113 protein-coding genes and 2 tRNA genes (2 of these 115 only partly in view) are annotated in these 114,121 nt (G+C 65.8%); 36 read left to right on the top strand and 79 right to left on the bottom strand.

Going from position 1 to position 114,121, the window contains the following annotated elements:
- On the bottom strand, positions 1-889 hold the 5' portion of the coding sequence (locus tag AVT10_RS01730) for a tryptophan halogenase family protein (protein WP_066688084.1). 632 nt of this gene lie to the left of the window's left edge; only the first 889 of its 1,521 coding nucleotides appear in the window; its start codon is at positions 887-889; its stop codon lies off the left edge, out of view.
- Between the two features lie 57 nt (positions 890-946).
- A complete protein-coding gene (locus tag AVT10_RS01725) occupies positions 947-3,700 on the bottom strand; it encodes a TonB-dependent receptor (protein ID WP_232307827.1) in 2,754 nt (917 codons plus the stop codon).
- A gap of 188 nt (positions 3,701-3,888) precedes the next feature.
- Between AVT10_RS01725 and AVT10_RS01720 the strand changes: the two genes are divergently transcribed.
- Positions 3,889-4,911 (top strand): LacI family DNA-binding transcriptional regulator, encoded by a 1,023-nt coding sequence (locus tag AVT10_RS01720; protein ID WP_066687496.1) that lies wholly within the window; start codon positions 3,889-3,891, stop codon positions 4,909-4,911.
- Between the two features lie 264 nt (positions 4,912-5,175).
- On the opposite strand, the gene AVT10_RS01715 is transcribed toward AVT10_RS01720, so the two are convergent.
- The 6 genes from AVT10_RS01715 to AVT10_RS01690 all read right to left on the bottom strand — a co-directional run bounded on the left by AVT10_RS01715 (position 5,176) and on the right by AVT10_RS01690 (position 12,763).
- Positions 5,176-6,066, bottom strand: a complete 891-nt coding sequence (locus tag AVT10_RS01715) for an SMP-30/gluconolactonase/LRE family protein (RefSeq protein ID WP_066687492.1) — start codon at positions 6,064-6,066, stop codon at positions 5,176-5,178.
- Between the two features lies 1 nt (position 6,067).
- Positions 6,068-6,862 carry an SDR family NAD(P)-dependent oxidoreductase gene (locus AVT10_RS01710; protein ID WP_066687491.1) on the bottom strand — a complete coding sequence of 265 codons (795 nt, stop codon included), beginning with the start codon at positions 6,860-6,862 and terminating at the stop codon, positions 6,068-6,070.
- A 23-nt stretch (positions 6,863-6,885) separates the two neighbouring features.
- A complete protein-coding gene (locus AVT10_RS01705; RefSeq protein WP_066687485.1) occupies positions 6,886-8,025 on the bottom strand; it encodes a fumarylacetoacetate hydrolase family protein in 1,140 nt (379 codons plus the stop codon).
- Positions 8,026-8,035: 10 nt separating this feature from the next.
- Positions 8,036-9,817, bottom strand: coding sequence for an IlvD/Edd family dehydratase (locus AVT10_RS01700; RefSeq protein WP_269746886.1), 1,782 nt, complete (start codon positions 9,815-9,817; stop codon positions 8,036-8,038).
- Between the two features lie 70 nt (positions 9,818-9,887).
- Complete coding sequence (locus AVT10_RS01695) at positions 9,888-11,297, bottom strand: sugar porter family MFS transporter (RefSeq protein ID WP_066687484.1); 1,410 nt, start codon at positions 11,295-11,297, stop codon at positions 9,888-9,890.
- A gap of 410 nt (positions 11,298-11,707) precedes the next feature.
- A complete protein-coding gene (locus AVT10_RS01690; RefSeq protein WP_066687480.1) occupies positions 11,708-12,763 on the bottom strand; it encodes a LacI family DNA-binding transcriptional regulator in 1,056 nt (351 codons plus the stop codon).
- A 272-nt stretch (positions 12,764-13,035) separates the two neighbouring features.
- On the opposite strand from AVT10_RS01690, the gene AVT10_RS01685 reads away from it, so the two are divergent.
- The gene (locus AVT10_RS01685; RefSeq protein WP_084401252.1) at positions 13,036-15,330 is read left to right on the top strand and encodes a glycoside hydrolase family 3 N-terminal domain-containing protein; all 2,295 of its coding nucleotides are present in this window, start codon (positions 13,036-13,038) and stop codon (positions 15,328-15,330) included.
- Between the two features lie 586 nt (positions 15,331-15,916).
- On the opposite strand, the gene AVT10_RS01680 is transcribed toward AVT10_RS01685, so the two are convergent.
- From AVT10_RS01680 to AVT10_RS01660, 5 genes are all read right to left on the bottom strand, one after another.
- A complete protein-coding gene (locus tag AVT10_RS01680) occupies positions 15,917-16,288 on the bottom strand; it encodes a tetratricopeptide repeat protein (RefSeq protein ID WP_232307826.1) in 372 nt (123 codons plus the stop codon).
- A gap of 150 nt (positions 16,289-16,438) precedes the next feature.
- Positions 16,439-16,867: an ExbD/TolR family protein gene (locus AVT10_RS01675; protein ID WP_066687471.1), complete on the bottom strand. Its 429-nt coding sequence runs from the start codon at positions 16,865-16,867 to the stop codon at positions 16,439-16,441.
- A 12-nt stretch (positions 16,868-16,879) separates the two neighbouring features.
- Positions 16,880-17,365, bottom strand: a complete 486-nt coding sequence (locus tag AVT10_RS01670; protein WP_066687470.1) for an ExbD/TolR family protein — start codon at positions 17,363-17,365, stop codon at positions 16,880-16,882.
- A 76-nt stretch (positions 17,366-17,441) separates the two neighbouring features.
- On the bottom strand, positions 17,442-18,236 hold the full coding sequence (locus AVT10_RS01665) for a MotA/TolQ/ExbB proton channel family protein (protein WP_066687469.1): 795 nt from the start codon (positions 18,234-18,236) through the stop codon (positions 17,442-17,444).
- Between the two features lie 85 nt (positions 18,237-18,321).
- Positions 18,322-19,014: an energy transducer TonB gene (locus AVT10_RS01660; protein ID WP_066687468.1), complete on the bottom strand. Its 693-nt coding sequence runs from the start codon at positions 19,012-19,014 to the stop codon at positions 18,322-18,324.
- A 224-nt stretch (positions 19,015-19,238) separates the two neighbouring features.
- On the opposite strand from AVT10_RS01660, the gene AVT10_RS01655 reads away from it, so the two are divergent.
- Complete coding sequence (locus tag AVT10_RS01655; RefSeq protein ID WP_066687467.1) at positions 19,239-20,099, top strand: hypothetical protein; 861 nt, start codon at positions 19,239-19,241, stop codon at positions 20,097-20,099.
- Between the two features lie 7 nt (positions 20,100-20,106).
- On the opposite strand, the gene AVT10_RS01650 is transcribed toward AVT10_RS01655, so the two are convergent.
- Positions 20,107-20,856 (bottom strand): SDR family oxidoreductase, encoded by a 750-nt coding sequence (locus tag AVT10_RS01650; protein ID WP_066687462.1) that lies wholly within the window; start codon positions 20,854-20,856, stop codon positions 20,107-20,109.
- Positions 20,853-21,224 (bottom strand): dihydroneopterin aldolase, encoded by a 372-nt coding sequence (locus tag AVT10_RS01645; RefSeq protein WP_066687460.1) that lies wholly within the window; start codon positions 21,222-21,224, stop codon positions 20,853-20,855. Before AVT10_RS01645 ends, AVT10_RS01650 begins: the two co-directional genes overlap by 4 nt.
- Positions 21,225-21,362: 138 nt before the next feature.
- Between AVT10_RS01645 and AVT10_RS01640 the strand changes: the two genes are divergently transcribed.
- The 4 genes from AVT10_RS01640 (at position 21,363) to AVT10_RS01625 (ending at position 24,251) form a co-directional block, all read left to right on the top strand.
- Positions 21,363-21,860, top strand: a complete 498-nt coding sequence (locus AVT10_RS01640) for a GNAT family N-acetyltransferase (RefSeq protein ID WP_066687458.1) — start codon at positions 21,363-21,365, stop codon at positions 21,858-21,860.
- A 41-nt stretch (positions 21,861-21,901) separates the two neighbouring features.
- Positions 21,902-22,465: a DUF1285 domain-containing protein gene (locus AVT10_RS01635; RefSeq protein WP_066687456.1), complete on the top strand. Its 564-nt coding sequence runs from the start codon at positions 21,902-21,904 to the stop codon at positions 22,463-22,465.
- On the top strand, positions 22,462-23,052 hold the full coding sequence (locus AVT10_RS01630; RefSeq protein WP_066687449.1) for a CoA pyrophosphatase: 591 nt from the start codon (positions 22,462-22,464) through the stop codon (positions 23,050-23,052). The genes AVT10_RS01635 and AVT10_RS01630 overlap by 4 nt, the downstream gene beginning before the upstream one ends.
- A 62-nt stretch (positions 23,053-23,114) precedes the next feature.
- Positions 23,115-24,251, top strand: coding sequence for a CCA tRNA nucleotidyltransferase (locus AVT10_RS01625; RefSeq protein ID WP_232307846.1), 1,137 nt, complete (start codon positions 23,115-23,117; stop codon positions 24,249-24,251).
- Here the strand turns inward: AVT10_RS01625 and AVT10_RS01620 are convergent.
- From AVT10_RS01620 to AVT10_RS01610, 3 genes are read right to left on the bottom strand one after another with little or no spacing between them, the layout of a single operon-like run.
- The gene (locus AVT10_RS01620; RefSeq protein ID WP_084401210.1) at positions 24,221-25,975 is read right to left on the bottom strand and encodes a putative bifunctional diguanylate cyclase/phosphodiesterase; all 1,755 of its coding nucleotides are present in this window, start codon (positions 25,973-25,975) and stop codon (positions 24,221-24,223) included. The genes AVT10_RS01625 and AVT10_RS01620 overlap by 31 nt on opposite strands.
- A gap of 55 nt (positions 25,976-26,030) precedes the next feature.
- Positions 26,031-28,283, bottom strand: coding sequence for a DNA topoisomerase IV subunit A (gene parC / locus AVT10_RS01615; RefSeq protein WP_066687438.1), 2,253 nt, complete (start codon positions 28,281-28,283; stop codon positions 26,031-26,033).
- A gap of 60 nt (positions 28,284-28,343) precedes the next feature.
- Entirely contained in the window at positions 28,344-28,925 is a 582-nt protein-coding gene (locus AVT10_RS01610) for a TetR/AcrR family transcriptional regulator (protein WP_126014137.1), read from the bottom strand.
- 182 nt (positions 28,926-29,107) lie between these two features.
- Here AVT10_RS01610 and AVT10_RS01605 point away from each other — a divergent pair, with 182 nt between their 5' ends.
- From AVT10_RS01605 to purC, 3 genes are all read left to right on the top strand, one after another.
- Positions 29,108-29,944, top strand: coding sequence for an alpha/beta hydrolase family protein (locus AVT10_RS01605; RefSeq protein ID WP_066687432.1), 837 nt, complete (start codon positions 29,108-29,110; stop codon positions 29,942-29,944).
- Between the two features lie 53 nt (positions 29,945-29,997).
- Positions 29,998-30,804, top strand: a complete 807-nt coding sequence (locus AVT10_RS01600) for a hypothetical protein (RefSeq protein ID WP_066687429.1) — start codon at positions 29,998-30,000, stop codon at positions 30,802-30,804.
- A 94-nt stretch (positions 30,805-30,898) separates the two neighbouring features.
- Complete coding sequence (purC, locus tag AVT10_RS01595; RefSeq protein ID WP_066687427.1) at positions 30,899-31,678, top strand: phosphoribosylaminoimidazolesuccinocarboxamide synthase; 780 nt, start codon at positions 30,899-30,901, stop codon at positions 31,676-31,678.
- A 122-nt stretch (positions 31,679-31,800) separates the two neighbouring features.
- Here the strand turns inward: purC and AVT10_RS01590 are convergent, their stop codons facing one another.
- From AVT10_RS01590 to AVT10_RS01575, 4 genes are read right to left on the bottom strand one after another with little or no spacing between them, the layout of a single operon-like run.
- Entirely contained in the window at positions 31,801-33,603 is a 1,803-nt protein-coding gene (locus AVT10_RS01590) for an acyl-CoA dehydrogenase C-terminal domain-containing protein (RefSeq protein ID WP_066687425.1), read from the bottom strand.
- Between the two features lie 4 nt (positions 33,604-33,607).
- Positions 33,608-34,051 carry a MerR family transcriptional regulator gene (locus tag AVT10_RS01585; protein ID WP_084401208.1) on the bottom strand — a complete coding sequence of 148 codons (444 nt, stop codon included), beginning with the start codon at positions 34,049-34,051 and terminating at the stop codon, positions 33,608-33,610.
- A 32-nt stretch (positions 34,052-34,083) separates the two neighbouring features.
- Positions 34,084-34,548 (bottom strand): EF-hand domain-containing protein, encoded by a 465-nt coding sequence (locus AVT10_RS01580; protein ID WP_066687420.1) that lies wholly within the window; start codon positions 34,546-34,548, stop codon positions 34,084-34,086.
- Between the two features lie 40 nt (positions 34,549-34,588).
- Positions 34,589-35,227: a squalene/phytoene synthase family protein gene (locus AVT10_RS01575; protein ID WP_066687418.1), complete on the bottom strand. Its 639-nt coding sequence runs from the start codon at positions 35,225-35,227 to the stop codon at positions 34,589-34,591.
- Positions 35,228-35,336: 109 nt separating this feature from the next.
- On the opposite strand from AVT10_RS01575, the gene AVT10_RS01570 reads away from it, so the two are divergent.
- The 3 genes from AVT10_RS01570 to AVT10_RS01560 are packed head-to-tail and all read left to right on the top strand — an operon-like array spanning position 35,337 to position 38,562.
- Positions 35,337-37,313, top strand: a complete 1,977-nt coding sequence (locus tag AVT10_RS01570; RefSeq protein WP_066687416.1) for a TadE/TadG family type IV pilus assembly protein — start codon at positions 35,337-35,339, stop codon at positions 37,311-37,313.
- A 26-nt stretch (positions 37,314-37,339) separates the two neighbouring features.
- The gene (locus AVT10_RS01565; protein ID WP_066687410.1) at positions 37,340-37,891 is read left to right on the top strand and encodes a TadE/TadG family type IV pilus assembly protein; all 552 of its coding nucleotides are present in this window, start codon (positions 37,340-37,342) and stop codon (positions 37,889-37,891) included.
- Positions 37,888-38,562 (top strand): TadE/TadG family type IV pilus assembly protein, encoded by a 675-nt coding sequence (locus AVT10_RS01560; protein WP_066687407.1) that lies wholly within the window; start codon positions 37,888-37,890, stop codon positions 38,560-38,562. The genes AVT10_RS01565 and AVT10_RS01560 overlap by 4 nt, the downstream gene beginning before the upstream one ends.
- A 110-nt stretch (positions 38,563-38,672) precedes the next feature.
- Here the strand turns inward: AVT10_RS01560 and AVT10_RS01555 are convergent, their stop codons facing one another.
- The 3 genes from AVT10_RS01555 to AVT10_RS01545 form a co-directional block, all read right to left on the bottom strand.
- Entirely contained in the window at positions 38,673-40,112 is a 1,440-nt protein-coding gene (locus tag AVT10_RS01555; protein ID WP_066687404.1) for a pyruvate dehydrogenase complex E1 component subunit beta, read from the bottom strand.
- A 1-nt stretch (position 40,113) separates the two neighbouring features.
- Positions 40,114-41,163: a pyruvate dehydrogenase (acetyl-transferring) E1 component subunit alpha gene (gene pdhA, locus AVT10_RS01550; RefSeq protein ID WP_066687398.1), complete on the bottom strand. Its 1,050-nt coding sequence runs from the start codon at positions 41,161-41,163 to the stop codon at positions 40,114-40,116.
- Between the two features lie 102 nt (positions 41,164-41,265).
- Positions 41,266-41,622 (bottom strand): FtsB family cell division protein, encoded by a 357-nt coding sequence (locus AVT10_RS01545; RefSeq protein ID WP_066687393.1) that lies wholly within the window; start codon positions 41,620-41,622, stop codon positions 41,266-41,268.
- Positions 41,623-41,684: 62 nt separating this feature from the next.
- On the opposite strand from AVT10_RS01545, the gene AVT10_RS01540 reads away from it, so the two are divergent.
- On the top strand, positions 41,685-42,053 hold the full coding sequence (locus tag AVT10_RS01540) for a tRNA-binding protein (RefSeq protein WP_066687391.1): 369 nt from the start codon (positions 41,685-41,687) through the stop codon (positions 42,051-42,053).
- Here AVT10_RS01540 and AVT10_RS01535 read toward each other — a convergent pair.
- On the bottom strand, positions 42,050-43,402 hold the full coding sequence (locus tag AVT10_RS01535) for a hypothetical protein (RefSeq protein WP_066687389.1): 1,353 nt from the start codon (positions 43,400-43,402) through the stop codon (positions 42,050-42,052). The two genes, AVT10_RS01540 and AVT10_RS01535, sit on opposite strands and share 4 nt — an antisense overlap.
- A 113-nt stretch (positions 43,403-43,515) precedes the next feature.
- Between AVT10_RS01535 and AVT10_RS01530 the strand changes: the two genes are divergently transcribed.
- Entirely contained in the window at positions 43,516-44,241 is a 726-nt protein-coding gene (locus AVT10_RS01530; protein ID WP_066687386.1) for a hypothetical protein, read from the top strand.
- 8 nt (positions 44,242-44,249) lie between these two features.
- Here the strand turns inward: AVT10_RS01530 and AVT10_RS01525 are convergent, their stop codons facing one another.
- Positions 44,250-45,161: a hypothetical protein gene (locus AVT10_RS01525; RefSeq protein WP_066687384.1), complete on the bottom strand. Its 912-nt coding sequence runs from the start codon at positions 45,159-45,161 to the stop codon at positions 44,250-44,252.
- Positions 45,162-45,274: 113 nt separating this feature from the next.
- Positions 45,275-46,549 (bottom strand): phosphopyruvate hydratase, encoded by a 1,275-nt coding sequence (gene eno, locus AVT10_RS01520; RefSeq protein WP_066687378.1) that lies wholly within the window; start codon positions 46,547-46,549, stop codon positions 45,275-45,277.
- Between the two features lie 144 nt (positions 46,550-46,693).
- Here eno and AVT10_RS01515 point away from each other — a divergent pair, with 144 nt between their 5' ends.
- The 5 genes from AVT10_RS01515 to AVT10_RS01495 all read left to right on the top strand — a co-directional run bounded on the left by AVT10_RS01515 (position 46,694) and on the right by AVT10_RS01495 (position 48,610).
- The gene (locus AVT10_RS01515; RefSeq protein ID WP_126015163.1) at positions 46,694-47,197 is read left to right on the top strand and encodes a hypothetical protein; all 504 of its coding nucleotides are present in this window, start codon (positions 46,694-46,696) and stop codon (positions 47,195-47,197) included.
- 8 nt (positions 47,198-47,205) lie between these two features.
- Positions 47,206-47,541, top strand: a complete 336-nt coding sequence (locus AVT10_RS01510; RefSeq protein WP_066687376.1) for a phage holin family protein — start codon at positions 47,206-47,208, stop codon at positions 47,539-47,541.
- Entirely contained in the window at positions 47,538-47,843 is a 306-nt protein-coding gene (locus AVT10_RS01505) for a hypothetical protein (RefSeq protein ID WP_066687375.1), read from the top strand. Before AVT10_RS01510 ends, AVT10_RS01505 begins: the two co-directional genes overlap by 4 nt.
- 4 nt (positions 47,844-47,847) lie before the next feature.
- Positions 47,848-48,297 carry a hypothetical protein gene (locus AVT10_RS01500; RefSeq protein WP_066687373.1) on the top strand — a complete coding sequence of 150 codons (450 nt, stop codon included), beginning with the start codon at positions 47,848-47,850 and terminating at the stop codon, positions 48,295-48,297.
- Positions 48,298-48,388: 91 nt separating this feature from the next.
- The gene (locus AVT10_RS01495; protein ID WP_066687371.1) at positions 48,389-48,610 is read left to right on the top strand and encodes a DUF4170 domain-containing protein; all 222 of its coding nucleotides are present in this window, start codon (positions 48,389-48,391) and stop codon (positions 48,608-48,610) included.
- Between the two features lie 167 nt (positions 48,611-48,777).
- On the opposite strand, the gene AVT10_RS01490 is transcribed toward AVT10_RS01495, so the two are convergent.
- The 5 genes from AVT10_RS01490 to carA form a co-directional block, all read right to left on the bottom strand.
- Entirely contained in the window at positions 48,778-49,434 is a 657-nt protein-coding gene (locus tag AVT10_RS01490; protein ID WP_066687370.1) for a rhomboid family intramembrane serine protease, read from the bottom strand.
- A gap of 6 nt (positions 49,435-49,440) precedes the next feature.
- Positions 49,441-49,917 (bottom strand): transcription elongation factor GreA, encoded by a 477-nt coding sequence (gene greA / locus AVT10_RS01485; RefSeq protein ID WP_066687369.1) that lies wholly within the window; start codon positions 49,915-49,917, stop codon positions 49,441-49,443.
- Positions 49,918-50,001: 84 nt separating this feature from the next.
- Entirely contained in the window at positions 50,002-53,334 is a 3,333-nt protein-coding gene (gene carB / locus AVT10_RS01480) for a carbamoyl-phosphate synthase large subunit (protein WP_066687368.1), read from the bottom strand.
- Positions 53,335-53,336: 2 nt separating this feature from the next.
- Positions 53,337-53,558 carry a hypothetical protein gene (locus tag AVT10_RS01475; protein WP_066687367.1) on the bottom strand — a complete coding sequence of 74 codons (222 nt, stop codon included), beginning with the start codon at positions 53,556-53,558 and terminating at the stop codon, positions 53,337-53,339.
- 15 nt (positions 53,559-53,573) lie between these two features.
- Complete coding sequence (carA, locus tag AVT10_RS01470) at positions 53,574-54,767, bottom strand: glutamine-hydrolyzing carbamoyl-phosphate synthase small subunit (RefSeq protein WP_066687365.1); 1,194 nt, start codon at positions 54,765-54,767, stop codon at positions 53,574-53,576.
- 146 nt (positions 54,768-54,913) lie between these two features.
- Between carA and AVT10_RS01465 the strand changes: the two genes are divergently transcribed.
- The 8 genes from AVT10_RS01465 (at position 54,914) to AVT10_RS01430 (ending at position 64,371) form a co-directional block, all read left to right on the top strand.
- Positions 54,914-55,366 carry a GatB/YqeY domain-containing protein gene (locus tag AVT10_RS01465; RefSeq protein WP_066687363.1) on the top strand — a complete coding sequence of 151 codons (453 nt, stop codon included), beginning with the start codon at positions 54,914-54,916 and terminating at the stop codon, positions 55,364-55,366.
- Between the two features lie 35 nt (positions 55,367-55,401).
- Positions 55,402-57,207, top strand: coding sequence for a DNA primase (gene dnaG, locus AVT10_RS01460; RefSeq protein ID WP_066687361.1), 1,806 nt, complete (start codon positions 55,402-55,404; stop codon positions 57,205-57,207).
- Between the two features lie 165 nt (positions 57,208-57,372).
- On the top strand, positions 57,373-59,412 hold the full coding sequence (gene rpoD / locus AVT10_RS01455; RefSeq protein ID WP_066687359.1) for an RNA polymerase sigma factor RpoD: 2,040 nt from the start codon (positions 57,373-57,375) through the stop codon (positions 59,410-59,412).
- A gap of 174 nt (positions 59,413-59,586) precedes the next feature.
- Entirely contained in the window at positions 59,587-60,237 is a 651-nt protein-coding gene (locus tag AVT10_RS01450) for a DUF6975 family protein (RefSeq protein ID WP_232307825.1), read from the top strand.
- 48 nt (positions 60,238-60,285) lie between these two features.
- Complete coding sequence (locus tag AVT10_RS01445; protein ID WP_066687355.1) at positions 60,286-61,131, top strand: AAA family ATPase; 846 nt, start codon at positions 60,286-60,288, stop codon at positions 61,129-61,131.
- Between the two features lie 103 nt (positions 61,132-61,234).
- Complete coding sequence (locus AVT10_RS01440; protein ID WP_066687352.1) at positions 61,235-61,777, top strand: CHAP domain-containing protein; 543 nt, start codon at positions 61,235-61,237, stop codon at positions 61,775-61,777.
- A gap of 53 nt (positions 61,778-61,830) precedes the next feature.
- Entirely contained in the window at positions 61,831-63,183 is a 1,353-nt protein-coding gene (locus AVT10_RS01435) for a hypothetical protein (protein ID WP_157092658.1), read from the top strand.
- A gap of 9 nt (positions 63,184-63,192) precedes the next feature.
- On the top strand, positions 63,193-64,371 hold the full coding sequence (locus AVT10_RS01430) for a vWA domain-containing protein (protein ID WP_066687346.1): 1,179 nt from the start codon (positions 63,193-63,195) through the stop codon (positions 64,369-64,371).
- Here the strand turns inward: AVT10_RS01430 and AVT10_RS01425 are convergent, their stop codons facing one another.
- The gene (locus tag AVT10_RS01425) at positions 64,372-64,662 is read right to left on the bottom strand and encodes an Hpt domain-containing protein (protein WP_066687343.1); all 291 of its coding nucleotides are present in this window, start codon (positions 64,660-64,662) and stop codon (positions 64,372-64,374) included.
- Positions 64,663-64,741: 79 nt separating this feature from the next.
- Here AVT10_RS01425 and AVT10_RS01420 point away from each other — a divergent pair, with 79 nt between their 5' ends.
- Positions 64,742-67,027 (top strand): hypothetical protein, encoded by a 2,286-nt coding sequence (locus AVT10_RS01420; protein WP_066687340.1) that lies wholly within the window; start codon positions 64,742-64,744, stop codon positions 67,025-67,027.
- Between the two features lie 200 nt (positions 67,028-67,227).
- On the opposite strand, the gene AVT10_RS01415 is transcribed toward AVT10_RS01420, so the two are convergent.
- The 21 genes from AVT10_RS01415 to ndhC form a co-directional block, all read right to left on the bottom strand.
- A complete protein-coding gene (locus AVT10_RS01415; RefSeq protein ID WP_066687336.1) occupies positions 67,228-67,488 on the bottom strand; it encodes a DUF1467 family protein in 261 nt (86 codons plus the stop codon).
- 5 nt (positions 67,489-67,493) lie between these two features.
- Positions 67,494-69,134, bottom strand: a complete 1,641-nt coding sequence (locus AVT10_RS01410; protein ID WP_066687327.1) for a ribonuclease J — start codon at positions 69,132-69,134, stop codon at positions 67,494-67,496.
- Between the two features lie 48 nt (positions 69,135-69,182).
- Positions 69,183-69,971 carry a type III pantothenate kinase gene (locus tag AVT10_RS01405; RefSeq protein WP_066687324.1) on the bottom strand — a complete coding sequence of 263 codons (789 nt, stop codon included), beginning with the start codon at positions 69,969-69,971 and terminating at the stop codon, positions 69,183-69,185.
- 111 nt (positions 69,972-70,082) lie between these two features.
- Entirely contained in the window at positions 70,083-70,814 is a 732-nt protein-coding gene (locus AVT10_RS01400) for a biotin--[acetyl-CoA-carboxylase] ligase (protein ID WP_066687321.1), read from the bottom strand.
- The gene (nuoN, locus tag AVT10_RS01395) at positions 70,781-72,226 is read right to left on the bottom strand and encodes an NADH-quinone oxidoreductase subunit NuoN (RefSeq protein WP_066687318.1); all 1,446 of its coding nucleotides are present in this window, start codon (positions 72,224-72,226) and stop codon (positions 70,781-70,783) included. The genes AVT10_RS01400 and nuoN overlap by 34 nt, the downstream gene beginning before the upstream one ends.
- On the bottom strand, positions 72,226-73,791 hold the full coding sequence (locus AVT10_RS01390; RefSeq protein ID WP_066687316.1) for an NADH-quinone oxidoreductase subunit M: 1,566 nt from the start codon (positions 73,789-73,791) through the stop codon (positions 72,226-72,228). Before AVT10_RS01390 ends, nuoN begins: the two co-directional genes overlap by 1 nt.
- 37 nt (positions 73,792-73,828) lie before the next feature.
- A complete protein-coding gene (gene nuoL, locus AVT10_RS01385; protein WP_066687314.1) occupies positions 73,829-75,937 on the bottom strand; it encodes an NADH-quinone oxidoreductase subunit L in 2,109 nt (702 codons plus the stop codon).
- Between the two features lie 34 nt (positions 75,938-75,971).
- On the bottom strand, positions 75,972-76,277 hold the full coding sequence (gene nuoK / locus AVT10_RS01380; RefSeq protein WP_055755914.1) for an NADH-quinone oxidoreductase subunit NuoK: 306 nt from the start codon (positions 76,275-76,277) through the stop codon (positions 75,972-75,974).
- On the bottom strand, positions 76,274-76,885 hold the full coding sequence (locus tag AVT10_RS01375; protein WP_066687312.1) for an NADH-quinone oxidoreductase subunit J: 612 nt from the start codon (positions 76,883-76,885) through the stop codon (positions 76,274-76,276). Before AVT10_RS01375 ends, nuoK begins: the two co-directional genes overlap by 4 nt.
- A 112-nt stretch (positions 76,886-76,997) precedes the next feature.
- Positions 76,998-77,483 carry an NADH-quinone oxidoreductase subunit NuoI gene (gene nuoI / locus AVT10_RS01370; protein ID WP_055755909.1) on the bottom strand — a complete coding sequence of 162 codons (486 nt, stop codon included), beginning with the start codon at positions 77,481-77,483 and terminating at the stop codon, positions 76,998-77,000.
- Positions 77,480-78,535 carry an NADH-quinone oxidoreductase subunit NuoH gene (nuoH, locus tag AVT10_RS01365; RefSeq protein WP_066687310.1) on the bottom strand — a complete coding sequence of 352 codons (1,056 nt, stop codon included), beginning with the start codon at positions 78,533-78,535 and terminating at the stop codon, positions 77,480-77,482. The genes nuoI and nuoH overlap by 4 nt, the downstream gene beginning before the upstream one ends.
- On the bottom strand, positions 78,532-80,547 hold the full coding sequence (gene nuoG / locus AVT10_RS01360) for an NADH-quinone oxidoreductase subunit NuoG (RefSeq protein WP_066687307.1): 2,016 nt from the start codon (positions 80,545-80,547) through the stop codon (positions 78,532-78,534). The genes nuoH and nuoG overlap by 4 nt, the downstream gene beginning before the upstream one ends.
- Positions 80,547-81,173, bottom strand: coding sequence for a hypothetical protein (locus AVT10_RS01355; protein ID WP_066687304.1), 627 nt, complete (start codon positions 81,171-81,173; stop codon positions 80,547-80,549). Before AVT10_RS01355 ends, nuoG begins: the two co-directional genes overlap by 1 nt.
- Entirely contained in the window at positions 81,170-82,474 is a 1,305-nt protein-coding gene (nuoF, locus tag AVT10_RS01350) for an NADH-quinone oxidoreductase subunit NuoF (protein ID WP_066687302.1), read from the bottom strand. Before nuoF ends, AVT10_RS01355 begins: the two co-directional genes overlap by 4 nt.
- Before the next feature lie 2 nt (positions 82,475-82,476).
- The gene (locus tag AVT10_RS18015; protein WP_126012225.1) at positions 82,477-82,662 is read right to left on the bottom strand and encodes a hypothetical protein; all 186 of its coding nucleotides are present in this window, start codon (positions 82,660-82,662) and stop codon (positions 82,477-82,479) included.
- Positions 82,644-83,324 carry a complex I 24 kDa subunit family protein gene (locus AVT10_RS01345; RefSeq protein WP_066687300.1) on the bottom strand — a complete coding sequence of 227 codons (681 nt, stop codon included), beginning with the start codon at positions 83,322-83,324 and terminating at the stop codon, positions 82,644-82,646. The genes AVT10_RS18015 and AVT10_RS01345 overlap by 19 nt, the downstream gene beginning before the upstream one ends.
- The gene (locus tag AVT10_RS01340; protein ID WP_066688071.1) at positions 83,324-83,629 is read right to left on the bottom strand and encodes a nuclear transport factor 2 family protein; all 306 of its coding nucleotides are present in this window, start codon (positions 83,627-83,629) and stop codon (positions 83,324-83,326) included. Before AVT10_RS01340 ends, AVT10_RS01345 begins: the two co-directional genes overlap by 1 nt.
- Positions 83,630-83,652: 23 nt before the next feature.
- A complete protein-coding gene (locus AVT10_RS01335; RefSeq protein WP_066687298.1) occupies positions 83,653-84,876 on the bottom strand; it encodes an NADH-quinone oxidoreductase subunit D in 1,224 nt (407 codons plus the stop codon).
- Complete coding sequence (locus AVT10_RS01330) at positions 84,876-85,733, bottom strand: NADH-quinone oxidoreductase subunit C (RefSeq protein ID WP_066687295.1); 858 nt, start codon at positions 85,731-85,733, stop codon at positions 84,876-84,878. The genes AVT10_RS01335 and AVT10_RS01330 overlap by 1 nt, the downstream gene beginning before the upstream one ends.
- Positions 85,730-86,299, bottom strand: coding sequence for a NuoB/complex I 20 kDa subunit family protein (locus tag AVT10_RS01325; RefSeq protein ID WP_066687293.1), 570 nt, complete (start codon positions 86,297-86,299; stop codon positions 85,730-85,732). The genes AVT10_RS01330 and AVT10_RS01325 overlap by 4 nt, the downstream gene beginning before the upstream one ends.
- Positions 86,290-86,664 (bottom strand): NADH-quinone oxidoreductase subunit A, encoded by a 375-nt coding sequence (gene ndhC / locus AVT10_RS01320; protein ID WP_055755895.1) that lies wholly within the window; start codon positions 86,662-86,664, stop codon positions 86,290-86,292. Before ndhC ends, AVT10_RS01325 begins: the two co-directional genes overlap by 10 nt.
- A 173-nt stretch (positions 86,665-86,837) precedes the next feature.
- On the opposite strand from ndhC, the gene AVT10_RS01315 reads away from it, so the two are divergent.
- Positions 86,838-87,302 carry a YbjN domain-containing protein gene (locus tag AVT10_RS01315; RefSeq protein WP_066687291.1) on the top strand — a complete coding sequence of 155 codons (465 nt, stop codon included), beginning with the start codon at positions 86,838-86,840 and terminating at the stop codon, positions 87,300-87,302.
- A gap of 39 nt (positions 87,303-87,341) precedes the next feature.
- Here the strand turns inward: AVT10_RS01315 and AVT10_RS01310 are convergent, their stop codons facing one another.
- The 12 genes from AVT10_RS01310 to tkt all read right to left on the bottom strand — a co-directional run bounded on the left by AVT10_RS01310 (position 87,342) and on the right by tkt (position 97,978).
- Positions 87,342-88,157 (bottom strand): inositol monophosphatase family protein, encoded by an 816-nt coding sequence (locus AVT10_RS01310; protein WP_066687289.1) that lies wholly within the window; start codon positions 88,155-88,157, stop codon positions 87,342-87,344.
- A 132-nt stretch (positions 88,158-88,289) separates the two neighbouring features.
- On the bottom strand, positions 88,290-88,853 hold the full coding sequence (gene efp, locus AVT10_RS01305; RefSeq protein ID WP_066687286.1) for an elongation factor P: 564 nt from the start codon (positions 88,851-88,853) through the stop codon (positions 88,290-88,292).
- A 38-nt stretch (positions 88,854-88,891) separates the two neighbouring features.
- Entirely contained in the window at positions 88,892-89,485 is a 594-nt protein-coding gene (locus tag AVT10_RS01300; protein ID WP_066687282.1) for a murein hydrolase activator EnvC family protein, read from the bottom strand.
- Positions 89,486-89,498: 13 nt separating this feature from the next.
- Positions 89,499-90,491: a L,D-transpeptidase family protein gene (locus AVT10_RS01295; RefSeq protein ID WP_066687280.1), complete on the bottom strand. Its 993-nt coding sequence runs from the start codon at positions 90,489-90,491 to the stop codon at positions 89,499-89,501.
- 56 nt (positions 90,492-90,547) lie between these two features.
- On the bottom strand, positions 90,548-91,234 hold the full coding sequence (gene thiE / locus AVT10_RS01290; RefSeq protein WP_066687278.1) for a thiamine phosphate synthase: 687 nt from the start codon (positions 91,232-91,234) through the stop codon (positions 90,548-90,550).
- 279 nt (positions 91,235-91,513) lie between these two features.
- Positions 91,514-92,419 carry a fructose bisphosphate aldolase gene (locus AVT10_RS01285; protein WP_066687275.1) on the bottom strand — a complete coding sequence of 302 codons (906 nt, stop codon included), beginning with the start codon at positions 92,417-92,419 and terminating at the stop codon, positions 91,514-91,516.
- Positions 92,420-92,447: 28 nt separating this feature from the next.
- A complete protein-coding gene (locus AVT10_RS01280; RefSeq protein ID WP_066687273.1) occupies positions 92,448-92,762 on the bottom strand; it encodes a type II toxin-antitoxin system PemK/MazF family toxin in 315 nt (104 codons plus the stop codon).
- 8 nt (positions 92,763-92,770) lie between these two features.
- Positions 92,771-93,007 carry a ribbon-helix-helix protein, CopG family gene (locus AVT10_RS01275; protein WP_055755878.1) on the bottom strand — a complete coding sequence of 79 codons (237 nt, stop codon included), beginning with the start codon at positions 93,005-93,007 and terminating at the stop codon, positions 92,771-92,773.
- Positions 93,008-93,200: 193 nt separating this feature from the next.
- A complete protein-coding gene (locus AVT10_RS01270) occupies positions 93,201-94,391 on the bottom strand; it encodes a phosphoglycerate kinase (protein ID WP_066687256.1) in 1,191 nt (396 codons plus the stop codon).
- A 105-nt stretch (positions 94,392-94,496) separates the two neighbouring features.
- Complete coding sequence (locus AVT10_RS01265) at positions 94,497-94,973, bottom strand: MOSC domain-containing protein (protein WP_066687254.1); 477 nt, start codon at positions 94,971-94,973, stop codon at positions 94,497-94,499.
- 5 nt (positions 94,974-94,978) lie between these two features.
- Positions 94,979-95,986: a type I glyceraldehyde-3-phosphate dehydrogenase gene (gap, locus tag AVT10_RS01260; protein WP_066687252.1), complete on the bottom strand. Its 1,008-nt coding sequence runs from the start codon at positions 95,984-95,986 to the stop codon at positions 94,979-94,981.
- 12 nt (positions 95,987-95,998) lie between these two features.
- Positions 95,999-97,978 carry a transketolase gene (tkt, locus tag AVT10_RS01255; protein WP_066688069.1) on the bottom strand — a complete coding sequence of 660 codons (1,980 nt, stop codon included), beginning with the start codon at positions 97,976-97,978 and terminating at the stop codon, positions 95,999-96,001.
- A 116-nt stretch (positions 97,979-98,094) separates the two neighbouring features.
- Between tkt and AVT10_RS01250 the strand changes: the two genes are divergently transcribed.
- From AVT10_RS01250 to AVT10_RS18655, 4 genes are all read left to right on the top strand, one after another.
- A complete protein-coding gene (locus AVT10_RS01250; protein ID WP_066687250.1) occupies positions 98,095-98,286 on the top strand; it encodes a hypothetical protein in 192 nt (63 codons plus the stop codon).
- Entirely contained in the window at positions 98,286-98,585 is a 300-nt protein-coding gene (locus AVT10_RS01245; protein WP_066687248.1) for a cell division protein ZapA, read from the top strand. Before AVT10_RS01250 ends, AVT10_RS01245 begins: the two co-directional genes overlap by 1 nt.
- 180 nt (positions 98,586-98,765) lie before the next feature.
- Positions 98,766-99,317, top strand: coding sequence for a 5-formyltetrahydrofolate cyclo-ligase (locus tag AVT10_RS01240; protein ID WP_066687240.1), 552 nt, complete (start codon positions 98,766-98,768; stop codon positions 99,315-99,317).
- Positions 99,314-99,529 carry a DUF2842 domain-containing protein gene (locus AVT10_RS18655; protein WP_066687238.1) on the top strand — a complete coding sequence of 72 codons (216 nt, stop codon included), beginning with the start codon at positions 99,314-99,316 and terminating at the stop codon, positions 99,527-99,529. The genes AVT10_RS01240 and AVT10_RS18655 overlap by 4 nt, the downstream gene beginning before the upstream one ends.
- A 16-nt stretch (positions 99,530-99,545) precedes the next feature.
- Here the strand turns inward: AVT10_RS18655 and AVT10_RS01230 are convergent.
- Together AVT10_RS01230 and AVT10_RS01225 are read right to left on the bottom strand one after the other, a co-directional pair.
- A tRNA-Asp gene (locus AVT10_RS01230) sits at positions 99,546-99,622 on the bottom strand.
- A gap of 77 nt (positions 99,623-99,699) precedes the next feature.
- The gene (locus AVT10_RS01225) at positions 99,700-100,962 is read right to left on the bottom strand and encodes a carbohydrate porin (protein WP_066687236.1); all 1,263 of its coding nucleotides are present in this window, start codon (positions 100,960-100,962) and stop codon (positions 99,700-99,702) included.
- Between the two features lie 118 nt (positions 100,963-101,080).
- Between AVT10_RS01225 and AVT10_RS01220 the strand changes: the two genes are divergently transcribed.
- Positions 101,081-102,247 (top strand): amidohydrolase, encoded by a 1,167-nt coding sequence (locus AVT10_RS01220; RefSeq protein ID WP_066687234.1) that lies wholly within the window; start codon positions 101,081-101,083, stop codon positions 102,245-102,247.
- Here AVT10_RS01220 and AVT10_RS01215 read toward each other — a convergent pair whose 3' ends face one another.
- Positions 102,248-103,441, bottom strand: coding sequence for a DUF1624 domain-containing protein (locus tag AVT10_RS01215; RefSeq protein WP_332307253.1), 1,194 nt, complete (start codon positions 103,439-103,441; stop codon positions 102,248-102,250).
- 198 nt (positions 103,442-103,639) lie between these two features.
- Here AVT10_RS01215 and AVT10_RS01210 point away from each other — a divergent pair, with 198 nt between their 5' ends.
- Complete coding sequence (locus AVT10_RS01210; RefSeq protein WP_232307824.1) at positions 103,640-104,569, top strand: 2-hydroxyacid dehydrogenase; 930 nt, start codon at positions 103,640-103,642, stop codon at positions 104,567-104,569.
- 32 nt (positions 104,570-104,601) lie between these two features.
- On the opposite strand, the gene AVT10_RS01205 is transcribed toward AVT10_RS01210, so the two are convergent.
- From AVT10_RS01205 to scpA, 9 genes are all read right to left on the bottom strand, one after another.
- A tRNA-Asp gene (locus tag AVT10_RS01205) sits at positions 104,602-104,678 on the bottom strand.
- 21 nt (positions 104,679-104,699) lie between these two features.
- A complete protein-coding gene (locus AVT10_RS01200; RefSeq protein ID WP_084401201.1) occupies positions 104,700-105,965 on the bottom strand; it encodes an AI-2E family transporter in 1,266 nt (421 codons plus the stop codon).
- A gap of 205 nt (positions 105,966-106,170) precedes the next feature.
- A complete protein-coding gene (locus AVT10_RS01195; RefSeq protein WP_066687232.1) occupies positions 106,171-106,701 on the bottom strand; it encodes a CinA family protein in 531 nt (176 codons plus the stop codon).
- Positions 106,698-106,991: a plasmid stabilization protein gene (locus tag AVT10_RS01190; RefSeq protein WP_066687225.1), complete on the bottom strand. Its 294-nt coding sequence runs from the start codon at positions 106,989-106,991 to the stop codon at positions 106,698-106,700. Before AVT10_RS01190 ends, AVT10_RS01195 begins: the two co-directional genes overlap by 4 nt.
- Positions 106,992-107,047: 56 nt before the next feature.
- Entirely contained in the window at positions 107,048-108,058 is a 1,011-nt protein-coding gene (locus AVT10_RS01185; RefSeq protein ID WP_066687214.1) for a glycosyltransferase family 4 protein, read from the bottom strand.
- Complete coding sequence (locus tag AVT10_RS01180) at positions 108,058-109,611, bottom strand: alpha-amylase family glycosyl hydrolase (protein WP_232307823.1); 1,554 nt, start codon at positions 109,609-109,611, stop codon at positions 108,058-108,060. Before AVT10_RS01180 ends, AVT10_RS01185 begins: the two co-directional genes overlap by 1 nt.
- Positions 109,612-109,647: 36 nt before the next feature.
- Complete coding sequence (locus AVT10_RS01175) at positions 109,648-111,708, bottom strand: acetyl-CoA carboxylase biotin carboxylase subunit (protein WP_066688059.1); 2,061 nt, start codon at positions 111,706-111,708, stop codon at positions 109,648-109,650.
- A 58-nt stretch (positions 111,709-111,766) separates the two neighbouring features.
- Positions 111,767-112,867, bottom strand: coding sequence for a biotin synthase BioB (bioB, locus tag AVT10_RS01170; RefSeq protein WP_420038483.1), 1,101 nt, complete (start codon positions 112,865-112,867; stop codon positions 111,767-111,769).
- Positions 112,868-112,875: 8 nt separating this feature from the next.
- A protein-coding gene (gene scpA / locus AVT10_RS01165; protein WP_066687212.1) for a methylmalonyl-CoA mutase crosses the window boundary here: on the bottom strand, positions 112,876-114,121 show its 3' portion. 884 nt of this gene lie beyond the right edge of the window; the window shows 1,246 of its 2,130 coding nt (coding positions 885-2,130); its start codon lies off the right edge, out of view — the gene reads right to left on this strand; it ends in the stop codon at positions 112,876-112,878.

The raw sequence follows: 114,121 nt of genomic DNA, 5'->3' as shown, positions 1-114,121 counted from the left end.
CGGCCTCGTCGTCGGACAGATGCGCGCTCGAATAGACGAGGCCGTTGCCCGTCCGCTCCTGCAACGGGATACGCCATTGCCAACCCACCGTGCGCGCCGTCGCCCGGGTATAGGGCGTGATCGGCTCGACCGATGCGCACGGCACCGCCAGCGCCCGGTCGCACGGCAACAGCGCCGACCAGTCGTCCCAGCGATCGCCCGCCATCCGCCCGATCAGCAGCGCGGCGAACCCCGAACAGTCGATAAAGAAATCCGCCTCGACCCGCCGCCCATCGTACAGCGTAACGCCGGCGATCAGGCCGGTTTCACCGTCCTGCGAAACATCGACTACGCGCCCTTCGACCCGGACGACGCCCGCGCGCTCGGCCCGCTCACGCAGATAGGCGGCATAGCGCGCCGCATCGAAATGATAGGCCCAGGCGATGCCGGACGGCGCCTGCGGATTGCCGGGATCGCGGTCGAACCGGTTCGCTGCCGCCGCGACCGCGCAGGCGCTGTGCGACCACAGCGACTGCGGCCGGTCGCCCCCGCCCGCCGCCAGCCAGTAATGGTGGAACGGCACCAACCCGACCGCGCGGCCGATCGTGCCGAAGGCGTGGAGGTAGCGGCTGTCCGCGCCGTTCCAGCCGGCAAATTCGATGCCCAGCTTGAAGCTGCCGCCGGTCCGCGCGACGAAATCATCCTCGTCGATGCCGAGATGCTGGTTGAACAGCCGCAGCTGCGGAATGGTCGCCTCGCCCACCCCGACCGTGCCGATGGCATCGGATTCGACCAGCGTGATGACGGTGCCGGCGGGCAGAAAGCGGGCCAGCGCCGCCGCCGCCATCCATCCGGCCGAACCGCCGCCGATGATCGCGACAGTCCGGACGGGTTCCTGATCGATCGCCATCATCGCCTCCGTCACGTCGGTCCCGCCTGCCCGATCATGGGCAGGCGGGGTAGAGCATCAGAACCGGAACGATGCCCCGGCCAGGAAGCGCCGGCCATAGCTCTGATAGTCGATCACGGCGAGGTCGTACGCTGGATCGACGGTCGCGAAGCGTTCGTCGGTCAGGTTCTGCCCCTGCACGAACAGCGACAGCCCTTCGAGCGCGGTGCCCTTCTGGAACTCGTAACCAATCTGCGCATCGATGATCGTCTCGTCCAGTGCACGGCGGCGCTGGCGATTACCGCCAAAGCCCGACAGTTCACCCACGAAGGTCGAGCGATAGCGCGCCGATCCGCGGGCGCTGAAGCCCCACTTCTCGAAATACGCCGTGCCGTTGATGACCCACTTCGAATAGCCGGGAATATCCTCGGCCGGGGCGGTCGGGGTGGGCTTGATCTGCGTCTTGGTCCACGATCCGCCACCGGTCACGCCGAACCCGTCGAGGAACGACACGAAGGTGTTGAGCGGCAGCGTAGCGGCCAGTTCGACGCCGTAGATGCTGCCACCCTCGCCGTTGATCGGCACGTCGGCCCGGCCCAGCGTCGGGGTGCCCGGCGGCGTACCGGTGGGCGTCGGGAAGCCCGCATAGTCGAACGGGATGGTCTGGTTGTACACGAACGACTTCAGGTCCTTGTAGAACCCCTGCGCCGCGATGTAGCCCGCCCGGCCGAAATACTTCTCCAGCGTAAGATCGAACGAATTCGACCGGATCGGGCGAAGGAACGGATTGCCGCCGCCGCCGGTGATGATGCGTTCCTGCGGGTTATACCCATAGCCCTGCGACACGCGCATGTCGTCGAGTCGCGGCCGCTGCACCTGCCGCGCGGCACCCGCACGGATCACCCAGTCGCCGGGCATGCGCAGCGACAGGTTGATGCTGGGCAGCAGGTCCCAATAATCCGCACCGCGAATGGTCGGGACCAGCGTCCCGGCGGCGGCAACCAGACCCGACGACTTCTGTTCGGTATTGACCGCCTGAACGCCGATATTGCCGGTCAGGATCGATGCGCCGATGTCCTGGTTGATGTCCGCCTGGACATACATCGTCATCAGGTCTTCTTCGATCCGGAACGCCTTCGCCGGGACGTCGAGGCTGGTGTTCGCGATCAGCGAATAGACACCGCCTGCCAGCAGGTCGCGCGGGTCGTAGCTCAGCATCGGCCCCAGCCCGAGATAGCTGAGACTGGTCGGCTCCTTCACATACTGGTCGGGAATGCGCAGCTGGCGCAGGCCACCGCTCAGCGCGAGCAGCGCTTCGTCCGGGGTCAGCGACTTGTCACGATCGGTGTAGTTCAGCCCGACCTTCACCGCGCCGAAGAAATTGTCCAGTTCCTTCTCGACTTCGAAGCGATACTGCGCGATCCGGTCCTTGACGATGCGATCGTTGAAATAGCCCGCCTGCAGATTGGCGCCACCCCAGCCGAGCGGATCGGTCAGCAGGATCAGGTTCGGGTCCGAATAGTTCAGCGTCGGCGAGAAGCGCGTGCCGGTCTTGCCGCTGGTGAAGGAAATCGTGTCCTTCGCCCCGACATTCTGGCCGTAGCCGGTGCCGGCATAGCTTTCGAGGATGATCTCCTGCCGATCGGTCTTCGAATAGCTGGCGTCGAGCGTCGCGTTCCAGCCGTCATCGCCGCGCCACGCCATGTTGTAGCCGAACGAATAGAGCTTCGCCTTGCGCTCGAACGCGTCGTTGCGGACCACGCCCTCGACATTGCCGAACGTGCCAGAGGTGATGAAGCCGTCGCTGTTCGCTGTCGTGTTGGTCAGCTTCACGCCATTGGGATTGGCGGCGTTGTTGAAATCCTGACCATAGCCCAGCGGCAGTTCGATGCCGCGCTTGATCTGGTCGTCGTTGAAGTCCGAATAGAAGCCGTCGACCGTCACGGTCAGGTTCGGCACCGGCCGGTACTGCAACGTCCCCGACAGACCCAGGCGCTTGAGCCGCGTCGAGGTGACGTACGACTTCGACCCGCCGATCACGCCCTGCCCGTTGAAACCGGCATAGCCCCAGGCGTTGAACTCCTGGATCTGGTACGGTTCGTCCAGATAATTGGCCGACAGCGCGACGCCGATCGTCTCGTCGGCGAACTGGTCGATATAGGTGCCGTTGACGCGATAGCCCTTGTCGCGCGATCCGGCGTTCAGCTTGCCCAGATCGGCATAGGTGCCGCGCGCGCCGATCGAGATCGCCTGACGCCCATATTCCAGCGGCCGGACGGTGCGCAGGTCGACTGTACCGGACAGGCCCTGCCCGACCAGGTTCGCCTGGCCGGTCTTGTACACCAGCACCTGGCTCATGATTTCGGCCGGATACTGGTCATATTCGACGGCGCGGTTGTCGCCGGTCGACGTCTGTTCGCGGCCGTTCAGCAGCGTGGTCGAGAAATCGGGCGCGAAACCACGGATCGAGATCGAGTTCGACCGGCCCGAGACACGCTGCGAGGTAAGGCCCGGCAGGCGGGCGATCGATTCCGCGATCGACGCATCGGGCAGCTTGCCGATATCTTCCGCGCTGATCGATTCGACGACCTGATCGCGGTTCTTCTTTTCGGCGACGGCGTTTTCCAGGCTGGCGCGGAAGCCGGTGACGACGATGTCGGTATCTTCTTCCGACGCCGGAGTCGCGGTCGGATCGGTCGCGTCGGCCTGCGCCGGCGCGGTCTGCGCAACAGCGGTGCCTGCCCCGGCCAGCAGCCCTGCGACCATCAATGCCGTGATGCTCGACCCCCGCGCCAATTTGGCGCACGTCGACGCTTGAGATGAATACCGCATGATCCAATCCTCCCCAACGATGGTTGATTCCCCGGCTCTTTCGCCCGGTTCGTCCGTACCGCCCTATTGAAACCATTGGGGCATGTTGAGAAGCGGACAGCATACGTATTCAGTCGCCCCTTGCCCCACGTTATGCGTCGCCGCTACACCGGCGGCAACGCCCATGGGGGGCCGGGAGAGGACATCGCATGGCGGCGGGCGACAAGCCGACCTCGTTCGACATCGCGGCACTGGCCGGCGTGTCGCAACCGACGGTCAGCCGTGCCCTGCGCGGCGACCGGACGGTGAGCGCCGCCACCCGCCTCCGGATCGAGGCGATCGCCGCCCAGCTGAACTACAAGGTCGACAAGAACGCCTCCGCGCTCCGCCGAGGCAGCACCTCGACCCTGGCGCTGCTGTTCTTCGAAGACCCCGCACCCGACGGATCGCGGATCAACCCGTTCTTCCTGTCGATGCTGGGGTCGATCCTCCACACCTGCGGCGCGCGCGGCTACGACCTGCTGACCTCGTTCCAGCAGCTCTCCGCCGACTGGCATGTCGATTATGAGGACAGCCGCAAGGCCGACGGGCTCATCCTGCTCGGCTATGGCGATTTCGACGATTATTCGCGCCGCCTTGATCAGCTGGTCGCGCAGGGGACGCATTTCGTGCGCTGGGGATCGGCCGATCCGGCGCATCCCGGCACCGTCATCGGCTGTGACAATCTCGGCGGCGGGCGCGATGCCGGCCAGCATCTGATCGACCGGGGTCGGCGCAGCATCGCCTTTCTCGGCGATGCATCGAGCCACTATCCGGAGTCCCGCGACCGCTATCGGGGGCTCACCGCCGCGTTGCAGGCGTCGGGCCTGCCGGTCGATCCGGGATTGCAGGTCGATGCGCTGTCGAGCGAGGCATCGGGCTATGACGCCGCCAGCCGCTTGCTCGCCCGCGGGATCGCGTTCGACGGCATCTTTGCCGCATCGGACATGATTGCGCTGGGCGCGATGCGGGCGCTGGCCGAAGCGGGGCTCAGCGTGCCGGGCGATGTCGCCATCATCGGCTTCGACGACATCCCCGCCGCCTCGCTCGCCCAACCGCCGCTGACGACGATCCGACAGGATTATGCGCGCGCCGGCGAATTGCTGGTCGACATGCTGATCCGCCGCATCAACCGCCGCGAAACCGCGCCGGCGCTACTCCCGCCCGAACTGGTAGTGCGCAAGTCGAGCTGAGGGCAGTAGCGCCAGCAACAACGTCATACCGGACTTGATCCGGGGCCCTCCTTCTCCCGAAGCCTGAACCCTCCTCATCGCGACAAACGTCATCCCAGCGCAGGCTGGGATCTCTCGGTGATCGCACACGGCAGGAGCCGCTTGAGGCCCCAGCCTGCGCTGGGGCGACGTATCGCGCCGGGTAGATCACGTGCCAGCTTCTTCAAAAATGCTGGACCGGATCACATCCGGGATGACGATCGAGTACCCCTGAGAGCCGCCCCTTCAAACCCCGACCGAAATCTCCGTCCCCGCCACGCCCGGCACATCGACTTCGAACTGGAACAAATTCCCCGCCAGCGGCTGCGCCGCCGCCTGTTCGGCGTCGTGATGCTTGTTCGCGGTGGTTGCGAACACCGTCCGCCGGTCCGGCCCGCCGAACGCAACCTTCGTGATTGCATCGACCGGCATCCGCAACGTCTCCAGCAACTCGCCCTTCGGTGAATAGCGGCGGATGCCCCAGCCGGTGTACAGGCCGATCCAGACGCAACCTTCGGCGTCTACCGCCGGGCCATCGGGATAACCTTCGTCGTTCGGGATCGACACGAACAGCCGCCGATCGGTCAGCGACCCGTCGTCGGCAATGGTGCAGGCATAGACATGCCCGCCCAGCGTATCGACATGATACAGCGTCCGCCCGTCCGGGCTGACCGCCGGGCCGTTGGTGATCGCGACCGGCGGCGCCGACGCGACCGCCCGCCCGTCTGCGCCTAGGCGATAGATGGTCCCGGTCGCGGCACTTTCGCCATCATCCATCGTCCCGAACCACAGCCGCCCCGACGAATCCACCGTCGCATCGTTCAGCCGGTTGCCCGGCAGATTGGGTTCGGGATCGACCAGCAGTTCGAACCCGCCCGTGACCGGATCGAAGCGATGCAGCCCGGTCTGGAGGCCCGCGATGAACTTGCCGTCCGCCGATGGAAGCACGAAACCGCACTGGCCGGGTGCTGCCCAGCTGCGCCGCTCACCGCTCGCCGGATCGTAGCGATGGACGCGCGGCGTCTTGATACAGCCGAACCAAAGTGCCTGGTCCCGATCGACCCAGATCGGTCCCTCCAGCAACGGTGCCGCCAGGTCCCAGACGCTGACCGGTTCGGATTTCTGTACCTTGGTCATCCTAGCGCCACCCTGCATCCACGAAAAAGCTGTGCCCGGTTACCAGCCGCGCATCGTCGGAGGCAAGGAACAGGATCATCGCCGCGATGTCGCCGGCGACCAGCCGACCGTTCAGGCACTGCGCCTTCACGATCTCCGCCTCGCCCTCCGGCGTGTACCATTTCAACTGCCGCGGGGTGCGAACATTGCCCGGGATGACACAGACCGAACGGATGCCGTCGCCGCCCAGTTCGCGTGCGAAGCTGCGGGTAAGCCCTTCGATCGCCGCCTTGGCGGTCTGGTACAGGGTCAGCTCCTCGAGCGCCAAATGCCAGCTGATCGACCCCATGTTGACGATCACGCCTTTGCCCCTGGCCTTCATGCCCGGGATCACCGCCTGCGCGGCGAAGAACAGGTGGCGCAAATTCACGCCCATCCGGTTGTCCCAATAGGCTTCGTCGACCTGCTCGATCGAATGGCGGTCGTCGCTGGCGGCGTTGTTGACGAGCACGTCGAACTCACCGCCCTGCGCGATCGCATCGGCTATCGCGGCCTTGAGCGAAGCGATATCGGTCAGGTCGACCCGCTGGAACATGGGGGTCGGACCGACGTCTGCCAGTTCCTCGATCAGCTTGCGCGAATCCTCTTCGGCAATGTCGAAGAAGGTGACGTGCGCGCCCTGTCGCACGAACCCTTCGACCACGCCCGCACCGATCCCCGACCCGCCGCCGGTGATGAGCACGCGCTTGCCGGCGAGTGACGGATAGGAAGCACGGGCTTCGGGCGCGATCGGGTAGGCGAAATCGTCAGGCGACATGGAGGTTTTCCAGCAAAGAGGTGTCAGGCGGCGATCAGGCCGCGGCGCGCAAGGTTGCGCATCAGGTCGCGGATGCCGAACCGCCACGGCTCGGCCACCTTCGACGTGGTGACGGTGTTGACCAGCTCGCCCAGCGACGTGGTGCTGATCCGCACCACGTCGCCCGGCTTATGGGTGAAGCCCCGGCCCGGTTCGTCACGATCCTGTACCGGCGCGAACAGCGTGCCGAGGAACAGGACGAAGCCGTCGGGATACTGGTGCTCCGACAGCGCCTGCCGCACCAGATCCTCCGGATCGCGGCTGATCTCGCGCATCGTGCTGGTGCCGGTCAGGACATAACCCTCCGGTCCATCGATGCGCAGGTCGACCACCGCGTCGCGGACGGTGTCCATGGTGAAGGTGCCGTCGAACAGGCGGATGAACGGTCCGATGCCGGTCGAGGCGTTGTTATCCTTCGCCTTGCCGAGCAGCAGCGCCGAGCGTCCTTCGAAGTCGCGCAGGTTGACGTCGTTACCGAGTGTCGCGCCGACGATCTTGCCGTCGCTGGTGGCGACGACGACGATTTCCGGTTCGGGGTTGTTCCACGACGAGTCCGACCGGATGCCGACTTCACCACCCCAGCCGATGGTCGAAAGCACCGGTGCCTTGGTGAACACCTCCGCATCGGGGCCGATCGCGACCTCCAGATATTGCGACCACATGCCCGCGTCGATCAGCGCGGCCTTCAGCTCGGCGGCCTCGCTCGACCCCGGCTTCACCGAGCGAATGCCCCCGCCGATGCGCGCTTCCAGATCGCCGCGAATACCCTGCGCCGCATCGGCATCGCCACGCGCGCGCTCCTCGATCACCCGCTCCAGCGCCGAAACCGCGAACGTGACGCCCGCCGCCTTCACGCATTGCAGGTCGATCGGCGACAGGATCGGCGGATGCTCGCCCGCCGGATCCGCCAGCGCGGCGGTGTCACACACCACCGGACCGTCAAGCGACGCGATATCGCTGCACTCCAACAGGTCGGCGACGGTCGCGGCATGCGCCGATACGTCGATAACCTTGCCGCCCTTCACCACCACCGGCGTCGGGCCGTCGGCCAGCTGCATCCGCCCGACCAGCAGCGCCTGGTCATGATCGGCCGGCAGCATCCGCGCGGCATGTTCGCTTTTCATGTCCGTTTCCTCAGTGATTGTGGCGCGGCGTCGTTTCCGACGTCCGACGATATTTCAGCGCAAGGTCGAGCACACCACCTTCGCCCAGTTGCCCGACCTTCTCGCGGTAGATTTCTTCCCAAGGCGTCTGACTGGCCGGCACCGGCGGGATGCCCTCGCCCTTGCGCCGTGCGATCTCGGCATCGTCGACCAACATGTCGCAGCGGCCATGGTTCAGGTCGATGCGGATCGTGTCGCCGGTACACAGCCAAGCGAGGCCACCGCCGACCGCACTTTCGGGCGAGGCGTTCAGGATCGACGGGCTGTCCGACGTCCCCGACTGCCGCCCGTCGCCGATCGTCGGCAGGCTCTGGATACCCCGTTGCAGCAAGGCGGCGGGCGGCTGCATGTTGGTGACCTCGGCCGATCCCGGCCAGCCGATCACCCCCGCGCCGCGAATGACGAGAATGCAGTTCTCGTCGATATCGAGCGCCGGATCGTCGATCCGGTGGTGATAATCGTCCGACCCGTCGAACACGATCGCCCGCCCTTCGAAACAGCCCTCATGGCCCGGCCGCGACAGGTAGCGCGCCCGGAAATCGGGACCGATCACGCTGGTCTTCATGATCGCCACGTCGAACAGATTGCCCGACAGCACCAGGAAGCCCGCCTGTTCTTTGAGCGGCTGGTCGTACGCCCGGATGACCTCGCGATCGGTAGCAAAGCGGTTGGCGACATTCTCACCCAGCGTCCTGCCGGTAACCGTCGCGACATTGCCGTCGACCTTCCCCGCCGCGATCAGTTCGGACAGTACCGCCGGCACGCCACCGGCGCGGTGGAAGCGCTCACCCAGGAACCGCCCCGCCGGCTGCACATCGACCAGCAGCGGCAGGTCATAGCCAAACTCCATCCAGTCGGACGGCTTGAGCTCGATATCGGCATGGCGCGCCATCGCGTGCAGATGCGGATGCGCGTTCGACGATCCGCCGATCGCGGTGATGAGCGCGATCGCGTTCAGGAACGACTGCCGCGTCAAAATCTTCGACGGACGCAAATCGTCATAGGCCATCTCGACGATACGCTTGCCCGTCTCGTACGCGATCTGCCCCCGCTCGCGATAGGGCGCCGGGATCGCCGCGCAGCCGGGCAGCGACATGCCCAGCCCTTCGGCGATGGCGTTCATCGTCGATGCCGTACCCATGGTGTTGCAATGGCCGGCCGACGGCGCCGACGCGGTCGCCGCCTCCAGAAACTCTTCCTCAGTGATCTCGCCCGCCGCGAGCTTGCGCCGTGAGCGCCAGATCACCGTGCCCGACCCGACCAGATCGCCGTCATGCCACCCGTCGAGCATCGGCCCGCCCGACAGCACGATCGCCGGAATGTCGACCGTCGACGCCGCCATGATCGCCGACGGCGTGGTCTTGTCGCACCCGGTGGTCAGCACGACCGCATCGATCGGATAGCCGTTCAAAATCTCGACGAGCCCGAGATAGGCGAGATTGCGGTCGATCGCCGCGGTCGGCCGGCGGCAATTCTCGAAGATCGGATGGGTCGGAAATTCCATCGGAATCCCCCCCGCCGCCTCGATCCCCGCCTTCACCCGCTTGACCGTTTCCAGGTGGATGCGGTTGCACGGCGTCAGGTCCGATCCCGACTGGGCGATGCCGATGATCGGCCGCCCGCTGGTCAGTTCCCTGGGCGTGATACCGTAGTTCATGAACCGTTCAAGATACAGCGCGGCCATGTCGAGACGGCCGGGCGCGGCGAACCATTCGCGCGATCGGAACGGACGGGCGGGGGTACGGGTCATCATGTCCACTCGGTCGAGAGGCCCCGCAACGCGCGGGGCCGAAGGTAGCGAAGGTTACGCGTAACGCAGATTCTCAGCCCTGCATGTCCTCCAGCTCCTTGCCCTTCGTCTCATGAATGAACTTCTGGACGAGGAAGAAGCTGATGACGGCGCAGATGCCGTAGAAGCTGTAGGTGATCGTCAGACCCAGGCCGGCGGCCATCACCGGAAAACTCTGCGCGATCAGATAGTTGGCGAACCACTGGGCAAAGCCGCAGATCGCCAGCGCCGATCCGCGCATCTGGTTCGGGAACATCTCGCCCAGCATGACCCACATGATCGGGCCCCAGCTGACGTTGAAGAACACGACGTAGAGGTTCGCCGCCCATAGCGCGAGCGTGCCGAGTTCCGCCGACAGCTGAAGTTTACCCGCCGCGTCGAGCGTGCCGTTGTGGAAGCAATAGACCAGCGCCCACAGCGTCACCGCCATGCCCGCCGAACCGATCAGCAGCAACGGCTTGCGCCCGATCCGGTCGACCAGCGCGATCGTCACGAAACAGGCCGCGATCGACACGACACCCGACAGGATGTTGATCTGCAACGACTGGTCTTCGGTAAAGCCGGCCAGCTGCCACAGGGTCGCGCCATAATAGAAGATGACGTTGATGCCGACGAGCTGCTGGAACACCGCCAGCACGAAGCCGGCCCAGACGATCGGGCGGATGCCGCCCTTCACCGGGTCCATGATGTCGCGAAGCTGCGGACGGTGATCCTTGCTGAACGACGCCTCGATATCGCGGATCTTCACCGCCGCGGCTGCCGGCCCGAACAGCCGGGTCAGCACGATGCGCGCTTCGTCGAGACGCCCCTTCTGCACCAGATAGCGCGGGCTTTCCGGGATGAAGAGCAACGCGACCAGGAACACTGCCGCCGGGATCGCCTGCATCCAGTACATCCAGCGCCACGCCTCATAGCCGCCCCACCAGATTTCGGTCGAGGCGCCCGCGGCGGCGGCCAGATAATAGTTCACGACGAACGCGGCGGTCAGGCCGGTGATGATCATGATCTGCTGGATCGTCGTCATCCGCCCGCGAATATTGGCGGGGGCAACTTCGGAAATATAGGCGGGCGACAGCACCGATGCCGCGCCGACCGCCATGCCGCCCATGAAGCGCGCGACGACGAACAGCAGCTGGACATGGCTGAACCCCTGGACCAGCGCGCCGACGAGGAACAGGATCGCGGCGAGCATCATCACCTTGCGGCGGCCCATCGCGTCGGCCAGCTTGCCCGCCAGAAACGCACCGACGAAACAACCGATCAGCAGCGAGCCGACCGTGAAGCCCAGCCCCGCCTCGCTCAACCCGAAGGCGCTCTTCAGCCCCTCCTGCGTCCCGTTCACCGCACCGCTGTCATATCCGAACAGCAAACCGCCAATCGTCGCCACCGCGACGATGGCGATGACAAGCGCGATGTTCACGCGCTCCCCGCTCGCCTCTGTCATCCCCGTCCACTCCCAAGCTCACTGCCGCGCATGGCGACGTGTTAGCGGTAACGGTGACGAATTCTTATGATAATTGCAAGCGCCGCAATCGAACGTCAAACCGATTTTACCTGAAGACGTTTGGCGAGGCCGATCGCCCCTCCGCCATTCCAGTGCCGGTGGCGTCGAAAAGGCCCACCTCCCACTGTCACCCCGGGCTTGACCCGGGGTCCCGCTTCTTCTCCGCCCCCCGTAGAAAGCGGGACCCCGGATCAAGTCGAGACCTCTGCGAAAGTCCCAACCCTTCGCCCCTTGCTGCACCCCCGCGCAGGCGGGGGTACGGCAGATCTCCTAGTATAGCGCGCGACTTTCACAAAAGTCTCAAGTCTGGGGTGGCAACAGGACCGGGTTGACCGGCCCAGCCTACGCCATCATTCCGGCACCGGCCCGCACGACTGCCGCACGACCAGTTCATGCTCCAACACCCGGTCCTCGTCCTCGCCGACATCGTTGCCCGCCCGCCGTTCGCGCACCTGGGTCAGCAGCATCTCGACCGCCGCCTCCGCCATCGCCGCGATCGGCTGGCGGATGGTGGTGATCTCGGGCCAAGTGGTGGTGGCGAGCGAGGTGTCGTCGAACCCGACGATGCTGACATCCTGCGGCACGTGCAGCCCGCGGCGATGCGCGACGCTGATCGCCGCCGCCGCCATGTCGTCGTTGCTGGCGAAGATCGCGGTCGGTCGATCCTCCCGGTCGATCAGTCCTTCGGCCGCATCGATGCCCGACCGATAGGTGAACAGCCCCTGTTCGACCGGCATGTCCGCGACCTGCAGACCGGCGCCCTCGATCGCCGCGACGAACCCCCGCCACCGCTCCGCACTCGCGCCGTTGTTCGGATTGCCGCGCACGAAACCGATCCGGCGATGGCCCAGACCCAGAAGATGCCCGGTCATCGCCTTGGCCGCCGCGAAATCATCGATGCGAACCGACGAGCGGCCTGGTTGCGCCATGCCGACCGCGACCGCGACCGAAGGCGTGCCCGCCGCGTCCAGTTCGTCCTGCACCAGCGGGGCATCCGACAGCGGCGGCGGCAGGATCACGCCCTGCACCGGCGTCGACGCGAACCGCCGCGCGCCTTCCGCCTGTGCTTCCGGACCGTCGCCATCGCACGGCTCCAGCACCAGATGGCAGCCGACCTTGCGCGCACCTTCCAGCGCGCCGATCAGGAAATGCGACAGATAGGCCATCGACGGGTTGGCATAGAGCAAACCGATCTGCGCCGCCTCCCCCGCCGCCAGGCTGCGCGCCGCGCTGTTCGGCGAATAGTTGAGCTGCTCGATCGCCGCCAGCACCGCCTCGCGGGTCGACTGGCGGACATTGGCGCCGCCGTTCACGACTCGCGACACCGTCATCGCCGATACGCCGGCGGTGCGCGCGACATCCTGGATCGTGACGCTGCCCCCGCTGCGGCGACTGGGTTTATCCATGAAAATGGTTGGCTCCTTCGGATCACTGATTATGGCGCAGCCGGGCCGATTGCAAATCGCGACGATCGGTTGACGCATCGCCGGCGGCCCGATAGCTGATAGCGCTACCAAATACGGTGACGGCTGCGCCGGACGCCGAATGTCATGGGAGAGAGATCGTGACCCTAGCGTCGAAGCCCGTCCGCCTTGCGCTCGCCTGCCTGCTCGCGACCGCCGCCACCGGCACCGTCATCGCGCAGAACCGCCCGACACGCACCGCCGCTGCCGAAAAGATGCTCTACAAGGACGCGTCGCAGCCGGTCGCGGCCCGCGTCGAGGATCTGCTGCGCCGCATGACGCTGGAGGAAAAGGTCGCCCAGATGATCGGCATCTGGGAAAAGAAGGGCGATATTCAGGACGCAAAGGGTAATTTTTCTGCTGCCAAGGCGTCGCGTGCCTTCCCCAACGGCCTCGGCCAGATCACCCGTCCGTCGGACAAGCGCGGCGTCACCGCCAGCAACAACGCCGCCGGTGTCGCGGAGGACGCGGTGAACCGCACCGCGCAGGAAACCGCCGACTACATCAACGCGGCGCAGCGCTGGGCGGTCGAGAACACCCGGCTCGGCATCCCGATGATCATGCATGAGGAAGCGCTGCACGGCTATGTCGCGCGTGGCGCTACCAGCTTCCCGCAGTCGATCGCGCTCGCTTCGTCATGGGACCCGGCGCTGGTCGAACGCGTGTTCGGCGTGGCGGCGCGTGAAATGCGCGCACGAGGCGCCAATCTCGCCCTCGCCCCCGTGGTCGACGTCGCGCGCGATCCGCGCTGGGGCCGGATCGAGGAAACCTATGGCGAAGACCCGCATCTGGTCGGCGAAATGGGCCTCGCCGCGATTCGCGGGTTCCAGGGCACGACGCTGCCGTTGAAAGCCGACAAGGTCATGGTGACGCTCAAGCACATGACCGGTCATGGCCAGCCCGAAAACGGCACCAATGTCGGCCCGGCCAACATCTCCGAACGGACGCTGCGCGAAAATTTCTTCCCGCCGTTCCAGCGTGCAGTGACCGAATTGCCGGTGCAGGCGGTGATGGCATCCTATAACGAAATCGACGGCATCCCCAGCCACGCCAACAAATGGCTGCTCGACGACGTGCTGCGCCGCGAATGGGGCTATAAGGGGTCGGTGGTCAGCGACTATTTCGCGATCAAGGAACTGAACACCCGGCACAAGCTGTACGGCACCGACATGGCCGCCGCCGGCCGCCGCGCGCTCGACGCCGGGGTCGACATGGAGCTGCCCGATGCCGAGGGTTGGTCGACGCTGGCTGCAATGGTCAAGTCGGGCCAGGTGCCGGTGTCGCAGGTCGACAACGCGGTCCGCCGCATCCTGACCATGAAGTTTCAGATGGGGTTGTTCGAAAACCCCTATGCCGACGCCCGCACCGCGGAGGCAAAGACGGCGACGCCCGACGCGATCGCGCTGGCCCGCGAAGCAGCCGTGCGGTCGATGGTGCTGCTCAAGAACCAGAACAACCTGCTGCCGCTCGATCCGGCCAAGGTCGGCCGGATGCTGGTCGTCGGCACCCACGCCCGCGACACCCCGATCGGCGGCTATTCGGACGTGCCCAAGCATGTCGTGAGCGTGCTGGAAGGCATGCAGCAGGCCGCGCAGGGCCGCTTCTCGGTCGACTATGCCGAGGGCGTGCGCCTGACCCGCAGCCGCCAATGGGCCGCCGACAAGGTCGAACTGGTCCCGGCGTCCGAGAATGCGCCGCTGATCGAGGAGGCGGTGCGCAAGGCGGCGTCGGCCGACACGATCCTGCTGGTGCTCGGCCAGAACGAACAATTGAGCCGCGAAGCCTGGGCCGACCAGCATCTCGGTGACCGGCAGAAACTCGACCTGATCGGCGAACAGAATGAACTCGCCCGCCGCCTGTTCGCGACCGGCAAGCCGGTGCTGGTCGTGCTGTTGAACGGCGGCCCGCTCGCCGCGACCTATCTCGACGCGACCGCGCCCGCGATCCTCGAGGGCTGGTATCTCGGGCAGGAAACCGGCCACGCCGTCGCCGATGTCGTGCTCGGCCGTGCCAATCCGGGCGGCAAGCTGCCGGTGACGGTGCCGCGCAGCGAGGGGCAGCTGCCGATCTTCTACAACCACAAGCCGACCTCGCGGCGCGGCTATCTGTTCGACACCACCGCGCCGCTCTATCCGTTCGGATACGGCCTGTCCTACACCAGCTTCACCGTCGGCGCGCCGAAGCTCGCCAAGACGACGATCGGCCGCGACGAAACGGTCCGGGTGTCGGTCGACGTCGCTAATACGGGCCGCCGCGCGGGGGACGAGGTCGTCCAGCTCTATGTCCGCGACGACGAAGCGACGGTAACGCGCCCCGTGCTCGAACTGAAGCACTTCCAGCGCGTAACCCTGCAACCGGGCGAACGCCGGACGGTCACCTTCGACCTGAAGCCGAACGACCTCGCCTTCTGGAACGTCGACATGAAACATGTTGTCGAACCCGGTACCTTCACCATCAGCACCGGCAACAGCTCGACTCAATTGAAGACTGCCACGTTGACCGTCCGGTAACTCCCGCCGAACATGCGAAAGGTGCCGGCAGGTCGCTTGTCGACCTTCCGGCAACTGGAAGCGTTGCGCTCATCTTCGGCGCTGCCGGACGATCGATCAAATAACGCCAGGTGCTTACTCAGCAGAGCCGACCTTAGGATGACGGTCCGGCGTTGCTGCTCGCAGACGGCGACCCGGCGTCAATCGTCTCGCAGCCCGACGTGATACCGAAGGTTCACAATGCGACAGCAGTCGCGCCGACGGTATTGAGGCTGCTCTTAGCCTGACGATCAGCGTGCAGTCCGACTTGGGACTGTATTCCCGTAGCGAGGGTCGCAAAGATCGCTCGTGCGGTCCCCGCAGTTGCGGGTTTCCCTTTCGCAATCTTTCTATCTGCGACGACCACTGCGCGCGCAGAGGCTCGGGACTCAAACGATAGGGTCAGGCCGCATTCGAAGATTTGCTACTTGCGAGATCGCATAGGTTCGCAGGAAAGTAGCTTGTCGTCTGGGCAGATGATCGAGCAATCCGACGAAGCCGGTCTGGGTTGGCCGTGCAGGTTCGACCGATCCGGCTGCCACGATCGGCATGCCGGATCGGTTCGACATCAGCGCGAAGTAATCTGCATCGTGCCCGGCTGATCGAGCAGCCGCAGGCCGCGGCGGGCGACGTCGTGGGCGCTCGCTACCTGCGACGAGGGCATCACCAGCGACGCGTCCTTGGCATTCAGGACGCGCAGATAGAGTTCGCGCGCCTCGGTGGGGCGCTGCGTCATCGCATAGACCGCTGCCAGATTGAGGAGGACTTCCGGTTCCCGGCTACCGGCGCGGGTTTCGCGCTCGAGCGTGCGTTCGGCGGTGGTGAGGTTGCCGGCGGTGATGGCGGCGTGCGCGTATTCAACTTGCTGGGCGTTCGCGCTGGTGGCGATCCCCATCACCGCCAGCGCCGAGCCAAGCAGTGCGGCAGTTCCGATTCGCATGATACCATCTCCTGTTTGTTACATCGTGATGACATCAATGTTTCACTTTGAAGACGGTTGCGCAAGCGATGCCGCGTGCCGCAGGCACAAAAAAAGGGCGGCCCGAAGGCCGCCCCTGATCCGCCGTTCGACCGGCCGAGCCATCAGCGATCAGAAATCGCCGCGATACTGCTCGTTGCCGACGAAGCCGAGCTTCGTCACGTTGGCGCGCTTGATGATCGCCAGCACGCCGTCGACCACTTCGTACCGCGCGGTTGCGTCGGGCTGGAAGTGCAGTTCGGGCTGCGGGCTCATCGCCACGGTCTGATCAAGATACTGGGTCAGCGTGACCTCATCGACCGGCGAACCGTTCCAGAAGGTCTGGCCCTGCGCGTTGATCGTGATCTTGTTCTTCTGCGGGTCGATATTGTTCTGCGGCCGGTTGTCCGGCTGCGGAAGGTCGACCTTCACCGCGTGGCTCTGGATCGGGATGGTGATGATGAACATGATCAGGAGCACGAGCAGCACGTCGATCAACGGCGTCGTGTTCATGTCCATCATCGGTTCGTCGTCGCTGCGACCGCCACCACTCATTGCCATGTCAGGCTACTCCTATTGACGCGTACGCGGCGTGGTGTTCGGGTCCGGTTCGGAAATGAACCCGACCTTGGTGAACCCGGCCGACTGCATCGTGTAGATGGTGCCGCCGATGCAGCGATACGGCGTATTCACGTCGCCCCGGATGTGCACTTCGGGCAGTTCGAGGTTCGGGTTGCCGACGCCACCCTGACGGGCCAGTTCGTCTTCCAGCTTCTTGACCGCACGAGTGCGCAGTTCGTCCGCCGTGACCCGGGTCAGGCCCCAGTACACCGCGCACTGGCCATCGAGGCCCTGCACCGACAACGAGACGTTCTCCGGCTTGGTCGTCGTCGGTTCGAACACGACCTTCGGGACCTTGAGGCCGCTCACCTGCTGGACCACGACCGGAACCGCGATCAGGAAGATGATCAGCAGCACGAGCATGACGTCCACGAGCGGCGTGGTATTGATGTCCGAGAGGGGGGCTTCATCGCCGCCGCCGCCAACACTCATCGCCATGAGGCTATCCTATCCACTTCTACTCAATCGAACCGCCGGGACCGGTCACGGCCCCGGCGGCATCAGCACCGTGCGATCAGACGCGCGGAGCGGTCGGCACGCCACCGGCCTGGCCGGCGGTGGTGCTGCCGACTGCCGGCTTGGCGGTCGGAGCCGGGCCACGGGCGGCGACGGTCGGACGGACCGCACCGTTCGAGGCGAGGTAGCCGAGCACGTCGTTCGAGAAGGCCGACAGGTCTTCCGCGATCGACTTGTTACGGCGCTGCAGCCAGTTGTAGGCGAGCACGGCGGGAACCGCGACGACCAGACCGATGGCGGTCATGATGAGCGCTTCACCGACCGGACCGGCGACGTCGCCGATGGCGGCCTGACCGGCGGCACCGATCTTCACGAGCGCGCGGTAGATGCCGACCACGGTACCGAACAGACCGACGAACGGCGAGGTCGCGCCGACGGTCGCGAGGAAGGCGAGGCCGCCGTTGAGCTTCGAGTTGATCGAGGCTTCCGAGCGAGCGAGCGAGCCGTGCAGCCAGTCATGCGCTTCGACCGGATCGGTCAGCTTGCCATGCTGTTCCTGCGCGGCGAGGCCGTCGTCGACGATCTGGCGATAGGCCGAGTTCTTGTCGAGCTTCGCGGCGCCTTCACGCAGCGAGTTCGACTGCCAGAAGGTGGCGCGGACGCGCTTCGCCTGGTTCATGATCTTCTGCTGTTCGAACAGCTTGGTGAAGAGAATGTAGAACGAGCCGACCGACATGATGACCAGGATACCCAGCGTGCCGAACGCGATCGCGCCGCCCTGCTGAAGCGCTTCCCAGAAGCCGAAGTTCGGAGCTCCGGCAGGTGCGCCGGCAGCAAGGATGGGGGTGAGCATCGGATAGTTTCCTTAGAGCTGATATGTTCTTGAAGAATATTGCCCCGGACCGTCCCGTGACCCGAAGGTCGCGGGACACCCGGTCTTACCGATCGGCCGGCAGCTGCCAGCGGACGCGACGCGACGAACTCGAACGGATCGGGTTGCCCGACTGGTCGAGCGCCGGGCTGTACCGGCCGCGACGGGTGATCGCCGAGCAGGCGGCGCGATCGAGCGCGGCCGAACCGGACGACGACGTCACGCGGCAGTTTTCGACACGACCCTGCGTGTTGATGTCCCAAGCGATCGCCGTCACACCTTCGTCGCCGCTGTTGAGCGCGCTGGGCGGATAGTCGTCGTTGGTGATCCACTGCGCGGGATCGCCCTTCGCACCTGCGGCCTTGCTGACCACGGGCGCGGGCGGCGCCGGCGGCGCAACCGGAGCCGGCGGCGCAGGCGGACCGGCCGTCGGGATCGGCGCGTAGGTCGGCGGCGGCGTCGTCACCGACTGGATCACCACCGGCGGCGGTGCCTGCGTACGGACGATCGGCGGCGGCGTCACGACCGGCGGCGGCGACTGCGGCTGCGGCTGTTCAGGCGGCGGCGGGGGAGGAGGAATCTCCTCGGGCGGGGGTGGCGGCTCCTCGACGTCGAACGTCTCGGTATCCTCAGTCACCTTCTTCACATATTTGTAGGCAAGGCCGGAGATGAACGCGTACCCGATCACGACGTGGAGGATACCCACGATGATCAGCGCGACGATCCGGCCACTACCTGCTTTTTGGTCAGCGTAAGCCATTCAGCAACCAAACTCCTCTAGCCCGGTACATTGGGTCGGTCCGTCCGGCGGAAACCGGCACGCAACGACCGTCGTGTCCGGGGCTACGCGGCATTCCGGACCGCGATTGTCTATCGCGGCCTTACAAACGACGCAAACGCTTTGTCGGACGAAACATTCGTACAATCGCGCCATTACCGAAATAAGTCTGTAACCACGGTTTTCCGCGGGTTAAGAGCAGTTGCATGAAACGCATCCCGCTCTGCACCGCAGCATTTTCAGCATTTCTGGTCGCATGTTCGCCGGTGTCGGCACGCCAGGGCCCACCCGTTCCTGTTAACGTTATCGGCGAATCGGCGGCCATTCCCTATGCCCGGGTCGCGCGGCTGGCATTGGAAAGCGATATCGTGCTGGATGCCACGATTCGCTCGGTCGCGCGGATCGCGCCGGCGGAAGCGCCCGGCCTGGCGCCCGGCCATGTCCGTTTCTACGTCACCGCCGATGTCGGTGCGCTGATTCGCGCCAACGGCCCCCTGCCCGCCCGTGTCGGCTATCTGGTCGACGTCCCGTTCGACCCGCGCGGCCGTGCGCCCAACCTGAAGCGGCAGCGCATCATCGCCTTTGCCCGCGCAGTGGCCGGGCGTCCCGATCAGGTACAGTTGGTGACGCCAGACGCACAATTTACCTGGGCACCGGCGCTCGACCAGCGGGTGCGCGACGTCGTGCGCGAGGTGATCGCGCCGGATGCACCGCCCGCGATCACCGGGATCGGCAATGCGTTCCACGTACCGGGCACGCTGCCGGGCGAAGGCGAGACGCAGATCTTCCTGCAAACGACCACCGGAGCACCGGTGTCGCTGCTGATCCTGCGCCGTCCGGGCGAGCAGAAGCGCTGGGCGCTGTCGCTGGGCGACATCATCGACGAGGCCGGCGGCGCGCCGAAGCCCGATACGCTGGCCTGGTATCGGCTGAGCTGCGGCTTGCCCGATGCGCTGCCCGACACCAGCCTGCAGTCGCAGGATGCGGACAATGCCGCGATCGCGCGCGAGGATTATGCGTTCGTGCGCGAATCGCTGGGCCGGTGCGACGACGGACGCACCGGCTGACCTCGCCTCAGCGGGCGAGGTGCACGAAGTCGCGTTCGAACCAGACCAGCCCGGCGCCGCCATCGACGAACAGCGTCTGTCCGGTCGACGCCTCCGCACGGGCGAGGAACAGCACCGCATCGGCGACCTGATCGATATCGGGTAGCCGGCCGAGCGGCATCAGCGCCGCCAGCCGATCGACCTGTTCCGGGCTATAGTCGTCGGTCGCCAGGGTCAGCCCGGGGGCGACGCCGTTGACCCGCACCGCCGGCGCCAGCGCCAGCGCCAGCGTTCGCGTCGCTTCACCCAGCGCCTGTTTCGACACGGTATAGGCCAGCTGATCGCGGTGCGGATGGGCGATGCGCTGGTCGAGGATGTTGACCACCACGCATCCACCCTGTTCCGCCAGCTTGGTCGCCAGCACGAACGGCGCAGCGGCATTGACCGCGAAATGCGACGTCAGCGATTCCGGCGTCGGATGGCTCGCATCGTCGGCACGAAAGCATGACGCATTGTTGACCAGCAGGTCGACCCGCCGCCCGAACCGCGCCGCGACCGCCGGGATCAGCCCCTGCGTCGCGTCCCCATCGGCCAGATCGGCGGCGAAGCAATGATGCGTCGCACCGGCGGCCGCAATGGTCGCGGTGACCTCCGCCTCCGGCTCGCCGGCATGCGACGCGTGGAGCGCCACGTCATAACCCGCCTGCGCCAGCCGCCCGGCGATATGCCCGCCCAGCCGCCGGAAGCTGCCGGTAATCAGCGCCAGCGGGCGGCTCACCGCCGGTGCCGGACCATGGTGACGCCGATCGATTCGCCCGCTTCGGCAATGGCCAGCTTGACGATACGGATCTTTACCCGCTGCACGCGCGGGTCGGACATGAACAGCGTATCGACGATATGGTCCGCGACCCCTTCGATCAGGGTGAAATGGACGCCGGGCGGCAGCGAGCTGGTTGCCGCTTCCTTCAGGTCCATATAGCTTTTCGAGGCGGACAGCGGCGTGTCGGGCGTGAAGCGCTCCGGACAGTCGAGATCGACCGTCATCGAAATGCGCAACGGTTGCGGCAGATGGGTTTCCTCGGAGTAAATGCCCGTCAGGACATTCACTTCGATGTCGTGGACTTCCAGTTGAAGCGAATCGTGCAAACGGCACCTGTCATCGAAAGGGAATATCCGCGCGATAGCAGAAGCCGGCGGGCGCGTAAGCCGTTCGCCAATCTTCGCTTGTGCGACGCCGACGGGGCGGTACAGGCGCGTTTTCATACCCGATCGACTGGACCGAATTTGCCCGACCTGCTGCCCCTTGCCTCCGTCCCCGCCGCCGATGTCGAAGCGTTGCTCGATGCCGCCTTCGGACCCGACCGGCATGGACGCACCGCCTATCGGGTGCGCGAAGGGCTGTCGCCGATCGGCCATCTGAGCTTTGCGAAGGTGGAGGACGGGCGGCTGGTCGGTGCGATCCAGTGCTGGCCGGTGCAGCTGGAGGGGGATGACGGCGACGTATTGCCGCTGACCATGGTCGGCCCGGTGGCGGTGGCGCCCGATCGGCAGGGCACCGGGATCGGTCATGACCTGATGCAGCGGGCAATCGCGGCGGCGGGCGACGATGCGCCGCTGATGCTGGTCGGCGATGCACCTTATTATGCGCGCTTCGGGTTTACGGTGGAGCGGACCGGCGGATGGCGTATGCCCGGGCCGTATGATCCGGCGCGGGTGCTGGCGCGGGGCGACGTGCCGCTGCGAAACGGCATGCTCGCGCCGCGCCTGTCGCTCGTCGCCTGACCCCTTGTCGCGGGCGCCCCGAGCGAGCTAACGGATTTCCCATGCCCATGCAGCCCCCCGCCGATTTCGCTTCGCTGTCGCTTGCTGAGGTGGCGCGCCTTGCCGCCGAGGCGAAGCTGCCGCCGGTCGATCGCTGGAACCCGACGCATTGCGGCGACAGCGAGATGCGGATCGCCGCCGATGGCAGCTGGTTCCATCAGGGCAGCCCGATCGCCCGGGCGGAGATGGTGCGGCTGTTCGCGACGATCCTGCGGCGCGAACCCGACGGCTCCCATGTCCTGGTGACGCCGGTCGAAAAACTGTCGATCACGGTCGACGACGCACCGTTCGTCGCGGTCGAGGCGAAGCTGTCGGGCGAAGGCGATCAGGGCCGCATCGCGTTTCGCCTGAACACCGACGAGGTCGCGGTCGCCGATGCCGAGCATCCGATCCGGATCGAGGGGACGGCGGACGCGCCCCGGCCCTATCTGCGGGTTCGCGGCGGGATGGATGCGCTGATCGCGCGGACCGTATTCTACGAGCTGGTCGAGCAGCTGGTCGAGGGGCCGGACGGGCGGCGCGGGCTGTGGAGCGAGGGCGCGTTCTTTCCGTTCGAACCGGCATGACGCTGGCGGAGCGGCTGCGGGCGCGGCTCGCGGCGCCCGCCGGACCGCTGCTGGTGGGGGACCTGAACGGCGAGGCGCCGATGCCCGAGGGCGGATGGCGCGCGGCGGCGGTGCTGGTCGCGGTGACCGATTCCCCGGAACCCGGCGTGCTGCTGACGCAGCGGACCGGCGATTTGCGCACCCATGCCGGTCAGGTCGCCTTTCCCGGCGGCAGTATCGATCCGGCTGACGCGGGACCGGTCGACGCGGCGCTGCGCGAGGCGGCCGAGGAGATCGCGCTGCCGATCGGCACGGCGGAGGTGGTCGCGACGCTCGATCGCTATCATACGGTGACCGGGTTCGAGGTGACGCCGGTGTTGGCGACCGTGCCGGCCGACCTGCCGCTCGTCGCCAACCCGCGCGAGGTGGACGCGATCTTCGAAGTCCCGCTCGCCTTTCTGCTCGACGCCGCCAATCACGGGCGGGGCAGCCGGTGGCATGACGGGCGCGAGCGGCATTATTACGAACTGATCTTCGGCGAACGGCGCATCTGGGGTGCGACGGCGGCGATGATCGTCAACCTGGCGCAAAGACTGACATGGCCGTGAACGAACCCACCACCCTGCCCCCCGCCGACTGGACGCAGCGGCCCGGCCTCGACCGGCTGGCCATGGCGCTCGGTGCCGAGGAGGGCGCGGCGCGCTATGTCGGTGGCGCGGTGCGCGACACGCTGCTGGGCCTTGCGGTCGCCGACATCGACGTCGCGACGATCCATCCGCCGCAGGAAGTCGTCCGCCGGCTGCAGGCCGCCGGAATCAAGGCGGTGCCCACGGGAATCGTGCATGGCACGATCACCGCGGTCGCCGACGGCACGGTCGTCGAGGTGACGACGCTGCGCCGCGACGTGAGCACCGACGGCCGGCATGCCGAGGTCGCCTTCACCGACGACTGGCAGGCCGATGCCGCCCGCCGCGATTTCACGATGAACGCGCTCTACGCGGACATGGGCGATCATCGGCTGCACGATTATTTCGGCGGGATCGCCGACCTGCGCGCCGGGCGCGTCCGCTTCATCGGCGATCCATTGCGCCGTATCGCCGAGGATCATCTGCGCATCCTGCGCTTCTTCCGCTTCCTCGCGCGGTTCGGCGATACGCCCGATGCCGAGGGATTGGCGGCCTGCGTCGCGCGGGCCAACGACCTGATGGCGCTGTCGCGGGAGCGGATCGCCGACGAACTGCTCAAGCTCCTGGTCGCGCGCGATGCGGTCGGCGTGCTGTGGCTGATGGTCGATAACGCGATCTGGCAACCGGTGCTGCCCGAACTCGACGGAGCCGCGGTCGACCGTCTGGCCGCACTGGTCGCGGCAGAAGCGGCGGCGGGCCTCGCGCCCGACCCGATCCGTCGCCTCGCCGCGTTGCTCGATACCGGCAATGCGGAAGGGGTCACCGCCCGGCTTAAACTGTCCAATGCCCAGCGCAAGCGCGTCGCCGTTGCGCTGGGCGACGCGGCTGACCATCCGTTGGCGCTGGGCTATCGCCTGGGGGTGGAGAGCGCCGTCGACCGCCTGCTGCTGACCGGCGATCCGGCGGCGGCGGAGAAGGTCGCCGGCTGGACGCGGCCGAGCCTGCCGCTGACTGGCGGGGCGCTGGTCGAACGCGGCCTAGCGCGCGGCCCCGACGTTGCGCGGGCGCTGCGGCAGGTCGAGGATCGCTGGATCGCCGAGGGTTTCCCCGACGCCGAGCGGACCGCGGCCATCGCCGATGCCGTGGTGGATCAGGCGTTGCGGGCGAGCAGCAACGCGTAAGCCGCGTCCGCATCGATCGGCCGCGAATAGAAATAGCCCTGCCCGAAGGCGCAGCCGAGCGCGACCAGCGTGTGTTCCAGCTCCTGCGTCTCGATCCCCTCGGCCGTCGTCCGCAGCCCCAACGCCTGCGCAAGGCTGAGGATCGCGCGCACGATCGCCACCTTGTCGCGATCGGCGAGCATGCCGGTAATGAAGCTGCGGTCGATCTTCAGCTTGTCGATCGGCAGCTTCTGCAGATAGGCGAGGTTGGAATAGCCGGTGCCGAAATCGTCCATCGCGATCTGCGCGCCCATTTCCTTCAGCGCCAGCATGGTCCGCAGCGTCCGGTCGGGATCGACGACGAACGCGCTTTCGGTCAGTTCGATGGTGAAGCGGTGGCCGGACAGCTGGTGCTGTGCCAGCACCTCGGCGAACATCGCCTCGACATTGTCGCGCTGCAATTGCACCGCCGACAGGTTGACCGCCATCCGTGCGCCACAATCGCCGCCCGCCATCCGGTCCCAGTCGGACAGCGTGCGCGCCGCCTCGTCCATCGCCCAGCGGCCGAGCGGGACGATCAGGCCCGATTCCTCGGCGACCGGGATGAAATCGACCGGCGAGATGTTTTCGCCTTCGGCCGTCCGCCAGCGGGCGAGCGCTTCGAAACTGCTGATCCGGCCGTTGGACAGGTCGCAGATCGGCTGGAATGCGAGGTGGAGCTGGCGCGCCTCCAGCGCATGCCGCAGCTGGGTCTCGATCGAAAACTGGCTGCGCACGATGTCGAACAGGTGCGGGCGATAGACCTCGGTCTGGCCGGTCCGTTTCGATCGCTTGACCGCGAACTGTGCGTGGCGGATCACGTCCTCCGCCTCGGCATCGCTATCCTCGGCCAACGCGATGCCGATCGAACATTCGACCCGAATGGTGAAGTCGGACAGCTGGAACGGCTGGATCAACGCCTGTTGCAGCCGGGTCGCGGCGTGCAGCGCGTCGTCGGCCCCGTCGCGCAGGCCCAACAGCACGGCGAACTCGTCCCCGCCGGTCCGCGCCAGCACGTCGGAACTGCGCAGTACGCCCTTGAACCGGCGCGCCACGGAGATCAGCAATTCGTCGCCCGACAGCGATCCCATACAGGCATTGACCCGGCTGAACCGGTCGAGGTTGATCGCCAGCACCGCATAGCGCGCCCGGTCGCCCGTCGCGACGCGTTCCTCGACCAGATCGCCGAAGCCTGTGCGGTTCGGTAGGCCGGTCAGCGAATCGGTGTTCATTTCGCGACGCAGGCTGGTTTCGGTGCGCTGTTCCGGGGTCTGGTCGACCAGCGACATGATACAGCGCGGCGTACCGGCCGATTCCTCCCGCCGGGCGAGCGTCACGTCATAATGGCGGCTATCGACCGCATCACCGAGCCGCAGCGCCATCCGCCGCCGGGTATCGCCCGACAGCAGGAACACGAGAATCTGGTCGCCGATTTCGTTCAGCAGCGCGGCCCGCCCTTCACGCGCCGCAAAGCCGGCCGCGCGAAAGGCGATATTCACCGTATCGAACACGACCGCGCCCGATACGACCGACGCGATCGCCGTCGGCACCGGCAACAGGTCGAGAATGGCTTCGCGCGGATCGAGCGCGGGCGTCGCGTCCAATTGGCAGGCGGACAGGTCGGCGAACGGAATCCGCACGCCCTGCTCCGGGATCGGGAACGCCTGCGACCTGAACGCCGAAAATATCTGCCTGCCGAACGCCATTGCTACCGCTATGGCCGACGGAGGTTAAAAGCTTCTGAAACCGAATACGGTTCGATCAAAAACGATTGTCGCGGGGAAATCCGTTGGGCGGCATCCGTCCGGCGGCACCGCGCGCGGCGCGCCATGGCGACAGGTCGCTTTCGGTCCGCATCCGCCCGGTCTCGCCGCCCATCGTCCAGTGCAGCCCGTCGGCAAAGCGTAGCGTGCGTGCATCGGACAGTCCGCCATCGCGGAAGCGTTGCAGCTGCACCCCCTGCCCACGCGCCATTTCCGCCAGTTCGGTCAGCGGGAACAGCACCAGCTTGCGGTTGTCGCCGATCGACGCGACATAATCGTCCTCCGCCGCGATCGGGCGGACGACCTTCAGCTTCGCGCCCGGACGCGGCGACATGACCTGCTTGCCCTTGCGCGTCTCGGCCAGCACATCGGCCACCCGGACCGCGAAGCCGCGCCCGTCGGTCGCCGCCAGCAACAGCCGGTCGGACGCCGCCGCCCGCGACAGTCCGACGATCCGTGCATCGCCATCGAGGTCGATCATCGCGCGCACCGGTTCGCCAAAGCCGCGCCCGCCCGGCAGCTTGTCCGCGCCCAGCGTGTAGAAACGTCCGCCATCGGTCGCCAGCAACAGCTTGTCGGTGGTATGCGCATGGAAGGCGAAGGCCGGCCCGTCGCCTTCCTTGAACCGCGCGGTATCGGCCGAGGCCAGGTCGACATGGCCGCGCAGCGCCCGTACCCAGCCGCGCTGCGACAGGATGACGGTCAGCGGCTCGCGCTCGATCATCGCCTCGGCCGGGATTTCGCGCGCGGGGGCGGCTTCCTCGACCGTCGTCCGGCGCTTGCCCAGCGGCGTTTCATGGCCGTAGCGGTCGCGCATCCTGGTCAGGTCGCGCTTCATCCGGGTGCGCTGCCGCGCATCGCTCGACAGCAGCAGGGTCAGTTCGGCCTGCTCCTTTTCCAGCTTCGCCCGCTCGCCGCGGATTTCCATTTCCTCCAGCTTGCGCAGGGAGCGCAGCCGCATGTTGAGGATCGCCTCCGCCTGCCGGTCGGTCAGGCTGAACTCGGCGATCAGCACCGGTTTCGGTTCGTCCTCGGTCCGGATGATCGCGATCACCCGGTCGAGGTTGAGATAGGCGGCAAGATAGCCGTCGAGCAGCTCGATCCGGTCGGCGATCTTCGCCAGCCGGTGTTCGCTGCGCCGGCGCAGCACGACGAACTGGTGATCGACCCACGCCTTCAACGCCTCGCGCAGCGGCATCACGCGCGGGGTGCGGTCCTTGTCCAGAACGTTGAGGTTGAGCGGCACCCGCGTTTCGAGGTCGGTCAGGCGGAACAGCCCGTCCATCAGCACCTGTGGGTCGACGGTCCGGCTGCGCGGTTCGAGCACGATGCGGATCTCGGCATCCGATTCGTCGCGGACATCGGTCAGGATCGGCAGCTTCTTGTCGTTGATCAGCGCCGCGATCTGTTCGATCAGCTTGCCCTTCTGCACGCCGTAGGGAATTTCGGTGATGACGATCTGCCAGCCGCCGCCCTTTTCCCGCTCGATCTCGTGCCGGGCGCGCACCCGGAAGCCACCGCGTCCGGTGGCATAGGATTCGCGGATCGCTGCGGGCGAATCGACCACGATGCCGCCGGTCGGGAAATCCGGCCCCCGGACATGCGCCAGCACCGCCGCGTCGTCCGCCTCGGGCTGATCGACCAGCACGATCGCCGCGTCGAACAATTCGGCGGCATTGTGCGGCGGCACGCTGGTCGCCATGCCGACCGCGATCCCGCTGGCACCATTGGCCAGCAGGTTGGGGAACATGCCGGGGAACAGCTCCGGCTCCTGCTCCTCGCCATTATAGGTGGGGCGGAAATCGGTCGCGTCTTCGTCCAGGCCCGCCATCAGGTCGATCGCGACCTGCGTCAGCCGTGCCTCGGTATACCGGTACGCAGCGGCATTATCGCCGTCGATATTGCCGAAATTGCCCTGCCCGTCGACCAGCGGGTAGCGCAGCGCGAAATCCTGCGCGAGGCGGACCATCGCGTCATAGACCGACTGGTCGCCATGCGGGTGGTATTTGCCGATCACGTCGCCGACGACGCGCGCGCATTTCTTGTACCCCGATGCGGGGTCCAGCTTCAGCAGCCGCATCGCCCATAGCAGGCGGCGGTGCACCGGCTTCAACCCGTCGCGGACGTCGGGCAGCGACCGGGCGGTGATCGTCGACAGCGCATAGACGAGATATCGTTCGGACAGGGCGCTGTCAAACGGTGCGTCGAACACGCCGATCGGCGTCGCGGGGTCGGTCAGATCACTTGCCATCGCGGATGCGATAGCAGGGGAATGCGACCCCTGCGAGGGGCGAAATGGAACGAACCGGGATCAGGCGGCCTGTCGGCCCGGAGCGTCCTGCGCCTGCGGCAGTTTTCCGTCGCACAATGCCCAGACATCGGCGACGATCGAGCGCCACTCGTCGCTGTCCATCTCGACCAGGCCGAACAGGCGCATCAGGAACGCCCCTTCCATCGCCAGAAAGGCGAGCCGCAGCCAGCGCCCCTCGTCGGTCGACACGTCGATCGCATCCAATCGATTGCGATACCAGCGCCGCACCTGCACCATGTGCTGTGGCGAATTGAGCAGCGAGACGAGCAGCGTCGGCGCGCCCCGCCGCGACCGGTCGTCATAGTTCGAACCATAGGCAATATGTGCCCGGATCCGTGACACTTCATCGTCCGGCACCGCACCCAGTTCGATCATGTGTTCGGCATATTCTTCCTGCCAGCGTTCGAACATCGCCGCGATCAGCGATTCCTTGCTGCGAAAGCTGTACTGTACCCCGCCATTGGTGATGCCCATGCGTTCGGCAACGGCGGCGATGGTCAGGCCGGCCGGCCCCTTTTCCATCGTTACCGCCTCGGCAGCGTCCAACAGCTTGTCCCGCTCGATCGTACGAATTCTACCCACGCAACGCCCCCTGCGGCTATCTCCCCGGATAGCAAAGTCTTTCCCCAACCGCTTCTTACCCAACCAGCCGGATACGCACAAATTTATTATACGATGTTGTCGACAGCATTGTTGTTTTCTGTCGGCTGTTGCAGATTTTCTTCATGTCACAATCCGTTACGCCGGACCGTCCCTGGGTTCCGATGACCTGGCCCGACCTGACCGGGCGCCCCCGATCCGAACCGGATCATGTTTTCCGCTACGGCGGCGACAGTTTGCAGGTGGTCGATCTGTGGCTGCCGAAGGGCACGACAAAGGGCCGCTGGCCGACGATCCTGATGGTTCATGGTGGATGCTGGCAGAGCGCGATCGCCGACCGGCGGCTGATGGACTGGGCCGCAGGCGACCTGCGCGACCGGGGCTTTGCGGTGTGGAACATCGACTATCGCGGAGTCGACCGCGACGGAGGCGGCTATCCGGGCACCTTCCGCGACGTCGCCGCAGCGGCCGACCTGCTGCGCGACCATGCCGATGCCTGTCACCTCGACCTGTCGCGGGTCGTCGCGGTCGGACATTCGGCGGGCGGTCATCTTGCCTTGTGGCTTGCTGCCCGCCACCGCCTGCCGGTCGGGAGCGTGCTGGCGGACGGCGACCCGCTGCCGATCGCCCATGTCGTCAGCCTGGGCGGCCTGCCCGATCTGGCCGCAGTCGAATCGAGCCCCGACAATGGTTGCGGCACCGATGTCATCGCCCGCTTGGTCGGCGACCGGCCCGATCGCTTCGCCGACACGTCGGTGCCGTGCCTGCTTCCGATCGGCGTGCCGGTCGACCTTCTCAACGGACGCGACGACCGGATCGTGCCGGCACGGATGGCGCCGGCCTTTGCCACTATGGCGCAGGAGAAGGGTGACGAGGTCACCGTCCACGAGGTCGCCGATACGGGCCATGTCGAGCTGATCTCCCCCGGAACGCCGGCCTGGGAGGCGGCGATCAACCTTGTCTGGCGCGCTGCATCTCCCGGCAGACAACTGGAAATTTGACACATTGCCATGATTGAGCCACATTTTGGCCTCAATTAAGGCAAAGGTGGATCATGCGATATCGCGCTTCCTTATTCGCCCTGCTGGTCGTTGCCGGTTGCAGCCAAGCGCCCGGCGACCCGTCCGAACAGGCCGCCCCCGGCGTCGACGTCACCGCCGCACCCGGTGTCGCCTTCAGCTATCGCTACGGCTTCCGCCTGCCCGCCGCACGGATCGCCGCCGTGCAGGAGGCGCATGCCGCCGCCTGCGAACGGCTCGGCATCGCGCGCTGCCGGATCACCGCGATGCGCTATACCCGCAGCGAGGATAACGAGATTTCCGCAATGCTCGGCTTCTCGCTTGCCCCGGAACTTGCCCGCAGCTTCGGGCGCGACGGTATTCGCGGGGTCGAAGGTGCCGAGGGCATGCTGCTCGATTCAGAAATCACCGGCGAAGACGCCGGCGCGAAGATCGACCAGCTGGCACAGGCGCGCGATGCCGCAACCGCCGACCGCTCGGCGATCGACGCCCGCAGCGGCACTACCAGTCGCGAAGCCCGCGCCGAACTGGAACGACAACGCGCCGCCGCCGTCGGATCGGAACGGGAGGCTGGCGCCGCCATCGCCGAACAGCGGCCCGCGCTTGCCGCAACGCCGGTGGTGTTCGACTATCGATCGGGCGAGGCGATCCGCAGCTTCGATCCGGCATCGCCCTTCACCCGCGCCGCCGACCTGTCGGTCGCCTCGGCGCGCTGGACCATCGGCACCGCACTTGCCCTGATCGGCCTTACCCTGCCGCCCTTGGCGCTGGCGTTGCTCGGATTGCTGCTGTGGCGCCGCGTCCGGCCGCTGCTGCCGAAGCGGGTCCCCCTCGCGGGCTGATTGCGCGAGCGGCCCCCTTCGGCTATGCGGCGGCTTTCCGCAGGGGGCCGGACATAATCGCTCTGGCCCATGCCGTTTCGTTGAAGGGAATCGCATGGCTCGCCGCCGCCAGATCTACGAAGGCAAGGCAAAGATCCTTTATGAGGGTCCGGAACCGGGTACGCTGATCCAGTATTTCAAGGACGACGCCACCGCCTTCAACGCCCAGAAAAAGGGCACGATCAACGGCAAGGGCGTGCTGAACAACCGGATTTCCGAGCATGTCTTCACGCTGCTCGGCAATATCGGCGTGCCGACCCACTTCATCCGGCGCCTGAACATGCGCGAGCAGCTGATCCGGCAGGTCGAGATCGTGCCGATCGAGGTCGTGGTACGCAATGTCGCGGCCGGTTCGATCAGCAAGCGGCTGGGTATCGAGGAGGGCCAGCAGCTTCCGCGCACGATCATCGAATATTATTACAAGGACGACGCACTCGGCGATCCGATGGTGTCGGACGAACATATCCTGTGCTTCGGCTGGGCGGCGCAGGACGAACTGCACGAGATGGCCGACATGGCGATCCGGGTGAACGATTTCCTGTCGGGCCTGTTCGCCGGGATCGGCATCCGCCTGGTCGACTTCAAGCTCGAATTCGGTCGCATTTGGGACAATGATTTCAGCCGGATCATTTTGGCCGACGAAATCAGCCCCGATGGCTGCCGGTTGTGGGACATGACCACTAACGAAAAGCTCGACAAGGATCGCTTCCGTCGTGACCTCGGTGGTGAGGTCGAGGCGTATCAGGAAGTCGCGCGGCGGCTTGGTCTGTTGCCGGAAGGCGCGGATTCGGCGGTGCTCGACCTTGAGACACATCGCAAGAAGCGCGAGAAGTAAGGCTACAACGCCTGCAACATGACGTACCCCCGCGCAGGCGGGGGTCCAGAGCCCGACACGCCAACGTGCCGGTTGCGACCTTGGACCCCCGCCTGCGCGGGGGTACATGTTTGTGAAACCCCTTACCCCCGCGCGAACAGCGCCGGGTCGAGCGCCATCACCGCATCGGCCCCGCCTTCGATCTTCCGCCGCAGCGCGCCGGTGTCCGGAATGATCCGCTCGGCATAGAAGCGCGCGGTCACCCGCTTGGCCTCGATGAACGCCGGATCGCCCTCGCCCGCCGCGGCCAGCGCTTCCGCCGCCGTCAGCATCCGCAGCCACATCAGGCCCGTCGCGACGATGCCCATGATGTGCATGTAGGAATGCGCGCCCGCCCCGACATGGTTCGGGTTCTGCATGCCATTGCCCATGAACCACATCGTCGCCGCCTGCAGGTCCTTGAGTCCGCGCTCCAGACGCTCGGCGAAGTCGCGCGTCGCGTCGGCACCCTTGGCGGTCGCGATCTCTTCCGCGACGATACGGAAGAAATGCTGGATCGCGCGCCCGCCATTCTGCGCCAGCTTGCGCCCGACCAGGTCCATCGCCTGCACGCCGTTGGTGCCTTCATAGATCATCGCGATCCGGGCATCGCGGACATACTGCTCCATGCCCCATTCGGCAATGTAGCCATGGCCGCCATAGACCTGTTGCGCGTTGGTCGCGACGTCATAGCCCTTGTCGGTGCCATAGCCCTTGATGACCGGGGTCAGCAGCCCGACCAGATCGTCGGCCAGCTCACGCGCCGCCGCGTCCTCGCTCATATGCGCGAGGTCGACCTGCAACGCGCCCCACAGGCACAGCGCGCGCAGCCCCTCGGTGAGCGCCTTCCCCTCCATCAGCATCCGGCGGACATCGGGATGGACGAACAGCGTATCGGCCTTCTCGCCCGGCTCGTTCGGGCCGGTCAGCGCCCGCCCCTGCCGCCGGTCGCCGGCATAGATCACCGCGTTCTGGTACGCGGTTTCCGCCACGCCCAGCCCCTGCAACCCGACACCCAGCCGCGCGGCGTTCATCATGATGAACATGGCGGCAAGGCCCTTCATCTCCTCGCCGACCAGCCAGCCCTTCGCCCCGTCATAGTTCATGACGCAGGTCGAATTGGCGTGGATGCCCATCTTGTGTTCGATCGAACCGCAGCTGACCGGATTGCGATCACCCAGCGACCCGTCCTCGTTCACCAGGAACTTGGGCACCACGAACAGCGAAATCCCCTTCGAGCTTTCCGGCGCGCCCGGCGTCTTGGCTAGGACGAGGTGGATGATGTTGTCGGTCAGGTCATGCTCGCCCGACGAGATGAAGATCTTGGTGCCGGTGATCGCCCACGACCCGTCGTCGTTCGGCACTGCGCGCGTCTTGATAAGGCCCAGATCGGTGCCGCATTGCGGCTCGGTCAGGTTCATGGTGCCGCCCCATTCGCCCGACACCATCTTGGGCACGTACATCGCCTGCTGTTCGGGGCTGCCCTTCACCAGCAGCGCGGCAATCGCGCCATGGGTCAGCCCCGGATACATGGCAAAGGCCATGTTGGCCGAAATCAGATATTCCTCGAACGCGGTCGCCACGACATGCGGCATCGCCTGCCCGCCGAACTGCTCCGGTGCCGACAGCGTGCCCCAGCCCGATTCGATGAAACGGCGATAGGCATCCTTGAACCCCTCAGGCGTCGTCACGCTGCCATCGGCATGACGGGTACAGCCCTGCTGGTCACCCGATGCGTTGAGCGGGAACAGCACTTCGGCAACGAAGCGCCCCCCCTCTTCCAGCACCGCCTCCACGGTATCGGGCGTGGCATTGGCGAAGCCCGGCAGCGCGGCATGGTCGCCGATCTTCAGGACATGGTCGAGGATGAAGCGCGTGTCGCGGACCGGCGGGGTGTAGCTGGGCATGGGGTCAATCCTTCTCCGGGGATGCGCCCTCTGACGGGGCGGCCTGCAAGGGGAGCGCTTCGATCGTGGTCACGAAGTCGCTGAGTTCGGCGATGGCAGCATCGATATCGCGCCGCTGGTTTTCGAGCAGGGCGATCCGGTCGCGGCATTTCTGGACCGTCACCTGTCGCTGCACGACGCGGCCGTCGCCGATATCGTACAGGTCGATCATCTCGCGAATTTCGGCGAGGCTGAACCCGACCCGCTTGCCGCGAAGGATCCAGGCGAGACGCACGCGGTCGCGCTGCGAATAGATGCGCGCCAGACCACGTCGTTCCGGCGCGATCAGCCCCTCATCCTCATAGAAGCGCAGCGCCCGCGCCGTCACGCCGAACTCGTTGCACAGGTCGGTGATCGAGAAACGGTCGGCCTCGGTCGATTCGATGGTCTGGGCAGGAGATGCTTCCATGCCCATAAACCTAGTTTACGTTGACGTGAACGTCAACCTTCGTCTGCAGGTGGAGGCGCGGGCGGGCAGTCGGCCCGCCGCGCAGGCTTGCGCTTCACCGCCGTCGTCGCGAATTCGGCCGCATCCAGCGTTCCGTCGCGCCCCTTGTCGGCGGTTGCGAACTTGGTCGTCGTCTTGGCGGCCCATTCGTCGAAGCTCAGCCGCCCGTCGCCATTGGTGTCGAGCTTCGCATAGGCCTTGCGCCGCGACGCCAGATATTCGTCGCGGGTGATGCGGCCGTCGCGATCCTTGTCATACCGGTCGAAACGCTTCTGCTCGCGCGTGCGCTGCGTCGCTGCCGGTGGATCATCGGCAAGCGGGGTATCGATGCCGGCGGTGGATGCCGTCACCTTTGGCGGCGGCGGCAGTTTCTCCACCGCCGCATCGCTGCGAAACAGGAACAGCCCCGCCGCGACCAGCGCCAGCGCCGACCCCACCCCCGCCAAGAATCGCCACATCGCCCGCTCCCCCGAAGTTCACCCCGTTACACGCCAGCGATCACCGTCCGGCAAGCCCGAACCACATCAGCCGCGCGGCGCGCTTCGGGCCGCCCTGCGGCACCCCTGCGAGTTCCAGCCGTGCGGACAGTGCCAGCATCCCCAACGGACGCGCCGCCCCGCGCAGCGATCCGGCCAGCGCCTCACCCGCCAGCCGATCCGCCCTCGCAGCGGTCGCCGCATCGCTCTGGTGCCGCGCCAGGTCGAACAACGCCCATCCCCGCCCGAGTCGCTCGGCCGCCGCGCGGTCACCGCCCAGCACCCTGGTCGCAGCCGCGAACAGGACACCGCCCCGCCCCGCCCCGAACCGGTCGAGAGCGTCGTCGTCCAGCGCCTCTTCCTCGATCAACACATCCCAGCCGTCGACGATCCTCGACAGATCGACTCCGGTCACGCCGCGTGGCAGCACGTCGGCAGCCAGCGCTTCCAACACCGGCATCGCCGGCGGCGGGGCGGAGTCGAGCTTCGCCAACTGCTCGCGCCACCATGCCAGGCGGATCTGCCCCAGCGCTGGCTGCGTCGTCGAGCGGATGACATCGCCCATCGCCGCATCCAGCGCCAGCAGCGCGGACAGCGCGGCACGGCGGCCGTCATCGGGGGCATAGGCGAGGGCGAGGTCGCGTTCGGGATCATGGTGCATCGCGGCGATCAGCCTGCCTATTAAACATCCGTCAACCCCACTCGGGCATGAAAGCCTGTGAAATGCGCGGGGTGCGACTCCGCGCCATGGCAGATGGACTGGGCGGGGCATGGGCGGATCGGCAGGCGAGCAGGACAAGGTACGGGCGGGAGGCATTCTCGGCCGCCTTGCTCGCGATCGCCGCGGCAATACGCTGGCGATGATGGCGATCTCGCTGATCCCGCTCGTCGGCTTGGCCGGATCGGCGATCGACACGGCCCGCGTCTATTATGTGAAGGTGCGCCTCCAGCAGGCGTGCGACGCGGGTGTGCTCGCCGGCCGCAAGTTCATGAACGGCACCGATTTCGACACCAACGCTCAACAGCAGGCGCATGCGTTCTTCGCCAACAATTTCAGGGCCGGGATGATGGGGTCCCAGTCCCCGTCCTTCGTGCCCGTGCGCACGATCGAGAATCAGGTTGCGGGCACGGCCAGCACCACCGTGCCGATGACGTTGATGCGAATGGCCGGTTTTGCGCCGGTCAACATTTCGGTCACTTGCGAAGCGAAGCTGGAAATCCCGAACCTCGACATCATGTTCGTTCTCGACACGACCGGGTCGATGGCGGACACTAATCCGGGCGACAGCACGAACAAGATCACCGGCCTGCGCAACGCCGTCGTCAATTTCTACGACACGGTGGAATCGGCCAAGAAGACCGGCACCCAAGTCCGCTACGGTGCTGTTCCCTACTCTTCCAACGTCAATGTCGGCATGTTGCTGAAACCCGAATGGGTCGTTGATGAATGGACCTACCAATCACGAATTCCCGATGGCACCTCGAATTCCAGTTCGACGTCGACTGACAACAATCCGTACGTATGGGATGGCTGGTCCGGATGGACGAAGGAAAGCGGTGACACCGGCCGACGCATATCGCGTCAACCGGCCGAAAGCTGCGTCCGACCGGGAGACACTTATAAAGAGACGCCGATTGAGTACGGAAACTGGACCGGACCGGCAGACGGCCGGCAGTCCCAGTTCAGTCGATGGACGATTACCGGCAGCAAGTTTTCCGCATCGCTGTCGAACGGCATCTGTACGATTACGGAAGACTGGTTCAGCAACACAGTCCAGACGCGGACCGACTACCGCAAACCGAACCCGAACAAGGGGAAAACGACCACCACCACAACGACAAACTACATCTGGAAATATCAGCCGGTTAGGTATGACGTCAGGCCATTGAAAGGCAGTGGTCCCACAGTCAGTGGTGGCACGATCAGCGTGCAAGTTGGCAATAATCACACATTCCGTGATATCTCCTGGAATTCCTCATCGGGGTGCATTGAAGAACGCCAGACGGTTAAGCAGGACACTTACCCGACGATTCCGGCTGCAGCCTACGACCTTGATGTCGACATGGTCCCGACAACTGATCCGGCAACACAGTGGAAACCGTGGCTGCCTTTCCTGGTGTACGCACGATACGACATAAACAACTGGCAAACCCAAATGGTTAGAACCAGTTCGAATTACCAAAATATCGGCGACTATAATGTCAACGGTAACCGGCTGGCCTATTGCCCCAGTCCGGCCATGAAGCTGCAAGTTACAAACCGCGGAAACCTCGTTAGCTATGTGAAGCAACTGCAGGTTGGCGGCGGCACGTACCACGATATCGGATTTTTGTGGGGTCTTCGCCTCATATCGCCGACTGGCCTATTCGCGAGTGAGAATGCGGCTGCGTCGAACGGAAGCCAAATTTCCCGCCACCTGATCTTCATGACGGATGGTCAGACCGATACCGGGCGGCAGATCTACGAGGCGTACGGCCTGTCCGCGCTCGACCAGCGTCGCACCAACGGCATGCCGACGGATACGCAACAGAACAACATCGTGGCCAACCGTCTGAGCGCGTTGTGCGACGTCGCGCGCCGCAAGAATATCACCGTCTGGGTCATCGCGTTCGGCACGACCCTCAGCCCGATGCTGGAACAATGCGCCGCCGGCGGCCGGGCGTTTCAGGCGGCGAATACCGCGCAGCTCAATACCGCATTCAGCAACATCGCGGCGCAGATCGCCAAGCTGCGAGTGTCGCGGTGAGGCGGTTCGCGCGAGACCAGCGCGGAGTGACGATCGTCGAATTCGCGCTGGTGGCGCCGGTAATGCTGCTGTTGCTGATGGGCCTGTTCGACCTGTGCTACCGCGCCTATGCCCAGTCGATCCTGACCGGTGCAGTGCAGGCAGCAGGCCGTCGCGGAACGTTGGAAGGCAATTCCTCCACGACCGCCACCGCCGCGCTGGACGAAGCCGTCATCCGCCAGATGCGTGCCGTCGCGAACAACCTGACCTGGTCCAGCAGCCGCAAATTCTATCGCAGCTATTCGAACATCAGCGCCGAGCCGTTCGACGACGCCAACCACAACAACCAATATGACCCTGGCGAATGCTACAGCGACATCAACAACAACAATCGCTGGGACACCGATCCGGGCAATAGCGGCCAGGGCGGCGCCAACGACATCACCGTCTATACGATGACCGTCACCTACCCCCGGTTGTTCCCCCTGACCGGCTTCATGGGCCTGCCTACAACGCAGGAAATCAGCGCCAGCACGCGTTTGAAGAACCAGCCCTATGGCTCGCAAGCGGCCGATGCGCCGGAAACGAGGTGCGGATGATACGCTACCGAAACTGGCTCGATGCGTGGCGGCGCGACCGTCGCGGCGTCGCGCTGATGGAATTCGCCCTGTCGCTGCCGGTGATACTGCCGATCGGGCTGTACGCGGTCGAACTGTCCAACTTCGGCTTGCAGCAACTGCGCCTTAGCCAGGCAACGCTCACCCTGTCCGACAATATTTCGCGCGTCGGTGTCGACACCACCATGGCGACGCAGCAGCTTCGCGAAGTCGACGTGAACGAGGTGATCGAAGGGCTGCGCCGGCAGACCGAGAATTTCCGGCTGACCACCAACGGCCGCGTGACCATCTCCAGCCTGGAGACGAAGAACGGCACGCAATGGATTCACTGGCAACGGTGCGTCGGACTGAAGCGCGGCGCGGGCTATGACTCCAGCTACGGCCGCGAGGGAGACGGGGGCGCGGCGGGGACGTCGTTCCATGGCATGGGCAACCCGGCCCAGCCGGTCACCGCACCGGAAGGTGCGGCGGTGATCTTCGTCGAGATCAATTACGACTATCAGCCGCTGATCTCGCCCTACTTCCTCGGCAGCCGGAAGTTGCAGCAGACCGCGTCCTACATCGTTCGCGACAATCGCGAACTGGCGGTAGGGGTCACCGATCCAGCGCCCCGCGCCGACGAACGCATGACCTGCGACCGCTACACCACCTGACCGGCGCCGCTTCGCCAAGCGGATCAACGAAAACGGGCTCCCTTCCTCGCGAAGGGAGCCCGTTCCGCATCGGGACGACCGCCGGACCCATCGCCCGGCGCAATTGCCGATTACTTGTAGGTGACCTTCTTCACCGCCTCGACCACCTTGTCGCTGGTGATCAGCGCCAGCTTTTCGAGGTTGGCGGCATAGGGCAGCGGCACGTCTTCGTTGGTGACGCGCAGCACCGGGGCGTCGAGGTCGTCGAAGCCCTGCTCCATCACCACCGCGGCGATTTCCGACGCGATCGAGCAGGTCGGCCAACCTTCCTCGACCACGACCAGGCGGTTGGTCTTCTTCAGCGACTTCAGCACCGTCTTGGTGTCGAGCGGGCGCAGCGTGCGCAGGTCGATCACTTCGGCGTCGATGCCCTCGCCGGCCAGCTTCTCGGCGGCTTCGAGCGCGAGGCCCACGCCGATCGAATAGCTGACGATCGTCACGTCCTTGCCCGGCTTCATGATCCGCGCCTTGCCGATCGGCAGGACGAAATCGTCGAGCTTGGGCACGTCGAACGAACGGCCGTACATCAGTTCGTTTTCTAGAAAGACGACCGGGTCGGTCGAGCGGATCGCGGCCTTCAGCAGCCCCTTCGCATCGGCCGCGTCATAGGGCGCGATCACGATCAGGCCGGGAACGCTGGCGTACCACGGGCCGTAGTTCTGCGAGTGCTGGGCCCCCACGCGGCTCGCCGCACCGTTGGGCCCGCGGAACACGATCGGGCAGCGCATCTGGCCGCCCGACATATAGTTGGTCTTGGCCGCCGAATTGATGATGTGGTCGATCGCCTGCATGGCGAAGTTGAACGTCATGAATTCGATGACCGGGCGCAGGCCGCCCATCGCCGCACCGGTGCCGATGCCGGCAAAGCCGTACTCGGTGATCGGCGTGTCGATGACGCGACGGTCGCCGAATTCGGCGAGCAGACCCTGCGTGACCTTGTACGCGCCCTGATATTCGGCGACTTCCTCGCCCATCACGAACACGCGGTCGTCGGCACGCATTTCCTCGGCCATCGCGTCGCGCAGCGCGTCGCGGACCGTGGTCTTGACCATCTCGGTCCCTTCTGGGATCTCGGGAGCGGTCTCGCCTTCCTGGTCGGCGGCGTCGAACAGCTGGCGCGCGCCGGTCTCGGCGTGCTGCTGCGACGTGCCTTCCGGCGTCGGCGGCGCCTTGTCGTCGTTCTTCTCGTCGGCCTTGGGCGTGGCAACGGCGGCGTCGCCCGCGCGTGCCTCGGTCGGCTGCGCCGACTTGGCCGCGTCGACATCCTCGCCTTCGGCCGCCAGGATCGCGATGACCGCGCCGACCTTCACATTGTCGGTGCCTTCGGCGACCACGATCTTGGCGATCGTGCCCTCATCGACGGCTTCGAATTCCATCGTCGCCTTGTCGGTCTCGATCTCGGCCATGATGTCGCCCGACTTGACCGTGTCGCCTTCCTTGACGAGCCACTTGGCCAGCGTGCCTTCTTCCATCGTGGGCGACAGCGCCGGCATCTTCAGTTCGATCGGCATCTCAGTAGGTCTCCACCAGCACGTCGGTGTACAGTTCTTCCGGGTTCGGCTCGGGCGCGCTTTCGGCAAAGTCGGCGGCTTCGTTGACGACCTTGCGGATGTCCTGCTCGATCGTCTTCAGATCGGCTTCGGTGACGCCGGCGGCTTCCAACTCGCGCTTCAGCCCTTCGATCGGGTCGGACTTGTCGCGGACCGCCTGCACTTCGTCGCGGCTGCGATACTTGGCCGGGTCGGACATCGAGTGGCCGCGATAGCGATAGGTCTTCATCTCGAGGATGATCGGCCCCTTGCCCGCGCGCACCCATTCGAGCGCCGTTTCGGCAGCGCCGCGGCACGCCAGCACGTCCATGCCGTCGACCTGGATGCCCGGAATGCGGAAGCTTTCGCCGCGCTTGTACAGCTGGTCTTCCGACGATGCGCGGTTGACGCTGGTGCCCATGGCATACTGGTTGTTCTCGATCACGAAGATGATCGGGAGCTTCCACAGCTCGGCCATGTTGAACGATTCGTACACCTGGCCCTGGTTCGCGGCGCCATCGCCGAAATAGGCCATGCAGACGCCGCCGTCGTTGCTGTACTTGTGCCCGAACGCGAGACCCGCGCCCAGCGACACCTGCGCACCGACGATGCCGTGGCCGCCATAGAATTTATGCTCGGTCGAGAACATGTGCATCGACCCGCCCTTGCCGCGGCTGATGCCGGCTTCACGCCCGGTCAGTTCGGCCATGATGACCTTGGGATCGATGCCATAGGCGAGCATGTGGCCATGGTCGCGATAGCCGGTGATGACCGAATCCTTGCCGGATTCGAGCGCCGACTGCAGCCCGACGGCGACGGCTTCCTGGCCGATATACAGGTGGCAGAAACCACCGATCAGGCCAAGGCCGTACAATTGCCCCGCCTTCTCCTCGAAACGACGGATCAGCAGCATTTCCTTGTAGAAGGAAAGCAGTTCCTCTTTCGACGCTTCGTACCGCTTTGGCTCCCCCGGCCGTTCGCGATTGGGAATGACGGGTTCGCTGGTGCGGCCTTGCGCCGGTGCTTTTGCCACGGTTCGGATGCCTCGTTCCTGAAAGGATTGGGTTAGGAGCGCCGCCTATGACGCGATTTATCCCCCCGCGCAACCGACGGGGCGCCGCTTACGCTGCGGAAATCAGTCGTCCAGCCGGATTCCGCACCGGGTCCGCGCCGCCTGCTCGCCCGTGATCGGCACGATGAACTCGTCCGGATGGGCGACGTTCAGCTTCCGCCGGACCAGTTCGTCGACCATGTCGGGATCGGCATGGCGCGGATCGAGCAGCTCGACCCGGTTGCGCAGGTCGGCGCGCACCTTTTCCAGACAGGCATATTGCGCCTTCCGCACGGTCAGCTTGCGCTGATAATCGCGATAGGCCAGCACCCCGTTCGGCCCCAATACCGCGTGATAGGCGAAGAATCCCATCACGAGGATCACCAGCGCCGGCCATCCGGCACGCTTGAGCATCTGGCGAAGGGGCGAGGGTCGCGGCATCGCGCGTATGTCGTGTATAGCCCGTTTCCACGCAAGCCGTATGTACAGCGAACCGAGCCGATATGCACCTTCTCCACGATCCCGCCAAGCTGACCGACCCGACCGATTTCGACACGTTCCTGAAGGTCGACATCCGCGTCGGCACCATCCTGTCGGCCGAACCCTATCCCGAAGCCCGCAAGCCGGCGATCAAGCTGCTGATCGATTTCGGGCCGGTGATCGGCCGGAAGAAATCGAGCGCCCAGATCACCGAACATTATGACTGTGAACGGCTGATCGGACGACAGGTCGCCGCGGTGGTCAATTTCCCACCGCGCCAGATCGGCAAGTTCGTGTCCGAGGTGCTGACGCTCGGCTTCCCGGACGAAGCCGGCGCGGTCGTCCTGTTCGCCCCCGACCAGCGCGTCCCGGACGGCGGACGACTGTTCTAGGCAGCGCGCGCGCGCCGCAACGCCAGCGCGAACAGCGCCATGCCGCCGGCGATGTCCCAGCTCAGGATGCGGTCCATGAACCATGCATGTTCCGCGCTGTGCTGCCAGAACAGAACCAGCCACAGCGGCGGCACCAGCAGCGACGCGGCCAGCGCGCCCGCGCGGAACCTCTCCCCCGCCTCCGCCGACAACCGCAACTGCCGATAGCCCCAGCCGCCCGCGACCAGTGCGATCAGCAGCGACCCGAGCACCAGAAGGTGCATGCCCGATGCCATCCCTTCCAGCCCGGCCCAGAGGTGCGTGACGAACTCCGCGGCGCCGACCGCCGTATCGCGCCGAGATGCCTGTTCCAGCCCGACCCGGAACAGCAGCTGATGCTCGATGGCGCCGAACGCCCCGGCCGGAAAGGCCATAGCGACCAGCACCAGCTTGGCGACCATCGTCGTGACCGCCGCCATGCCATAGGCGACCACCGCGTCGATCCAGGCTCGCGGGCTTCCTTCACGCTCCGGCAACGCCAGCGGCACCGCGCCGAGCACGATGGCGAGGCCCAGCGGCAGTCCCCCGGTCAGAAACTCGAACTGGACGGTCAGCGCGCCGAACACCGCCGCCCCGACCGCGACCGCTCGCGCGCCCAGCGGCCGCTCCGCCGATCCGCGCGCCAGGAACAGCAGGAAGGCGAGGAATACCAAGTCCGCCGGCCCATGGCCCAGCGACTGCCCGAACGACTCCAACCCGAACCAGCGTGCGAACACCACGAAGATCGCCAGCCATGCCCCCGCCGCCCGCGCACCGCCGGCCAGCCCCATCAGCGCGTAGCCAATCCCCGCCAAAACCAGCAGCGTCGCCAGCAATTTGTACAGCCCGCGCAGCCCCGCCACCCCCAGCTCCGGGACCAGCCACCGCGCCAGCGTCGTATGGCCATGCAGATACTGGTGATAGAAACGCCGCGGCGGCTCGACCCGTCCTTCGGCAAACCCCTGCAACGTCGCGCAGCTATTGTCGGTGTCGACCGGCACCGATAACGGACTGATCGCGCGCAACCGTGCCGGTGCCCGGTCGTCCATCGCCTGAAACAGGATCAGGCAGTCATTATATTGATGCGATCCGATCTCGGTATTGCCATGCAGCCAGCTTGCATCGGCATCCAGCGCCCCATGGGCAAAGGCCGCCACGACCGGCTGCACCAAGCTGTTCCGGTCGACGCTCAGGCTGGCCATCGCCATCCATTGGAACAGCCCGAAGATCGCCAGCGCCAAGGCGACGGCAACCACGGCCGCGCGGACGACACAGTACCGCCACCCTTCGGCCGGCGGGAAAAGCGGATCGCGGTCGCTCGGATCGGTCATCCCCACCCGCCTAGCGGTATCGAAGCTACGAACCGGTTAACCACGACCCGTTCAGCGTCCAGCCACCTTGCGTCGCCGATCGTTGCGCACAGGGAACGACAGGGAGGGGAAACATGCGGATCGGGATCGGCTTGGCGGCGCTGTTGCTCGGCGGATGCACGCTGGCGACGATGGAAGGGTTCGACACGATCGCGCCGCAGGGCGAACGCATCGGCCTGACCGGTATCCCCGGCTGGCAGGACGGCAGCTTCCGCCTCGGCACCGCGGAGGGCCATGTGCGGCGGCGCGCACTCGGCGCGACCCGTGAATGGGGCGACGATCCGTGGGGTGAGGTGACGCAGGCTGTGATCGAACGCACCGGCACGCTCCGCTTCGACGTGTCGGGCACGGAGGTTGGTGGCCGGATCGAGGGCCGCTGCCGCTATGGCCGGATGGAGGTCCAGCAACGCAGCGGCCCGCTGAGCGTCAGCGAACCCGCCCGCCCGCTGCGCCTCGCCTGCGCCTATCGCTTCGACGGGCGCGACGCGGGCGGCATGGACCTGTCGGGCGTGCTGCCGGTCGGCCCGACGCTCGCCGAACCCCGGCTGGGCACGGTCGATCTCGACGGCACCGAACTGACCGTCGAATCCCGCCACGCGATGACCGGCGTGCGCCATCCGGCCGAACAGCCGATCGGCTACATCGTGTCGAACGCCGCCGGACAGGCGGTCGGCGCGATCGAAACCAACGGCACCGGAAGCCGGCGACTGGTCCTGCCCCGCGCCCCGGCCGAACGTCGCACCGCCATCGCCGCGCTGGTCACGCTCGGGCTGTTCTGGGACCCGGGCGATATCGACTAGGATCGCCGTCAGTCACCCGCCACGGCGGGCGGCGAGGCGCTGACCGGTCCGAGCCAGTAGCTGCCGTCATAGCCCGGGTCGCGCGTCGCGCCCGGCAACGGCTGGAGCGTGATGAACGGCGCGCGGTCGATCGTCGCATCGCCCCGCAGCGGATGGCCCGCACAGTCCATCATCTCCCGCGTCAGCGGCGTCCCGGGCGACGGCTTTATGCCTTCGCGCAGCTGGCAGCTCCAGGACGCCCCGCCCGCCGTCGCCATATCGAGCGAGACGACCGTCCCAGCGGGAGCGAGTTGCATTGCCATCGGACGGAATGTCGCCGCCTGCCGTTCGACCGGCTGCTTGCGCGCGTGAAGATTGCCGACCAGTACCAGCACGCGGTCATAGCGTCCGGCATTGGCAGCGTTGCGGATATTCTCGGCCTGCGCCGCTTCGTGCGGCCCCTGCCCCGGCTGATCGGCGAATTTCGTCCGTTGTGTCGCATCGCGGGCGCCGTTGAACGCGACCACTGCGATCGGTCGGCCGGCATCTTTCAGCGCATGGAGCCGCACGAGCATGTCGCGCATCGCGACGCTGCCGACGCCGTCATTCTGTCCGGCCCAGCCATTCTTGACCAATGCCGCCGGAAACTGCTTATGGGGCACCAGCCACGCTACCTGCAACGCGGCGTCGTGGATGGATCCCAGCTCCACCGCGACCAGCGCCCGTTCACCGCGCATCGCCAGCGCGCAGGCGAGATTGCCGATGAACGCCGGCGACTGCTGCGTGCCATGAATTTCGCCAAACACGACGTAGCGCGGATCGCTGCGCACCACCTGCGCCCATCCGTCCGGGATGCGGCATTCCTCAGCCGGACGAGCCATCGTGGGGACGGCGACCGTCAGACCGCCGACCATCGCGGCAAGGACAAGAGGCATGCGCATGCCGACAACCTATCGCGTGACCTTTCAGTCGCAACCGGAAAGCGCTCCGATCGATCGGCCATGAAAATGGGGCGCCGGCTCGCACCGACGCCCCCTTCCCCACAGGCTGCCGATTAGCGCAGGATCGAACGCCCCGCATAGCGCGCCGCGCCGGCCAGCTCTTCCTCGATCCGGATCAGCTGGTTGTACTTGGCAAGCCGGTCCGACCGCGCGAGCGAGCCGGTCTTGATCTGGCCGCAGTTGGTCGCGACCGCCAGGTCGGCGATGGTCGAGTCCTCGGTCTCGCCCGAACGGTGCGACATGACGGCGGTGTAGCGGTTGCGATGCGCCAGGTTCACCGCCTCCAGCGTCTCGGTCAGCGTGCCGATCTGGTTGACCTTCACCAGCAGCGAGTTGGCAAGGCCCTGCTCCAGACCCATCGCCAGCCGCTTTGGATTGGTCACGAACAGATCGTCGCCGACCAGCTGCACCTTGTCGCCGATCTTGTCGGTAAGCGCCTTCCAGCCTTCGAAATCGTCTTCCGACATGCCGTCCTCGATCGACAGGATCGGATAACGCGCCGCAAGATCGGCAAGGTAATCGGCCATTTCGTGAGGGGAGAGCGACTTGCCCTCGCCGACCATCTCATAGCGGCCGCCCTTGAAAAATTCGGTCGCGGCGCAGTCGAGCGCCAGCATGACGTCCTCGCCCGGCTTGTACCCGGCACGCTCGATGCTCGCCATGATGAAGTCGAGCGCGTCGATCGTGCTGTTCAGCGCCGGCGCGAAGCCGCCCTCGTCGCCGACCGAGGTGGCAAGGCCCTTTTCCGACAGGCCCTTCTTCAGCGTGTGAAAGATTTCCGAACCGCAGCGGACCGCTTCGGCGATGCTCTCGGCACCGACCGGCATCACCATGAATTCCTGGAAATCGATCGGGTTGTCGGCATGTTCGCCGCCATTGATGATGTTCATCATCGGCACCGGCAACAGATGCGCCGACACGCCGCCGACATAGCGATACAGCGGCAGCCCGCGCGCATCCGCCGCCGCCTTCGCCACCGCCAGGCTGACGCCCAGGATCGCGTTCGCGCCCAGACGACCCTTGTTGTCGGTGCCGTCCAGCTGGATCATCGCCTCGTCGATGTCGCTCTGGTCCTCGGCATCCATGCCCAGCACGGCTTCGGCGATGTCGCCGTTCACCGCCTCGACCGCGGCCAGCACGCCCTTGCCCAGATAGACCGACTTGTCGCCATCACGCTTCTCGACGGCTTCGTGCGCGCCGGTCGACGCGCCCGACGGGACCGCGGCCCGGCCGAAGCTGCCGTCCTCCAACAGCACATCGACCTCGACGGTCGGGTTGCCGCGGCTGTCGAGGATCTGGCGGCCATGCACCTGGATGATTGCGGTCACGTAACGACTCCTTCTATTGTCGCGCGAAGCGGCTTGGTCGCGGCCCCTCTATCCATTCGGCCCGCTGCCCGCAAATCCTCTGCGGACCACGGAACCGCCGCACCGCGACATGGTTTTCCTACCGAAACGACGAAAGGATTCGTTATGACCGACTTTAATCGGACCGGTATCTCGCCGACGACCAGCGACAACAGCGTCGTGCTCGACACCGACCTGTCACCCGTGACGGGCAGCACCACCACCACGACCGACACCGTCGGCGGCGCCAAGCAGACGCTGAAGGATGAAGCGTCGAAGCTGTCGGCCAAGGCGACCGACAAGGCGCGCAGCCTCGCCGATGAAGGCAAGGCACGCGCCACCGGCGCGCTCGACGAATTCTCGAAGCTGATGGAAGACGCCGCCGGCACCGTCGATGAAAAGCTCGGTGAACAGTATGGCCAGTACGCCCGCTCGGCCGCGAAGGCGATTTCGGGCTTTTCGGACGGCCTGCGCGGCAAGGAGGTCGAGGACCTGCTCGCCGATGCCAGCGACTTCGTGCGCAAGAGCCCGGCGATCGCGATCGGCACCGCCGCCGCGCTCGGCTTCGTGCTGGCGCGCATCGTGAAGGCCGGCGTCGATACCGACACCACCCCGTCGACCAAGGGCTGAGCCCGATCATGGGGGACGAGGGACTGGGAACGGTCGTCACCCGCGTCGTCGACGATGCCAAGGCCTATGCCCAGGCGGAGGTGACGTTGTGGAAGACGGTCGCCAGCACGCGCGGGTCGCAGGCCGGCATCGCCGCCGGGCTGGCGGCGGGCGCGGTGGTCATCGCGCTGTCGGCGGTAACCGCGCTGCTCGTCGGCGCGATCCTGTCGCTTCGGCCGGTCATGGGGCCGGGCTGGGCGACGTTGCTGGTCGTCGTCGTCGCGCTGGCCATCGCCGGCCTGCTGGCCAAGATGGCGCTGTCCGGCCTCAAGCGGGTCACCGCACCGCTGGGAGACAAGCATTGATCCCGCCCTCGCTCGCCGCCGCGCAGGCCGACGTCCTCGTCAAGCGCGCCCGGCTGAAGGCCAGCCTTGCCGAGGCGAAGCATCGCCTGTCACCCGCCACCATCGCCTCGGGCGTCGCCGACGACCTGCGCGACAAGGCGGAAGAAGGCGTCGCCATCGTCCGCGAACGGCCCGGCGTCGCTGCCGGTGTCGCGACCGGCATCGTCGCGCTGCTCGCCCGCAAGCGGATCATGGGCCTGTTCCGCAAGGCTCCTCCACCCCCGCCGCCGCCCCTGCCCCCGACCGCCCCGACAAAGGAATAGTATCATGAGCGAACTCAAGACCGCCCCGACCGCGACCACCACCGGCACGATCGACACGATCAAGGACAAGGCCGCGACCGCCGCCCACGCCACCAGCGACGCCGCGCACGACGCCGCCAAGCGCGCCTCCGAAGTCGCCCATGACGCGAGCCAGCGCGCGGCCGATACGATCGAGGCGAACCCGCTCGCCGTCCTCGCGGGCGGCCTGGCGCTCGGCGCCGTCGTCGGCGCGCTGCTGCCGCGCACCGCACAGGAGACCAAGGCGCTCGCCCCGCTCGGCAAGAAGCTGTCGGCCGCCGCCACCGCCGCCGCGACGACCGCCCGCGACGTGGGCAAGGAACAGCTCGCCGCCGCGCTGCCCAGCAAGGACGGCGCGAAGGAACAGCTGCGTTCGGTCTTCTCGAACGTGGTACAGGCCGCGACCGACAGCGGGAAAAGCGCCATCAAGGGCTGATCCGCATCGCGGTCCGCAACTTATGGGTTGAAGGGTGCGCCCCGTTCGCTATGCGACGGGGCGTATCCTTTTTTGCACTGCGGGAACGACCATGAGCAAACTCCACCTCGTCTTCGGCGGCCGCGTCTCCGATCCGCGCACGCTCGACTTCGCCGACCTGAAGGCGATCGACGTCGTCGGCATCTTTGGCGACTATGCCAGCGCCGAAAAGGCATGGCGCGCCGCGGCACAGCGGACCGTCGACGATGCCGAGATGAAATATGTGGTGGTCCACCTTCACCGCCTGCTCGAGCCGGAACTGCCGGCGGCGTAAGGGGTCTCGCTACCCTACCCGTTCAGTTCGAGCAGCTTCGAGCGAAGTCGAGAAGCGTCCGTCGAGAACCCGGTCGTTTGAAGCACCCCCTTCTCGACTTTGGTTCTCGACAGGCTCGAACCTACGCTCGAAGCAAACGGGATTGGCAGTAGGGTGAAGGGCGAAGCCTAACCCTCTCCGCGACGCCCGCCCCAGCGCCACACCAACAACGGCCGCAACAGCACCATCCCGGCAATAAACCCGCCGACATGCGCCGCGCCGGCGATCGGCATCTCGCTGCCCGCGCTCGACCAGCCGATGAACAGGTTCAGCGCGGTCCAGAAGACGCCCAGCCAGATCGCATGGACCACATGCGCCGGGATCGGTCCGATCGGCTTGGCCTTCCCCCCGCCGAACAGCAGCGCATAGGCCCCGATCAATGCGGAGATCGCGCCGCTCGCCCCGATCATCGGCGCGGGTGATGTCGGCCCGGCCAGCCACTGTGCCGCGATCGACGCATAGGCCCCGACCAGCAGCAGTACCAGGACGCCACGCAACCCCACCGCGCGCTGCGTCGGCGTACCCACGATCGCCAGGCTCAGCAGGTTGAACGCCAGATGCAGCCACCCGTCATGGATGAACGCCGCGGTGATCGGCGTCAGCCACACCGGAAAGAACGAGGCGAACCCCTCGATCGACGCCGGGTCGCTCGTCATCCGCAACGGTACGAAGCCCGCCGCGATCGACGCGCTCCACACGCCACCGGTAAGGATCAGCCACCCGCTGACGATCGCAATCAGCCCGCCGATCGTCAGGATCGCCGGTGACGGACGCCGTTCGAACATGGCGGCTTAGATGAACTCGATCTTCGAAATCTGATAATAACGGTCGCCCGACGGCACCGTCACCTCGACATCGTCGTCGACCTTGCGCCCGATCAGCGCGCGGCCCATCGGCGAATTGTACGAGATGCGACCCGACTTGGCGTCCGCCTCGGTCTGGCCGACGATCTGATAGGTGATCGCCTTGTCGTCCTCGTCGAGCAGCGTCACGGTCGCGCCGAACACGACCTTGTCGCCCGACAGGTCCTTCGGATCGATCACCTGCGCGCGGGACAGCTTGTCCTCGATATCGGCGATCGACGCCTCGATCTGACCCTGCCGTTCCTTCGCCGCATGATATTCGGCATTTTCCGACAGGTCGCCATGGGCGCGCGCTTCCTCGATCGCGTCGATGATCTGCGGCCGTTCCACCTTCAGCTGCTTGAGGTGCGCCGTCAGGCGATCATAGCCCTCCTGCAACATCGGCATCTTTTCGACCGTCGCCATCGCGCGCGCGTCCCTTTTGTCATTACCCCCGCCACACGGACGGGCCTCCCTGCCCGTCCGCGCGCAACATTCCGCTGATGGGGATCAGTTGTGCGATTGCGAATAATAGGACTGCAACGGCCGCACTTCAAGGGACCGGGCACCCAGCGCCTGAATGGCTTGCGCCACAGCGACGCTCGCCGGCGCCGTGGTGAAATAGGGCACCTTCTGCGACTGCGCCGACGCGCGGATCGATTCGGAGTCCTTCAGCGACTGCCACCCTTCGGTGGTGTTGAAGATCATCGCGATATCGCCGTCGAAGATCTTGTCGACGATATGCGGACGACCCTGCGCCACCTTGTTTACACGCTCGACCGGCACGCCGTTCTCGGCAAGATAATCGGCGGTTCCGCTGGTCGCGACGATCCTGAAGCCCAGCTCGACCAGTAACTGCACGCCCGGCAGGATCACCGGCTTGTCGCTTGATTTCACCGACACGAACACCGTGCCGCTCTTGGGCAGGACGATGTTCGCGCCCATCTGTGCCTTGGCGAAAGCCGTGGCGAAATCGCTGTCGATCCCCATGACTTCGCCGGTCGACTTCATTTCCGGCGACAACACCGGATCGACGCCGGGGAAGCGGCCCCACGGGAATACCGCTTCCTTGACCGCGACGTGATCGATGTCCCGATCGATAGTCGGCAGGGTGGCCAGCTTCTCGCCCGCCATCACCCGCGCCGCGATTTTGGCGACCGGCGTGCCGATCGCCTTGGCGACGAACGGCACCGTGCGGCTGGCGCGCGGATTGACCTCGATCAGATAGACCTTGCCGTCCTTGACCGCGAACTGGATGTTCATCAGCCCCTTCACGCTCAACGCCTTGGCCAGCGCCACCGTCTGCCGCTCGATCTCGGCGATGACGTCGGCGCCCAGCGAATAGGGCGGCATCGAACACGCGCTGTCGCCCGAATGGACGCCCGCTTCCTCGATATGCTGCAGCACGCCGGCGACCACGACATCGTCGCCATCGGCGATCGCATCGACATCGACTTCGATCGCGTCGCGCAGATACTGGTCGATCAAAACGGGGGAGTCCCCCGACACCTGCACCGCCGTTTGGATATAGTCGTCGAGCTGCTGGAGCGAGTCGACGATCTCCATCGCGCGTCCGCCCAGCACATAGCTCGGCCGCATCAGCACCGGATAGCCGATCCGCTCGGCGATCACCGCCGCCTCGTCGCGGCTGCGTGCCAGGCCGTTGGCCGGCTGGAGTAGGCCCAGCGACGTGACCAGATCGGCGAACCGCTCGCGATCCTCGGCCAGGTCGATTGAATCCGGCGTGGTGCCCAGGATCGGGATACCGGCCGCTTCCAGCGCGCGGGCGAGGTTCAGCGGCGTCTGCCCGCCGAACTGCACGATCACCCCGACCAGCTCACCCTTCGACGCCTCGACATGCAGGATTTCCAGCACGTCCTCGGCGGTCAGCGGTTCGAAATACAACCGGTCCGACGTGTCGTAATCGGTCGATACCGTTTCCGGGTTGCAGTTGACCATGATGGTCTCGAACCCGGCATCGCTCAGCGCGAAGCACGCATGGCAGCAGCAATAATCGAACTCGATCCCCTGCCCGATCCGGTTCGGCCCGCCGCCCAGGATGACGATCTTCTTGCGATCCGACGGCTGGCTCTCGTCCTCCGGCTCGCCGAAGGTCGGCGCTTCGTAGGTCGAGTACATATACGGCGTCTTCGCCTCGAACTCGGCGGCGCAGGTGTCGATCCGCTTGAATACCGGCCGCACGCCCAGCTTGTGCCGATGTTGACGCACCTCGTCCTCGGTCACGCCGCCGGTCATCATCTTGACGACCTCGTGGATCAGGCCGGACCCGCGCTGGATACCGCGTTCCATGCCGCGCAGATTGGCCGATTGCAGCGCCAGCCATGCCAGACGCTTGTCCGAAAAGCCCATTGCCTTCAGGCGACGCATCCCCGCCGCGTCCTGCGGCAGGCCGTTGGTGCAAACTTCGCTTTCGGCCGCGACGATTTCCGCCATGCGTTCGAGGAACCACGGGTCGTATTTGGCGATGGCGTGCACTTCGGCGACGGTGAAGCCTTCGCGCAGCGCCTGCGCCGCGACCAGCAGCCGGTCGGGCGTGGCGACGGCCAAAGCCGCCTCGATCTCCGCACGCGGCGCGCCGACCAGCCGGTCGACCTGGTTGAAGCCCGACAGCCCGGTCTCGAGGCCGCGCAGCGCCTTCTGCATCGATTCATGGATGTTGCGGCCGATGGCCATGACCTCGCCGACCGACTTCATCGCCGTCGACAGCACCGCCTGCGACCCCTTGAACTTCTCGAAGGCGAAGCGCGGAATCTTGGTGACGACATAATCGATCGTCGGTTCGAACGACGCCGGCGTAGCACCAGTGATGTCGTTGGTGATCTCGTCGAGCGTATAGCCGACCGCCAGCTTCGCCGCGACCTTCGCGATCGGAAAGCCCGTGGCCTTCGACGCCAGCGCCGACGACCGCGACACGCGCGGGTTCATCTCGATGACGATCAGGCGGCCGTCCTTCGGATTGACCGCGAACTGTACGTTCGAACCCCCTGTTTCCACACCGATTTCCCGGAGAACCGCGATCGATGCGTTGCGCATGATCTGGTATTCCTTGTCGGTCAGTGTCAGCGCCGGGGCGACCGTGATCGAATCTCCGGTGTGCACGCCCATCGGATCGACATTCTCGATCGAACATACGATGATGGCATTGTCCGCACGGTCGCGGACCACCTCCATCTCATATTCCTTCCACCTTAGCAGCGATTCCTCGATCAGCACCTCGGTGGTCGGCGACGCGTCCAGCCCTTCGCGGACGATCTTCAGAAACTCGTCGCGGTTATAGGCGACGCCGCCGCCGGTCCCGCCCAGCGTGAAAGACGGGCGGATGATCGCCGGCAGCCCGACATGCTCCAACCCGGCCAGCGCCTCCGCCTCGCTATGCGCGATATGGCTGCGCGCGGATTCGAGGCCGATCTTCTCCATCGCGACCTTGAACTTCTGACGGTCCTCGGCCTTGTCGATCGCCTCCGCATCGGCGCCGATCATCTGCACGCCGAACTTTTCCAGCGTGCCGTCATTGGCCAGCGCCAGCGCGGTGTTCAGCGCCGTCTGCCCGCCCATCGTCGGCAGCACCGCATCGGGGCGCTCCTTCTCGATGATCTTGGCCACGACCGCCGGGGTGATCGGCTCGACATAGGTCGCGTCGGCCAGTTCCGGATCGGTCATGATCGTCGCGGGGTTGGAGTTGACGAGGACGATGCGATAGCCCTCCTCCTTCAACGCCTTGATCGCCTGCACGCCCGAATAATCGAACTCGCAAGCCTGGCCGATGACGATCGGCCCCGCGCCGATGACGAGGATGGACGAAATGTCGGTGCGTTTTGGCATAGTTAGTCCTCGAACGGCGGCCCGCCGATCACACCAATGATCGCGGAATATTCAGGGTTGAATGCGCGAACCAGCTTGGCCGCGTCATCGTAAGTCAAACGGTGAAACTCGACGGCGACTTCGCCTTCTTCCGGCCGCGCTTCGATCCGGTCCGGCTCGACACCAGCATCGCGGAAGTCCGCAAGTGCAGCGTCGATACATTCCGGTTTGATGCGAAAGCGCATTCCGTCGGGTCTCGCCTAATTCTTCATCATCCCCACGAACCGCTCGAACAGATAGAAGCTGTCCTGCGGACCGGGCGACGCTTCGGGATGGTACTGCACGCTAAACGCACGACCGCCGTCAACTTCGATGCCGGCATTCGAACCATCGAACAGCGATACATGCGTCTCCACCACGCCGTCCGGCAGGCTGTCGCGTTCGACCGCGAAGCCGTGGTTCATGCTCGTGATCTCGACCGCACCGTCCGACAGCCGCTTGACCGGATGGTTCGCGCCGCGATGCCCCTGATGCATCTTGGTGGTCTTTGCACCCACAGCGAGTCCAAGGAGTTGGTGCCCCAGACAGATGCCGAACAACGGCTTGCCGGTATCCAGCAGCTTCCGGATCACCGGCACCGCATATTCGCCGGTTGCCGCGGGATCCCCCGGACCGTTCGACAGGAAGATGCCGTCCGGGTTCGCCGCCATGACCTCTTCATAGGTCGCGGTGGCGGGTAGCACGGTTACTTCAGCACCCGCGTGAACAAGGTTGCGGAAGATATTGCGTTTGCTGCCATAATCGATCGCAACGACATGCGGGCGCGAATCGCGTTTCGCGACACCTTCGCGACCTTCCGCGTGCGTGCTGTCGTCATAGCCCTTGCCCAGATGCCAAGCCCCGCCGGCCCAGCCATAATGCGTCTCGCACGACACGGTCTTGGCAAGGTCCATGCCCTCCAGCCCAGGCCATGCCTGTGCCTGCGCCAGTAGCGCCGGAATATCGAACTCGCCGCTCGCCGAATGCGCGATCACCCCGTTCGGCGCCCCGCCCTCCCGGATCCGCCGGGTCAGCGCCCGCGTATCGATGCCCGCAAGACCGATCCGGTTGTGCCGCGCCATCCAGGCATCAAGGTGTTCATTCGAACGGAAATTCGACGGCGCCGTCACGTCCTCGCGAACGATCATGCCCAGCGCGTGCGGGTCGTTCGCCTCGACGTCGTCGACATTGGTGCCGACGTTACCGATGTGCGGGAAGGTGAAAGTGATGATCTGCCCGGCAAAGGACGGATCGGTCATGATCTCCTGATAGCCGGTCATCGCAGTGTGGAAGCACACCTCACCGACCGCAGCGCCTTCCGCGCCGAAGCCACGGCCCCACAGCACGTCGCCATTGGCAAGGACAAGAACCCCGGTAGCTCCTTCGGGCATGGCGAATGGCTTGGCGTCGGCCATGATGGGCGGGCACTCCTCGGGTTTGTCTGATGATGTCGCTAAGCGGTGGCGGCTAGTCCCAACCCCGCGTCGCGTCAATCCTGTGATCGCGCATCGATTGCGGCTATGGGTATTCGCTTATCCAAACGAACGACATCGGAACCGCCATGATTCGCGATACCATCAAGGACGCCCTCGTCACCGCCATGAAGGGCGGCGATAAGGAGACGACCGCCACGATCCGCCTGATCCAGTCGGCGATCAAGAACCGCGATATCGAGGCACGCACCGGCAAGGCGCCTGAGAGCGACGACGCGCTGGTGGTCGAAGTGCTGCAGAAAATGGTGAAGCAGCGCCGCGAATCGATCGAGATGTACGAGAAGGGCAACCGTCCCGAACTCGCCGCCAGCGAAGCGCGCGAAGTCACCGTCATCGAACGCTTCCTGCCCGCCCCGATGGACGAGGCGCAGACGGCGGCGGCGATCGAGGCGATCAAGGTCGATCTGGGCGCCAGCGGCATGAAGGACATGGGCCGCGTGATGGCCGAACTGAAGTCGCGCCACGGCAGCGAACTTGACATGAGCAAGGCTAGCGCGGCGGTCAAAGCGGCGCTAAGCTGAACAGCCGATAGCGGGCACGCGAGCCACAGGAAGCCATGACCCTATCCCCCCAGTTCCTTGACGAGTTGCGCACCCGCACGACCCTGTCGGCGCTGGTCGGCAAGTCGGTGAAGCTCCAGCGCTCGGGCAACGAGTTCAAGGCGTGCTGCCCGTTCCATACCGAGAAGACGCCGAGCTTCTGGGTCAATGACGACAAGGGCTTCTACCATTGCTTTGGCTGCGGCGCGCACGGCGATGCGATCCGCTGGATGACCGACCAACGCGGCCTGCCCTTCATCGACGCGGTGAAGGAACTGGCCGCCGCCGCCGGCATGGAGATGCCGGCGCAGGATGCGCGCTCGGCGCGGCAGGCGGAACGCGCCAAGGGGCTGCACGAGTTGATGTCCGATGCGCAGGGCTGGTTCGCGGACCGGCTGGGCGACGAAGGCGGCATCGCCCGCGACGCTCTCGCCAAGCGCGGGATCAAGCCGGAAACCGCCCGTGCGTTCGGCATGGGGTTCGCCCCCGATGCCCGTGGCCGATTGAAGGCCGCGCTGGCGTCCTACGGCGACCCGATGCTGGTCGAATCGGGCATGCTGATATCGGTCGAGGGCAAGGAGCCGTACGACCGGTTCCGCGGCCGGCTGATGATCCCGATCCGCGACGCGCGTGGCCGGACGATCGCGTTCGGCGGGCGTATCCTCGGCGACGGCGAGCCGAAATATCTGAACTCGCCCGAAACCCCGCTCTTCGACAAGGGGCGGACGCTCTACAATATCGACCGTGCCCAGGCCGCCGCGCGCAAGGCGAAGCGGGTGATCGCGGTCGAAGGCTATATGGACGTCATCGCGCTGGCCCAGGCTGGTTTCGATGAAGTCGTAGCCCCGCTAGGCACCGCGCTGACCGAGCATCAGCTCGAACGGCTGTGGCGGATGGCCGACTGTCCGATCCTGTGCTTCGACGGCGACGCGGCCGGGATCAAGGCGGCGCGGCGCGCGGCCGAACGCGCGCTGCCGCTGCTGCAACCAGGCAAGAGCATTTCGATCGTCACCATTCCCGACGGCATGGACCCCGACGATCTGGTTCGTGCCGAGGGACCGCAGGCGTTCGAGGACCTGCTCGCCCGCCGCGAATCGCTATCCGATTTCCTGTGGCGGCTGGAGCTGGCGACGTTGCCGCCCGGCGCCGGCCCCGACGAGCGCGCCGCGTTCGAGCATGAACTGGCGCGCCTGGCGGGGACGATCACCCATGAAGGCATTCGCCGCGAATATTTCCGGACCTTCAAGGATCAGTTCTTCGCGCTGTTCGGGGCGAAGGACCGTCGCCTGCGCATCGTCGCGAACGACATGGCGGCGGCGGCCGACGTGCGGAAGGTTGATCTGGTCTTCGCGTTCCAGCGTGCCATCCTGATGGGCCTGATGCAGCATGTCGACGTGCTAAAGCGGCATTGCGAACTCGTCGCGCAGCTGCCGATCTTGAACGGGCAATTGCAGCGCTGGCGCAATCACTTGATCGACTTGGCGATCTATCGCAACGACCTGACCGAAAGCCTGCTGACCGACACGATCGCCGCCGACCGGCAGCTGGTCGACATGGCGCGACGGAACAAGGAAACCGATCTCGCCTTCAGCTTCTGGCTGCGCGGGACCGCTCCTGAGGTCGCCGAAACCGACCTGTTGCGGGTGATCCAGATCCTGGTCGACGAACAGGCGTGCCGCCGTGCGGAAAATGCTGCCGCCGAACGCTGTCGTCAGGACACGACCGAGCGGACCTTCGCCGAATATCAGCAGGCGCGGTCCGACCATGCGGCGGTGCAGGCCCGGATTCGTGACTGGATGGAGGAACTGGACGAGGCGGCTTGATCCCCCTTCGCCTCCCTCCCATATCCGGCGCATAGAATCGCCCGAAATCCACCCGTCGCACGCCGGATTGCACGCTGATTGCTTGCAAATCGCGCTGGCTCGGACAAAGACGACGGGTAAAATCGCGCGAACGACGCGCTGCGTAAAATTTCTTGAGGGTTATTGATGGCCAAGGCGAATGGTGGCGGCGACGACACGATCGATACCGGCGACGCGCCGCTGATCGACCTGAACGAAGGGTCGATCAAGAAGCTGGTCGCCCGCGCCAAGAAGCGCGGCTACATCACCGTCGACCAGCTGAACGAAATGCTGCCGCAGGATCAGATGACCTCGGAGCAGATCGAGGACATCATGTCGGCGCTGAACGACATGGGCGTCAACGTCGTCGAGAATGAAGACGCGGGCGAGGACGGCGAAGGCGAGGAACGCGCCAAGCAGGACGAGGACGGCGACGACGACTCGTCCGCCGATCAGGACGATTCCGCCGCCGCGTTCGAACCGGTCAAGAAGAAGGAAACCGTCGACCGGACCGACGATCCGGTGCGCATGTACCTGCGCGAAATGGGCGCGGTCGAACTGCTGAGCCGCGAGGGCGAAATCGCCATCGCCAAGCGGATCGAGGCCGGTCGCGACACGATGATCTTCGGCCTGTGCGAATCGCCGATCACCTTCAACGCGATCATCGGCTGGTCGACCGCCTTGAACGAAGGCACGATGCAGCTGCGCGAGATCCTCGATCTCGACGCGATGCTGTCGAAGGACCCGGCACCGGAATCGCTGTCCGACGACGAAGACGCCGACGACAATGGCGAAATCTCGTCGAAGAACGCCGGCCCCAGCTTCAAGGAAGAGGAAGAGCCCGAGGAAGCATCGGCCGACGAGGACGAGGACGGCGAACGCCGCGCCCCGCGTCCGAGCGATGATGATGACGAGGACAACACCCTCAGCCTCGCGCAGATGGAAGAACAGCTGAAGCCCCAGGCTTTGGAAAAGTTCGCCAACATCACCGCCATCTTCAAGAAATTCTCGAAGATGCAGTCGCAGCGTCTGGATGCGATGGCAGCCGGCGACGGGCTGAACGCGGCTGAGGAGCGCAAGTACCAGAAGCTGCGCGAGGAACTGACCGCCGAGGTCGAAAGCGTGCAGTTCCATCAGGCGAAGATCGAATATCTGGTCGATCAGCTCTATGCCTATAACCGTCGCCTGACGGCGCTGGGCGGGCAGATGCTGCGTCTCGCCGAGCGTCACAAGGTACCGCGCAAGGCGTTCCTCGACAGCTATGTCGATCACGAGCTCGACGAACAGTGGCTGACCTCGGTCGCAACGATCGACAAGAAGTGGAAGGCGTTCGCCGACAACGAAGGCGCCGCCGTCGACCGCATCCGCACCGAAATCGCCGAAATTGCGCAGCAGACCGGCATGGCGCTAAGCGAATTCCGCCGCATCGTGAACATGGTGCAGAAGGGCGAGCGCGAGGCGCGGATCGCCAAGAAGGAAATGGTCGAGGCGAACCTGCGCCTCGTCATCTCCATCGCCAAGAAATACACCAATCGCGGGCTGCAATTCCTTGACCTGATCCAGGAGGGGAATATCGGGCTGATGAAAGCGGTCGATAAGTTCGAATATCGCCGTGGCTACAAGTTCAGCACTTACGCGACCTGGTGGATCCGGCAGGCGATCACCCGCTCGATCGCGGATCAGGCGCGGACGATCCGCATCCCGGTCCACATGATCGAGACGATCAACAAGCTGGTGCGCACCAGCCGCCAGTTCCTGCACGAACAGGGCCGTGAGCCGACGCCGGAGGAGATGGCCGAGCGCCTCTCTATGCCGCTCGAAAAGGTTCGCAAGGTGATGAAGATCGCCAAGGAGCCGATCTCCCTCGAAACGCCGATCGGCGACGAGGAGGATTCGCATCTGGGCGACTTCATCGAGGACAAGAACGCGATCATCCCGGTCGATGCCGCGATCCAGGCGAACCTGAAGGAAACGGTCACCCGCGTCCTTGCCAGCCTGACCCCGCGTGAGGAACGCGTGCTGCGCATGCGGTTCGGCATCGGCATGAACACCGACCACACGCTGGAGGAAGTCGGCCAGCAGTTCAGCGTGACCCGCGAACGCATTCGTCAGATCGAGGCGAAGGCGCTGCGGAAACTCAAGCATCCGAGCCGCAGTCGCAAGATGCGTTCCTTCCTCGACCAGTAATCGACCGCCCCGGCCCTTACCAAAGTGCCGGGGCGCTTCGTTTCGGGACAGTTTCGATCCCGTTAATCCGCGCGTCATCGCGGTTAAAATAGCGGCAACCGTGTTCCTACGCGCTTGGGTTATCTATTGTCGGCATACCGGCTCCATCGACATCATGGGAGCCGGCGGTTGATAGTGGCAATTGCGAACAGGGATGGATGCGATACCGCGGAACGGCTGGCGCGGATCGTTCTCGCCGATGGCAGCGCCGGGCATGTCGCGCCCGACCGCCTGTCGCGAAACGATGCGCTGTTGCGCGATATCGCCGACGCGCTGCACCAGCTCTGCTCGCTTCACGGCCGCCATCCGGGCGTGGTCGATCATGCGGCGCGCGCCGACGTCCACCCGGCTGCCGCGCCATGGCTGGAACAGGCGGCTGCCGCATTTGCCGAGGAACGCGCCTATCTGATCCGCGTATCGGCCGCAGCAGGCCCGCCGCCGGGCACGCCGGGACAGGCTGCTGCGGAAGCGGCACTGGCGGCGCAGCGCCATGCGATCGACCTGCTGGCGCGATCGGGGCGGCCCGGCTGCGCGCTGGGGGCGGCCATCGCGGTGACGCTCGACTGGCCGGTGATCCGCCGGCCGCTGGACGCCGCGGCGATCCGGCTGGGGCTGGAGACAATCCCGCTCACGCTGCCGTCGCCCGCGCAGACGCTGCGCGTGATCGATCAGGTAACGGACGCGGCGCCGATCGAGCGCGCCATGACCTTCGGCCTGCAGCAATTGCTGGCCCAGCATCGCGGGCTGTGGGACCTGCTGCTCGCCCGGGCGGAAAGCCGCGGCTAGCGCCCGTTCGCTTCGCCGCCTATCGTCGCGGCCATGACGACACCACCGATGCGCTTCGAAGGAACCGAAGGATATGTCGCGACCGACGACCTGAAGGTCGCGGTCAATGCGGCAGTGACGCTGCGCCGTCCGCTGCTGGTCAAGGGCGAGCCGGGCACGGGCAAGACCGTGCTGGCGCAGGAGATCGCGCGGGCGATCGATGCGCCACTGATCGAATGGAACGTCAAATCGACCACCCGCGCGCAGCAGGGCCTGTACGAATATGACGCCGTGGCGCGGCTGCGCGACGGGCAGCTCGGCGACCCGCGCGTCCACGACATCGGCAACTACATCCGGCGGGGAAAGCTGTGGGACGCGTTCGTCAGCCCGACACTGCCGGTGCTGCTGATTGATGAAGTCGACAAGGCCGATATCGAATTCCCGAACGACCTGCTCCACGAACTCGATCGCATGGCGTTCGACGTCTATGAAACCGGCGAGCGGGTGACGGCGCGCGAGCGGCCGATCGTCGTCATCACATCGAACAACGAGAAGGAACTGCCCGACGCCTTCCTGCGCCGTTGCTTCTTCCACTATATCCGCTTTCCCGACCGGGCGACGATGCAGTCGATCCTCGACGTGCATTTCCCGGGTATCCAGCGCGTGCTGGTCAACCGCGCGCTCGATCTGTTCTTTGCGGTGCGCGAGACGCCGGGGTTGAAGAAGAAGCCGTCGACCAGCGAACTGATCGACTGGCTGAAACTGCTGCTACACGACGACATGCCGCTGGACGTGCTGGCGTCGCATGATCCGAGCAAGGCGATCCCGCCGCTGCACGGTGCGCTGCTGAAGAACGAGGCGGATGTGATGCTGTTCGAACGGCTCGCCTTCCTGCACCGGCGCACGGGCGGCTGACATCGGCCAGGCCGTTGCCATGACGCGACGATGCGTGGTCGGAAGATTTCGTTAACCACGATCGCCAACCGATCGGTCACCATCGCGGTCGCACTATGGCGCCATGTTCGGTTCGCTTGTCCGGGGCCTGTTGCTCCTCGTCTTTGCCGGTGCCGCCAGTTTCCCGCTCGGGGCACGTTCACTGCTCGATTATGTCGGGCAATGCGTTCCCTTCGCGCGGGCCGCGTCGGGTGTGGAAATCTACGGCGATGCCTGGACATGGTGGGATCAGGCCAATGGACGCTATCCGCGTGGCCACACGCCGAAGGTCGGCGCGGTCCTGACCTTTGCCAGGACGTCCCGCCTCCCGCTCGGCCATGTCCTCGTCATCAGTCGGGTCGTCGAACCGCGCGTGGCAATGGTGACGCATGCCAACTGGTCGCGGATCAACGGGGTGCGCGGCGGCGTAGAACAGGACGTGACGGTGTTCGACGTTTCGCCGAAGGGCGACTGGACGCAGGTGAAGGTCTGGTATCGTGATTCGCAAGGACTGGGCAGTTCGGTCTATCCGACGCACGGCTTCATCTACGGCCCCCGTCCCGCCACCGAACTGAGCAGCGCGGCGCCCGACTATGTCGGGTCGCTGATCGACGCCTATGCCCGCTGAGGGCGTGACGACTGGATACTCGCTCGGCTAGACCCGCGCCCGGGGGGATGGGCATGCGGCGGGAACATTGGCTCTGGATCGTCGGGATCGCGCTGGCGGGACTGGTCCTGCGCTGTTTTGCGGCGCGGGGCGGGCTTTGGCTAGACGAAGCATGGTCGGCAGTCTTCGCGCAGGAAGTGGCGACGCCGGCGGGCGTGCTGTTCCAGATCAATCACGACAACAACCACCATCTGAATACGCTGTGGCTCCAACTGGTCGGTCCGGCAGCACCACCGATCCTCCAGCGCGCCCTTTCCATAGTCAGCAGCTCCGCGACCATCGTCGTTGCCGCAGCGATCGCTGCGCGACGCGGGCCAGCACCGGCAATCTGCGCGGCCGTCGCGTTCGCCGTCGCGCCCTTCCTGCTGACCTATGGCGCGGAGGCGCGCGGCTATGCCCCGATGCTACTCGCCTGCGTTTCCGCCATCGCCATCATAGATGGCTGGTTGGCCGATCCCACACGGCCGAAGCCGTCGAGCGCCTTGACGATTGCCGCCCTGCTCGGCTGCCTTGCCCAGGCGACGATGATGTTTGCGCTTGTGATCCTGACATTATGGGTCACGGTGGAACGATGCCGCAATGCAGGCTGGCGCAAAGGATTGCCCGACACCATCGCCCTGTTCGCTCCGGCGGCGGCGGTCGCTGTCCTGCTGGTTGCCGGCGCGTGGGCTGCCGCGGCTGGAGGCGGCGGGTTCCATATCGGCAATCGCGAGCCGCACGACTGGCTCAAATGGTCCGATGCGATGCGCCAGCTGCTTGCCGGCATGTTCGGCGCCACAATCCTGGCCGTGCCGCTCCTCTATCTGGCGCGCGGCACGAGCGACCGGCTGGCGACGCTTGCGCTGATCGCCTGCGCACTGCCCTTGGCGGTCGCGCTCCTCGCGCTGCCGAATAGCGGTGCTGCGCGCTATTATGCCGTCGTCGTCCCGCCCCTGCTGTTGCTGACCGTCATCATCCTGCCGATGGCATGGAATCATCCTGTAAAGCGGTGGATTGCCGCAGCTATCTCGCTCACCTTCCTCCTCACCGCAGCAGTCGCCGACAGGGCAATAATCCGCAACCTGCGCGGCGACCCCGGCCGGGCGGTCGCGACCCTGGCACGCGTCGCGCCGGGCGGGGCCATCGTATCGGTCGACTATAGCCGGTCCAGCGCAATCCTGATCGCCGCCGCTCGCTCGCAACGCTATTCCCTGACCGTCGCCGAAACCGCCTGCCCGCCCGCCCGCTTTCATCTCGTCGAACGCGATGGCGACACGCGCTTCCCCGACCGGCCATTCTGGTGCGGCCGCACCTATCGCGAGATCGCGCGCGGCGACCCCGCCGGGCTTTCGGGTACGCACTGGCGGTTGTACGGGGCGATGCGGTAACCTGCCGCGATGTTCCATTCCTTCGTCGAAGCGCTGCGGCGCACCGGCATGTCGGTCGGTATCCGCGAACAGCTCGTCCTGATCGAAGCGATCGATCGCGGCGTCATCGAACCGACGATCGACGCCTTCTACCACCTCGCCCGCGCGACGTTCGTGAAGGACGAGGCGATGGTCGACCGGTTCGACCGTGCCTTTGGCGAAGTGTTCGGCGGCATCACCTCGCCCTCTGGAGTCGACCCGGTCGCGATCCCGGCGGACTGGTTGCGGGCGGTGGCGGAGCAATATCTATCACACGAACAGATGGCTAAGATCGCGGCGATCGGCGATTGGGATCAGCTGATGGAGACACTCCGTCAGCGCCTTGCCGAGCAGGACGAGGCACATCATGGCGGATCGAAATGGATCGGCACCGGCGGGACCAGCCCGTTCGGCCATGGCGGCTATAACCCCGAAGGCATTCGCATCGGTGGCGAGAGCCGGCATCGCCGGGCGGTAAAGGTCTGGGAACGGCGCGAGTTTCGCAACCTCGACAACGACCGTGAGCTGGGCACCCGCAACCTGAAGGTCGCTCTGCGCCGCCTGCGTCGCTTCGAGCGGGAGGGGAACGCCGACGAACTAGACCTCGATACAACCATTGCCGACACTGCACGGCGCGGCTGGCTCGACGTCGCGATGCGTCCGGCGCGGCGCAATGCGGTGAAGCTGCTGCTGTTCCTCGATGTCGGCGGGTCGATGGACCCGTTCATCGAGCAGGTCGAGGAGTTATTCTCCGCCGCCACCGCCGAGTTTCGGCATCTCGAATTCTTCTATTTTCACAATTGTATCTATGAAGGGGTGTGGCGCGACAATCGGCGGCGCTTTGCCGAACGCCAATCGACCTCCGAGCTGCTGCGGACCTATGGCCCCGACTATCGACTGGTCGTGGTGGGTGATGCGGCGATGAGCCCCTATGAGATCGTCCATCCCGGCGGGTCGGTCGAACACCATAATGATGAAGCGGGCGCCGTATGGCTGCAACGCCTGACCGCGCATTGGCGGTCGGCGGCATGGATTAACCCGGCACCCGAAGCGCATTGGGGCTGGACCCAATCCACTCAGCTGATCCGCGACCTGTTTGCCGGACGAATGTATCCGCTGACGATCGACGGACTGGAGGCAGCGATGCGCGAGCTATCGCGCCGTCGCTGATCAGAAGCGGTCGATCGCCCGGTGGAGGCGACGCAACGTCGTCGGATCGCCAACCGGCGCGAGCGCAGCCTCGGCCGCCAGCGTCATCAGCCGCACCGCGCCGAAGCTGGCGGCAAGCCCTTTCAGCCGGAACGCCGCCCCCGCCCATTGCTCGCCGGTCGCGCTTTCCATCGTGGCCAGCACCCGCCGCGCGCTGTCGATGAACGCTCCGCGCAGCTCGGCGATCAGCAGCGGCTCGTCGCCTACCGCCGCCGCCAGCGTCGCATCGATCGCACCGGGATCATAAGCCATGGAATCGTCATAGTGCGAACGGGGTTAATGGATTCTTACCCGGCTGTCGCTGCCCCCTCGATCGTGTTAGACGCAGGCCATGAACGGGGGTTCGAACAACGGGCTGCAACAGCATCGCCACGACGCCGACGACGGGTTCACGGCACCGCATGCCGTGACCGACGACACTCAACATTGGCTGGCAGAGGCGTTTCCGGATGCCGAACCGATCCGACGCAACTGGATCGGCCCTTCGATTGCCGGACTGGTCGTGGTCGCATGGATCGGCGGCATGCTGGCATGGAGCGCCCCCTCCCTCCCCGCGCTCGGGCCGATCGGCATGGCGTCGTTCATCGCTGCGCTATGCGTGCCGCCGATGCTGGTCGGTATCGGCTGGCTGCTGCTACGCCGCAACAGCCGCAGCGAAGCCCGTCGCTTCGCCGCGACCGCGCAGTCGATGCGCGCCGAAGCCTTTGCACTCGAACAGGTGCTGGAATCGGTCCGCCGAACCCTCGCCGAATCGCGCGCGGAGGTGGTCGAGCAGAGTGCGTCACTGATGATGCTGGGCGATGCCGCCACCGGCCGGCTGCGCGGCATCAGCGCCGATATGCGCGAACAGATCGCGGCGATCGGCGAAACGACCGCGACACTCGACCGCATGAGCCAGACCACCGAACAGCGTCTGGCCACCGTCCTCGCCACCCTGCCGCGGGCGCATTCGGAAACGGCGGAACTGGCCGCGCTGCTCGACGCGACCGGCCTGACCGCCAGCGAACGGGTCGCCGCGCTCGACGCGCAGCTCGCGAACGTGGCCCAGCAGTCGCGCGAAGCGGACGAGCTTGCCGGGGGCGCTGCCCAACGCCTTGCCGCGCACATGAACCGGATGGAGGCGACCAGCGAAAGCGCCGGTGCCCGTCTGGAAAGCGTCATCGCCACCATGTCCGGCGCGATCGATGCGGTGCTCGACCGTGCTGCCGCCGCCATCGACGAATCGCGCAAGGCGATCACCGCGCAGGGCGACGCGACCATCGCGATGATCGAGGCGAACGGTTCGGCGATCGAACGCGCCGGCCGCGAAGGCGCCGAGCAACTCGCCACCCGCGTCGCCCAGATCGACGGTTCGATCCGCAGCCTTGCCGCCCAGCTGGACGATCGCCGCCGGGACAGCGAGGCATTGCTCACTCTGCTCAATGACGGCCTGTCGGGTGTCGACGAACGGTTCGACGTGCTGCGCACGACCGGCGTCGAACGTGCGCAGGCGGTTGCCGGATCGGTCGGCGCGCTGACCCAGGTCGCCGATGCGTTGGCGGAAGCGCTGGCCAATGGCGACGACACCGCCCGCCGGGTGATCGCCACGGCGGAAGAGGTGCTGACCGCACTCGACGCCGCCGCGCGCGAAATGGACGAGACCCTGCCGGGGGCGCTCGACCGGCTCGACGCCCGGATCGCCGACAGCCGCGCAGTGGTTGCCGGGTCGAAGCCTGAATTGCTGGCCCTCGTCACCGCCGCCGAGAGCACCCATGACGCCATCGAGGCGATTGCCGGCGTGGTGGCGATGCAGCGCGACACGCTGTCGACCGTGCAGCAGTCGCTGCTCGACACGCTCGACCGGGGCGCGGAGCGGATCGAGGGCGTCCGCACCATCGTTGACGATACCATCGCGACGACCGTCCGCTTTGCAGAGGACGCCGCGCCCCGCCTGTCGGAGGCGATGCTGCGCATCCGCGACACCGCCGAAGCGGCCAGTCAACAGGCGCGCGATACGCTGGCCAAGGTCTTGCCTGACGCCGCCCGCGATCTGGAGACACAGGGCGCCCGCGCGCTCGCGAATGCCGTCGACAATGCCGTGACCGCGCAGGTGGCCGAGCTTTCGACCATCGCGAACCATGCGGTTGCTTCGGCGATCGAGGCGTCCGAACGGCTGTCGCGGCAGATGCTCGACATCGCGGATACCAGCAAGCAGTTGGACGAACGCATCGCCGCTGCCCGTGCCGAGCGCGAAGCGGCGGACAGCGATCAATTCTCGCGCCGGGTGTCGTTGCTGATCGAAGCGATGAACTCCGCCGCGATCGACATTGCCCGTTCGCTGTCGACCGATGTGTCGGACACGGCATGGGCCGCCTACCTCAAGGGTGACCGAGGGGTCTTCACCCGCCGCGCGGTCCGCCTGATCGACAGCGCGCAGGCGCGTGAGATCGCGTCGCTGTACGATCAGGACGACGGCTTCCGCGATCAGGTGAACCGCTACATCCATGATTTCGAAGCGATGCTGCGCCACATCCTGACCCTTCGCGACGGATCGCCGATGGGTGTGACCTTGCTGTCGTCGGATATGGGCAAGCTCTACGTGGTGCTGGCGCAGGCGATCGAGCGGTTGCGGAGCTGAGGCTCAGGCTCATCACCAATCACCACCGTTCAGTTCGAGCAGCTTCGAGCCTGTCGAGAAGCGTTTGTCGAGAACGCCGTAGTTTGGGGCAACCCCTTCTCGACTACGGTTCTCGACAAGCTCGAACCTGCGCCCGAAGCAAACGGCTGAAGGGTTCATACAAACGAGCGCGGATGACACGCTACGCTCAAAAGCCGCCCTCAGCGATAGAAATCCAGCATATCCGCCGTCACCCATCCGAACACGAAGTTCAGATAGAAGATCGCGAACAGCACGGTCGCGACGATGGTCGTCCGCCACGCCATCCGCCCGAAACTGAACCCCGCCGGCGCGCTGTCGGCCTGTCCCGGCACCGGGGGTTCGCCCGCTTCATGCGTCGTGCGAACCCCGAACGGCAGGACCAGGAACATGGCGAACACCCAGAAGAGCAGGTAGATCGCCAGCGCCGACTGCCATGCCATGTCGGTCAGGCCGGGATGATGAGGACGTCGACGACCGGCTTCTTGCCCGTCCAGCGCGTCGCGACGCGGCGCACCGCCAGACGGATCGCCTCGGGCAGCTTGGACCGCTCGCGCCCCTTCGACGCGACAGCCTCCACCGCGGCATCGACCGCTTCCTCGAGAAAGGGTTCGCGATCTTCCTCGACCGGCACGCCCTGCACGCGGATCTGCGGTTCGCCGATCAATTGCCCGCGCCGGTCGACCGCCACCGCCACCGACATGTGGCCATAGGCCGCCAGCTTGCGCCGTTCGTTGATCGTCGTGCCGTCGGCGGGCAGGATGACGTCGCCATCCAGCGCCAGACGCCCGACGACCGCGTTGCCGACCTTGACCGGATTGCCCGGGGCCAGGCGCACGATGTCGCCATTGGTCTGGACCAGCGTCTGCTTGATCCCTTGCGACAGGCCGAACCGGGCATGTTCCATCAGGTGCCGCATTTCGCCATGCACCGGCATCAGCACCTTGGGCCGCAGCCAGCCATAGAGCTTGGCCAGTTCCGGTCGGCCCGGATGGCCCGACACGTGCACATGCGCCTGCCGGTCGGTGATCATCTCGATCCCGGCCGCGGCCAGCTGGTTCTGGATTCGGCCGATCGCGACTTCGTTGCCCGGAATCTGCTTCGACGAGAAGATGACCCGGTCGCCGGCTTCGAGGCTCAGCTGATGTTCGCGGTTCGCAATGCGTGCCAGCGCGGCACGCTGCTCGCCCTGTCCACCGGTTGCGATGATCAGCACCTGATCGCGCGGCAGCCGCATCGCGGTGTCAAAATCGACCGTCTGCGGGAAATCCTTCAGATAACCGGTGGCCTTCGCGACCTTCAGGATTCGGTCGAGCGAACGGCCCGCCACGCAGACCTTGCGGTTGGTATCGCGCGCCACTTCGCCCAGCGTGTGCAATCGCGCCGCGTTCGACGCGAAGCTGGTGACCATCACCCGCCGCCCCTGCGCCGACGAGATCTGCTTGAACAACCCCTTTCGGACGTCCGCTTCCGAACCTGACGCTTCGGTATTGAAGACGTTGGTCGAATCGCAAACGAGCGCGAGAATGCCCTCGTCCCCGATCGCGGTAAGCTCTTCCGGCGTCGCGGGGGTCGCGACCATCGGTTGCGCATCCAGCTTCCAATCACCCGAATGAAAAACATTCCCATGCGGCGTGGAAATGACCAGCGAGGTCGATTCGGGGATCGAATGCGCCATCGGCACGAACTTCACGCCGAACGGCCCGACGTTCACGTTGCCGCCCAGGTGCACGATCTTCAGCTTCACCCGGTCGGCAATGCCTTCTTCGTCCAGCTTGCCCCGGATCAGCCCGGCGGTGAACGGCGTCGCATAGATCGGCACGCCCAGATCGGCGGCTAGATAGGGCAGCGCGCCGATATGGTCCTCATGCCCGTGGGTGATGACGATGCCGAGCAACTGGTCGCCGCGTTCCTCGATGAACTGGAGGTCGGGCAGCATCACGTCGATGCCCGGATAGGCCGGGTCGGCAAAGGTCACGCCGCAATCGATCATCAGCCACTTGCCGGCGGTGCCGTACAGGTTGACGTTCATGCCGATTTCGCCCGATCCGCCGAGCGCGACGAAGAGCAGTTCTTTCTTTGGTGTCACTCAATTTCTTTCAATGCCCGCGCCCATTCGCGGGTTCGGTTTGCTTCGTTATGGTGCTGTAGTGATATGGGTGCGGCGCCACAGCATCGCCAGTCCCGTGATGGTCAGGTCCTGTTCGACATGGTCGAACACCTGCGTATGTTTCTCGAAAAGGATCGCCAGACCGCCCGTGGCGATCACGCGGACCGGGCGGCCGATTTCCGCCTTCATCCGCGCGACCAGCCCCTCGATCATCGCGATATAGCCCCAATAGATGCCGATATGCATCTGATCGGCGGTGTTGCGGCCGATGACGCTTGTCGACACCGGTGCCTCGATCGCGATGCGCGGCAGTTTCGCCGCCGCCGTCACCAGCGCGTCGAGCGATAGGTTGATTCCCGGCGCGATGATGCCGCCCTTATAGGCGCCCGAATAATCGACGACATCGAACGTAGCCGCCGTGCCGAAATCCACGACGATCAGGTCACCGGGATGCGCCGCGTGCGCCGCGATTGCGTTCAACGCACGATCCGCGCCGACCGCATGCGGTTCCTCGACGTCGAGCGCGATGCCGTATGCCGCCGCGCCGCGTCCTGCCACCGCTGCCTCGACCCCGAAATATTTGATCGCCAGCACTTCGAGATTGTGGAGTGCGCGCGGGACGACAGTGCCGATGATGACGCCGGTCACGACCGAACGGTCGCGGCCGTCGAGCGCCAGCAACTGGCTGAGCCATACCGCATATTCATCGGCCGTACGGCGGGGATCGGTCGCGATGCGCCAGCGTGCGACGATCGCATCGCCATCGACCAGCGCAAACACGATATTGGTATTGCCGGCGTCGATCGCTAGCAGCATCGAATTTCCCCGCCATGCCCGCACGGCACGCTTCGTCCCGCGGTAGAGGGTCCGCCGACCGACGACAAGCTCTGCCGTCGAAGCTGACGCCGCAGGGCCAGGCAGCCTCGTTCAAGCAAAGACGTCACCCGCGTGGACCAGGATTACCACGCCATCGCCATCCAACAGGCGAAGCGCGCCATCGGAATCCAGCCCATCGAACCGTCCCTGCCGCTCGCCACCGTCCGGCAGACGGACCCGGAGCGGAGTGCCGCGGGGATGGGCGGATGCTTCCCACGCGTCGCGGATCATGGTCATCGCATGACCGCGCCACAGGTCCAGCCAAACTGCAAAATGATCGCGCAACAGGTCGAGCAACATCGCGGGGTCGGCGGCTACGCCATGCTCCAACAAGCTCGTCGTCGGGCGATCGGTCAGATGCGGGTGGCTCGCCAGATTAACCCCGAATCCGATCACGACGGCGTTACCGTCGCCGCGTTCCAGCAGAATACCTGACAACTTCGCGCCGCCGATCAACAAGTCGTTCGGCCATTTGATCGTTGCCAGCCCGGGCGCGACCGCTGCCACCGCCTCCGCCAGCGCAATCGCCGCAACGAGCGTCAGCGTTGGTGCCGGCGGATCGCCGGGCGCCAGCCGCACGATCGTGCTGGCAAACAAATTGCCCGCACCATCCGACCAGGGACGCCCGACCCGTCCCCGCCCGGCATTCTGGCGTTCCGCCCGCAACCAAATGCCTTCCGCGGCACCGGCCTGCGATGCGGCAAGGAGGTCGGCGTTGGTCGACCCCGTCTCGCCGATAACGCGAACCGTCAGAACAGCGCCCGCGCCGCGGCCAGCGACCATGCCGACAAGGGCGCGATCAGGAACAGGCTGACCGGCGAAATCACGATCGCCGCCGCCAGGGTCAGGCCACCTTCGACCAGCGCCGGCTCACGTCCGAAGGCCGGGGCCGGTTCGTCAAAATACATCGTCTTGACGACGCGCAGGTAATAGAAGGCACCGATGGTCGATGCGGCGATACCGATCACCGCCAGCGACAACAGGCCTGCCTGCACCGCGGCTTCGAACACCGCGTACTTCGCCCAGAAACCGAACAGCGGCGGGATGCCGGCGAGCGAGAACATAAAGATCATCAGCGCGAACGCCAGTGCCGGCCGCGTCCGCGACAGGCCTGCCAGGCTGGCAACCGTCTCGACCGGCTGGCCGTTCTCGTCGCGCATCTGCAGGACGATCAGGAACGACCCCAGCGTCATCACGATATAGACGGCGAGGTAGAACAGCACGCCCGCGACACCCTGCGCCGATCCGGCGGCGAGGCCGATAAGCGCGAAGCCGACATTGTTGATCGAAGAATAAGCGAGCAGCCGCTTGATGTTCCTCTGCCCGATCGCACCGACCGCACCGAGAATGATCGAAGCGAGCGCCGCAAAGATCACGATCTGGCGCCATTCGAGGACCGCCGGGCCCATCGCCTCGACCGCCACGCGTAGCGCCATGGCCATCGCCGCAACCTTCGGCGCCGAGGCGAAGAAGGCGGTCACCGGCGTCGGCGCGCCTTCATAAACGTCCGGCGTCCACATGTGGAACGGCACGGCGGCGAGCTTGAACGCAAGCCCGGCGAACACGAACACCAGCCCGAACAGCAAGCCCATGTTGCGCGGGCCGGCATAGGCAATCGCAATATCGTCGAACAGGGTAGTGCCGGCAAAGCCATAGACCAGGCTGATGCCGTACAGCAGGATGCCCGACGCCAGCGCACCCAGCACGAAATATTTCAGGCCCGCTTCGGCCGAACGCGTGTCGCGCCGCATGAAGCTGGCGAGGACGTACGCCGCAAGGCTCTGCAACTCGAGACCGACATAGAGCAGCAACAGGTCGGACGCCGACACCATCATGCCCATGCCGCAGGCCGACAACAGGATCAGCACCGGATATTCGGGCTTCAGGTCGTCGCCGCTGGTCCGTTCGAAAAAGCGCGGCGCAATGATGATCGCCACCGCCGATGCGATATAGATCAGCACCTTGGCAAAGGCGGCGAACGCGTCGGCACGATACATGCCGCCGAACGCCGTCCCGCCCGACGATCCGTTGCCGATCAGCGCAACGCCCGCGCCGGCCAGCACGAAGACCGCCGCGATACTGACGCCGCGCGCCGCCGCCTGCTTGCCCCAAGCCGATACCAGCATCAGGACGATCGCCCCGACCGCCAGCACCAGTTCGGGCAGCGTCATCGAAAGTTGTTCGGCGTAGCTCATCAGTGCGTTTCCCCGTGCGCCGCTGCCGCGCCCGTTCCATGTTCCGCGGCCTTCGCCGCTGCTGCCGCCGGATTACCCGGGGTCGGCCGTGAATCCGATGGCGGCGTCGCGCGCTCGATCCGGGCGACCAGAAGGCCGACATCCTTGCGCATCGGCGCCATGAAGCTCTCCGGATAGACACCCATCCAGAGCACCACCGCGGCGATCGGCGCCAGCAGCGCCAGTTCGCGCATCGATACGTCCGGCATCGCCTTCACATCGTCATGCACCAGATCGCCCAGCGCGATCCGCCGATATAGATATAGCGAATAGGCCGCACCGAGGATGATGCCGGTGGTGCAGATCAGCGCCGCCCAGGTCGACACCTGATAGGTGCCGGCAAGGCTCAGGAACTCGCCGACGAAACCCGACGTGCCCGGCAGACCGATCGACGCCATGGTGAACAGCAGGAAGAACACAGCATAGCGCGGCATGTTGATCGCCAGACCGCCGTACCGAGCGATCTCGCGGGTATGCAGCCGGTCATAGATGATGCCGACGCACAGGAAGAGCGCGCCCGACACCAGCCCGTGGCTGAGCATCACGATCATCGCGCCTTCGATGCCCTGCTGGTTGAAGGCGAACAGGCCGATCGTCACGATCGCCATGTGTGCAACCGACGAATAGGCGATCAGCTTCTTCATGTCCGACTGCACCAGCGCGACGAGCGAGGTGTAGACAACCGCCACCGCCGACAGCGTCAGGATCAGCCAGGTCAGCTGACCCGATGCCTCCGGGAACATGGGGATGGAGAAGCGCAGGAAGCCATAGCCGCCGAGCTTCAGCAGCACGCCCGCCAGGATCACCGAACCCGCGGTCGGCGCCTGCACGTGCGCGTCGGGCAACCAGGTATGGACCGGCCACATCGGCATCTTGACCGCGAACGAGGCAAAGAACGCCAGCCACAGCCATGTCTGGACATGTGCCGGGAAGTCATAGGCCATCAGCGTCGGGATATCCGACGTCCCTGCCGTCTGGATCATGTAGATCATCGCGATCAGCATGAGCAGCGAGCCGAGCAGCGTGTACAGGAAGAACTTGTACGACGCATAGATGCGGTTCGCCCCGCCCCAGATGCCGATGATGAGGTACATCGGGATCAGACCGGCTTCGAAGAAGACGTAGAACAGCAGCAGGTCCTGTGCCGCGAAGGTGCCGATCATCAGCACTTCGACGGTCAGGAACAGCGCCATATATTCGGGCACTCGGTTGGTCACCGACTTCCACGATGCCCCGATGCAGATCGGCATCAGGAACACGCTGAGCATGATGAGCATCAGCGCGAAGCCGTCGATGCCGAGCGCGTAGCGGAACACGCCGAAATCGCCCATCGCCGGCGCCTCGACGAACTGCCACTGCGCGCCGCCGATATCGTAGTTCGCCCAGAGCAGAACGCCCAGCGCAAGATTGACCAGCGTGGCGATCAGCGCCGTCCAGCGCGCCCCATTCGCCGATACGAACAGGCACACCATCGCTGCGACCGCCGGTACCAGCAGCATCACCGACAGGATCGGGAAGCCGTTCACGAGTTATTCCCCCGAACCATTTGCTTGAAACCGCGCATCACGACGCGATCGCCCAGGTAACCGCCGCCGTCAGGCCGATCAGCATGACGAAGGCATAGGTGTAGAGATAGCCGGTCTGCATTTTGACCGCGACGCGGCTCGACAGTCCGACCAGCGTAGCCGATCCGTCCGGACCGAAGCGGTTGATCGTCTGTTCGTCACCACGCTTCCAGAAGAAGCGACCGAGCGCGAAGGCCGGGCGAACGAAGAGCAGGTGATACAGCTCGTCGAAATACCATTTCCGAAGCAGGAAGCGGTGCAGCACGCGGAAGGTATCCGCGATCGCCGCCGCCGTACCCGGCCGGATGATATAGACGTAGAGCGCGCTCACTAGGCCGATCAGCATCACGATCGTCGCGGCCAGCTTCACCAGCAGCGGCACCTCGTGCATCGCGTGCATCAGATGTTCGTTGAAGAACAGGCTGCCCTTCCAGAACGTCTCGCCCGCCTCCGGCTCGATGAACCAATGATGGAAGACGTAGCCGGCGGCGACCGCGCCGACCGTCAGCACGATCAGCGGGATCAGCATGACGATCGGGCTCTCATGCGGGTGATAGCCGGCAGTGCCTTCGACGACGTCGCTCGCATGCGCGTCGTGCGTCGACGGGGCATGGCCTGAATCCTCGGCCGCGGGCGGCGCCGGGTGGCTGCCATCGTCATGCCCGTGACCATGCGTCTCGTGATGATCGCTGTGACCATGCGCATCATGCACCGCATGCTGAATATGCTCTGACCCGGCCCAGCGCGGCGCGCCGAAGAAGGTCAGGAACATCAGCCGCCACGAATAGAAGCTGGTCAGCAGCGCGGCGAACGTCCCGACATAGAACGCGCCATAGCCGTTCGGGCCCGACGCCCAAGCCGCTTCGAGGATCGCATCCTTCGAATGATAGCCGGCAAAGCCACCCACGCCGTAGATTCCGACCCCGGTGATCGCCAGCGTACCCGCCATCATTGCCCAGAAGGTCAGCGGAATGTGCTTCCGCAGGCCGCCATAGAAGCGCATGTCCTGTTCATGGTGCATCGCATGGATGACCGAACCGGCACCAAGGAACAGCAGCGCTTTGAAGAAGGCGTGGGTGAACAGGTGGAACATCGCCGCGCCGTATGCGCCGACACCGGCCGCAAAGAACATATAGCCCAGCTGCGAACAGGTCGAATAGGCGATAACCCGTTTGATATCGGTCTGCACGAGGCCGATCGTCGCCGCGAACAGGCACGTAGCCGCACCGACAGCCGTGACCACAGCCAACGCAGTCGGCGAGGTTTCGAACATCGGCGACAAGCGGCACACCATGAAGACGCCGGCGGTGACCATCGTCGCGGCGTGAATCAGCGCCGACACCGGGGTCGGGCCTTCCATCGCGTCCGGCAACCAAGTGTGGAGGCCAAGCTGCGCCGACTTGCCCATCGCGCCGACGAACAGCAGCAGGCACAGCACCGTCATCGTGTCGGCACGGAACCACAGGAAGCCGATGGTCGAGCCGGCCATCGACGGCGCGGCTTCGAGGATCGCCGGGATCGAGATGGTGCCGAACACCAGATAGGTGCCGAAGATGCCGAGCATGAAGCCAAGGTCGCCCACGCGGTTGACCACGAACGCCTTGATCGCGGCGGCATTGGCCGACGGCTTGCGGAACCAGAAACCGATCAGCAGGTACGACGCCAGACCGACGCCTTCCCAACCGAAGAACATCTGCACCAGATTGTTCGCGGTCACGAGCATCAGCATCGCGAAGGTGAACAGCGACAGATAGGCGAAAAAACGCGGCTGGTCCGGGTCCTCGCTCATATAGCCCCAGCTATAGAGGTGGACGAGCGCCGATACGCTGGTGATGACGACCAGCATGACCGCGGTCAGCGCATCGACCCGCAATTCCCAGGCGATGTCCATGCCGCCCGAAAGGATCCAGGTCGACACCGGCGCCACATTCGCCTGCGCTGCACCGGTCAGGAACGGAATGAAGATCGACCACGACAGCGCTGCCGCGACGAGCAGGCCGGCGGTGGTGATGATCTTCGGCACCGCGATGCCGAACGCGCGGTTCGACAGCCCCGCGACGATCGACGCCAGCAGTGGCAGGAACACGACGATATGGATGGCGCTCACGAAAGCACCCCCGAAACCCGAAAAGCCACCGGCATCACCCCTTCATCCGGTTGACGTCGTCGACCGCGATGGAACCGCGACCACGGAAATAGATGACCATGATGGCCAGCCCGATCGCGCTTTCGCCGGCGGCGACCGCGAGGACAAACATCGCGAAGATCTGACCCACCAGGTCACCTAGCTGCGCCGAGAAGGCCACGAAATTGATGTTCACCGCCAGCAGGATCAGTTCGATCGACATCAGGATGACGATCAGGTTCTTCCGATTGAGGAAGATGCCGAGCACACCCAGCGTGAACAGGATCGCCGCAACGACCAGATAATGGGTAAGACCGATCACAGCTCGACCCCCTGCCCGATGGGCTGATTGACGTTACGGATCGCATCCTTGGCGCGACGGTTGATCTGGCGGTTGATGTTCTGCGCCTTGGCATCCGCACGCTTACGCTGCGTCAGCACGATCGCACCGATCATCGCGACCAGCAGCACCAGCCCGACACCTTCGAAGACATACAGGTAGCGCGAATAGAGCAGCTGCCCGATCGCCTCAATATTCGGGATCGCAACGTCGGTCGGCGCGATCCGCTTGGCCAGATCGATCCGGGCAGCGGTCCAGGCATAGGCACCGACAACCAGTTCGACCGCGAGCAGCACCGCCAAGGCCAGACCGGCAGGCAGATAGCGGACGAAACCGGCGCGCAGTTCGGTGAAGTCGATGTCGAGCATCATGACCACGAACAGGAACAGCACCGCGACCGCGCCGACATAGACGATGACCAGCAGCATCGCGATGAATTCGGCGCCGCACAGCACCATCAGGCCGGCCGCGTTGAAGAAGGCGAGGATCAGCCACAGCACCGAATGGACCGGATTGCGCGACGTGATCGTCAACGCAGCCGATGCCACCACGATCGTGGCGAACAGATAGAAGGCGAGTGTCTGGATCACGAGCGCTGCTCTTCCCCCTGCCCGCCCCGCGCGGATGTGCGGGACGAAACGCTAATCGAATGGCCGGCGAAGCGAACCGTTTCGCCCCCGCCGGTACGGAACATGCGCGCCATTACCGGTAGGGCGCGTCGCTCGCAAGGTTCGCGGCAATCGCGCGTTCCCAGCGGTCACCGTTCGCGAGCAGCTTGTCCTTGTGATAGATCAGCTCTTCGCGGGTTTCGGTGGCGAATTCGAAATTCGGACCCTCGACGATCGCATCGACCGGGCAGGCTTCCTGGCACAGGCCGCAATAGATGCACTTGGTCATATCGATGTCGTAGCGCGTCGTGCGGCGGCTGCCGTCCTCGCGCGGTTCGGCCTCGATCGTGATCGCCAGCGCCGGACACACCGCTTCGCACAGCTTGCAAGCGATGCAGCGCTCTTCCCCATTGGGATAGCGGCGCAGCGCATGCTCGCCGCGGAAGCGCGGGCTCAGCGGGTTCTTTTCATACGGGTAGTTGATCGTCGCCTTGGGCTTGAAGAAGTACCGCAGCGTCAGCGCATGGGCCTTCACGAACTCCCAGAGGGTGAACGATCGGATGGTCTGGGCGATACTCATGCGGGCACTCCCACGCGCTGGAACATGAGCCAGCCCGAGATGAGGAAGACGAAGGTCAGCGACAGTGGCAGGAAAATCTTCCAGCCCAGCCGCATCAGCTGGTCATAACGGTAGCGTGGCACCGTCGCCTTGACCCAGCTGAACACGAAGAAGAAGAAGAAGGTCTTGCCCAGGAACCAGATGATACCCGGCACCCAGTAGAGGAAGCCGATCTCAAGCGGCGGCAGCCACCCGCCCCAGAACAGCAACGCATTGAGCGCGCACATCAGAATGACGTTGGCATATTCGCCCAGCCAGAACAGCGCGAACGCCATCGACGAATATTCGGTCTGATAGCCCGCGACCAGTTCCGATTCCGCTTCGGTCAGATCGAACGGCGCACGCGCGGTTTCGGCGAGCGACGAGATCAGGAACACCACCGCCATCGGGAACAGCAGCGGGTTGAAGCCGAAGCCGTTGATGAAGCCGAAGATATGGGCACGCTGTTCAAGCACGATCGTCGTTAGGTTGAACGACCCGGCCCACAGCACGACCGAGATCAGCACGAACCCGATCGCGACTTCGTACGACACCATCTGCGCGGCGGCACGAAGCGCGGAATAGAACGGGTATTTGGAGTTCGACGCCCAGCCCGAGATGATGACGCCGTATACACCCAGCGACGATGCCGCAAGGATGTAGAGCAGGCCGACATTGATGTCCGCCACCACCACGCCGACGTCGAACGGAATGACCGCCCAGACGATCAGAGCGACGGTAAAGGTGATGATCGGCGCCAGCAGGAACAGGCCGCGATTGGCCGACGACGGCACGATCGTTTCTTGCAGGAACACCTTCAGACCGTCGGCGAACGACTGCAGCAGGCCCAGCGGACCGACGACGTTCGGACCACGGCGCAGCGCCATTGCCGCCCAGACCTTGCGGTCGACATAAATGATCATCGCCACCGCCAGCATCAGCGGCAGCGCGATCACGAGGATGCCGACCAGCGTGGCGACGGTCCATGCCCAGCCATAGGGCAGACCGACGGTAGTTTCGAAGAACGAGGTCACTCGGCGGCCTCCGCGAAATCCTGGCCATGGACAAGTTCGGCCGAACAACGCTGCATCGTCGGGCTGGCCCGGCAGATCGCGTTGGTCAGGTAGAAGTCGGCGACCGGATAGGTCACCTTGCCCTCGCCCTTAGCGTCGAGTGCCGGCGGGTTCCAGTCGTAACGTACCAGACCTTCCTGGCCCAGTTCCGGCACCGCCGCCGTCATTGCGCGGCGGACACCGGCGAAATCGTCGAACGGCAGCGTCACGCCAAGCACTTCGCCCAGCGCACGGAAGATCGTCCAATCCTCTCGCGCATCGCCCGGCGGGAACACCGCACGGTCGCCGCGCTGCACGCGCCCTTCAAGGTTGACGTAGGTCCCGACCTTCTCGGCATAGCTAGCACCCGGCAGGACGATGTCCGCCGCCGCCGCGCCCTTGTCGCCATGATGGCCGACATAAACCTTGGTGGCACCGGCGAACTGACCGAAATCGACCTCGTCCGCGCCGAGGAAGAACACCAGCTTCGGGTTCGCCGCGACGATATCGGCGATGCCGCCTGCCTGCGCATAGCCCAGCATCAGCGCGCCCATGCGAGCAGCCGCAGTATGGACCACGTTGAAGCCGTTCCAGCTCGTCCCGTCCTCCAGCGTACGGACCAGGTTGCCGTCGCGTGCCAGCTTCAATGCGGCGCCATGGCCGGCCTTCAGCGCACCCGGACCGACGATCACCGCCGGCCGCTTGGCCGCGTCGAGCGCTTCGGCCGCACGATCGGGCAGGCCGTTCAGTAGGCCGAGATCGTCACCCAGCCATTCGACCTTATAGGTCAGGTCGGTTTCCGGCCCAATCGCAAAAATGCGCGCGCCCTTCTTGATCGCCTTGCGGACGCGGGTGTTGATCAGCGGCGCTTCGTGGCGCAGGTCGCTGCCGACCAGCAGGATCGCATCGGCGTCCTCGATCCCGGCGATGGTCGTGTTGAACGCGACCGCGCCGAGATTGGTGACGTCATAGGCCATGCCCGTCTGCCGCCCTTCGAGCAGCGACGACCCGAGCGCGTTCACCAGCGCCTTGGCGGCGAACATGGTCTCGCAATCGAGCAGGTCACCTGCGATCGCCGCGACCGACGAACCGGCGTTCACCGCCGCGATCGCCGCGAACGCTTCGTCCCATTCGGCAGCGACCAGCTTGCCGTCCTTGCGCACGAAAGGCTTGTCGAGGCGGCGACGGACCAGACCGTCGACGGCGTGGCGCGTCTTGTCGTGCGCCCATTCCTCGTTCACATCTTCATTGATGCGCGGTACGCAGCGCAGCACCTGCCGACCCCGGCTGTCGAGGCGGATGTTGGTGCCGACCGCGTCCATCACGTCGATGGCGAGCGTCTTCTTCAGCTCCCAAGGACGCGCTTCGAACGCATAGGGCTTCGACGTCAGCGCACCGACCGGACACAGGTCGACGACATTGCCCGACAGCTCGCTCGTCACCGCCTGTTCAAGGTACGAGGTGATCTGCATGTTCTCGCCGCGATAGATCGCGCCGATTTCCTCTACGCCTGCAACTTCTTCCGCAAAACGGATGCAGCGCGTGCACTGGATGCAGCGGGTCATGACCGTCTTGACGATCGGACCCATGTACTTCTCGGTGACGGCACGCTTGTTCTCGTCATAGCGCGACGTGCCGCGACCATAGGCGACCGACTGGTCCTGCAGGTCGCATTCGCCACCCTGATCGCAGATCGGGCAGTCGAGCGGGTGATTGATCAGCAGAAACTCCATCACGCCTTCGCGCGCGGCCTTCACCATCGCGCTGTCGGTACGGATTTCCTGATTGTCGGCGGCCGGCAGCGCGCACGATGCCTGCGGCTTGGGCGGTCCCGGCTTCACCTCGACCAGACACATCCGGCAATTGCCGGCGATCGACAGCCGCTCGTGATAGCAGAAGCGCGGGATTTCCTTGCCCGCCGCTTCGCACGCCTGGAGGACCGTGGCACCCTGCGGCACCTCGACCTCGATCCCGTCTACTTTTACCTTGGGCATTAGCTGGCCTTCGTCGCCGCGGATGCGGCCGTTAATTTGTAGAGCGCTTCGCCTATCGCGCCATGCGCGACGCTGCGCGACAGGCGAACTGACTGGCCTGCGGGCAGACACGCGGCAAGCGCCGGGCGAATCGTCGCGAGCGCCGCGTCCTCAGCCCTGGAATAGGGCTTGCTCAGCACGAACTCGCGCGCGGCGGCGACATCGCGCTTCACGACGCAATCACCCAACCGTCGAACCTCCACTGTCGCCGTATCGGGCGTGCTGTCGAACTCGGCCGCGTAGTCGGTTGGAAGCAGCGCGACATTGACCGCAGGCGCCGCCTTACCGAAATCCTTCGCGTAGAGCGCCGGATATATGGTCATGCGGAACAGTTCAGGATTGAAAGACATCGACGTGCCCGAGGGCGCACAGAGCGACTTGACTAGCCGGTCGCGATAGGTCGACGGCGTACCCGGCACCTCGCGCCCATAGGCGAGCGCCGCCGCCCGCCCCTTCGGCGAACGCACCTCACACATCGCGAACTCGGTCATGGCGAGTTCTGCGTCCCTGCGCGATCCCTTGAAGCTGGATGGGCCGTCGGCTTGCGCCGCCAGCACCGCTGCCGCCATGACCGAGAGCGCGATCATTCCGCAGCTTCCCGCATCGGATGCACGCCACCGCCGCGCTTTTCGTTGATCCGCCGTTCGAGTTCGGGGCGGAAGTTCTTGATGAGACCCTGGATCGGCCATGCCGCCGCGTCGCCCAGCGCGCAGATGGTGTGGCCTTCGACCTGCTTGGTCACCTGCTGCAACGTGTCGATTTCCGACAAATCGGCATCGCCGGTGCGCAGCCGCTCCATCACACGCCACATCCAACCGGTGCCTTCGCGGCACGGCGTGCACTGGCCGCAGCTTTCATGCTTGTAGAAATAGGACAGACGGCTGATCGCGCGGACGACGTCGGTCGACTTGTCCATGACGATGACCGCCGCGGTGCCGAGGCCCGATCCGACCGCCTTCAGCCCGTCGAAATCCATCGGCGCGTCGATGATATGCTCGGCCTTTACCAGCGGCACCGACGATCCGCCGGGGATGACGCACAGCAGATTGTCCCAGCCACCGCGGATGCCGCCGCAATGCTTTTCGATCAGCTCGCGGAACGGGATGCTCATCGCTTCCTCGACCACGCATGGCTTGTTCACATGGCCGCTGATCTGGAACAGCTTGGTGCCACGGTTATTCTCCGCGCCGAAGCTGGCGAACCATTCCGGGCTGCGACGCAGGATGGTTGGCACGACCGCGATCGACTCGACATTGTTGACCGTCGTCGGGCAGCCATAGAGGCCGGCACCGGCCGGGAATGGCGGCTTCAGGCGCGGCTGACCCTTCTTGCCCTCTAGGCTTTCGAGCATCGCGGTCTCTTCGCCGCAGATATAGGCGCCGGCGCCGCGGTGCGCGAACACGTCAAAGTCATAGCCCGAACCGCAGGCATTCTTGCCCAGCAGCCCCTTGGCATATGCTTCGGCGATCGCGGCGAACAGCGTCTCCGCCTCGCGGATATATTCCCCGCGAATATAGATGTACGCGGCGCGCGCGCGCATCGCGAAACCGGCGACCAGCGCGCCTTCGATCAGCTTGTGCGGATCGTGGCGGATGATCTCGCGATCCTTGCACGAACCCGGCTCGGATTCGTCGGCATTGATCACCAGGAAGTTCGGCCGGTCGGGCTTCGGCGCCTTCGGCATGAACGACCACTTGGTGCCGGTCGGGAACCCTGCCCCGCCGCGCCCGCGCAGGCCCGATGCCTTGATCCGATCGATGATCGTGTCCGGCCCCAGCTGCAACAGCGCCTTGGTATTGTCCCAGTCGCCGCGCATCACGGCTGCATCGAGGTTCCACGGCTGGAACCCGTACACGTTGGTGAAGATGCGATCCTTGTCGGCCAGCATCCTTATCGTCCCTTCCCGATCGCCTTTTCGGCGATGAAATAAACGGCAACCATCGCCGCGATGCCGATGGCCACGCCGATCAGCTTCAGCGCGCCGACGAACAGTTCGAGCGCGATCCACAACACGACGATCCCGACCAGGACCGCGATCAACAGGCTGCCCAATGCCCTCACGAAGCGTTGCCCCATTCAGGGCGATAGTCGTGATTTTCGTGGACCATCGCCGTCAGGTTGCTGAGCGCGCCCGCCGGTTCGACGGTGTGGCGGCCCGGCTCCTGCGTGCCGGGCTTCGGCGTCTCGCCCTTGCCCAGCGCCTCGAGGATCGCGGTCATGCGATCATAGTCCAGATCTTCGTAATTATCGTCGTTGATCTGGACCATCGGTGCCGAGGCGCAATTGCCCATGCACTCGACCTCGGTCAGCGTGAACAGCCCGTCGGGCGTAGTCTTGCCCTTCATCAGGCCACGGTTCTTGCACGCGGCGAACACGTCGTCCGACCCGCGCAGCATGCACGGCGTCGTGCCGCATACCTGCACGTGATAGCGGCCGACCGGGGCGAGGTTGAACATCGTGTAGAAGGTCGCGACCTCGTACACCCGCATATAGGCCATGCCGAGTTCGCGGGCGATGAATTCGATCACCGGCACCGGCAGCCAGCCCTGGGTATGCGTTTCCGCACCGACCTGCCGCTGGGCGAGGTCGAGGAACGGGATGGTGCACGACTGCTGACGGCCTTCGGGATAGCGCGCGACGATCTCACGCGCCTTTTCCGCATTGGCCGGCGTCCAGGCGAAATTGCCCCAGCGCGCGCGGACCTCGGCTTCGTCGGGGATGTTGGGGGCGTCGGCCATTAGCGAATGAACTCCACGCGGCTGACCTTGTCGCCGCTGAACGAATAGACGGTCATCACGTCGAACGGCTCGGCATCGGGCGAACGGCGCACGCGCTCGTGCAGCACGACGCGCTCGCCCAGTTCGAACGACTGCAGCACTTCGGCATGGTTCTGCGGAAATTCGGCGAAGACTGCCGCCATGCCGCTTTCCACGCCCGCACGCCCGTCGCGCACGACGTCACCGCGATACTGCGCCTCGCAGCCGTCGTCGGCGAAGAACGCGGCATAGCCCGCCGCGTCGCGCGCGTTATAGCGTTCCATCATCGCCGTCACGGTATCGAGACGGCTCACCGGTCGCACTCCCCGAACACGATGTCCATCGCACCCAGGATCGCGGTGATGTCGGCAAGCATATGGCCCTTCGCCATGAAGTCCATCGCCTGGAGGTGGCTGAACGCGGTCGGGCGGATCTTCACGCGGTACGGCTTGTTGCTGCCGTCCGACACCATGTAGATGCCGAATTCACCCTTGGGGCTTTCGGTCGCGACATACACTTCGCCGGCGGGAACGTGGAAGCCCTCGGTGTACAGCTTGAAGTGATGGATCAGCGCTTCCATCGACTGCTTCATCTCGCCGCGCTTGGGCGGCACGACCTTGCGGTCCGACGAGGCGATCGGGCCTTCGGGCATCTGCGCGAGGCACTGCTTCATGATACGAGCCGACTGCCACACTTCCTCGACGCGGACCATGAACCGGTCGTAGCAATCGCCACGGGTGCCGACCGGCACGTCGAACTCGACCCGGTCATAGGCGTCATAGGGCTGCGCCTTGCGGATGTCCCACGGAATGCCCGCGCCACGGATCATCGGACCCGAGAAACCCCAGCGCACCGCATCCTCGCGGCTGACGATCGCGATATCGACGTTGCGCTGCTTGAAGATGCGGTTTTCCGAAACCATGCTGATCGCGTCGCCGAACAGCTGCGGCAGGCGCGTGTCGAGCCATTCCGCGATATCGGTCAGCAGCTTCAGCGGCACGTCCTGATGAACGCCGCCCGGCCGCAGGTAGTTATGGTGCATCCGCGCGCCGGACATGCGTTCGAAAAAGCCCATGCAGTCTTCGCGGACTTCGAACATCCACAGGTTCGGCGTCATCGCGCCGACGTCCATCACGTGCGAACCGAGGTTCAGCATGTGATTGCAGATACGGGTCAGCTCCGCGAAGAACACCCGCAGATACTGAGCGCGCAGCGGCACTTCGATGTCGAGCAGCTTTTCGACCGCCAGCACATAGCTGTGCTCCATGCACAGCGGCGAGCAGTAATCGAGGCGGTCCATGTAGGGGAGCGCCTGCTGATAGGTCTTGTACTCGATCAGCTTTTCGGTGCCGCGATGGAGCAGGCCGACATGCGGGTCGATCCGCTCGATGATCTCCCCGTCCAGTTCGGTGACGAGACGCAACACGCCGTGCGCCGCAGGGTGCTGCGGGCCGAAGTTGATCGTGTAGTTCTGGATCTCGACATCGCCCGCCATGGGGTTGGCGGCGTCCATCTCATGGTCGTAATCGGCCATTACTTGTCCTCCACCGGCGGCTTGCCCGCATCGGGCGAGGGCACGTCGGGATCGACCGGCTTCGATTCAGGCTGGTTGCCCGGATGCGGCTTGCCCGCGCCGGTATCTGCCGTGCTGTCCGACGTCTTCGGCTTGTCGACCTGCGGTTCGGCTGCCTTGACGTTGTCGTCGGCGCGCTTGACCTGATCGGCGGTGACCGGCGTCGGTGCGCCTGGGGCCGTGCCGACGGCAGGCTTCGGCTCGGCCGCCTTTTCGTCGCCCGGCAGGACGTATTCGGCACCTTCCCACGGGCTCATGAAGTCGAACGTGCGGAAATCCTGCGCCAGCTTCACCGGCTCATAGACCACGCGCTTGGCTTCTTCCGAATAGCGCATCTCGACATAGCCGGTCAGCGGGAAGTCCTTGCGCAGCGGGTGGCCACGGAAACCGTAATCGGTCAGGATGCGACGCAGGTCGGCATTGCCGGTGAACAGTACGCCGTACATGTCGTACACTTCGCGCTCGAGCCAGCCGGCATTGTACCAGATGCCTGTCACCGACGGCACCGGCCTTTCCTCGTCCGTGCTCACGCGCACACGGATGCGGTGGTTCCGCGTCATCGACAGCAGGTGATAGACGACCTCGAACCGCTCGGGGCGCTCGGGATAGTCCACGCCGGCGATCTCGGCCAGCATCTCGTATTTAAGGCCCGGCGTGTCGCGCAGCGTTTCCATCGCGATGACAAGACGGTCGCGATCGACGGTCAGCGACACCTCGCCGACCTTGTCCTGCGCGTCGAGCAGCATGTCGCCGAGCGCAGCGGTCGCCGCGTCGATGATGCCATCATTCGCGGCGTAGCGGGGTGCAGGCGCCCTCACCGTTCGATGCTCCCCGAACGGCGGATCTTCCGCTGCAACTGCATCACGCCGTACAGCAGCGCTTCGGCAGTCGGCGGGCAACCCGGGACATAAATGTCGACCGGCACCACGCGATCGCAACCGCGCACGACGCTGTAGCTATAATGGTAATAGCCGCCGCCATTGGCGCAGCTGCCCATCGAGATGACGTATTTCGGTTCCGACATCTGATCGTACACGCGACGCAGCGCCGGGGCCATCTTGTTGCAGAGCGTGCCGGCGACGATCATCACGTCCGACTGACGCGGGGAAGCGCGCGGCGCGGCACCGAAGCGCTCCATGTCGTAGCGCGGCATGTTCACATGGATCATTTCCACCGCGCAGCAGGCGAGGCCGAAGGTCATCCACCACAGCGAACCAGTGCGCGCCCACTGGAACAGGTCCTCGGTCGAGGTGACCAGAAAGCCCTTGTCGGTCAGTTCGCCGTTCAGGTCGTTGAAGAAACCCTCATCGGGCGCCTGCACCGGCACGCCGGCCGCGTTACCCGCGCCGAAGCCGTGCGGCGGCGTCGTGAGTTCTACTCCCATTCGAGAGCTCCCATCTTCCAAGCATATACGAGGCCGAGTGCCAGTTCGCCGATGAATACCATCATCGAGATCCACGCGGTCCAGCCGAGGTCGAACACCGTGACTGCCCAGGGATATAGGAACGCGGCTTCGAGATCGAAGAGGATGAACAGGATGGCGACCAGATAGAAGCGGACGTCATACTGGCTGCGCGAATCCTCGAACGCGGGGAAGCCGCATTCATACTCGGTCAGCTTTTCCGGCGTCGGCTTGTGCGCGCCGGTGAAACGCGATGCCACCATGGGCAACACGACGAAGGCCGTCGACAGCGCCAGGGCAATGCCCAGGAACATCAGGATCGGCAGATATTGCGACAGGTCGACCAAGGTGGGGGTCTCTCGCGGTTGCGGTATGAATGGAGCCGGCTTTAGGACGATGGCGTCGGGCCATCAAGGGCGGAACAGGGTGAGAATCACTCGCAATTCCCTGCCCTTCCGCGCTATGCCGCAGCGACGCTGGCCGCGCGGGGAAGCTGCGGTCGTCGACGAGGGGGGAATCGATGCGAATTTGGACGACACTCGGCATCATCGCGGGCGCGATCGTCGCGCAGCCGGCCGCGGCGCAGAATGTCGACGCGACCAAGCCCGAAACCGTGGTCGCCGCGCTGCGCCATGCGGGCTACCGGGCGGTACTGACCAAGGACAATAGCGGCGATCCGCTGGTCAAAAGTGGCGCCGCCGGTGTCGACTTTTCGGTCTATTTCTACAACTGCACCGACAACAAGGCGTGCAAGACGGTGCAGTTCCACGCCGGGTTCGTGAAGAAGGGCGTGACGCTCGACACGATCAACAAGTGGAACGCCACGCATCGCTTCGCGCGCGGCTATCTCGACGACGAGAAGGACCCGCGAATCGAGATGGACGTCGACCTCGACGATGGCGGCCTGTCGGGCGCGCTGTTCAAGGCGAACCTCGCGACCTGGGACTCGTTGCTCGGCGAATTTCAGAAGGCGATCGACTTCTGAGGCGATAAGGGTGGCGGCACCGCGCCGCCACCCGACAGGTCAGCGCAGCGCGCCCGCGACCAGCTTGTGCAGGCGGGTCTGCATCTGTTCGTTGCTGGCCAGCACCTCGCCCTTTTCATAGGCACGGTCCGCACCGCGATAATCGGTGACGAAGCCGCCCGCTTCCTTCACCAGCAGCATGCCAGCGGCGATATCCCACTTCTTCAGCCCCGATTCCCAGAAGCCATCGAACCGGCCTGCCGCGACATAGGCGAGGTCCAGCGCAGCCGAGCCGAAGCGGCGGATACCAGCAACCTCGGGCGCGACCGCGCCGAAGATGCGGGTCCATTCGGCGAAATTGCCATGGCCGAGGAACGGGATGCCGGTGGCGATCAGCGCTTCCGACAGGTCACGCCGGGACGAGACACGCAGCCGCTGTCCCTGCAACCAGGCACCCCGACCCTTTTCGGCCCAGAAGCCTTCGTCGGTGATCGGGTTATAGACCATCGCGGTCGTGATCTCGGGACGGCCACCGGCGCCGTTCGGCTCCTCGACCGCGACCGAGATCGAGAAATGCGGGATGCCGTGCAGGAAGTTGGTGGTGCCGTCCAGCGGATCGACGATCCAGCGCGGCTTGGTCGGATCGCCGGCGATCTCGCCGCCTTCCTCCAAGAGCATGCCCCAGTCGGGACGCGCCTTGCGCAGTTCCTCGACCAGCGTTTCCTCGGCGCGCTTGTCGGCCATCGACACGAAGTCCGCCGGCCCCTTGCGGCTGACCTGGAGATGCTGGACCTCGCCGAAGTCGCGGCGCAGGCGCGGGCCGGTCTTGCGGACGGCGCGTTCGAGGACGGTGATGAGGCCGGACTGGGCGGACATTGTTCTGGTTCCTGTTGGTTCTTTTACTGGCAGCGCCGCGGGCAAAGCCCGCGTCGTCGGTCGCGCTTTCGCGCGCCGGCCGAGCCGGCAGCCTGGCGAAATAGCTTTCCCTATTTCGTCCGGCCGCTCGGCTTAATCCGCCCGCCGGACGTAGGTCTGCTCATACACGTCGACCACGATGCGCGTTCCCGAAGCGATATGCGGCGGGACCATCACGCGGACGCCGTTGTCGAGCACGGCGGGCTTGTAGGACGACGATGCCGTCTGGCCCTTCACCACCGCATCCGCCTCGACGATCGTCGCTTCGATCGTGTCGGGCAGCTGGACGCTGATCGCTTCGTCTTCATAGAGTTCCATGACGACATCCATGCCGTCCTGGAGGAAGGCGGCGGCATCGCCCAGCAGGTCGCGCGGCAGCGATACCTGGTCGTAGGTTTCCTTGTCCATGAACACCAGCATGTCGCCTTCGGGATACAGGAACTGGAAGTCCTTGGTATCGAGGCGGATGCGCTCGACCGTCTCGGCCGAACGGAAGCGGACGTTGTTCTTGCGGCCGTCGCGCAGGTTCTTCATTTCGACCTGCATATAGGCGCCGCCCTTGCCCGGCTGCGTATGCTGGATCTTGACCGCGCGCCAGATGCCGCCTTCATATTCGATGATGTTGCCGGGGCGAATGTCGACGCCGCTGATCTTCATGACGAACCATACCTGTTGGAAAGAGCGAAGCTGCGCCCTTACCGCTCCGCCCGTCCGCGGGCAAGCAGCGGATAGGGATTGATCGCGCGGCCCTTGTACCATGGTTCGTCGGCGTTCACCCGCTCGACGCCGAAATGCAGGTGGAAATTGCCGGTCCCGGCATTGCCGGTGTCGCCGACCGCGCCGATCGGATCGCCCGCGCGGACCGGCGCCCCTTCGCGCAGCGTCGGGGCATAGGCAGCGAGGTGGGCGTAATAATAGGACAGCCGGCGGTCGGGCGAGCGGACATAGGCGGTCACCCCGCCGCCGCCATTGCTGTAGAACAGCTTTTCGACCGTGCCGGGCGCCGCGGCGACGACCGGCGTACCGGCGGGGGCCATGATGTCCACCCCGCTATGCCGCCGTTCGCCACCGGCCCGCGCCTCGCCATAGCTGTCGCGGATGCTCGTCCAGCCGACCCCCGATACGGGCAGGACCAGCCGCCCCGGCGACGGCGGTTCGGCCAGCCGGGTCGGCGCATCGGCAAAGGCGCGAATCGGCGGGGCGGACGATCCGCCGAAATCGACCAGCAACGCAGCCAGCCCACCCAGCAGCACGAAGACGCCGAGAAACGCCCAGCCGATCCGGTTCACCCCCTGCCCTCCGCTATGGCTGGAAGATCGCCGGCGTGCCGGGCTTGACCATCAGCGACAGCCGGGCGGCGTCCCAGTTGGTCAGTCGGATGCAGCCATTGCTCTCGGTCTTCCCGATATTCTCCGGCTCGGGCGTGCCGTGGATACCGTAATGCTCTTTCGAGAGATCGATCCAGACGACGCCGACCGGATTGTTGGGGCCGGGCGGCACGATCTCCTTGCTGTCCGACTTGTCGGCATGGCGCAGGATCGCCGGATTGTACTGCCAGTCGGGATTGGCGGCGACGCCCTGAATCTTCCATTCGCCGATCGGCAGCGGGTCGTGCGACGAGCCCATCGTCGCGGGAAACTGGGCGAGGATCTTGTCGCCCTTATAGGCGCGCAGCCAGCCTTCCGACTTGTCGACCACGACGCGGTCGGCCTGGGGCTGGTTGGCGTCGACGTTCAGATTGGCGAGCGTCTGGCGATAGTCGCCCGACCAGCTCTCCGCATAGCTGCGCGACGAGGGCAGGACGTTGGGAAAGACGACGCGGGTGCCGGGGCGCAGCATCGTTTCCCGGCTGTTCAGCGCGACCAGCGTGGCGGGCGTGGTGTGGAACATCTCGGCCAGCTTTTCGAGCGGCGAGCGGTAGCCGATCGTCGTCAGCTTCGCCTGATCGGCATATTCCTTGGGGATCGGGTTGGTGTACGGCCCGGCCAGCGCGCGTTCGGACAGGGTCAGGGTCACCGTCGCGGGGCGCATATTGGGGTTCAGCGCACGGGTGGTCGCGGCATCGAGCTTGCCAGTGACCGGCAGGCCTCGGGCGGTCTGGAATCCACGTAGCGCCTGTTTGAACAGCGCGCTGTCCCTGCCGTCGATCACGCCGCTCGTGAAGCCGTGCCGGTCGAGCAGCACCTGCGCGTGCAGGATATTTCGGTCGACCGCCGGGAGTTGCGGCGCGGGCGCAGGCGCCTGCGCCATCGCCACGCCGCTCCCCAGGATCGCCGCCAAGGCCAGTCGCTTCATACACCATCCCCAACATCGTTGAGGGTGGATAACGACCGGACCCGGCGGCGGTTTCCTTACGTGCCGAGAACCGCCGCGAACGCCTGCACCGCCGCCGCTTCGTCGCCGTTCCAGACCGCGCCCGATACGGCGAGGAAGTCGGCCCCGGCGCGGACGAGATCGGGGGCGTTGGCCGGCGTGATGCCGCCGATCGCGACACAGGGGAGTTCGAACACGGTCGACCACCACGACAGCAGCACCGGATCGGCGACATGCGCGACCTGCTTGGTTGTCGTCGGGTAGAAGGCGCCGAACGCTACATAGTCGGCGCCAGCCTCCCCCGCTTCCATGGCGAGATGGCGGCTGTCATGGACGGTCACGCCGATCTGGACATTGGGGCCGAGTACGTCGCGCGCTTCTCGGGCATCGCCATCGTCCTGGCCCAGATGGACGCCATCCGCGCCTAGCCGCTTGGTCAGGCTGATGCTGTCGTTGACGATCAAGGCGACGTCGCGGTCGGCGCAAATCTTCTGAAGCGGTTCGGCCAGTCGCGCGGCGGCGTGCTGGTCGATATCCTTCACCCGGAACTGGAACGCGGCGACCGGCCCGGCATCGAGCGCGCGGGCGAGGCGGTCGGGAAAGGTGCCGGTCACATCGAGCGGAGAGATGAGGTAAAGCTGGCACGGCGGGCGGCGCACGTCGCGGACGAACTGGGTCGCGAAATCGGGCGACAGCGGGCCGAGCGGGTCTTCGTTCAGGGTCATGGCGCCTTCCCTGCCCCAGCGCGGCGGCGGGTGGAAGGGTTTTGGGGGCCAAAGTTCACTAAGTTCACACTCGCGCGCGTTTTGCGCGTAGCGTTGCGAGTAACTATCAATAGTAAGTAGGTTGTTCGCCGGGGCGGCAAGAAGAAGAAGAAGAAGAAGAAGCGGGACCCCGGGTCAAGCCCGGGGTGACGTGGGAAGGGGCGGCTACGATGACAAAGAGCACCGGACGCTGGAGCGGCCGATGCCCTTTTGCCATGGCTGGGAGCTTGTAGGAAAGCGTTACGCCGCGAGCAGCGCCTTCTGTGTCGAGGCGCAGTGGATTTCGTCGATCGCGCTGCCCAGCGCCTTGTCGAACTCGGCGTCGGTCATCTGCTGGCGCAAGTCGGAGAGCAGCGCGCGGCTGAAGCTGGCGATGATGCCGGGGTTCTTCGCCAGTTCGGCGCAGGCCTCGGTCCGGCTGAACCCGCCCGACAGCGCCACGACGCGCAGCACGCGCGGATGGTCGACCAGCGGCTGGAACAGGCCGGGCTTGGCCGGCAGCGACAGCTTCAGCATCACCTTGTCGTTGCCGGTCATCGCGTCGAGCGCCGTGAGCGTTTCTTCGAGCAGGATCTGGTCGGCCTCGGCACGCTCGGCGCTCTTGATGTTCACTTCCGGTTCGATGATCGGCATCAGGCCGGCGGCGATGACCTGCTGCGCGACTTCGAACTGCTGCTTCACGACGGCAGCGATCCCTTCGCGGTTGGCGAGGTTGATGACCGAGCGTTCCTTAGTGCCGAAGATGCCGAGCTTCGCCGCGCGGGCGAGCAGGTCGTCGAGGCCGGGCATCGGCTTCATCAGCTGAACGCCGTTGGCTTCGTCCTCCAGCCCTTTGTCGATCTTGAGGAAGGGCACGACGCCCTTGTCGGCCAGCGCCTGCGGCACCGGCTTGCCGCCCGCCTGCCCGTCCATGGTGCGTTCGAACAGGATCGCGCCGATCACCTTGTCGCCGGTGAAGGCGGGGGAGAGGATGATGCGCGCGCGCATGTCGTGGATCAGGCCGAACATTTCCTCGTCGGTGTTCCATGCACCTTCGTCGATGCCATAGCCCTTCAGCGCCTTGGGCGTCGAACCGCCGCTCTGGTCGAGCGCGGCGATGAACCCGTGTCCGTCGGCAATCTTCGCAGTCATGTCGGCGTTGTTCATGATCGACCCCTTGGGTGTTGAAATGGCGTCAGAGCGCGAGCCAGCGCCGGAGCGCCTGGTCCACCTGCTCCATCGATGTGGCGTCCGCCTGTCCCAGCACGCGCACCACGCGGCTGCGGCGCAGCGTCTTGATCTTGTCGACCTGCGCCTCGCTTTCGACCGAGATGCCGGTCGAGTCGGACGCGGGAAACGGCACGCGGAACAGCGTCTCGCCGCCGGTGAGGCTGGTCATCGGGACAAGCGTCACCGAGGCGTGCGCTTCGTTGAACAGGTCGGATTGCACGACCAGGAAGGGACGGCGCTTCACCGCCAGGTCGCCCGGCCCTTCGACCAGGACGATCATGCCGCGCCTTATCTCCACCGGCCGTCCTCCGCTTCCACCCGGTCGAAAAAGGCCCAGTCGGCGCCGTCGTCGCGGGCAGCGGCGCGTTCGGACTGGCGGCGGGCTTCGGCGCGAAAGGCTTCGTCGTGCAGCTCGACATAGCGGCGCACGGCATCGCGGGCGATGTCGCTTTTCGAACGCCCCTGCGACCGGGCGACGTTGGCGAGCCGCTCCTCCAGTTCGGTGTCGAGTCGTACTCCCAGCAACGCCCTACCCTTCGTTTAACGTGTTGAACGGGTAGCGGGGGTTGGGGATGGGATCAAGCGGGTTGTTGGTTTGGCCCGTATTAAACGCCGTACCCCCGCGCAGGCGGGGGTCCAGGGCCAGGCTACGCAGCGTAGCGTTCGGCGCTCTGGACCCCCGCCTGCGCGGGGGTACGGTCTGGGTTGCGGATTTGGCTCAGCGGATCAGCGCGGCGACGCCGGGCAGTTCCTTGCCCTCCATCCATTCGAGGAACGCACCGCCGGCGGTCGAGATGAAGCTGAACTGGTCGCTCACCCCGGCCTGGTTGAGCGCCGCAACGGTATCGCCGCCGCCCGCGACCGACACCAGCGAACCGTCGGCGGTCAGCGCCGCCGCCGTCTTGGCCAGCGAAACCGTCGCGACGTCGAACGGCGGGGTTTCGAACGCGCCCATCGGCCCGTTCCACACCAAAGTGCGGCAGTTCTTGAGCACGTCGCCCAGCGCCTCGGTTGCGGCAGGACCGACGTCGAGGATCATTTCGTCGGCGGCGACTTCATGGACGTTGACGGTGCGGGTTACCGGGTTCGGCTTGAACTCCTTCGCCACCACCACGTCATAGGGCAGGTGGATGGTGCAGTTGGCCTTTTCGGCGGCTTCAAAGATTTCGTCCGCCGTGCCGGTCAGGTCGTGTTCGCACAGCGACTTGCCGACATCGACACCGCGCGCCGCGAGGAAGGTGTTGGCCATGCCGCCACCGATGATGAGGTGATCGACCTGCCCGACCAGATGCTTCAGCACGTCGAGCTTCGACGACACCTTCGCGCCGCCGACAACCGCCGCGACCGGGTGCTGCGGGTTGCCCAGCGCCTTGTCGAGCGCGTCGAGTTCGGCCTCCATCTGCCGCCCGGCGAACGCGGGGAGCTTGTGCGCGAGGCCTTCGGTCGAGGCATGGGCGCGGTGCGCTGCCGAGAAGGCGTCGTTGACATAATAGTCGCCAAGCGCGGCCATGGTTTCAACGAGTTGCGGATCGTTCTTCTCTTCGCCGGCGAAGAAGCGGGTGTTTTCCAGCACGGCGATGTCGCCCGGCTGCATCATGCGCACCGCTTCGGCAGCGCCGGTCCAATCGACGAAACGGACTTCGCGGCCCAGCACGTCCGACAGCGGCTTGGTGACGGGGGCCAGCGACATGGTCGGGTTCGGCTGCCCCTTGGGACGGCCGAAATGGGCAAGGATCAGGCCGATCGCGCCGCGATCCGCCAGTTCGGTGACGGTGCCGATCGTGGCGCGCAGGCGGGTGTCGTCGGTGACGGCGCCGTCGGCCATCGGCACGTTCAGGTCCTCGCGGACCAGCACGCGCTTGCCGGTGAGGTCGCCCATGTCGTCGAGCGTCTTGAAATTACGGCTCATGTCTTCGCTCCTGATGACCACCCGTTCGTCCTGAGTAGCCATTGAGCGAAGTCGAAATGGCGTATCGAAGGATGCTTCGATACGGGCCTTCGACAAGCTCAGTCCCTACTCAGCACAAACGGGCGGCTTGGTTTCAATTCGTATCGTATCGCCGACGCTGATCCGGCCGCCCTCGATCACCTGCGCCAGCGCGCCGCCGCGCCAGTCGGGCGTCAGCGCGGCGCGCAGGCCCTCTGCGATCGTCTCCATGCGGCTGCACGGATCGCATTCCTTGGTGATTTCGAGCAGCACCTCGCCGACGCGGACACGTACGCCCAGCGTCTGCGGCAGGTCGAAATTCTCGACCAGCAAATTCGCGCGGCGTTCCCACCATGGCAGGTCGTGGCCGATCAGCGTCATCGCCTGCGCCCAGTCGCCGACTTCCATCAGCGACACCTGCCGCTTGTTCCGCCCGGGCTTCAGCGCGCCGCGAAAGTCGCCGTCGATGCCGGTTTCGACGGTGATGCGCACCGTCTGCACCAGTTCGATCGGCCCGCGCGAAAAGGCGTGGCGGGCGATCCCCCTAAGAACACCGCCCGCCATCGGGCTCAGCCCAGCTTCGCCATGGCGGTCGCGGTGTCGACCATGCGGTTCGAGAAGCCCCATTCATTGTCGTACCACGACACGACGCGGACCAGCTTGCCGTCGAGCACGGCGGTCTCGAGGCTGTCGACGGTCGACGATGCGGGGGTGTGGACGATGTCGATCGAGACCAGCGGCTCGTCCGAGAAGTAGAGCACGCCCTTGAGCGGACCCGATTCCGACGCCGCCTTCAGGATCGAATTCACTTCGTCCTTGGTCGTGTCCCGCTTCGGGGTGAAGGTCAGGTCGACGAGGCTGCCGTCCGGCACCGGCACGCGGACGGCCGAACCGTCGAGCTTGCCCTTGAGTTCGGGCAGCACTTCACCGACCGCGCGGGCGGCGCCGGTGGTGGTCGGGATCATCGACATGGCGGCGGCACGGGCGCGGCGCAGGTCCGGATGGATCTGGTCGAGGATCTTCTGGTCGTTGGTATAGGCGTGGATCGTGGTCATCAGGCCGCGTTCGATGCCGATGGCGTCGTTCAGCACCTTGGCGACCGGCGCCAGACAGTTGGTGGTGCACGAAGCGTTCGACACGATGGTGTGGCCGGCTTCGAGCTTGTCGTGGTTGACGCCGTACACGACGGTCAGGTCGACATTCTTGCCCGGGGCCGAGATCAGCACGCGCTTGGCACCGGCATCGATATGCTTCTGGCAGCTGTCGCGGTCGGTGAAGAAGCCGGTGCATTCGAGGACCAGCTCGACGCCCAGTTCCTTGTGCGGCAGGTTGGCCGGATCACGCTCGGCAGTGACGCGGATGCGCTTGCCGTCGATGACCAGGTCGTCGCCTTCGGCGGCGACTTCGCCCGGATAGCGGCCATGGACCGAATCGCGGCTGAACAGCCATGCGTTCGACTTGGCGTCGGCGAGGTCGTTGATCGTCACCAGTTCCAGCCCGCTGTCGGGCCGTTCGAGGATCGCGCGCGCCACCAGACGGCCGATGCGTCCGAACCCGTTGATCGCTACTTTCGTCATATCCGCGTCTCCTCAGTTGCCGAGCCGCGCCAGCACCTTTGCGGTGATGGCATCGGCAGTCAGTCCGAAATGTTCGTAGAGCTTGTCGGCCGGGGCCGATGCGCCGAAGCGGTCGATGCCGAAGCGCAGGCCGTCGACCATGGTGTAGCGTTCCCAGCCGATGGTCGTGCCCGCCTCGATCGACACGCGCAGGATTTCGTCCGGGCGGGCATGCGGCAGCACGTCCTCGCGATAGGCGGCGTCCTGCGCATCGAAGCGGGACCAGCACGGCATCGACACGACATCGGCGCCGATGCCCTTGGCTTCGAGCTGCTGCGCGACGCCGATAGCGATCTCGACCTCCGACCCGGTCGCGATCAGGATGACGCGGCGGTCGGCTTCGGCGGCCTTGAGGCGGTACGCACCCTTGGCGCTGCGGTTCTCGCTGGTTTCGGTGCGAAGCTGCGGCAGGTTCTGGCGCGACAGAGCCAGCAGCGAGGGGCCGTCGCGGCGCTGTACCGCCAGTTCCCAGCATTCCGCCGTCTCGACCGCATCGGCGGGGCGATAGACGTCGAGGCCGGGGATGATGCGCAGGCTCATCACATGCTCGATCGGCTGGTGCGTCGGGCCGTCTTCGCCCAGACCGATCGAGTCGTGAGTCATGACATAGACGACACCGGCATTCTGCAGTGCCGACAGGCGGATGGCCGGCCGGGCATAGTCGGCGAACACCAGGAAGGTGCCGCCATAGGCCAGCACGCCGCCGTGCAGCGCCATGCCGTTCATCGCCGCCGACATGCCGAATTCGCGGATGCCGTAATGGATGTAGCGACCGGAATAATCCTCCGCCGTCAGCGCGACCTGCGCCTTGGTCTGGGTATTGTTCGAGGGCGTGAGGTCCGCCGAACCGCCGAGCGTTTCGGGCAGCGAGGCGTTGATCGCTTCCAGCGCCAGCGACGATGCGACGCGGGTCGCGATCTTCTTCGGCTCGGCGATCAGGCTGTCGATATGGCTCTTCAGCGACCAGCCGTCGGGCAGCTTGTTGGCCATGCGGCGTTCGAATTCCGCGCGATCGGCATGATCGGACAGGCGCTGGTTCCAGTCGGCGTGGAGCGACTGGCCCCGTGCGCCGATTTCCTTCCACGCGTCGGTCAGCGCTTCGGGCAGGTGGAAGGCTTCATGCTCCCACAGCAAGGCGGCGCGGGTGGCGAGGATTTCCTCGGCACCGAGCGGCGAGCCATGGACCTTGTGGCTGCCGCCCTTGTTCGGGGCGCCCTTGCCGATGACGGTGCGGCAGCGGACCAGCGAGGGGCGCGGGTCGGCGGCGGCTTCGGCGAGCGCACGTTCGATGTCGGCGAAGTCGTGGCCGTCGCAGGCGACGACGTGCCAGCCGGTCGCGGCATAGCGGGCCGATACGTCCTCGCTGGTCGACAGGTCGGTCGAACCGTCGATCGTGATGCGGTTGTCGTCCCACAGGACGTTCAGGCGGCCGAGCTTCAGGTGACCGGCAAGGCCGATCGCCTCGTGATTGATGCCTTCCATCAGGCAGCCGTCGCCGGCGATCACCCAGGTGCGGTGATCGACCAGATCGTCGCCGAACACGGTGTTCAAATGCCGCTCTGCGGTGGCCATGCCGACCGCCATCGCCAGCCCCTGCCCCAGCGGACCGGTGGTGCATTCGATGCCGGGCAGTTCGAAATTCTCAGGATGGCCGGCGCACGGGCTGCCGAGCTTGCGGAAGTTCGCAATGTCCTGAATGGTGGGCTTGGCATAGCCGGTCAGGTGGAGGAGCGAATAGATCAGCATCGATCCATGGCCCGCCGACAGGACGAACCGGTCGCGGTCCGCCCAATGCGGATCGGCGGGATCGAATTTCAGGAATTTCGACCAGAGGACGGTGGCGACATCGGCCATGCCCATCGGCATGCCGGGATGCCCCGAATTGGCGGCCTCCACCGCGTCCATCGACAAAACGCGGATGGCGTTGGCGAGTTCGAGCTGGGATATGGTCACGCGCACTCCTGTTGGGCGCCGATAGGGTCGCGCGAGCCTTTGGAACCGTCACGCCGATCAGTCAACCGCCAAACCCAAGGTTTGTTTAACATGTTTAGCAAGGATCGATAAACCCGATGAGCGACACCCCCCATGCCGCGACCATCGCGCGGATCGACCGGGCGCTGGAACGGATCGAACGCGCTGCACAGACGCAGGTAAAGGCGAATCGGACGCTCGAGTCGCGGCATGCCGCGTTGCGCACGCGGATCGGCGATGCGATCGGCGCGCTCGATGCGGTGATCGCGCGCGAAGCGGACGCCGACTGATGGGCCATATCACGCTGACGATTGCCGGCCGCAGCCATCAGGTCGGATGCCGCGATGGCGAGGAGCCGAAGCTGCGCGCGTTGGGTGCGATGCTGGAGCGACATGCGCCGGCGGTGCAGCACGCGGCGGGCGGATCGTCGGAGCGGACATTGCTCTACATCGCGCTGATCCTGGCGGACCAGCTGGCCGAGCGCGAGGCGGGGCCGGCACCGGACGGGACGTCCGAGATGCTGGAGCGGATCGCGGATCGGCTGGAGGCGGTTGCCTCCGCCCTTGAGCGGACGGACCCCAGCGCCTAAATAGGACGTGGCGGGACTGCCCGGTGCGAGCCATGCATAATCCCTGAGGCTATTTCTTCATCCATGGGGGTTGTCCCTGCGCAGATCCTGGTCTGACGTACATGATCCCCACCTGACGTACCGTGCGTCAGTGGATAACGCGGCAAACGGCCCATGGTGGTTCCGCCACACCCCCTTTCCATGACCGATAAGGCCGGCCTGCGCCGTGAATTGCGCGCGCGGCGGCGCGCCTTTGCCGCGACCCGTCCGTCGCTCCCCGCCCCGTCGCGGTTGCTGATCGAGGCGCTGTGTCCCGGCGGCATCGTCGCCAGCTATGTGCCGGTCGGTGGCGAGGCCGATCCGGCGCTGTTCGATGCGGCGGTCGTCGCGGCCGGCGGCGTGTTGGCCTGGCCGGTGGTTATCGACCGGGAATCACCGATCACCTTCCATCTTGGATCAACCGATACCATGGCCGACGGTCCGTACGGCCTGCGCCAGCCGCAGGCGACGGGCGATGGCGTGGTGCCCGACATCGTCCTGACGCCGCTGGTCGGATTCGATTCGCGCTGCAACCGGCTGGGCCAGGGGGCGGGCCATTATGACCGGGCGTTCGCGCTCTGGCCCGATGCGCTGCGAATCGGTATCGCGTGGTCGGTGCAGCAGGTCGATGCCCTGCCCCGCGACCCATGGGACGTGCCGCTGCACATGATCATTACCGAAACCGACGTCTTTCTGCCGGGAGTGCCCAAGTGAACGAACCGACGTGGCGCAAACCGGCTGGCGTGCTCGCGATCCTGCTCATGCTGACACTCTGGGCGATCGGTGTGGCGATGCTGTCGCCGATGGTCGGCGGCTGGCATTGGGTCTTGCAACTGGCGTTTTACGTCGCGGCGGGCATCGCATGGCTCTGGGTGCTGCCGATGCGGCGGATGCTGTTGTGGATGGAAACAGGCCGCTGGCGGTAGCGCCATCCGTAAAGGATGGCGCGAGTGACGGGGCTCGAACCCGCGACCTCCGGCGTGACAGGCCGGCGCTCTAACCAACTGAGCTACACCCGCTCTCTAGCGAGGAGGCGGCGTGTAGGGTAGCGAATCGCCGGTGTAAAGTGGGTTCTTTGCCGGCGATGCGAAAAGCGTCATTCGGCGATCGTGGCGGTCAGCCGCAGCCCCAGGACCAGCGCGTTGCCGAACGTCGGGTTCAGTCCCGGCGCGACGACATATTGGACATGTGGCTGCACCCCCAGCCAGTCGGCGACGGCGATGCGGTGGTTGAGTTCGATCACCGCCTCGCCGCGCGCCGGCGTCCCGCCCTCGACCCGCACGATCGCGCGACCGGCGCTGCTGCCCCCGGCATAGGCGATGGCGATACCGCTGTCGTCGCGTGGCCGCGACGCAAGCAGCCCGCGCCACACAAATCCCAGCGACGAGAAGCCACCGAAGAGATTGGCGCGGTCGCCAGCGACGCCCAGCCGGAAGAAGCCGCGCATGCCGCGCGTGCGGTCGCCGGCCAGTTGCGCCTCCCCGCGGACATAGGCGCCGTTGCTGCGCACCTGCCGGACGATGGCGGCACCGGTGGCCGCATCGAACCGGTCGTCGCTGCGCGCGGTATAGGTCCAGCCGCCGCCGAACAGGCGCACCACGCCCAGTTCGACATCCGCCTCCCCGATCAGCAGCGCGCCGTCGCCGCCGGCAATGCCGATCCAGTCGCGGCGCGGGCGGGCGGGATCGTTCGGTACGCCGTCCGCCGCGGCGGCGCGCAGGGTGACGCGGTCGCCGAGCTTCACCTGACCGCGCAGGGCCAGGCTGGTGCTGGGAAAGGTCGACGGGCCGTTGCGCCCCGAGGCGCCAAGCTCGGTTCCCATGCCGAATGCGCTGTTGACGAACAGCAGCGACGTCTGGAGCGTGTCGAATTCGCTGTTCACGTCATACAGCCCGGCCTTGAACGACCAGCGATCGTCGGGACCGCGATGCTCGACCCAGCCCTCCAGCACGCGCAGCAGCGGGACCCCGGCCTCGATGCTCGACACGATCTGCCCGTCGCCGACCAGATCGCTGCTGAAGCCGGTGCCGTCATTGTAGAAGACGTGGAGCAGCGCGTTGGTACGGGGCAGCCCGGCCAGCGTGTCGAGATCGGCGCTGGCGATGGCGCTGACATTGTTGATCCAGCGGGTGCCGCGCCGCCGCCCGCCCGCCACCGACGACAGGATATCGCCGGTATAGGCCAGTTGCAGAACCAGCGGGTCGCGCGCCTCGACCTCCGGCAGTTCGACGTTGCCGGGCGCGCGTTCGACGCTGGGCGCGGCGACCTGTGCCGCGGCCGGCGTGGCAAGTGCCACCGCCAGCAACGCCAAAGCCACCCTGCCCCACGTCATCCGCATATCGTCGTCCAGCTTCGGCATCCATCGGTCCTACCGCGTGCGCCGTTACAGACTTCTTGCCGCCTTGCAGAGAGGGGGCGGCAGGGTTGACCATGGCGGCGGGCGCGGGACATGCTGCCTCTCCGCCAGGGGACATGCCATGTATCAGCGTTTTGCCGACATCATCGACGCCGTGACCGCGATCCGGCACGATATTCATGCCCATCCCGAACTGGCCTTTGCCGAGCACCGGACCGCCGCGCTGGTTGCGGAACAGCTGGCCGCCGTCGGGCTGCGGGTTACGACAGGTATCGGCGGGACGGGTGTCGTCGGCACCTTGACGCACGGGCGGCCGGGTCCCGCTCTGGGGCTGCGCGCCGATATGGACGCGCTGCCGTTCCACGAAGAGGGATCGCCGGCCTATGCCAGCAAGACGGCGGGCGTCTTTCACGGCTGCGGCCATGACGGCCATACCGCGATCCTGATCGGCGCGGCGCGGCATCTGGCGTCGCTGCCGCCGTTCGACGGCGCGATCCATTTCATCTTCCAGCCTGCCGAAGAAGGCCATGCCGGCGCGCGGGCGATGATCGAGGACGGGTTGTTCGAGCGTTTTCCGTGCGACTATGTCTATGCGCTGCATAACTGGCCCGACCTGCCGGCGGGCGAGTTGCAGACGCGGCCCGGGCCGATCATGGCGGCGGCCGACAAGTTCGAGATCGCAATCCACGGCAAGGGCGGCCATGCCGCGCAGCCGCACACCACGCCCGACGCGGTGCTGGCGGCCGCGCAGCTGGTGACGCAGCTCAACACCATCGTCGCGCGCCGGGTGCCGCCGACCCGCTCCGCCGTGCTGTCGGTCACGCAGATGGCCGGCGGGCTGACTCACAACGTCATCCCGGCGGAGGTGCGGCTGGTCGGGACGGTCCGCACGTTCGACGCCCAAGCGCAGGAGATCGTCGAGGCAGCGATCCGGTCGATGGCGGAAGGGATCGGCATCGCCAGCGATACGCGAGTCGAGGTGACCTATACCCGTTATTACCCGGCGACGATCAACGATCCGGGTGCTGCCGCGATCGCACTGGCGGCAGCGGCGGATGCCGGCCTGTCCCATGCCGAGGCGCCCGATCCGGCGTTCACGTCGGAGGACTTTTCCTTCATGCTTCAGGCCTGTCCGGGTGCCTATGTCTGGCTGGGGCAGGCACGGACCGAGGGGGAGAATGCCGCGCTCCACCATCCGCGATACGACTTCAACGATGCGATCATCGGCCCGGGCATGGCGTGGATCACGGCGCTGGCGGCGCGGGTGGTGGGCGTCGTCGCCGACTGATCAGAGATATTTCAGCCAGGCAATGTCCCGGCGGCGCTGCTTCACGCCCGCAAACCAGCGGGTCGGGAAATACAGCGCGACGACGAGCACGGCATAGCAGGCCCAAATCCAGCCGAGATGGCCGAGCACGAACAGATCGCCGTCGTTCGGCCCCGACACCGCGAGCGCGACCAGATATCCGACGCGCAGAACGTACAGGTGCAGCAGATAATAGAACATCGGCGCGCTACCCAGCGTCGCCAGCGGTCCGATCACTTGCGGCCACCGGGCCCGCTCGAACAGGACGAGCAGCAACGCCCCCACGCCCAGCGTCGACATCAGGAAGAGCAGCGATGGCGGATATTTGGTCAGCGCGAGAAAGCCGATCACGGTCCGCAGCAGCGTGCCGGCATCCACCCAGGGGCGGTCGCCATACAGGTTGAGCATGCGCAGCAGGACGAACCCGGCGACGAGGCCGACCCCCAGCAGCAGCAGCCGGCGTTGCCGCACCACCGGGTCTGCACCCCGACCGAACCACGGCCCCATGCCATAGCCGAGCAGGATGACGCCGATCCATGGCAGGACCGGGTAGGTCGTCTTGATGGTGATACCGGCAAGGTCGAACGCGGCGCGCTGGTGCAGCAGCGCCCAGGGGACGTAGAAGGCATCCCCCGGTGCCAGCACGATCCCGTCGAGCAGATTGTGGCCGCAAACGATGGCGAGGCCGAGCGCAACGACGACCGTGCGCGACAGATGCACCGCGCCGGCCAGGCAGATCATGCTGACGCCGATCGCCCAGATCACCTGCAGCCAGATCGTCTGTGGCGGGAACCGTGCCGACCACGCGAACGACACGAAGCTGATTTCCAGAAGCAACAGGAACACGCCCCGCCGCAACAGGAAGCCGGACAATTCGGCACGCGAATGCTTCTGGCCATAGAGCCACGCCGACAACCCGGTCAGCGCCACGAATACCGGCGCGCAAATCGTGCTCAACAACCGGGTGAAGAACAGCGCGGGCAGGACGGTGCGGGCATCGACGGGATCGCCGACCTGCATGTGCAGGAAAAAGGTCTCGCGCACATGGTCGAGCAGCATGACGACCATCACGAAACCGCGCAGCGCGTCGATCGACTGCAGCCGGGCCGTCGCGGCTACCCTCGGCATGGTGGCGACGGCGCGGTGGGCGATGCCGTCAAAGGCTGCGGTGGCCACGCGATACTTCCGAATCGATCATGGTTGCCCGCATACCGACTTTTACGCGTGATGTTATATCAATAATTTCTGTCGGCGATGATCGTCGCTCGCGATGACATGGCCGGGAATGTCAGGCTAAGACGGAGGGAAATTTCGTGCAGCGAGGAAGCAGGCCATGCCGGGAACCTTCAAGGCCCATCACCACGGGAAGTGCCGGTGACGACGTTCCTGTATGTCGCAGCACCCGAGCGCGGACGGGTATGGGCATCGATGCTCGCGCAGGCCCTGCCCGAGTTGGAGGTACGACTGTCGCCCGATATCGGCGATCCGGCCGATGTGCGGTTCCTCGCGGCATGGACATTGCCGGCCGGATTGATCGAAACGCTGCCGAACCTTGAGGTGCTGTTCTCGATCGGGGCCGGCGTCGACCAGCTCGATCTCGGCCAGATTCCGGCGAACGTCACCGTCGTTCGGCTGATCGAGCCGAACCTTGCTGCTGCGATGGCGGAATATGCCGCGATGACGGTGCTGGCGCTCCACCGCGATCTATATGCCTATGCCGACCAGCAACGGAACGAGCTGTGGCAGCAACTGCCGCAGGTTCCGGCGGCTGCGCGTCGTGTCGGGATCGCCGGGTTGGGGCAGATGGGCAAGGCCGCGCTGGCGGCACTCGCACCGTTCGGCTTCGCGCTTTCGGGATGGAGCCGGTCGCCGCGCGAGGTGGCCGGGGTCACTTGTTTCCACGGCGCGGACGGGCTGCGTGCCTTTGCCGCACAGACCGACATTCTGGTGAGCCTGCTGCCCCTCACCCCTGAGACGCGCGGCTTCCTGGGGACGGATCTGTTTGCTCAGATGCCGGCGGGCGCGGCGATCGTCAGCGCGGGGCGTGGCTTGCATCTCGATGCGCCGGCATTGATCGCGGCGCTCGACAGCGGGCGGCTGTCGCGCGCGATCCTCGACGTCACGCCGGTCGAGCCGCTGCCGGCGGGCGATCCGCTCTGGAGGCATCCGCGCGTCGTGATCACGCCACATGTGGCGGCAGCAACGGACAGCGAAGGTTCGGGGAAGGCGGTGATCGCCAATCTGCGCCGCCATCTGGCGGGCGAGCCAATGATCGGCATCGTAGAGCGTGATCGGGGATATTGAAGCGCTGTGGCCGCATCCAAAATGATGCGCCATGGCGCGAGTGACGGGGCTCGAACCCGCGACCTCCGGCGTGACAGGCCGGCGCTCTAACCAACTGAGCTACACCCGCTCTCTAGCGAGGAGGCGGCCTTTACGGAGCCGCGCCGGGGCTGTCAACGCCGCTATTGGCATTTCCTGCATTTCGTTGCGGCGGCGGCACGTCCTGCACCAGCGTGCCGTGTTCGAACAGGAAGCCGGCAATGTCGGGCTTGCCCGCGCCTTTCAGCACCGTTTGGATGATGATCAGCAGCGGAACGGCCAGCAGCGCGCCGGGCGTGCCCCAGACCCAGCCCCAGAAGCTGAGGGTAATCAGGATCATCAGCGGATTGATCGTCAGGCGGTGGCCGACGACCAGTGGGGTGATGACGTTCGCCTCGACCAGATGCGCTCCGACCATGATCGCGGCGGGCAGCAGCGCCCACCAGATATCGGTGAAGGTCATCAATCCGCCCAGCGCCAGCAGCAGCGCGGCGAAGATCGGCCCGAGATAGGGCACATAGTTCAGCAACGCGACGATGCCGCCCCACATCAGCGGTGTCGGCATGCCGATATACCAGAGCGCCAGCGCGACGATGACGCCCAGCATCAGGTTGATGAGGGTGATCGTTCCCAGATAGGCCGAGGTGTCGTCGACGACATTCTGGATCACGCGCGCGGTCGCCATCGCCCCGCCAAAGCTGCTGCGCCCGGTGATCGCCGCGCGACGCAAATTGGTCCAGCCGGCGAGGAAGAAATAGATCACGAGGATCGCGAAGAACATCTCCAACAGCGCCGACGGGGCGGAGGTCGTCACCAGATCGAGCAACGATTGCGGCGGTGCGACGCTGGTCGCGGTCTGCTTGGCCGGCGCGGTCGCGACGTTCGCGATCAGGCCGTTCACGAATTTTTCGAGGCTGGCATAGAAGTCGATCAGCGGCGCGACATTCTGCTGCACGCGGTCGATGCGGTCGGGCAATATCTGCGCCCAGCCCCAGGCCGGCACGACGATCGACGCCAGCGCGCCATTGGCGACGATCAGGAACAGCATGACGCAGAAGAAGGCGGCCAGCGGCGCGGGTACGCGGTGACGTTCCTGCCATTCGAGCAGCGGGACCAGCGCGATGGCGATGACGATCGCGGCGGTCAGCGGCAGGAAGAAGCGCGCGCCCGCCTGCAACGCGAAGGGCAGCGCGAGCACCAGTCCGACGCCGGCGATCAGCGTCAGCGCGGCGAGCAGCCGGTCGCGGCGCAGTTCCTCGGTCGGGGCATCGACCACCGCATCGACCGGATCGGACGGCGGCGTGGCAGCGGTCCCGGTCGCGCCGGCGCGCTCGACCGGCGGCGGCGAAGCAGTGGATTCGGTTGCGGAATCTGCCATGGAATCAGTCTAGCCCCCCCTGGCGATACCCGCCAATGACGGCGTAACGCATGGAAGCGGGATTCGCGCCATGATGCGAACCAATGCCCCTTCCGTTTCGTCATTCCGGGCTTGACCCGGCGTCCTGCTTTCACTTTGGTGTCGAGAAGCAGCGGGACCCCGGATCAAGTCCGGGGTGACGATATGGGGTATGCGTTCTGTTTCCCTAAATATCGTCGGGCGACGCGGACTGGTCGATCGCGGTGCGCATCATCCTCAGCGCCTCGCCCAGTGCCGCGATCCTGACCGCGCCGCGACCGATATTGCCGTAATGGCATTCGGCGGTCGCGACCGGTCCGTCGCGTCGCGCGCACGCGAAATGGACCAACCCCGCTTCATCGCCCGGTGCGCCCTCCCCCGCAAAGCCGGTCACCGTCAGCGCGATATCGGCATCCGACCCACGCAGCGCGCCGCGCGCCATAGCTTCGGCCACGTCGCGACTGACCGCGCCGCAATCGTCGAGCATCGCGCGGTCGACGCCGAGCAACTCGCATTTGGCGGCCTCGCTATAGACGACGAACCCCCGGTCGAAGGCGTGCGAGGAACCCTCCACATCGGTCAGCAACGCGGCAAGCATTCCCCCGGTGCAGCTTTCGGCCGTGGCGAGGGTCACGTCGGCGGCGCAGGCGGATTCGAGCAGATCAGCAGCGGCCTGCTCGACCGCGTCGGGCAAGGCGGGGGCCAGTGTCTCGGTCATGCGGTGCCGTTCTTGCGGCGGGTCTCCCAGCCCTTCCTTGCCGCTGCAGAGCGATCGACGGCGGGGCGCTTCGCCGCCGCCTTGCCACCGCGACGCGCCGAGCCATGGCTGTCGGGCTTGCCGCGGCCCGAGCCGGATTTGTTGCCGCCGCCCGAATCCTTGTTGACGGTCGCCCAGGCGCGGGCCTCCGCTTCCTTTTCCGGCACGCCGCGCGCTTCATAGCCCTGCTCGATATGCTCGGCCTTGCGTTTCTGCTTGTCGGTATAGCTGCTCTTGTCGCCCCGCGGCATGCGATCCCTCCATCACAACGGATGAAGGATCGAACGATCAACGACTTAGGCCGGTTTCATACCGACAGGATCGAAGTGTATAACGCATGATAGCGTTCGGCCATCGCCTCGACCGAAAAGCGTTCGGCGACGATTTTGCGGCAATTTGCGCGGTCGATCTCCGCGACGCGGTCGATCGCGGCGATGGCCTGGTCGAGGGTGTCGACCAAGAAGCCGTTGACGCCGTCTTTGATCAGTTCGGGCATCGATCCCCGGTTATAGGCGATGACCGGCGTGCCGCAGGCCATCGCCTCCACCACCGACAGGCCGAAGGGTTCGTCGAAGCCGATCAGATGGAGCAGCGCGCGGGCGCCGCCCAGCAGGTCGGTCCGCGCCTTGCCGCCGACCGCGCCGTGGTAGATCACGCGGTCACCGTCGATGTGCGGCTCGACCTCCTCGCGCCAGTAGCGGTCGTCCTGCACGATCCCGGCCATGTGCAGGCGGCGGTCGCCGGCGTGCGCGGCGGCAATGGCTTCGGCGGCACCCTTGTCCGGGTGCATCCGGCCGAAGAACAGCAGGTCGTCGCTGCCCTGTGCATCGAACGGAAAGTCGTCGAGCGGGATACCGTGATGGATCGTCGCGGCATAGTTGAGCGAGGGATGGCGGTCGGCATCGCTGATCGCGACATAGTGCACCCGGTCCCGATAGGGGGCGTACATCGGCAGGATGCGGTCGGACGAAAAGCCGTGGATCGTCGTCACCATCGGGGTGTCGACCAGCCCCGAAAAGGCATGGGCCGGAAAATCTGCTTGGTTGTGGATCAGGTCGAATTCGCCGGCGCGTTCGAAGACATGGGCGAGGTGCGCGAATTCCCACACCTTCGCGTCGATCGACGGGTCTTCGCTATAGGGTGCAGGCACGACCCCGGCGAGGGTCGCGGCGGTGATACTGTCCTGCGTGGCGAACAGCGTCACGTCGACCCCGCGCGCGACCAGCGCTTCGGTCAGCAGGCTGGTGACCAGCTCCCACGGGCCATAGTGGCGCGGCGGCGTGCGCCACGCGATCGGGGCGATCATCGCGATACGCATCAGTCGACTTTCAGGATCAGCCCCTCGGCGGGGCGCAGGCGGGTGGGATCGGCGGCGGGGTGCGTCGACAGGATGACCTGCCCGGCTTCGATCGCGATGACGGCCGGGGCGTCGGACAGGTTGAGGGCGATGCGATACGGGCCCCGGCGGTAGGTCAGCACATCCCCTTCGGCGCGGACATCGTCGATCGGTCCGGTCGCCAGTTCGGGTGTCGCGCGCCGTAGTGCGAGCAGGCGGCGGTAGAAGGTCAGCATCGACACCGGGTCCTCCGCCTGTGCGGCGACGTTGAGCGGCAGGTGCGCGGGGTCGATGGGCAGCCACGGATCGCCGGTGGTAAAGCCGCCCTTCGCATCCCATGGCAGCGGGGTACGCACCGGATCGCGGCCGAGACCAAGGCCGGGTTCGCGCAGCTCGCGGGGGTCCTGTACCTTGTCGGGCGGTACCTGCGCATCGGTCAGGCCCAGTTCGTCGCCCTGGTACAGCGTCGGCGTACCACGCAGCGTCAGCAGCAGCATCGCCGCCACCCGCGCTTGGCGCCTGCCGACGCGGGTGGCGATGCGGGGACGGTCGTGGTTGCCGAGCACCCAGTTGGGCCAGCCGCCCTCTGGCAGCGCCGCTTCATACTCGATGATGCGAGCGGCGAGTTCGGCAGCGTCCCACTTCGCCTCGATCAGCTGAAAATTGAACGGCAGGTGGACGCCGGGCGCCTCCGTCGTGCCGTAATAGATCATCAGCTTCGGGATCGGCAGGTAGATTTCGCCGACCAGCACCGCGCCGAATTCGTCCGCCTGGTCGCGCATGGCGGTGCCGATGGCGTGAACCTCGGGCTGGTCGGTCGAATGGAGCTGGAGCACGCGGTGCATGTCGCCCATGCCTTCGCGGAAATGCGGGTTGGGCGGATTGTCGGGGAAGTCGGCATGCTTGACCATGTGCCACTGCACATCGATGCGGAAACCGTCGACGCCGCGTTCGAACCAGAAGCGCATAGCCGCCAGCATCGCGGCCTGCACCTCGGGATTGCGCCAGTTCAGATCGGGCTGTTCGGGCAGGAACGCGCGCGAATAATATTGGCCGGTCGCGGGATCGAAGGTCCATGCCGGCCCGCCAAAATCGCTGATCCAGTTGTTGGGCGGGCCGCCATCCGGCGCCGGATCGCGCCAGATATACCAGTCGCGCTTCGGATTGTCGCGCGACGACCGGCTTTCGACGAACCAGGGATGGCGGTCCGAACTGTGGTTGGGCACGAAATCGAGCAATATGCGGATGCCCGCCGCATGCGCCTTTGCCAGTAGCGCGTCGAAATCGGCAAGCGTGCCGAAGCGCGGGTCGATGCCGGTATAGTCGGCCACGTCATAGCCGAAATCGGCCATGGGCGATGGGTAGATCGGCGAAATCCAGATTGCATCGATGCCGAGATCGACCAGATAGTCGAGCCGGTCGGCGATCCCGTTCAGGTCACCGATCCCGTCCCCGTCGCTATCGGCGAAGGAGCGGGGGTAGATTTGGTAGATGGTGGCGGCCTGCCACCATGGTTGCGTTTGGGAAACGATCACGCACCGACAAGCCGCCAGCGGGGAAAACGTTCCCCCTTATTCGAACTCCATGATGACGGCATCGACCGCCAGGCTGTCGCCGGCGGCATGCACGATGCGGGCGACGGTGCCCGGACGCTCGGCGCGCAGGATGTTCTCCATCTTCATTGCCTCGACCACCGCCAGCGGCTGTCCGGCCTCGACCTTCTGCCCCTCGGCCACCTCGACGCGCGTCAGCAGGCCGGGCATCGGGCAGAGCAGGAAGCGCGACAGGTCGGGCGGGACCTTTTCGATCATGTGCCAGGTGAGGTCGGCGACATGCGGCGGCAGGACTCGGACAAGGTGGGTGGCGCCGCGGGCGGTCAGCTTCCACCCGCCGATGGTGCGGGCGACGCGGACGGCCAGTTCGACGTCGTCGATCCGCGCGACCACGACGCGCTGCGACGGACGCCAGTGCATCACGACGTCGAGCGGCACGTCGCCATCGATATTGACCAGCAGCCCGCCATCATAGCCGTCGACGCAAATGTCGAAGCGATGCTCGCCGATGGTGACGATCCGTTCGGTCGAAGGGGCCGGACGGGTGCCGAGCTGGCCATCGATCGAACGGACGCGGTGCGATTGTTCGAGGTCGATCACCACCGCGACCGCCGCCAGTTGCCGCAGCAGGGCGGGATCGGCCGGCGCGCCGTGGAAGCCCTCGGGATATTCCTCCGCGATGAAGCCGGTCGTCAGCGCGCCTTCGCGGAAGCGAGGGTGCTGCATGATGGCGGAGAGGAAATCGATATTGTTGCCGACGCCGGCCAGTTCGAAGCGGTCGAGCGCGGCGACCTGCGCATCGATCGCGGCTTCGCGGGTCGGTGCCCAGGTGACGAGCTTGGCGATCATCGGGTCGTAGAACATGCTGACCTCGCCCCCTTCGACGACGCCGTCGTCGACGCGGGTGCGGGGCGCTTGGTGCTCGACGGGGGGCGTACTCGGACGGTACGTTTCTGTAACGCTTTGATACGGATCGCGGGTGGCAGGCGGCACGTAGCGCGTCAGCCGCCCTGTGCTGGGCAGGAAGCCGCGATAGGGGTCTTCGGCGTAGACGCGGTTTTCGATCGCCCAGCCGGTCAGCTTTACCTCGTCCTGGGTGAAGGCCAGCTTCTCGCCGGCCGCGACGCGCAGCATCTGTTCGACGAGGTCAAGGCCGGTAATTTCCTCGGTCACCGGATGCTCGACCTGCAGGCGAGTGTTCATTTCGAGGAAGTAGAAGCTCTCGCCGGTCGTATCGGCGCCTGACACGATCAGTTCGACCGTACCGGCCGAATAATAGCCTACCGCCCGCGCAAGCGCGACCGCCTGTTCGCCCATCGCCTTACGCATCGCGGGGGTCACGAAGGGCGACGGTGCCTCCTCGACGACCTTCTGGTGGCGGCGCTGGATCGAGCATTCGCGCTCACCGAGATAGACGATGTTGCCATGCTGGTCGCCCAGCACCTGGATTTCGATGTGTCGCGGGCTTTCGATGAACTTTTCGATGAAGACGCGGTCATCGCCGAAGCTGGCCAGCCCCTCGCGCTTGGTCGCGTCGAAGCCCTCGCGGACGTCCTGTTCGCTCCACGCCAGGCGCATACCCTTGCCGCCGCCGCCGGCCGAGGCCTTCATCATCACCGGATAGCCGATGTCGGTGGCGATCCGCACCGCTTCCTCGGTGTCGGCGATCTCGCCCAGAAAGCCGGGGACGACGTTGACGCCGGCCGCCTGCGCCAGTTTCTTCGATTCGATCTTGTCGCCCATCGCGGCGATGGCGTTCGGCGGCGGGCCGACAAAGGCGATGCCGGCATCGGCACAGGCGCGCGCGAAGCTTTCGCGTTCCGACAGGAAGCCATAGCCGGGATGGATACAGTCGGCGCCGGTTGCCTTGGCGGCAGCGAGGATCAGTTCGGGGACCAGATAGCTCTGTGCGGCAGGTGCCGGACCCAGCCGCACGCTCTCGTCCGCCATCATGACGTGCGGCGCGCGCGCGTCGGCATCGGAATAGACCGCGACGGTCGCGATCCCCATCCGCTTGGCGGTCCGCATCACCCGGCACGCGATTTCGCCGCGATTGGCGACCAGAATCTTCTTGAACACGTCACTCTCCCGTCCGCCCTGCTGTGGCAGGGTCAGCATCCATTCCGGCGGTGCGGCGTCAGCAGCACCCGCCCTTGCGCATCGGCTCGTCGGCGACCATCGGCGTCATGCCCAGTTTCGCCAGCAGCGCAGCATCGGCATCGTCGCCGGCATTGCCGGTGGTCAGCAACCGGTCGCCGGTGAAGATCGAGTTCGCCCCGGCCATGAAGCACAGCGCCTGCGTCGCGTCCGACATGCTTTCGCGGCCGGCGGACAGGCGCACCATGCTCATCGGCATGGTGATGCGCGCGACGGCGACGGTGCGGACGAATTCGATGTCGTCGAGCTTCGCGAGCGGCGTGTCGGCGAGCATGTTGCCGAGCACCGTGCCCTTGACGGGCACCAGCGCATTGACCGGCACGCTATCGGGATGGCGGGGCAGCGTGGCGAGTGCGTGGACGAAGCCGACGCGATCGGCGCGGGTTTCGCCCATGCCGACGATGCCGCCGCAGCAGACGTTGATCCCCGCCTCCCGCACATGCGCCAACGCGTCGAGCCGGTCGTCGAACGTCCGGGTGGTGATGACGTTGGCGTAGTTTTCGGGCGAGGTGTCGATATTGTGGTTGTAATAGTCGAGGCCCGCCTGCCCCAGCCGCTGCGCCTGATCCGGGGTCAGCATGCCGAGCGTCATGCAGGTCTCCATGCCCATCGCCGCCACGCCCTCGACCATCGCGACGATCTTGTCCATGTCGCGGTCCTTGGGGTTGCGCCATGCCGCACCCATGCAGAAGCGCTGCGATCCTGCCGCCTTCGCCTCGGCGGCGATGGCTAGGACGGCGTCGACGTCCATCAGCTTTTCGGCCTTCAGCTGCGTGTCGGCGCTGGCCGATTGCGAGCAATAGCCGCAATCCTCGGGGCAGCCGCCGGTCTTGATCGACAACAATGTGCAGAGCTGTACCTGCCCGACCGCATGGTGCGCGCGGTGGACGGTCTGGGCGCGGAACATCAGTTCGTCGAAGGGGAGGTCGAACAGGTCGGCGATTTCGGCGCGGGTCCAGTTGTGCCGAACTTGTTCGGCGCACCCCCGCGCAGGCGGGGGCCCAGAACCAAGGGCGTCGCGCTCGCCGCTTTGCCCCCTCGCCTGCGCGGGGGTATGGGTGGCGTTTGCAGGTACAGACACAATCACATTCATTCGACAGTCTCTCCAACCGGCGGGAGGTTGTGGCCGAGCAGTTTCAGCACCTCCGCCGCGGCATGGACCAGGTTGGTGCCCGGTCCGAAGATCGCCGCCACCCCGGCGTCGCGGAGCAGCGCATAATCCTGTGGCGGGATGACCCCGCCCGCGATGACACGGATATCGCTGCGCCCGGCATCGGCAAGGCGTCCGATGAGTTCGGGGATCAGCGTATTGTGCCCGGCGGCGAGGCTGGACGCGCCGACGACATCGACCCCCTCGGCGATCGCCAGCTGCGCAGTTTCCTCCGGGGTCTGGAACAGTGGGCCGGACACGATGTCGAAGCCGAGATCGGCAAAGGCGCTGGCGACGACGTTCGCACCGCGATCGTGACCGTCCTGCCCCATCTTCGCGACCAGCATGCGGGGTTTGCGGCCCAGGCGGCGCTCGACCGCCGCGACGCCCTCGCCGGCGCGCAGCCAGCCGCTGTCATCGGCATGGGCCGGGCCGTAAATGCCCTTGACCGGCGTGACCGATACGGCGTGACGACCAAATGCGACCTCCATCGCCGCCGACATCTCGCCCAAAGTCGCGCGGGCGCGGGCGGCGGCGACACACAGCGCCAGCAGATTGCCGTCGCCGCGTGCGCCGTCCTGTAGCGCGGTTAGCGCGGCCTGGGTCTTGGCTTCGTCGCGTGTTGCCTTCACCCGTTCGATCCGGCGGATCTGGTCGGCGCGGACCTTGGCATTGTCGATCGAGAGGATGTCGATCGGGTCTTCCTCGGCCAGCCGGTATTTGTTGACGCCGACGATGACGTCCTCGGCGCGGTCGACTCGCGCCTGCCGGGCGGCGGCGGCGCGTTCGATATGTTCCTTGGGCAGGCCGGAGTTCACGGCGTCGATCATGCCGCCCGCTGCCTCGACCTCCTCGATCAGCGCCCATGCCTTGTCGGCCAGTTCCTTCGTCAGCGCCTCGACATAATAGCTGCCGCCCAAGGGATCGACGACATGGGTCATGCCGGTCTCTTCCTGAAGGATCAGCTGCGTATTGCGCGCGATCCGGGCAGAGAAGTCGGTCGGAAGTGCTACCGCTTCGTCGAGCGAGTTGGTGTGGAGCGACTGGGTGCCGCCGAAGGTAGCTGCCATCGCCTCCACGGTGGTGCGGATGACGTTGTTGTACGGGTCCTGCTCGGTCAGCGAGACGCCACTGGTCTGGCAGTGGGTGCGCAGCATCTGGCTGCGGGCGTTGCCGCCGAAATCG

This window comes from Sphingomonas hankookensis, from assembly GCF_001619955.1.
Classification (GTDB): Bacteria; Pseudomonadota; Alphaproteobacteria; order Sphingomonadales; family Sphingomonadaceae; genus Sphingomonas; species Sphingomonas hankookensis_A.
The sequence above is the reverse complement of the archived record's forward strand: the minus strand, read 5'-3'. Positions and strand labels throughout refer to the sequence as shown.

Coding starts and splice junctions, on each gene's coding strand:
- AVT10_RS01725 (WP_232307827.1), bottom strand. CDS start 3,700: ATGCGGTATTCATCTCAAGCGTCGACGTGCGCCAAATTGGCGCGGGGG.
- AVT10_RS01720 (WP_066687496.1), top strand. CDS start 3,889: ATGGCGGCGGGCGACAAGCCGACCTCGTTCGACATCGCGGCACTGGCC.
- AVT10_RS01715 (WP_066687492.1), bottom strand. CDS start 6,066: ATGACCAAGGTACAGAAATCCGAACCGGTCAGCGTCTGGGACCTGGCG.
- AVT10_RS01710 (WP_066687491.1), bottom strand. CDS start 6,862: ATGTCGCCTGACGATTTCGCCTACCCGATCGCGCCCGAAGCCCGTGCT.
- AVT10_RS01705 (WP_066687485.1), bottom strand. CDS start 8,025: ATGAAAAGCGAACATGCCGCGCGGATGCTGCCGGCCGATCATGACCAG.
- AVT10_RS01700 (WP_269746886.1), bottom strand. CDS start 9,817: ATGATGACCCGTACCCCCGCCCGTCCGTTCCGATCGCGCGAATGGTTC.
- AVT10_RS01695 (WP_066687484.1), bottom strand. CDS start 11,297: ATGACAGAGGCGAGCGGGGAGCGCGTGAACATCGCGCTTGTCATCGCC.
- AVT10_RS01690 (WP_066687480.1), bottom strand. CDS start 12,763: ATGGATAAACCCAGTCGCCGCAGCGGGGGCAGCGTCACGATCCAGGAT.
- AVT10_RS01685 (WP_084401252.1), top strand. CDS start 13,036: ATGCTCTACAAGGACGCGTCGCAGCCGGTCGCGGCCCGCGTCGAGGAT.
- AVT10_RS01680 (WP_232307826.1), bottom strand. CDS start 16,288: ATGCGAATCGGAACTGCCGCACTGCTTGGCTCGGCGCTGGCGGTGATG.
- AVT10_RS01675 (WP_066687471.1), bottom strand. CDS start 16,867: ATGGCAATGAGTGGTGGCGGTCGCAGCGACGACGAACCGATGATGGAC.
- AVT10_RS01670 (WP_066687470.1), bottom strand. CDS start 17,365: ATGGCGATGAGTGTTGGCGGCGGCGGCGATGAAGCCCCCCTCTCGGAC.
- AVT10_RS01665 (WP_066687469.1), bottom strand. CDS start 18,236: ATGCTCACCCCCATCCTTGCTGCCGGCGCACCTGCCGGAGCTCCGAAC.
- AVT10_RS01660 (WP_066687468.1), bottom strand. CDS start 19,014: ATGGCTTACGCTGACCAAAAAGCAGGTAGTGGCCGGATCGTCGCGCTG.
- AVT10_RS01655 (WP_066687467.1), top strand. CDS start 19,239: ATGAAACGCATCCCGCTCTGCACCGCAGCATTTTCAGCATTTCTGGTC.
- AVT10_RS01635 (WP_066687456.1), top strand. CDS start 21,902: ATGCCCATGCAGCCCCCCGCCGATTTCGCTTCGCTGTCGCTTGCTGAG.
- AVT10_RS01630 (WP_066687449.1), top strand. CDS start 22,462: ATGACGCTGGCGGAGCGGCTGCGGGCGCGGCTCGCGGCGCCCGCCGGA.
- AVT10_RS01625 (WP_232307846.1), top strand. CDS start 23,115: ATGGCGCTCGGTGCCGAGGAGGGCGCGGCGCGCTATGTCGGTGGCGCG.
- AVT10_RS01620 (WP_084401210.1), bottom strand. CDS start 25,975: ATGGCGTTCGGCAGGCAGATATTTTCGGCGTTCAGGTCGCAGGCGTTC.
- parC (WP_066687438.1), bottom strand. CDS start 28,283: ATGGCAAGTGATCTGACCGACCCCGCGACGCCGATCGGCGTGTTCGAC.
- AVT10_RS01605 (WP_066687432.1), top strand. CDS start 29,108: ATGACCTGGCCCGACCTGACCGGGCGCCCCCGATCCGAACCGGATCAT.
- AVT10_RS01600 (WP_066687429.1), top strand. CDS start 29,998: ATGCGATATCGCGCTTCCTTATTCGCCCTGCTGGTCGTTGCCGGTTGC.
- purC (WP_066687427.1), top strand. CDS start 30,899: ATGGCTCGCCGCCGCCAGATCTACGAAGGCAAGGCAAAGATCCTTTAT.
- AVT10_RS01590 (WP_066687425.1), bottom strand. CDS start 33,603: ATGCCCAGCTACACCCCGCCGGTCCGCGACACGCGCTTCATCCTCGAC.
- AVT10_RS01585 (WP_084401208.1), bottom strand. CDS start 34,051: ATGGAAGCATCTCCTGCCCAGACCATCGAATCGACCGAGGCCGACCGT.
- AVT10_RS01580 (WP_066687420.1), bottom strand. CDS start 34,548: ATGTGGCGATTCTTGGCGGGGGTGGGGTCGGCGCTGGCGCTGGTCGCG.
- AVT10_RS01575 (WP_066687418.1), bottom strand. CDS start 35,227: ATGCACCATGATCCCGAACGCGACCTCGCCCTCGCCTATGCCCCCGAT.
- AVT10_RS01570 (WP_066687416.1), top strand. CDS start 35,337: ATGGGCGGATCGGCAGGCGAGCAGGACAAGGTACGGGCGGGAGGCATT.
- AVT10_RS01560 (WP_066687407.1), top strand. CDS start 37,888: ATGATACGCTACCGAAACTGGCTCGATGCGTGGCGGCGCGACCGTCGC.
- AVT10_RS01555 (WP_066687404.1), bottom strand. CDS start 40,112: ATGCCGATCGAACTGAAGATGCCGGCGCTGTCGCCCACGATGGAAGAA.
- AVT10_RS01545 (WP_066687393.1), bottom strand. CDS start 41,622: ATGCCGCGACCCTCGCCCCTTCGCCAGATGCTCAAGCGTGCCGGATGG.
- AVT10_RS01540 (WP_066687391.1), top strand. CDS start 41,685: ATGCACCTTCTCCACGATCCCGCCAAGCTGACCGACCCGACCGATTTC.
- AVT10_RS01535 (WP_066687389.1), bottom strand. CDS start 43,402: ATGACCGATCCGAGCGACCGCGATCCGCTTTTCCCGCCGGCCGAAGGG.
- AVT10_RS01530 (WP_066687386.1), top strand. CDS start 43,516: ATGCGGATCGGGATCGGCTTGGCGGCGCTGTTGCTCGGCGGATGCACG.
- AVT10_RS01525 (WP_066687384.1), bottom strand. CDS start 45,161: ATGCGCATGCCTCTTGTCCTTGCCGCGATGGTCGGCGGTCTGACGGTC.
- AVT10_RS01515 (WP_126015163.1), top strand. CDS start 46,694: ATGACCGACTTTAATCGGACCGGTATCTCGCCGACGACCAGCGACAAC.
- AVT10_RS01510 (WP_066687376.1), top strand. CDS start 47,206: ATGGGGGACGAGGGACTGGGAACGGTCGTCACCCGCGTCGTCGACGAT.
- AVT10_RS01500 (WP_066687373.1), top strand. CDS start 47,848: ATGAGCGAACTCAAGACCGCCCCGACCGCGACCACCACCGGCACGATC.
- AVT10_RS01495 (WP_066687371.1), top strand. CDS start 48,389: ATGAGCAAACTCCACCTCGTCTTCGGCGGCCGCGTCTCCGATCCGCGC.
- AVT10_RS01490 (WP_066687370.1), bottom strand. CDS start 49,434: ATGTTCGAACGGCGTCCGTCACCGGCGATCCTGACGATCGGCGGGCTG.
- greA (WP_066687369.1), bottom strand. CDS start 49,917: ATGGCGACGGTCGAAAAGATGCCGATGTTGCAGGAGGGCTATGATCGC.
- carB (WP_066687368.1), bottom strand. CDS start 53,334: ATGCCAAAACGCACCGACATTTCGTCCATCCTCGTCATCGGCGCGGGG.
- AVT10_RS01475 (WP_066687367.1), bottom strand. CDS start 53,558: ATGCGCTTTCGCATCAAACCGGAATGTATCGACGCTGCACTTGCGGAC.
- carA (WP_066687365.1), bottom strand. CDS start 54,767: ATGGCCGACGCCAAGCCATTCGCCATGCCCGAAGGAGCTACCGGGGTT.
- AVT10_RS01465 (WP_066687363.1), top strand. CDS start 54,914: ATGATTCGCGATACCATCAAGGACGCCCTCGTCACCGCCATGAAGGGC.
- dnaG (WP_066687361.1), top strand. CDS start 55,402: ATGACCCTATCCCCCCAGTTCCTTGACGAGTTGCGCACCCGCACGACC.
- rpoD (WP_066687359.1), top strand. CDS start 57,373: ATGGCCAAGGCGAATGGTGGCGGCGACGACACGATCGATACCGGCGAC.
- AVT10_RS01445 (WP_066687355.1), top strand. CDS start 60,286: ATGCGCTTCGAAGGAACCGAAGGATATGTCGCGACCGACGACCTGAAG.
- AVT10_RS01440 (WP_066687352.1), top strand. CDS start 61,235: ATGTTCGGTTCGCTTGTCCGGGGCCTGTTGCTCCTCGTCTTTGCCGGT.
- AVT10_RS01435 (WP_157092658.1), top strand. CDS start 61,831: ATGCGGCGGGAACATTGGCTCTGGATCGTCGGGATCGCGCTGGCGGGA.
- AVT10_RS01430 (WP_066687346.1), top strand. CDS start 63,193: ATGTTCCATTCCTTCGTCGAAGCGCTGCGGCGCACCGGCATGTCGGTC.
- AVT10_RS01425 (WP_066687343.1), bottom strand. CDS start 64,662: ATGGCTTATGATCCCGGTGCGATCGATGCGACGCTGGCGGCGGCGGTA.
- AVT10_RS01420 (WP_066687340.1), top strand. CDS start 64,742: ATGAACGGGGGTTCGAACAACGGGCTGCAACAGCATCGCCACGACGCC.
- AVT10_RS01415 (WP_066687336.1), bottom strand. CDS start 67,488: ATGGCATGGCAGTCGGCGCTGGCGATCTACCTGCTCTTCTGGGTGTTC.
- AVT10_RS01405 (WP_066687324.1), bottom strand. CDS start 69,971: ATGCTGCTAGCGATCGACGCCGGCAATACCAATATCGTGTTTGCGCTG.
- AVT10_RS01400 (WP_066687321.1), bottom strand. CDS start 70,814: ATGGTCGCTGGCCGCGGCGCGGGCGCTGTTCTGACGGTTCGCGTTATC.
- nuoN (WP_066687318.1), bottom strand. CDS start 72,226: ATGAGCTACGCCGAACAACTTTCGATGACGCTGCCCGAACTGGTGCTG.
- nuoI (WP_055755909.1), bottom strand. CDS start 77,483: ATGAGTATCGCCCAGACCATCCGATCGTTCACCCTCTGGGAGTTCGTG.
- nuoG (WP_066687307.1), bottom strand. CDS start 80,547: ATGCCCAAGGTAAAAGTAGACGGGATCGAGGTCGAGGTGCCGCAGGGT.
- AVT10_RS01355 (WP_066687304.1), bottom strand. CDS start 81,173: ATGATCGCGCTCTCGGTCATGGCGGCAGCGGTGCTGGCGGCGCAAGCC.
- nuoF (WP_066687302.1), bottom strand. CDS start 82,474: ATGCTGGCCGACAAGGATCGCATCTTCACCAACGTGTACGGGTTCCAG.
- AVT10_RS18015 (WP_126012225.1), bottom strand. CDS start 82,662: ATGGGGCAACGCTTCGTGAGGGCATTGGGCAGCCTGTTGATCGCGGTC.
- AVT10_RS01345 (WP_066687300.1), bottom strand. CDS start 83,324: ATGGCCGACGCCCCCAACATCCCCGACGAAGCCGAGGTCCGCGCGCGC.
- AVT10_RS01340 (WP_066688071.1), bottom strand. CDS start 83,629: ATGATGGAACGCTATAACGCGCGCGACGCGGCGGGCTATGCCGCGTTC.
- AVT10_RS01335 (WP_066687298.1), bottom strand. CDS start 84,876: ATGGCCGATTACGACCATGAGATGGACGCCGCCAACCCCATGGCGGGC.
- AVT10_RS01325 (WP_066687293.1), bottom strand. CDS start 86,299: ATGGGAGTAGAACTCACGACGCCGCCGCACGGCTTCGGCGCGGGTAAC.
- AVT10_RS01315 (WP_066687291.1), top strand. CDS start 86,838: ATGCGAATTTGGACGACACTCGGCATCATCGCGGGCGCGATCGTCGCG.
- AVT10_RS01310 (WP_066687289.1), bottom strand. CDS start 88,157: ATGTCCGCCCAGTCCGGCCTCATCACCGTCCTCGAACGCGCCGTCCGC.
- efp (WP_066687286.1), bottom strand. CDS start 88,853: ATGAAGATCAGCGGCGTCGACATTCGCCCCGGCAACATCATCGAATAT.
- AVT10_RS01295 (WP_066687280.1), bottom strand. CDS start 90,491: ATGAAGCGACTGGCCTTGGCGGCGATCCTGGGGAGCGGCGTGGCGATG.
- thiE (WP_066687278.1), bottom strand. CDS start 91,234: ATGACCCTGAACGAAGACCCGCTCGGCCCGCTGTCGCCCGATTTCGCG.
- AVT10_RS01285 (WP_066687275.1), bottom strand. CDS start 92,419: ATGAACAACGCCGACATGACTGCGAAGATTGCCGACGGACACGGGTTC.
- AVT10_RS01280 (WP_066687273.1), bottom strand. CDS start 92,762: ATGATCGTCCTGGTCGAAGGGCCGGGCGACCTGGCGGTGAAGCGCCGT.
- AVT10_RS01270 (WP_066687256.1), bottom strand. CDS start 94,391: ATGAGCCGTAATTTCAAGACGCTCGACGACATGGGCGACCTCACCGGC.
- AVT10_RS01265 (WP_066687254.1), bottom strand. CDS start 94,973: ATGGCGGGCGGTGTTCTTAGGGGGATCGCCCGCCACGCCTTTTCGCGC.
- gap (WP_066687252.1), bottom strand. CDS start 95,986: ATGACGAAAGTAGCGATCAACGGGTTCGGACGCATCGGCCGTCTGGTG.
- AVT10_RS01250 (WP_066687250.1), top strand. CDS start 98,095: ATGAGCGACACCCCCCATGCCGCGACCATCGCGCGGATCGACCGGGCG.
- AVT10_RS01245 (WP_066687248.1), top strand. CDS start 98,286: ATGGGCCATATCACGCTGACGATTGCCGGCCGCAGCCATCAGGTCGGA.
- AVT10_RS01240 (WP_066687240.1), top strand. CDS start 98,766: ATGACCGATAAGGCCGGCCTGCGCCGTGAATTGCGCGCGCGGCGGCGC.
- AVT10_RS01225 (WP_066687236.1), bottom strand. CDS start 100,962: ATGCCGAAGCTGGACGACGATATGCGGATGACGTGGGGCAGGGTGGCT.
- AVT10_RS01220 (WP_066687234.1), top strand. CDS start 101,081: ATGTATCAGCGTTTTGCCGACATCATCGACGCCGTGACCGCGATCCGG.
- AVT10_RS01200 (WP_084401201.1), bottom strand. CDS start 105,965: ATGGCAGATTCCGCAACCGAATCCACTGCTTCGCCGCCGCCGGTCGAG.
- AVT10_RS01195 (WP_066687232.1), bottom strand. CDS start 106,701: ATGACCGAGACACTGGCCCCCGCCTTGCCCGACGCGGTCGAGCAGGCC.
- AVT10_RS01190 (WP_066687225.1), bottom strand. CDS start 106,991: ATGCCGCGGGGCGACAAGAGCAGCTATACCGACAAGCAGAAACGCAAG.
- AVT10_RS01185 (WP_066687214.1), bottom strand. CDS start 108,058: ATGCGTATCGCGATGATCGCCCCGATCGCGTGGCGCACGCCGCCGCGC.